Raw genomic sequence first — 115343 nt, 5'->3', positions numbered from 1 at the left:
GCGCGTTCTAAGCGCAATTGAAGGTAGTAATTGCCTGGTTTGTCTTGCAAGTATTGCAAAAATAACCTTTCCATCTGCCTGACCGATAATCCTACTTGTTCGCCAATTTCATAGCACTTTAGCGGCTCTTCCATGTTGGCTTCCATGATCTCTACAGCGTCGAGCAGGCGCGGGTGGCGGATGTTGTGCTTACGGATTAACGACATCCGCTGTTTATCATGCGCGGGTCGAATCGCAGGGTGAATGCATTGCTCTGCCACTTGATTCGCCAAGTCACTCCCATGTTGGTTTGTAATTAAATGAAGCATCATATCCAAACCGGCTAAGCCGCCCGAACAAGTTGGTGTGCGTGGGTCGAATTCGTACAACTCACTGGTCACGTTAATGTTTGGAAACTCCTCTGCCAGGCTGTTGGCGGACTCCCAATGCACGGTACACGTTTTGTTTTTTAACAGGCCAGCTTTTGCTAACAATACGCTGCCTGTCGAAGTCGAGCCCACGGCGATGCCTTGACGAAGCGCTTGCTTTAACCACTGATTCACCGAGCCACTCGCAGCAGCAACATGGGCGCCAATACCTGCCACAACCAGCAGCAAGTCTAAATGAGCAATGTTGTTGACTGACTGTGTTGGCGAGAATGAAACGCCATTACTGGCCGACACTTCTTTATCTTCGAATCCATAAATATCCCACTGATACAAATCGCAACCAGCGAGGCGGTTGGCCATTCGAAGAGGTTCGATAACCGCCGAAAAAGAGAGCATCGAAAAATCAGGAATAAGGAAAAAACCAATGCGATACGTGTGTGTCGTTTTCATTCTCTGTGGTCACCAAGTGGGCAGTTCATCTATGTCGTATTTCTGGATAAGAATGTCGCAATTGTTAAATTATTGCTATCAAAATTCGAACATGATGTGACTTAAGACAAGGACTTCTTTGTCGAGCATACACATTCATTTGGACGAGATAATTATGATTGAACAAAAAGCCCCAGTAATTAGTGATGGTCTACGCCTTGATGGCGCTTTCTTTACTGACGAGAACGTTAACAACCCAGACTTACCGATCGTTATTGTCTGCTCAGGCTTTACTGGGCAAAAAAATATACACCCAGAGCGTTACGCGAGAGCCTTAACTGCGAAGGGTTTTACGGTATTCGGATTTGACTACCGTGGCTTTGGTGAATCTGAGGGCATTCGTGAGCGAGTTATTTTGGATGAACAAGTACGCGATATCGCGAACGCGGTTGCGGTTGTGAAACAGCGCGCTGACGAGGAAGGCCGCAAAGTCGTACTGGCTGGCTGGGGAATGGCGGGTGGATTAATTCTTGATGCTTACCGAGTTTGCCAAGATGGGATTGATGGCCTTATCTCCATGAACGGCTTTTATGATGCGGTACGTGTTCAGGTTGCTCAACGTGGCGAGCACGGCTGGAAAGCGTTCCGTCAATTTATGTTAGAAGAGCGTACACGTCTTGCTCTTGGTGGAGAAAAGCAGGGGATTGATCCATTTGAAATCTACCCGCTTGACCCAGTAAGCCGCGAATATGTATTTACTGAACTGGTCAAAGCGCCGGGCTACGGCGTGACATCTGATCTGGATTTTGCGGATTCTCTCATCAATTTCAAACCGGAAGCCCTACTGGACGAGCGATTTGCAGACGCGCCAATCTTGATTGCGCACGGTGCAGAAAACGACCTTCACCCAGTGACCGAAGCAAAGTCGCTGTACGCGAAATACCCTGGGCCGAAATCTCTATTCTTACTGCCTGAAGGTGGTCACACCGAGTGGATGTTGGACGACGATCCTAAGTTTATTCAATTCTCTGGCGTGATCGCGAACTGGTTGAGTGAGAACTTCAGTTAAGTCTTCAAGAGGTGCTTTCGTTTATGGCACCTCTACCTTTCTGACAGGATGATTTTCGATGAGCATAATTCCATTTTGTGAAGCGGCGGACCCATTTGTACATAAACCAACAATCGCGATTCCTGAAGGCGCGGTTGATTGTCACGCCCACGTTTTTTCTTCACGTTATCCGTACTGTGAAACGCGAACCTACACGCCACCCGATGCCAGCGTCGGCGCGTACCTGCATTTGCACAAGCAATTAGGCATCCGTCATGGCGTTCTGGTTCAGCCGAGTGTGTATGGCAATGACAACCAGTTGCATCTTGATACATTACGGTATTTACGCCAGCAAGGTTACGACTACAAAGGCGTCGCGGTCGTGGATGCGGATGTGTCTAAGCAAACGCTTGATGAGCTACAAGAAGCGGGATTTTGTGGTGTACGGATGAATTTGCTGTTTAAAGGTGGTATTGAGTGGCGTGATGTTGAGCGTTTAGCGGCTCGCCTTGCAGAGCGACACTGGCACCTTCAATGCTTAATTGATGTTTCGCAGTTTGATGACTTATATCATCGATTAAGAGCTTTACCCGTGCCCGTAGTGATTGATCATCTTGGACATATGCCAACAAACAAGCTGATTTCTCATCCTGGTTTTCAAACCTTATTGAAGCTTAAGGCCGAAGGGAAAGTGTGGACAAAACTGTCGGCTCCGTATCGTTTGTCGCCTCAATCGCCGCCTTATGATGACGTTTCTCCATTTGCTCAAGCTTTGTTAGAAGCGAATGAAGCGCAATGTGTCTGGGGTTCGGATTGGCCTCACCCATGTTTTGCTGCTGAGATGCCAAATGATGGCCAGTTGTTAGATACCTTGTGGCACTGGACGCAAGATACGACACTGTTTAGCAAGATTCTGGTCGATAACCCCAAGCGCCTCTACCGCTTTTAACTCCACATTCATGTTATGAACCTAAAAAGACAACCGTAAGGCACTGATTCAAATTATGCTTCCTGCACTTCCGCTACAGGTTTCTTCTGATCCTGTGGTTATCAAGTTCTTTAACACCCTTAAACAGCTTGGTTTCAAGGGGGATACTGATGCTCGCTATACCACTCGATTGAGTATGGCGACTGACAACAGCGTCTACCAGCAACTTCCGTTGTCGGTCGTCTTTCCTGCCAACCATCATGATGTGGTAATACTTGGCAAGGTCAGTGCTCGTGATGAATTTAAACACCTGACCTTTTCGCCCAGAGGAGGCGGAACGGGCACCAACGGACAATCATTGAACTCGGGGATCGTGGTTGACCTGTCTCGCTACATGAATCGAGTGTTAGAGATTAACGAGCAGGAAGGTTGGGTGAGAGTGGAAACTGGGATAGTCAAAGATCAACTCAACGACATCGTTCGCCCTTATGGTTATTTCTTCTCGCCAGATCTGTCGACCAGCAACCGCGCAACATTAGGTGGGATGATTAATACTGATGCATCAGGCCAAGGCTCTTTGCAATATGGTAAAACCTCGGATCATGTGTTGGCACTCAAAGCCGTATTGGCGGATGGTTCGGTTCTCGATACCGAAGCAATTCAACAAAACAAATGGTTAAACAGTGATGTAGTATCGCGAGCGTTAAAAATTACGGAGGAAGTTTGTCGAGACAAGCGTCAACAGATTCTGGATAAGTTTCCTCCTCTGAATCGATTTCTTACTGGTTATGACCTAAAAAACGCCATCAACGACAAGAGTGAAGAGTTTGACGTCACGAGAATATTATGTGGCTCTGAAGGTACGTTAGCTTTTATCACTGAAGCCAAGCTCAATCTTACGCGAATACCTACCACGCGACTAATAGTGAACGTTAAATACGATAGTTTTGACTCTGCGCTACGAAATGCGCCCTTGATGGTCGAAGCAGAGGCGCTATCGGTTGAGACAGTTGATGCAAAGGTACTCAATCTTGCAAGAGAAGACATTGTCTGGCATTCGGTAAAACACGCGATCTCAGACGTGCAGGGCAAAGAGATGCAAGGGATTAACTTTGTCGAGTTCGCAGGCAGTCAAAGCGATGATATTGAGGATAAAGTTGAACGCTTACTTTTAATTCTTGATAAAGAAATCGTTCATCGACGCAGTGGTATCATCGGCTATCAAGTCTGTCGCGACCCCAAAGACATCCAAGCTATTTATGTAATGCGCAAGAAAGCGGTTGGGCTGCTTGGCGCGACTAAAGGTCAGGCAAAGCCGATTGCATTCGCGGAAGATACCTGTGTGCCGCCTGAAAATTTGGCGGACTTTATCGCGGAATTTCGTACGTTGCTAGACAGCAATAACCTGCATTATGGCATGTTTGGGCATGTGGATGCAGGCGTTCTTCACGTGCGTCCAGCGCTCGATATGTGTGACCCCGAACAAGAAGCGTTGATGCATCAACTGTCCGATGATGTGGTCGCGCTGGTGGCAAAATACAATGGCTTAATGTGGGGAGAGCACGGTAAAGGATATCGCTCAGAATATGGACCTGCCTTCTTTGGTGATGAGCTCTTTACTGAATTAAGGCGTATTAAAGCGGCGTTTGACCCCGACAATAAAATGAATCCGGGGAAGATTTGCACACCACTGAATAGCGACGCTGAAATGGTAAAAGTCACAGCGACCAAGCGTGGCTACTATGATCGTCAGATCCCCGTAGAAGTCCGAGAGTCGCTTAAGCCCGTACTGTCTTGCAATGGCAATGGGCTGTGTTTTAATTACGATGCTGATAGCCCAATGTGTCCATCATTTAAAGTGAAAGCCGATCGTCGCCACTCTCCGAAAGGGAGGGCGGGGATAATGCGTGAATGGCTGCGTCGCCTTAATGACAGTGACTTCGATTTGCTCGCCAACGAACTGCAACTTCTCAATCAAACGTTATCGGTTAAGCTTTTGGCTCAGAAGCTGAGTCAACTGATATCTCGCCCCGCATCTGATGATTTATCGCATGAAGTTTATGAGGTGATGAACGGTTGTCTAGCGTGCAAAGCGTGTGCGAGTCAGTGTCCTGTTAAAGTTGATGTGCCTGATTTTAGAGCACGTTTTTTACACCTCTATCACTCTCGTTATCGCAGACCTCTGCGCGACTATCTGGTGTCGAATATTGAGCAACTGCTGCCGATTATGGCAAAAGCTCCCAAGCTGGTTAATCGAATTGCATCTAGTAGGCCTGTTACGCAAGTATTAGAGACATCCATCGGTTTTATTGATTCGCCAGTGCTATCGATCCCTACGTTGCAAAGTCGATGTCAGGCACTTGGCGTGAGCCCGTTTGACTTTGCGTATCTAGAATCGCTTTCCCCAGAAGTGAAGCAAAATTACGTCTTGATTGTTCAAGATCCATTTACCAGCTTTTATGAAGCCGAGTTGGTTGCGGATTTTATTCAGTTATTGCAGCGGTTAGGGAAACACCCTGTTGTTCTGCCTTTCAAACCTAATGGGAAAGCTCAACATGTAAAAGGTTTCCTTAAGAAATTCGCCAGAAATGCACAAAACACTTCGGATTTTCTCAACCAAGTTGCTGAACTTGAAATTCCTATGATCGGTGTCGATGCGGCCTTAGTTCTTTGTTATCGTGATGAGTACTATCAGGCTCTAAAAGAGAAGCGAGGCGAATTTACAGTTTATACGGCTCATGAGTGGTTGGTGGATACACTTAATGAATGGCCGCCAGTACGTGTATCGGATGAAGAGCCTTGGTATTTGATGGCGCATTGCACAGAAAAGACCAAAATACCGGAGGCTGAGAAATCTTGGCAGTCTATTTTTCAGCACTTTGGCTTAAATCTGCAAGTCATACCTACGGGATGTTGTGGCATGGCTGGGACATTCGGACATGAAGTGGATAAGAAAAGTACGTCTGAAGCTATATATCAGCTTAGTTGGAAACCGAATATAAAGAACCTGCCCACTGAGCGTGTGTTAGCCACGGGGTACTCCTGCCGCAGTCAAGTTAAGCGTTTTGAAGGGGAGGTAGTTCGACACCCGGTACAGGTTTTAGCCAGTTTGCTTGCTGTATAGAATGCCTAAAGTAATTTAGTATGCGAAAAGGCTTGCCTTAAGACTTTGCCTGCATTTAATGTATCTAGCAGCAGAACTTCAATCTGCGTGACAACAATACAGGAGAGGATCGGGCTTTCACTTTTTCGCTCGACACAAACCCCTTTCAAATTTACACAATAGCGCAGTAAAACTCTCTTGCTGCGCTATTGTGTGTTCCATATTTTGTGAGTACTTATGTTTAACTCAGAACGCAAAGCGACGGTTATTCTGGTTGCGACGACGATGATCGCGGCACTTGGCTGGATATTCTCTAAGGAAACAATACAGGGTTTACCACCTTTTGGCTTTATTGGGGCGCGATTTACTATCGCTTCGCTCTGCTTACTGCCTCTATGTTACCGACCTTTGCTGAAAGCAAACTTAAAAGATGTGCTTTCTGCTGGTGGTGTCGGGCTCCTGTTAGGCAGTGCCGTTATGACATGGATTTACGCTATTTCTATCAGTGATACTCTCGGGGAAGGCGCATTTATCATGAGCCTTTCCATGCTGTTTGTGCCGATTGTTGCATGGGTTATGTTTCGTCAACGACCACAACGAATTTTCTGGCTTTCTTTGCCTATCGCTGTATTAGGTCTTGCTTGTCTTTCTTTAGTTGGTGGCTGGAAACAATCGGCCAGTCAATTGTGGTTTCTTGGTGCAGCACTGGTTTTGGCGCTTCATTTTAATGTGAACAGCAAATACTCTCAAAAACTACCTGTGCTGCTGCTTACTTGCGTGCAACTTTTTTCAGCAGGTTGTTTAGGTTTGTTGGTTTCATTTTTTATGGAATCTTTCCCGGTAGAGGTGGACTCCTCTATTTGGTGGTGGTTTGCGTTGAGTACCTTATTAGCGACGAGCTTGCGTTACGTAATGCAAACCATGGGGCAAAAATTTGTTCAGGCAGGTAACGCTGCTCTAATTATGATATTAGAACCAGTTTGGACGGTTATTCTGAGCGTGCTGTGGTATGGCGAAGTACTAACGGCAAATAAACTAGTAGGTTGTGTGCTTATCTTATTTTCTCTAATTATTTATCGTACTGGCGGGCGGTTTCGCTTCCCTACCCGAAAGTAGAGCAAATTAACTTGGGTTGGGAGAATTTGAGGTGCCGGATGGCCTTCTACGAAAGTGATAATACGCGGTTACGCAATGCTAATGACACTTTTGATGTAGGCTGCCGACCCAGCTCTTCGCTGATCATCCAGCCAGCTTTAGCCAGTAGCTCTAAGTCGATCCCCGTTTCTATTCCTAACCCTTGGCATAAATACAGTACATCCTCCGTTGCGACATTTCCTGATGCGCCATGAGCGTATGGGCATCCACCCAGCCCAGCTACACTACTGTCGATGGTATTGATGCCCATACTCAATGCCTGATAAATGTTGGTGAGAGCTTGTCCCCATGTGTCGTGGAAATGGACAGCAAGCTGGGGAAGAGGTGCAACCAACATGACGGCTTCCAGCATAGCAGCGATACGGTTTGGCGTGCCTGTACCGATTGTGTCGCCTAGAGACACCTCATAACACCCTAAATCGATGAGTGATTTGACCACGCTCGCCACTTGTTTAGGGGCTGTCGGGCCATCGTAAGGGCAGTCGGCAACGCAGGATAGATAGCCACGAACAGGGATGCCGTGTTTGGTGGCTAATCGCATTACAGGTTCGAAGCGAGTTAGGCTTTCTGCAATCGAGCAATTGATATTGTGTTGGCAGAATCCTTCTGATGATGAAGTGAAAATCGCGACCTGATTGGCACCAGCCTCCAAGGCTTGTTCGAAGCCTTTTAGGTTTGGTGTCAGGGCAGAATAAGTAACATGATTTCGCCTTGTTATTGCTTTCATGACCTCTGTTGAGTCCGCCATTTGTGGCACCCATTTGGGCGAAACAAAAGAGCCCGCCTCAATATGCGTTAACCCAGTATCAGAGAGTAAGTTGATCAGCCGGATTTTAGTCTGGGTCGCAACAGGAGGTTCATTTTGCAACCCATCTCTAGGACCTACTTCGACAATCTTTACTTTGGAAGGTAGCATTACTTGTCCTGTGACTTGGTGACCCAACTTGGGCTACGTTTTTCAAGAAACGCTTGCAGCCCATCTTGACCTTGGGGTGATACTCTAATGTCCGCAATGAGCTTGCTAGTATAGTGAATCAGTTGTTGTTCGATGGGGTTTTGATGACATTGATGGCAGAGCGTTTTCGCTTTACGCATCGCATCTGGGCTATTAAGTAGCAACGTCTTGATTACGCTATCGACCGCATTTTCAAGCTGTTTGGCTTCTTTCACTTCGTGCACAATACCAAACCGTTCGGCATCTTCGGCTGAAATGACTTCACCACTTAAGATATAGCGTCTAGCTTGTCTATTCCCCATCGCGCGCATGACGTAAGGCGCAATGGTTGCTGGAACTAAACCAAGTCTAACTTCACTTAAGCAAAAGTTGGCACTTTGGCTTGCGATGGCGATATCACTACAACAAATCAACCCTAAAGCACCACCATAAGCGGAACCTTGAACAACTGCGATGGTGGGTTGAGGGAACGAATCTAATGTTTCCATGAGTCTTGCCAAGTTTTGGGCATCAACGAAGTTATCTTGCCTCGTGCTTTCGGCCATCGACTGCATCCAATTCAAATCGGCCCCGGATGAAAAATGCTTACCGTTACTTCTTAATACCAAGCACCGCACATCCGTTCGTAAAGCGAGATAATCTAGGCGGTGGATCAGCAAGTCGATCGTACAAGCGTCAAAAGCATTGTGTTTGGCTGTTCTGTTTAGGGTAATGGTCGCTACGCCATTATCATCGACATGCCAAAGAACATCATCTTGCCTTTGGGCGTTGGGAATAATGCTTGGTTGCATTTCCTGCATACTAACTTCCTTAATTCATCTTTGGATGTTTACATTCTGAAGACGCCAAACTCGCTATCAGGAATGGGGGCATTTAATGCTGCCGTTAACGCTTGACTCAACACCTGACGCGTTTTTTTAGGGTCAATAATTCCGTCATCCCATAGCCGAGCACTCGCAAAATAGGGATGTCCTTGTGTTTCATACAAGTCTATGATCGATTCTCTAAAAATGTGCTCTTCTTGCTCTGACCACGCTTCCCCCTGACGTTCCTTCGCGTCTTTTCGAACTTGTGTTAAAACGCCTGCTGCTTGTTCTCCGCCCATCACAGAAATACGCGCGTTCGGCCACATCCACATCATGGTTGGATCATACGCTCGGCCGCACATGCCGTAATTACCAGCGCCGTACGATCCACCGATGATCACGGTAAACTTCGGCACGTCAGCACAAGCGACGGCCATCACTAACTTGGCGCCATGTTTTGCGATGCCTTCTTCTTCAACCTTTTTTCCGACCATAAAGCCGGTAATGTTTTGGAGAAAGAGAAGCGGTATTTTCCGTTTGGCGCACAGCTCAATAAAGTGCGCGCCTTTTTGTGCCGATTCAGAAAACAAGATGCCGTTGTTTGCCACAATACCAATCAAGTGTCCTTGAATACGAGCGAAGCCACACACTAGCGTTCTGCCGTACAAGGATTTGAATTCGTCGAAATCAGAATCATCGACGATGCGGGCAATAATTTCTCGAACGTCGAATGACAGTCGTAAGTTTGCATTCACGATTCCGTAGATTTCTTCTGCGTCGTAGCGGGGAGGAAGTACGGTGTTTTCTGGCTTAACAGGTCTTGTTCTATTGGCATTGGCAATGGCTTCTCTCGCAAGCATTAGGGCATGTTCATCATTTTCAGCGTAATAATCTGCGACACCAGATTTCCGACAATGCACGTCTGCACCGCCGAGCTCTTCACCCGTCACGACTTCGCCAGTGGCCGCTTTCACCAAAGGTGGCCCCGCCAAAAAAATGGTGCCTTGCTCTTTAACCATAATGGAGACATCCGCCATGGCAGGAACGTACGCGCCCCCAGCAGTGCAAAGCCCCATCACAACAGCAACTTGGGGAATGCCTTTCGCTGACATTCTCGCTTGGTTAAAGAAAATGCGACCAAAGTGTTCTTTGTCGGGGAAGACGTCGGACTGATGAGGGAGATTTGCGCCACCGGAGTCCACCAAGTACACGCAGGGGAGTTGGCAACGTTGGGCAATCTCTTGCGCTCTTAGGTGTTTTTTTACCGAGAGTGGGTAGTAGGTTCCACCTTTTACCGAAGCATCGTTGGCGATAACCATGCATTGAATTCCCTCTATGATACCAATGCCGGCGATAACGCCAGCGCATGGGATCGCTTCGTCATACACCTGCCAGGCGGCAAACTGGCTGATTTCAAGAAAGTCAGTGTTGTCATCAAGCAAGCGCGCGATGCGTTCTCGGGCTGGGAGTTTTCCTTTTTGCCTCTGGTGCTGAATGGCTTTTTCACCGCCTCCCTGTTTGATGGTATCGATGTGTTGATTCAGTTGAGTGACCAACGTTTCCATCGCAGCTTTATTGGAAAGAAATAACTCGTCAGTTGGCTTAGTTTTACTTTTGATAATGGCCATAATGACTTCCTTGTCGTATGTTCCGTTAGCGAGATTCTTCGAACAGTTCTCGGCCTATTAACATGCGGCGAATCTCTGAGGTACCCGCGCCGATTTCATAAAGCTTTGCATCACGTAGCAAACGACCAGCAGGGTATTCATTGATGTAGCCATTCCCACCGAGCAGTTGTATTGCATCGAGTGCCATTTGTGTGGCGAGTTCTGCACTGTACAAAATCGCGCCAGCGGCGTCTTTGCGTGTTGCGTTACCTCGATCACAAGCCGCTGCGACGGTATATACATACGCTTTTGCTGCACTCATTCGAGAATACATATCGGCGATCTTGCCCTGAACTAACTGAAACTCGCCAATGGATTTTCCAAACTGCTCTCGTTCATGTACGTACGGGACCACAATGTCCATGCAAGCTTGCATTATCCCGAGTGGTCCGGCAGCGAGGACGACGCGCTCGTAATCCAGCCCACTCATTAACACCTCGACGCCTTGATTCAACTCGCCAAGAATATTCTCTTTTGGCACTACGCAATGGTTAAATACAAGTTCGCAAGTATTCGAGCCTCTCATGCCTAGTTTGTCCAGCTTTTGAGCATGAGTGAAACCTGCGAAGTTACGTTCAATAATGAATGCGGTAATGCCACGTGAACCTGCGCTGACATCCGTTTTAGCGTAAAGCACCACTACGTCAGCATCGGGCCCGTTTGTTATCCACATTTTGTTGCCATTCAGTACAAAATGGTCGCCCTTGTTCTCCGCTTTCAGTTGCATGCTTATCACGTCTGAACCGGCATTGGGCTCACTCATCGCTAGGGCGCCAACGTGCGTACCATCAATGAGTTTTGGAAGGTATTTTTCGCGTTGAGAAGGCGTGCCGTTACGAAAGATTTGGTTGACGCACAGGTTAGAATGAGCGCCGTAGCTTAAAGCGACAGACGCAGAGGCACGGCTGATTTCTTCCATGGCAACAACATGAGCGAGGTATCCCATGCCTGCACCACCAAGCTCTTCATCGACGGTCACACCAAGCAACCCCATTTCTCCCAACAAAGGCCATAAATGATTCGGGAACTGGTTATCGCGGTCTATCTCAGCGGCGATGGGCGCAATATGTTCCGTAGCAAAGGCATTAACGTGTTCTCGGAGCATATCGATGGTATCACCAAGTCCGAAATTGAGTGGGGTATAGGTGCTTTTCATAACGTCTCCCGGTATCAGAGGTAAGGTGGAAAAGCCTGTAGCGGTGTTGCTAATTGAGTATAGCGTTTATGTCTGCTTGCTTTTGAGTGTTTGAATACAACGCTCCTTAGCGGCATTCAACTCTGCCATAACGACGCTGATGTCGTTGAGTTGTTGCTGTAGGACGGCTTGTTTCTCTTCAATGATATTGAGCATTTTCAATAACTGTCCTTCGGTTTGTTGCATGTCGTAGAGCTCGAAAAGTTCACGAATTTCTGCCAACGAAAAACCGAGTCGTTTCCCTCTTAAAATCAGTTTGAGGCGAATTCTATCCCTGCGTTGATAAACGCGCATATTGCCTTTTCGCTCTGGTTCAATCAGACCCACGTCTTCATAAAACCGGATACTGCGAGTAGTAATATCAAACTCCTTGGCGAGGTCACTGATCTTGTATTTTTCCATAACATACTTACCTCGAATAAAAATCCAGTTTCTGGAAATCGAACCTTAAATGGGAAGGCCGAACATCAACTTTGAAATATAAACGTCTGCTTGGTGTGTTTTTTCATCTCATTGTAAAGGCTAGTGCTATGCTTACGTAAACGTCAAGAAATCGCGGAATGAAAGTTTGTTAGTGAAAAAGGCGATAAAGGCTGGTGTGGCGCTTGGTGAGTAATTCTATGTAGGGTGTCATCAGTCTGCCAAGTGTTCACATATACCTTAAGGGAATGCGAATCATGGGAAAAGACATCTGGATTGTCAGCGCGAAAAGAACGCCAATTGGGCGCTTTCAAGGCAAGTTGCAAACTTACTCTGCTCCTCAATTAGGCGCACTGGCGATCAAGGCGGCAATGCACGAAGTGAATGTGACTTCGGTGGATGAAGTGTTCATGGGATGTGTGCTTCCAGCAGGGTGTGGACAAGCTCCTGCGAGGCAAGCATCTATGGGGGCAGATCTTCCTTTGGGTGTAGGGTGCACCACCATTAACAAAGTGTGTGGCTCTGGCATGAAGAGCGTCATGTTAGCGCACGATCTCATTAAAGCTGGAACGATTCGCTCAGCCATTGCTGGTGGTATGGAAAGTATGACCAATGCGCCGTATTTGCTGAGGGAGGCGAGAAAGGGAATGCGCATGGGGCACCAGTCTACGTATGACCACATGTTTCTCGATGGGCTACAAGATGCTTACGAAGGGCACTTAATGGGTGTTTATGCTCAGCAAGTCGCTGACAGGCTTAAGTTCACCAGAGAGCAAATGGATGAATGGGCCGTGATGTCGGCAAAACGTGCGTTGGAAGCTCAAGAGCGAGGCTTGTTTGCCGATGAACTTTCGCCGGTTTCACTCAATACCAAGTCAGAACAAGCGGTGCTGGACTACGATGAGCACCCACGCTCGATTGACCTTGGTAAAATTCCTCAACTCAAACCTGCATTCGATGAAAAAGGTACGGTGACCGCTGCTAATTCGAGTGCCATTTCAGATGGCGCGGCGGCTCTTGTGCTTATGGATGAAGACACTGCGCGTCATCAGGGGCTTAAACCACTTGCGATCATCAAGGCGCACTCTACACATGCCAGAAAACCTGCAGAATTTACTTTGGCACCCGTCTACGCAATTGAGCAACTGCTGTTCCAGCTAGATTGGTCAATTTATGAAGTGGACCTGTGGGAAATCAATGAAGCCTTTGCCGTTGTGACACAAATAGCGGTGGCGGAACTTGGACTAGATACGAGCAAAGTAAATATTAAAGGTGGAGCTTGTGCGCTTGGGCATCCGATAGGGGCTAGTGGCGCACGAATTCTGGTGACATTGATTCACAGTTTGCGTCAGCTACAAGCGCTAGGCACCAATGGTGATCTCGAAGCCAAAAAAGTGATGCGGGGTGTTGCGTCACTTTGTATCGGTGGTGGAGAAGCCACGGCGATAGGCATTGAAATACCGCTTTAATTGAAATTAGAAAGGAGTAAATGATGACTCGTTTGGTTCCCTTGTTTATTGGTGGCGAGTTTCGTGAATCTCAAACATCGGATTGGGTTGAGGTAACCAATCCCGCCACTAATGATGTCATTGCGTACGTTCCATGTTCCACAGAGCACGAGATGGAAGCCGCCATTGATAATGCGAAAGAGACATTCCAATCTTGGAAGGAAGTGGCAATATCCGAGCGTGCCCGAGTCATGCTGCGTTATCAGCACTTGCTCAAAGAGCATCATGATGAGCTTGCCACACTGCTTTCTCATGAAACGGGTAAGATTTTAGCGGATGCCAAAGGCGATGTGTGGCGTGGTATCGAGGTGGTTGAGCAGGCTGCAAACATTGCCAGCAATATGATGGGAGAAACCGTCGAAAACGTTGCCACGGATATTGATAGTTACTCAATGATTCAGCCCCTAGGTGTGTGTTGCGGCATTACGCCGTTTAACTTTCCAGCCATGATTCCGTTGTGGATGTTCCCAATCGCTATCGCTGCGGGCAATACGTTTGTGCTCAAACCCTCCGAACAAGTGCCATTGACCTCTATTCGTTTAGCTGAACTATTTGAGCAAGCTGGTGCGCCGAAAGGAGTGTTGCAGATCGTTCATGGCCGCAAAGAGCAAGTCGACTTTCTTCTGGCTCATCCTGATATTCGAGCGGTGTCATTTGTTGGCTCGGTTCCCGTTGCCCGTTATATCTACACCACAGGGACTAAACATTTTAAACGTGTTCAAGCTTTTGCAGGTGCAAAAAATCACATGGTGATCATGCCTGATGCGAACAAGGAACAAGTGGTGAATAACCTAATCGGAGCCTCCGTTGGGGCGGCGGGGCAGCGTTGTATGGCAATTTCTGTTGCGGTATTTGTCGGCGATTCAAAACAATGGATTACAGACCTCAAACAGGCAATGGCGAAAGTACACCCAGGGCCTTGGGATGATGAACAGGCTGCTTATGGCCCACTGATCAGTGAGCAAGCCAAGCAACGCGTATTGGACCTAATCGAAGATGGCAAACAACAAGGCGCAGTGTGTGAACTCGATGGTAGTCAGTGTGAAGTGGACGGCTTTCCCGATGGAAACTGGATTGGCCCAACCTTGTTTAGCGGTGTAACAGCGAACATGTCGATTTACACGCAAGAGATATTTGGCCCTGTCTTAGTTTGTATGGAAGTCGAAACGTTGCAAGAAGCTATTGAGTTAGTGAATCGCAACCCTTACGGCAACGGAACTTCTATATTTACCGCTAATGGCGCTGCTGCGAGAAAATATCAACATGACATTCAAGTCGGTCAGGTTGGGATCAATGTGCCTATTCCAGTCCCTTTACCATTTTTCTCCTTTACTGGTTGGAGAGGCAGTTTCTATGGTGATTTACATGCGTATGGTAAACAAGCGGTACGTTTTTATACCGAGACCAAAACGGTGACGACACGTTGGTTTGATGACGATATTCCAACGGGGCCTAATTTGACCATCCAACTGCGCTGAGTGAATAGAAGGAGCTTTATGGACTTTGAACTTAATGAAGATCAACGTGCATTTGCCGATACCGCTCAGCAATTTGCCGATGAGTGTTTAGCACCGATGGCGGCGGAGTGGGATGAAAAGCAGATCTTCCCCAAAGACGTATTGAGAGAGGCGGGGGAACTGGGGTTTCTCAGTCTCTACACTCCAGAAGCGCAAGGTGGCCTAGGGCTGAGTCGCTTGGATGCTTCAATTATCTTTGAACAACTCTCAATGGGCTGTACGTCGACGACCGCTTTCATGACTATCCACAATATGGTGAGTTGGATGATAGCCAGTTTTGCTACCGATGAAGCCAAAACGCAGTTCTGTCCGAAATTAGTTACGGGGGAGTGGTTAGGCTCCTATTGCTTAACCGAACCCAACGCAGGATCAGACGCCGCTGCACTGACCACTTCCGCTACAAAAAAGGGAGATAAGTATGTCATCAACGGCGGCAAAACCTTTATCTCTGGCGCGGGAGAGACAGATGTTTTGGTCGTGATGGCGAGAACCGGAGAAGCGGGTGCCAAAGGCGTGTCTGCATTTGTTGTTCCTGCTCACGCAGATGGTATCAGCTATGGGCGCAAAGAACCCAAAATGGGCTGGAACAGCCAACCAACACGAGCGGTTACTTTTGAAAATGTCGTTATTCCAGCTAGCCATTTACTGGGCGAAGAAGGGCAAGGTTTTGTCTTTGCGATGAAAGGGCTTGATGGAGGGCGTATAAATATTGCGACCTGTTCCGTCGGTACGGCTCAACAGGCCCTTGAACAGGCGACACAGTATATTCAGGAGCGTAAGCAGTTCGGCAAACCGCTTGCGCAGTTTCAAGCCTTACAATTCAAATTAGCAGACATGGCGACAGAGCTCGTGGCTGCACGGCAGTTAGTGCGCTATGCCGCCAGCAAGCTCGACCGAAATGACCCCGATGCGACGGCTTATTGCGCTATGGCAAAACGGTTCGCGACTGATGTGGGCTTTCAGGTTTGCGACCACGCGCTACAGCTTTATGGCGGCTATGGTTACATCAAAGAGTATCCAATGGAGCGTCATTTCAGAGATGTGCGTGTGCATCAAATTCTGGAGGGGACAAACGAAATCATGCGCTTGATCATCGCGCGCCGTTTACTCTCAGAGGAGTCGGCCTTGCTGTAGCGAAGTATTGGATTTGCTCATTGAGAAAGGATTCAGATATGCCATTAACCCAAGAAGCCATTCAACATACGATCACTAATCACGTTGCGGTGGTGACGATGAACAACCCGCCAGCCAATACGTGGACAGCAGAGAGTCTCAAGGCACTGAAATCGCTGATACTCACACTTAACGATGATAAGCAGGTCTATTCATTGGTTTTAACCGGCAGTGGAGAAAAGTTTTTCTCTGCTGGTGCAGATCTCAAGCTATTTTCTGACGGTGACAAAGCGGTTGCGTTAGACATGGCGCGATGCTTTGGTGAAGCCTTTGAAATGCTCTCGGAATTCCGTGGTGTTTCCATTGCCGCTATTAATGGTTACGCCATGGGTGGAGGTTTAGAAGTGGCATTAGCTTGTGATATTCGAGTCGTTGAAGAGCAAGCGGTACTTGCTTTACCTGAAGCCAAAGTCGGACTTTTGCCCTGCGCTGGCGGTACCCAAAACCTCACAGCGTTAGTAGGGGAAGGCTGGGCAAAGCGTATCATTTTATGTGGAGAGCAAGTCAGCGCTGACAAAGCAAAAGAACTAGGCCTAGTTGAGGAGTTGGTTCCCAAAGGTGAAGCTTTAAGTAAAGCGCTGGAACTTGCTGAATCTGTTGCGAACCAGTCACCATCTTCTGTCGCCGCATGTAAGGCGCTCATTCAAAATATGCGCTCTGCGCCACTTAAGCACGGCTTAATGAAAGAGCGAGAGTTGTTTCTGAATCTTTTTGATACGGAAGATCAAGTTGAGGGTGTTCGCGCCTTTTTAGAAAAACGCCCACCGCAATGGAAAAACCGATAGGAGGCCACATGGCAGGGATGGTAACCATTAGTGAAATAGAGTGCTTAGATGGCGTGCACCGCATTGGTATCGCAACGTTAGACAACACCGCTTCATTGAATGCATTGACGTATGACATGTTAGTCCAACTTAACGATCAGCTTATCAAGTGGCAAGATGATCCACATATGGCTTGTGTGGTACTGACTGGCGCTGGAGAAAAAGCATTCTGTGCTGGTGGTGATGTTCGAGCTATGTATCACGTCATGCATAACGAGAGTAAAGAAAAAATCGTAGAGTTCTGTACGAACTATTTCTCGTTGGAGTATGAGTGTGACTATCTCATCCACACTTACAACAAACCCATTATCGGTTGGGGAGAAGGTATTGTCATGGGCGGTGGGATGGGGCTTTTTATGGGAACCAGCCATAAAGTTGTGACAACAACATCACGCCTTGCTATGCCAGAAATCAATATCGGACTGTATCCTGATGTGGGAGGTACGTGGTTTTTAAGCCAGATAGATCCGCAAGTGGGCTTATTCCTCGGATTGACAGGTTCAATGGTAAATTCAAGTGACGCTGTCACTATTGGTTTGGCCGATTGGTTACTGTTGGAAGAGCAGTATCCCACCTTACTGGATGAGCTAAAGCGGCTCCAGTGGGGCAAAGAAGATGCGAAAGAGTTGGTAACTGCACTACTACAGTTAATGGAAGAACAAGTTATTGATAGCAAACCAACCACGCAAATTTGTCCATACTTAGATCAGATAGAGGAAGCGTGCAAAGGCTTTGATCTTAATACGATAGCACAGCGAATCATGGCTATCGACGGGAACAGTCAGTGGATAGAAAACGCGAAACAAACGTTCGCCGCAGGCAGTCCGATCACCGCGCATATTTGCTTCAGACAAGTGAAAGAATACCACAGCTTACCACTTGCAGGTTGCTTCCGCTTGGAGCTGAGTTTATCGGTTCGCAGTGCCTTATTAGGTGAGTTTAAAGAGGGCGTCCGTTCTCGGCTTATTGACCGGGATGGCGAACCTAACTGGATGTTTAACAATGTCAGTGAAGTCGATGAAGATATCATCGATACCTTGTTTACCTCACTTTGGCCGGATGACGAACATCCGCTTGCTGATTTGGGTGAACAAACACTAGGTCAATAAGGAGAATGATCATGAGTACCATCGCATTTATCGGTTTAGGAAGAATGGGGCATCCGATGGCGCAAAACTTATTAGCGTCTGGATTTAACGTGCAAGTATTTGATGTCGATAGCGAAGCGGCAAAGCAACTTGCACCTTTTGGTGCGGTGGTGGCGAGCTCTATCGAGGAAGTCGTGGATGGTGCAAGCACGGTCATCACGATGCTACCAGCAGGATCTCACGTTCGTTCCGTGTATCTTGGCGACTTACACGGCGGCGTAGGTGTCCTCAATCTTGTCTCGCCAAGTACCTTGATGATTGATTGTTCAACCATTGATCCGGACTCTGCGCGATTAGTCGCCAATGAAGCGGCAAATAAACGCGTGTTGTTTGTCGACGCGCCCGTTTCGGGGGGCGTTGCTGGCGCTAAAGCGGCGACATTAACCTTTATTGTTGGTGGTTCGGATCAAGCGTTTTCTAAAGCCAATGCGATTTTGCAGTATATGGGAAAAAATGTTTTCCATGCTGGCAAAGCAGGCGATGGTCAAATGGCGAAAATCTGTAACAACCTTATGCTCGGCATTTTAATGTCTGGTACGTGCGAGGCATTAAACCTAGGTATCGATCATGGACTCGATCCAAAAGTGCTATCAAACATCATGCTGCAAAGCTCTGGCCGAAATTGGGCATTGGAGCTTTACAATCCTTGCCCAGGCGTGATGGACAGTGCGCCAGCCAGTCACGATTACCAGCCGGGCTTTATGAGCAAACTCATGCTAAAAGATCTCGGCTTGGGGTTAGATGCGGCGTTACAAACACATTCTTCGGTTCCGATGGGGTCGTTAGCGCGCAACTTATATTCTTTCCACAACGCGAGCGGCCACGGCGAGCTCGATTTCTCAAGCTTATTTGAGTTATACAAGAGTAAGAAAGGCTAGACCGAGTTTTGTGACAAACCAGCCCGAGATGGTGACCTAAAACGCGCATCATTTCGGCCAACTTAGACTAGTTGAGATAGAGAACATTACGAGCTATGGAGTGCACCAATATGGACATAAAAAGTAGTGTTATTGCCATTACAGGAGCAGGGCAGGGGCTTGGGCAAATGATGGCCATTACCCTTGCTCAAGCTGGCGCTGATTTAGCGTTGTTGGATGTAAACGCCAGTGGCTTAATGGAAACACAAGAGCAGTGTCGAATGCTGAGTGCGAAAGCGTTGACATATCAAGTGGATGTCACCAACGAAATCGATGTTGAAACCACGTTTGAAGCGATTATCCAAGATTTTGGTCAACTCAATGGGTTAGTCAATAACGCTGGCGTGTTAAGAGATGGGTTACTTGTAAAAGCAAAAGATGGCGTGATCAGTAAGATGTCTTTGGATCAATTCAATTTGGTCATGAACGTTAACGTGACAGGAACATTTTTGTGTGGGCGTGAAGCTGCCGTCAAGATGATTGAGAGTGGCTCCCGAGGCGTTATCATCAATATTTCTAGTGTTACGAGAGCAGGGAATATCGGACAAACCAATTATTCTGCATCTAAAGCGGCGGTCGCGACCATGGCGACAACATGGGCTCGTGAGCTCGCAAGATACGGTATTCGCGCGGCGGCGGTTGCACCAGGTGTAGTTCATACCGCGATGGCAGAGCAAATGAGACCCGAAGCCATAGAGCGACTAGAAAAGATGATCCCAGTTGGCAGGATGGGCGAAACAAGCGAAATCGCGCATGCAGTAAAATACATTATTGAGAGTGATTACTTTACTGGCAGGGTTTTAGAAGTGGATGGCGGCATTCGTATGTAAGTGACCACTGAAATAAGGCTCTGATAGACCTGAATAATAAGTCTCTTTCCATTTCAACATTTTCTATGTTGTGGAGTGCTAATTCTGCGCAACCCAAATGTATTTACAACTTATGTTTGGATTTACCTTGAGAATGATTTCTCACAATCCAATAAAGAGATGTAAATACCACTCAAATATTAAGTGAAATCATTAATTTGATGTTGATCACACTTTTGATTTTTTAGCTTCCGCTTCTCATTAAGGCTATCTGCGTAAATGAAGTTGATAGTCAGTCTCATCAATTTTTAGTTTCAACTGTTTGTTTTTAAATAATTAATTGTTGAAGCACGAGAAATTCGTGTTGAGGTTAATATTCTATTTAAAGTGTGTAACTTCCATTAATGGAAGGTTAGTTTCCAGTTGTGGCTAATGAGCTTTAACTTTTTACTCCTCATAATGCGCCAAATGTAACATAGTGTTTCAAAGTGTAACAATAAACTCACACTAAGAGTATGGTTTTGATCTCCACTCAATTCCGTTTTGTTTCGCTCTGAGCCCGACGTTACTCATGCTCAACACATAAACATTCTAATGACTATAACAACTGGTTCTTGGCTTGATACCAATCGTATCGTAGCAAATAACGGTTCATCCTAGCTGGTAAAATGCTTGATGACGAAGTTGAAAAAATTGTAAGTAGAATAACTACTTATCGAGGTTTTTTCTTGTTCTCATACATTACCTCTGCGCTATTTGTGAGCTCTTATTTACTTTGATTGGCATCTGCTTTGAAACCAGACAACCATCGAGAAAGTTAATGGAAGCCTCAAGATATAAACGCATCTTGTCGAGGGGAAGTTTGGCGTCCGTCATACTTATGCTCTCAGGATGTAATTCAGCTTTACTTGACCCCAAAGGTGCCATTGGTGTGCAAGAAAAAGAGTTAATTATTACTGCTCTTTTGCTGATGTTGATCGTTGTAATCCCTGTGATTTTAATGACGATTTACTTCGCTTACCGATACCGCGCCTCTAACACTGAAGAAGAGTACGCACCCGAGTGGTCACACTCGACCAAAATCGAAGTGGTGGTATGGACAATTCCAATCATCATCATTGCGATTCTTGCGACGATCACATGGCGTTCGACTCATGAACTAGAGCCATCCAAACCTTTGGAAAGTGATGTTAAACCAATGACCATCGAAGTGGTGTCACTCGATTGGAAATGGTTGTTCATCTATCCAGAAGAAAACATTGCGACGGTGAACTATGTGGCGTTCCCGAAAGACGTGCCAGTGCAGTTCAAACTGACTTCGGACAACATCATGAACGCGTTTTTCATCCCTCGCTTAGGTACACAGATCTACGCGATGCCAGGCATGGTAACCAAGCTCAACCTCATAGCGAACCACGAAGGTGACTACAAGGGTTTTGCATCGAACTACAGCGGCGAAGGCTTTTCGCAAATGAAGTTCACAGCTTCAGCAATGTCTGATCGTGCTGCGTTCCTAAATTGGGTGCAGAAAGTGAAGGCGAGCCCTGATCGTATTGAAGATTGGGAGCAATACAGCTCACTGGCAGCGCCAAGTATCGCAGAGCCAGTCACTTTGTTCTCTAGCGTTCCTCCGTTCTTGTTCACCGACGTTGTGACTCAGCATCCTGGTTCAATGAACTGTTTGCCTGAAAACCAAGGATAATCGTAATGTTTGGAAGATTAACTCTTGATTCAGTTCCATTCCACGAACCTATTATTGTCATCACCCTAGCGGTTGTGGCGCTGGTTGGTTTAGCCGTAGTTTACGCGGTGACCAAAGCCGGAAAGTGGCAATATTTGTGGAATGAATGGTTTACTTCAGTAGACCATAAAAAACTTGGCTTCATGTACATCGCAGTAGCGATGGTGATGCTTGTTCGTGGTTTTGCTGACGCAGTCATGATGCGTAGTCAGCAACTCCTTTCTTCTGCGGGTGAAGCAGGTTACTTACCACCGCATCACTACGATCAAATTTTTACTGCCCATGGCGTGATCATGATCTTCTTCGTAGCGATGCCATTGGTCATTGGTCTGATGAACATCATCGTGCCATTGCAGATTGGTGCGCGTGACGTAGCTTTCCCGTATCTGAATAACTTGAGCTTCTGGCTGTTTGTTGTAGGTGTCATCCTAACAAACATGTCTCTCGGCTTAGGTGAATTTGGTCGTACAGGTTGGCTAGCGTATCCGCCGCTTTCAGGTATTGAGGCAAGCCCAGGAGTCGGGGTCGACTATTGGATTTGGGCGCTGCAGATATCAGGTGTTGGTACGACGTTAACAGGCGTGAACTTCTTCGCGACCATTTTGCGTATGCGTACACCGTCTATGCCAATGATGAAGATGCCAGTTTTCACTTGGGCGTCTCTGTGTGCAAACATTTTGATCATCATTTCATTCCCAATCCTAACGGTGACTATCGCTCTGCTTACGCTGGATAGATACCTAGGCATGCACTTCTTTACCAATGATCTTGGCGGCAACGTAATGATGTACGTCAACCTGATTTGGGCTTGGGGTCACCCAGAAGTGTACATTTTGATCTTGCCAATTTTTGGTGTGTTCTCAGAAGTCACCGCAACCTTCTCACGTAAAAAGTTGTTCGGTTACACATCGCTAGTTTGGGCTACCGTAGTTATCACGATTCTTGCCTTTGTTGTTTGGCTACACCACTTCTTTACGATGGGGTCTGGCGCGAACGTAAATGCCTTCTTCGGTATTGCCACGATGATCATTTCTATCCCAACAGGGGTGAAGATCTTCAACTGGCTATTCACCATGTACAAAGGCCGCATCCGCTTTACGACGCCAATGATGTGGACGGTGGGTTTCCTGATCACCTTTACTGTTGGTGGTATGACGGGCGTACTAATGGCTGTTCCGGGTGCAGATTTCGTTCTGCATAACTCAGTATTCCTTATCGCTCACTTCCACAACGTTATCATCGGTGGTGTGGTGTTTGGATGTTTCGCTGCGATCACTTACTGGTTCCCGAAAGCGACCGGTTTCACCATGAATGAAACTTGGGGCAAACGTGCGTTCTATCTTTGGATTATTGGTTTCTTAATGGCGTTCCTACCGCTTTATGCGCTGGGCTTTATGGGGATGACTCGTCGTTTAAGCCAAGACATCAACCCAGAATACTTCCCACTGTTGTCGATTGCCGCAGCAGGTACGGTTGTGATTGCGCTGGGCGTATTGTCTCAGTTCATCCAAATTTACGTGAGTATCCGTGACCGCGAGCAAAATCGTGATTTAACTGGTGACCCGTGGGGTGGACGTACTCTTGAGTGGGCAACATCGTCTCCACCGCCGTTCTACAACTTTGCGCACCTACCAAAAGGTGATGTGCTGGATGCCTTCTGGTACCAGAAACAAAGTGGCGAGTTCGATCCAACTAAAGAAGTGGAATACGAACGTATTCATATGCCAAAAAACACGGCAACAGGCATCTACGTGTCGGCTTGGTCGCTCCTATTTGGCTTCGGCATGATTTGGTACATTTGGTGGCTAGCGGCGGCAAGTTTGGTCGGTATTATCGTGACGTGTATTCAGCATAGCTATAACGATGATGTGGATTACTACGTGGAAGTTGAAGAGATCAAAGCAATTGAGGCCGAACGTCGAGCTCAGCTTGAAGAAGCGAAGAAAAACTCAGTGAAAGACAGCGAAAGTAAAGATGATCTGGAGGTGACGTATGCAAACTAATATCGCAGCACATCACGACCATGATCACCACCATGACACGAATGGCAACAAGCTATTTGGCTTCTGGGTTTACCTGATGAGTGACTGTGTACTGTTTGCGACCTTGTTCGCGACATACGCTGTGCTGTCGAGCAATTCAATTGCGGGCCCAACAGGTAAAGACATTTTTGAACTCCCATTCGTGTTTGTCGAAACCATGCTGCTTCTGTTTAGCAGTATCACATTTGGTTTTGGCATTATCGCGATGAAGCGCAACAACGTTGCTGGTCTCAAACGTTGGATGTTAGTCACGTTCGCGCTTGGTCTTGGCTTTATCTGTATGGAGGTCTATGAGTTCCATCACCTGATTGAAGAAGGCTATGGGCCACAAACAAGTGCATTCCTATCGGCATTCTTTACGTTGGTTGGTACGCACGGCCTGCACGTAACCTTTGGTCTGATTTGGTTAGCGGTAGCGTATCATCAACTGTCGACGAAAGGTCTGAACGACAATATGGCAATGCGCTTTAACTGCTTAAGCCTATTCTGGCACTTTCTAGATATCGTTTGGATTTGTGTCTTTACCATCGTTTACTTACTGGGGGTAATGTAATGGATCAACATGTAGAAACCAGTTCGTCAGATTACGTGAAAGGCTTTATTGCCTCACTGATTCTGACGGTAATTCCGTTCTACTTTGTTTGGACGAAATCATTACCAGATACAACGACCTATGCGATTCTATTTGGATGTGCATTAGTGCAGATATTTGTTCACTTTAAATACTTCTTGCACATGGAAACAAAAACATCCGACGGACGTTGGAACCTTGTATCACTGATGTTTACCGCCATTGTTGTACTTATCCTTATCGCTGGCTCGGTATGGATCATCTACAACATGAACGTCAACATGAAGTTGTAGGTCAAGGTATGCTGAAAAGTTATTTGTCTATCACTAAACCGGGCATTATTTTCGGCAACCTGATTTCTGTTGCGGCGGGGTTCTTCCTCGCCGCAAAAACAGAACCAGCCAGTCTAATGCTGTTCGTTACGACGTTAGTTGGTGTTGGGTTAGTCATCGCTTCAGGTTGTGTGGTGAATAATATTTTCGATCGTGATATCGACCAAAAGATGGCACGTACACGAAATCGTGAAACAGTGAAAGGCAACATCAATATCGATATTGCGTTTGTTTATGCACTTGCTTTATTGCTGGTAGGAACCGCACTGTTATTTATCCGAGTGAACCCACTATCCGCTGTCGTCGTGTTGCTTGGCTACGTGTATTACGTGTTCTTTTACACGATGTGGTACAAACGTAACTCGGTGTATGGAACCTTAGTGGGAAGTATCTCAGGCGCAGTTCCGCCATTGGTGGGTTACTTAGCGGTAACAAACTTCATTAGCTTGGAAGCGATTTTACTCTTTACCATGTTCTGTCTCTGGCAAATGCCGCACTCATATGCCATTGCCATGTTCCGCATGCAAGACTACCGAGAAGCCGGGATTCCCGTATTGCCAGTTAAAGAGGGCATTCATAAAGCTCATCGACACATGAAAGCGTATGTCGTGGCGTTTGGAGCAGCATCATTGGGGTTATTTTTACTAGGTGAAGCCGGGTATGAATACTTAGCGGTTGCAGCGGTTGTTTGCTTTATGTGGACGAAAGTGACCTTTCGCAGCATTGATGACAACAACTATATCGCTTGGTCAAAGTCGGTGTTTAAAGTCTCACTGCTAGTGGTGATGGGGATCAGTGGTGTGCTTGGTGTCGAGTTGATTCCTCTAGCTCTGTAACAACCAAACCTAAGCGTTTGCTAAGCGCCAATATCTTTTGCTGCTGAATGCATGAATGGCCTTACCTAGAAGTAAGGTCATTTAACTTTCTATTGTTCTTTATTTTCCCTGTTTTTCCTGCTCCTCCTCTAGCTTCACTATCACGTATTCATATCTAAAAGCAAAAACAACCAGTGTGTAAAACATAGTGAAGCACGTTTTCGCTGACGCGTAATAATGCCAAGAGATAGTGACTATTAAGCTAAAAAGTATAAACAGCGCAATAACTCTATTTGCCATATGAAAATTCAATATCGATAGTTTGTAATGTAAACATTTGGGGAGAGTGCTAGTTCCCATAGCAGCATACAAACTAACAATGTGAATGTTTGAGTTGAATCACCAGCTAGCGAAATACAAAAGTTTTACGACTGAAAGTGGGTGAGGAAGCACCTTAGCTCCAGTGAAATGAACACGATTAAGAATCATCCTTTTACATAATCTAAAAACTCACCAAACCTTAACCCAGATTAAAGTTTTGTCGTCTCCGAGGCATTAAGGTGCGCCTGTAGTTTGCAGGTCTCAAGGATTCAGAGAAGGAACAGCCATACATCGTGTATCGCTGTTCCTTTTTCGTTCTTGTTTACTTGCGAAAAGATAAAACATAAAGACAACTTTAAGAGGACTGGTTTTGAGCATTTTGTTTTCCGAAGCCCGAATTGGCAACATGACCCTAAAGAACCGTTTTGTGAGAAGCGCAACGTGGGAGAACATGGCGACCGAAGATGGTCACATGACGGTAAAGCTTTACGATATTTACGAAACGCTTGCGAAAGGGGAAGTTGGGCTTATTGTTACGGGTTATGCCAATATCGTTGAAGAAGAGAAACCCAACGCAGGTATGATGGGGATCTACAACGACTCTTTTATTGAAGAATACAAAAAGCTAACAGAGCTAGTACATCAACAAGATTCTAAAATCGTGATGCAAATTGCTTACGGTGGCACCAAAACCACCCATAACGTCGGTGAGCGTGTCATCTTCGCTCCGAGTGACGTGCCTGAGCGTGGTACAAATACGCAAGGCAAAGCGATGACAAAGGACGAAATAGACTACATCGTAAAGGCATTCGCATTGGCGAGTAAACGTGCTCAAGACGCTGGTTTTGACGGCGTAGAGATTCATGCGGCGCACACTTATTTAATTAACCAGTTTTTAAGCCCGTACTATAATCGTCGCGAAGACGAATATGGTGGTGACTTAGAAAATCGCATGCGCTTTCTTTTAGAAATTTATTCTGAAACCAGAAAGCTGGTTGGAAGCGAATTTCCCATCCTCGTTAAACTGACGGCAACAGAGTTCTTTGACGGCGGTTTAACGTTCAACGAAACTCGCGTCGTCTGCAAGAAACTTGAAGAAATAGGCGTTGATGCGATCATCGTATCTGGCAATGTTCACGGCAAAGCAAACGAACTTGTTGGTCAAACGTTCGATGGTTACACACTACAAGAAGAAGGTTACTTTCACGAATATGGTCACGTGATCAGTCAGGACGTTAGCATACCGGTGATTACTGTCGGCGGGCTGAGCGACATTGATGCGATTGAGAAAATTGCAGAAAACACAGGTATCCAATTTTTTGCTGTGTCACGCCCTTTATTGGCTGAGCCACAGTTGATCAAACGTTGGAAAGAAGGCAATCGCGCACCAGTAGATTGTGAACGTTGCTCAAAGTGTCGTACCAAGCGTGGTAACTTTTGCGTGGTGTATAAGAACCGAAATCGTCGCAAAAAATAGAACGAAGCGAATACACAAATACAAATTAGCCTCCACTCTGAATATGGAGGCTTTTAATTATCCGCATGTTAATCGAACCATTATTTATCTTCTTTTTGATAGTTTAAATAATGCACACAAAGATCGTGAAATGCTTTAGCTTGAGGCGAGATCGTGCGATCGGTTAACGTAAATATACCAATTTGCCTTTCAAGTGGTGGATCGATAAGCGGAATCCAAACCAAGCGTGTTTCATTGGTTGGGAAAGCAAGCTTCGGTAGGGTCGTGACACCAATCCCAAGTTCTAAGACAGAAAACAGTGAAGTAATATTTTCGACCGAATAGAGCGCTTGCTGACTCAGAGCTCTTGCTGGGGTTGGATCGAGAAGTGTACAAGTGCCGTTACGGATAAAGGGTTGTTCCAACAAAGTTTGCCACTCGATTCCTTCTGGATGACTTGCAATAGGGTTGTCCTTTAAACACACCACGCCTATTGGATCGGCTAACAGCGGCGTAAAGTCAATGCCGCCCTCATCGAGGTGAGAGGGGTTACCGAGCGCCAAGTCGACTTCACCGGAGAGTAAGCGAGCCTCGACGCCCGCCGCGTTATCATCGATCAAGCTTACTTCTACATTTGGATACTGCTCGCAAAAGGCACCCAACACGCTAGGGATGAGTTTCGCTGCAACAGAAGGAACGCTCGCAATTCGCACTCTCCCTTGCTGTCCGGCCGCGGCAGCTTTGAGATCGTTGTCCAGCGCACTGTAGATATTGAGAAACTGAACCACCTTGGGCAGACAAATTTCACCAAACGGGGTCAATTTGGTTTTGTTTCCGGGTTCAAACAGCGTTTGCCCTAGAATTTTTTCAAGCTCTTTTATCGATGTTGACAGTGCCGCCTGAGAACGATTTGCACGATGTGAAGCGGCTCGAAAGCCTCCTTCCTCGACTACCATCACAAAATGCATTAATTGTTGAAGCTTAATACTCATCCCTAATGCCTCTTAATCCCTTTATTTACGTTATTTTAAACAGAGTGATAAGTTTAATTTATCAAATGTCAAAAATTTACCGTTAGATTTATCGCCTGTCAATGTGCATCATTTAACCATATTGAAACAAAGCCGTTACAAAGGTTGAAAGGCACGTGAATACTCCTACTAAAAAACACCCAGTTAAAACCAGTCTATTTGCTTCTAAAGCGCCGCTTGAATGGGCGATAGTCAACAACGGAACCCTGTATACGGCTCAAATTCCTATTGATGACACAGGCGCGGTTGTGGAAGGCGGTATCGAAGCACAAACACGTCAAACCTTTAACAATCTCATTCACACCCTGGAGTGTGCAGGGGAGTCTTTGGACTCGGTGTTGCAGGTCCTGATTTATGTGACTGACAGAGAATACTTAAAGACCGTTAACCAAGTGTACGCGGAATATTTTGAAGCGCCGTACCCAAATCGCGCCGCCATGGTGGTTGCAGGGTTAGCGCGAGAAGAGATGTTGGTGGAGTTTGTTGTCTACGCGTCGGCAAGCCAACCAGAATAAATCCAACGAGAATAATTAGAGATCAGTGAGTGAGTGGCTTGCCATCACAAATCGGAAGAACAAGGAAAGAACCATGACTTTTATTAACAATGTTCAAGCAGAAAAATCCCTCTATATAGCAGGTGAATGGCAATCGGGCATGGACACCATCGCCAATATTAACCCTTCTGATATCAGCGAAAACATTGGCGATTTCGCACAAGCGAGTGTGTCGCAAGTAGAGCAAGCGATTCAAGCGGCTAAATCAGCGCAGCCAGAGTGGGAAAAAACACCAATCGAGCGCAAGCAAGCAGTGCTACAAGCGATTGGTGATGAGCTCATTGCACGATGTGACGAATTGGGCACCTTGCTTTCGCGTGAAGAAGGTAAGCCATTTGCTGAAGGTCGAGGTGAGATTTACCGTGCTGGCCAATTCTTCCAATACTTTGCTGCTGAGGTTCTGCGTCAAATTGGCGATAGCGCTGCTTCCGTCCGTCCAGGTGTCTCCGTTGAAGTTACTCGCGAAGCCGTCGGCGTTATCGCCATTATCTCTCCTTGGAACTTCCCAACAGCAACAGCGGCTTGGAAAATCGCGCCAGCACTTGCGTTTGGCAACAGCGTCGTCTGGAAGCCTGCCAACCTAACCCCAGCAAGTGCCGTTGCGCTGACAGAGATTATCCATCGCCAAGGTTTACCTGCTGGCACGTTTAACCTCGTTTTGGGTAGCGGTTCGCAAGTAGGTAATACCCTTATCAATTCGAAGGATGTGAACGGCGTGAGCTTCACTGGTTCTGTGGACACAGGCCGTAAAGTTGCAGCGGCAACGGCACCAAATTTTGTGCGTTGTCAGCTAGAGATGGGTAGCAAAAATGCGCTCGTAGTCGCAGATGATGCAGACATTCAGATTGCTGTCGAAGCAACAATCGCAGGCTCATTCTCGGGTGCAGGTCAAAAGTGCACCGCGTCTTCTCGTCTTGTCGTTATGGACGGAATTCACGACGCGTATGTTGAAGCGCTAATCAAACGCATGAGCGAACTTAAAGTGGGTCACGCTCTAGAAGAGGGCGTGTTCATGGGCCCTGTTGTTGATGGTAACCAGCTGAATGCGAACTTTGAGTGGATCGAAAACGCACGCCAAGCAGGCGCGGAGCTGGCTTTCGGTGGTGAGCGTCTGAGCCTAGAGCATGACGGTTACTACATGTCACCAACTCTGTTTTTAAATACACAGAATGGCTGGGAAGTGAACCAAGAAGAAGTCTTTGCGCCAATGGCGAGCGTGATTCGCGTTTCTGATCTGGATGAGGCAATTGCAGTCGCGAACGATACGCGCTTTGGCCTGACAGGCGGCATTATCACGCAAAGCTTGCGTAATAGCGCGATCTTCAAACAGCAAGTCCAAACGGGCTGCGTCATGGTTAACTTGCCAACTGCGGGTACAGATTATCACGTTCCATTTGGTGGCCGTAAAGAGTCTAGCTTTGGTCCTCGTGAGCAAGGTCAGTACGCCAAAGAGTTCTACACCGTAGTGAAAACCGCTTATCAGCGTCCTTACTAAGATCGGCAGGGTAACTGATGGTGTCAGTTACCCGCACGAAAAGGCTAAGAAATTGTTTAAGGAGTGGTTATGTACCAACAACGGATTGTGATTGACGGATTGCAGTACTGCAATTGGGATCGAGAGTATTTCCAAACGCTTAAGGCGAGTGGCATTACCGCCGTTCATGCCACCATCGTCTACCACGAAACTGCGCGCGAAACCTTGACGCGTTTTGCTGAGTGGAACTTGCGCTTCGAGCAAAATGCAGACCTCATCATGCCTATTTATTCAATGGCAGATGTAGAAAAAGCCAAAGCAGAAGGCAAAGTCGGCATCTTCTTCGGCGCTCAAAATTGCTCACCAATCGATGATGAAATTGGCCTGATTGAAGTGATGCGCCGTCAAGGTCTGCTGATCATGCAACTGACCTACAACAACCAAAGCTTACTGGCGACAGGTTGTTACGAACAAAATGATTCCGGCGTAACTCGCTTTGGTAAGCAAGCGATTGAAGAGATGAACCGAGTCGGGATGATCATTGATATGTCCCACAGCGCAGAGCGTTCAACGTTGGAAGCTATCGAGCTCTCCTCGCGTCCAATTTGTATCAGCCATGCTAACCCGACGTTTGCGCATGACGCACTGCGCAACAAGTCCAACACCGTGATCAAAGCACTGACGGAGCGCGGTGGTTTGATTGGATTCAGTTTATATCCGTTCCATTTACCAAATGGCAGCCAGTGCACGCTGGATGATTTCTGCCAGATGGTTGCGAAAACCGCAGACATGTTTGGCGTCGACCATTTAGGCATCGGTAGTGATCTGTGCTTAAACCAACCGCAACAAGTATTGGAATGGATGCGCAACGGGCGTTGGTCAAAAGCGATGGATTACGGCGAAGGTTCAGCAAGTAACTCGGGATGGCCAGATGCGCTGCCATGGTTCTGCGGCAGCGCAGGGATGGAGAACATCTACAACGGATTAATGGGTCACGGATTCAGTGAATCTGAGGCTGGAAAAATATTGGGTGAAAACTGGTTCAACTTCCTTAAAGAAGGATTAGAGCCTATTTCATAGCATTCCCCAAAGTAGGAACCGCCTGCCCACATAATAACAATACGGCAGGCGTAAAACTCACATTTGTAGCCAGTCTTTGGCTGCTGCAAAGAACCTCTGGAGCCAGAGTATGTCTGATTTAACCAATAGCATGAAAGCTTCCACGATGAGCGTGTCATCGGGCAAGTCAAAAGTAAAACACAACACATCAACAACAGAAAACACGATGGACAAATTAGGACTGAATAACCCGGCCTTTTGGTATAGCGGTGGTTTCATCGCGTTGTTCGTTGCTATTGCACTTTATGACGGCGAGCTGTTATCTACGATCGTTAACGCCGGTTTTAGCTGGGCAGTTCAGGTGTTTGGTCCATACTGGCAGTTACTGCTGCTTCTCACTTTTCTTATTGGTCTTGGCTTGGCTGCAGGGCGAACAGGCAAGGTGATGTTGGGCGGGATTGCAAAACCAGAAATGGATTCTTTCCGCTGGATGGCGATTATTTTCTGTACCTTATTGGCTGGTGGTGGTGTTTTCTGGGCCGCGGCTGAGCCTATCGCGCATTACGTTAGCCCACCCCCTTTGTACGGCGCGCAAGATAACCCGCAGCAAGGTGCGGTGAATGCGTTGTCGCAATCCTTTATGCACTGGGGCTTTCTGGCTTGGGCGATTGTAGGTAGCTTAACTTCCATCGTGGTGATGCACCTGCATTACGACAAAGGTTTACCACTAAAACCCCGTATTTTGCTTTACCCAGTTTTGGGCGAACGAGCACTTAAAGGCCAACTCGGTGCATTGATTGACGCGTGCTGCATTATCGCGGTAGCCGCGGGCACCATCGGACCAATTGGGTTTTTAGGCTTGCAGGTTAGCTACGCGTTAAATGCGCTGTTTGATATTCCTGATGGCTTTACCACTCAGCTTATCATCATCTTGTTTGCGATTGCGCTTTACACCTTGTCAGCACTCAGTGGATTAAGCCGAGGCATGCAACTGCTTAGTCGTTACAACGTGATTCTGGCAATGGCATTGATGGTTTACATCCTGTTTTTTGGTCCGACAAATTTTATCTTTAACGGATACATTCAAGGTGTAGGAAGCATGTTGGATAACTTTATCCCAATGGCGACCTATCGCGGTGACGAAGGTTGGCTAAGTTGGTGGACAGTATTTTTCTGGGGCTGGTTCCTGGGTTATGGTCCGATGATGGCAATCTTTATTGCGCGTATTTCCCGTGGTCGAACTATTCGCCAAGTTATTTCCACCATCAGTATTGTGGCTCCGTTAACCACCTGTTTTTGGTTCACGATTGTGGGCGGCTCAGGCCTTGCGTTTGAAATTGCTGAACCGGGTAGCGTGAGTGCGGCGTTTGAGGGCTTTAACTTGCCAGGTGCTTTGCTTGCAGTGACTCAGCAACTACCAATGCCAATGCTGACTTCAATTCTATTTCTGATTTTAACCACGATCTTCATCGTCACGACGGGCGACTCAATGACCTACACAATCAGTGTCGTGATCAGTGGTGAAACGGAGCCGAATGCGATCATCCGTACCTTCTGGGGAGTAATGATGGGTGTGACGGCATTGATCCTAATTTCCCTTGGCTCTGGCGGCATCTCTGCTCTGCAATCTTTCATTGTGATTACCGCGGTTCCGGTTTCGTTGATTCTGTTACCGTCACTTTGGAATGCGCCGCAAATCGCAATCAAAATGGCGAAAGAGCAAGGGCTATAACAATTATCTAATTCAAACAACGTGGAGCTTGTGCGGGTGTTTTCCTCCTGCATCCGCACAAACCCTAGTATTCTTACAATAACAAATAGGTGGTGAGCAAAATGGATGCACATCGTTCTACTTATACGGAAGCAACTATGCGCGATGCAGCGATTGTCATGGCAGCCGAAAGGCTTGGCGCAATGCACCAAAACCGAATCAGCTTTGTACGCAGTCTGATTCGTAATATGGCAAGCCAAAACTGGCAAGTAACCAAGCATGAGTGGCAGCTTTGTCCTCGTGGTTATGGTCATGTGATTTACAAATTGACCACGCCAGAGCACGTTTATCATTTGGTGGTATTCTGTGATGAAATTGCCGACGACGAGCGTAATGATCGCGTAATTGCTGAAAAGTGGGACGTCACATTTGCACTGGTTCAAGGCGATGTTGATGTTACTTTGTTGGAAAGATTGCGAGAAAATGTACCGCTGCAAGAAGCGGGACGTAATCCAAACAACGTACTTGTTCTTGCTCGCGCAAACAAAAGTGTGCGCGTGTTTGAGCACATTGTTAGCGCGCTTTCTCAAGGCGAGCAGCCTGAGCCGAAAGAGTTAGCTGAAGTGGGTTATATCCTGCGTACCACAGCTGTTTATGGTAACGGAAAGTTTGGTATCGCCGATTTCAAACTGTTAGAGAACAACTCAGATTTCAGCCAGTCTTTTAGTGCGCAAATGTGTGCCGTATATATGTTGCGTGAATTCAGCCTAGATTGGGTGCACTATCTGGCACTTCAGCAAGGTGGCGACAACGCGGTGGCTTTGCATCGTGGCTTGCAGCGCTACCTTGGTGTCGGCAATGCGACTGGCTTAGGCATGGCTCCATACTTGATTAATCACCCGTGCATCGTTGACCAATGGATGACCTCTCGCGAACGTGCGGTAGCGCGAGTCTTTGCGATGCCATGTGAAGCGTCGTTCCATGCTCCTTTGCAAGGATTGCTGCAAAAAGCACAGCGTCATTTAGAGCAAGTCATCACCATCAATGAACATCAAGACAGGCTCAATCATCAAGCGATAGCAGACATCAAACAACTGCTATCGGAGCTAACAACGTTAATGGCATTACATCCGAACTGGGCGAGTTTGGTCGAGCATAAGAAAACAATGAGTGTGGAAGCCCAAGAAATCCTCACCTCTTGCTTGATCGAACTCTACCCATCTTTAGTGGATGAATTTGCTAGCCAAATGAATACGGATGAAACGTTATCTATTCCGGGCGGGAAAAAGATCCAAGATTTACTGGAAGTGTTGCAAAGCAAGTACCGCTGGGCGATTGATGCGGATTACTCACTAGCCGAGAACAACTACTGGTTCTGGTATCGCTCAAAAGATAAAGAAGAGCCAAGGCTTGGTGTTCGCGGGGAAGAGGCTGGAGAAGAAAAAGAACTGCCGCTTGATATCGGCAGACAAGTGAATCGCTTGTACCAGGCCTTGCTTGACTGTGATGTAGAAATGTCCGTAGCGGAGTTTCTATTGCAAAAACCGGCTTATCGTTCGATCACACGTCGCGTATGGACGTTAGGCAACCGTGCGATGGGGGATATTCAAATGAATGTGCTGCGTAAAGATGCGTTACCAATACACTTACTGCGCTGTAAATTGGCGATCTTTGGTGCGACTAAGTTTGATCCGCGCTCGGATCGTTGGGTTCGAGTAACTTTCTTCCAAGGTGCGCCGTTGTTAGATGAAATTCACGACCCTAAACTGGCAGACACATGGATTTTCCCTAGCATGCCGCCGCGTGACGAAATTGCGCAAAGTGACAATCAAAAAATCAACGGAGGATTTGCATTATGATCGTCTCTCACAACGAATTGGTGGCCGCGGTTAATAAGGCATTTCTTGGCATGCGCCGTCACTGTGGTGAGGCGGATGTCATTGCGAACATGGTGGCGGACTTGCAAATGGTTGGCTTACATGGAGTTCGCCATTTTAATAACGCCAGTCTGTTTCTTGGGTTAGATTCAGACTGCGCCGTATCGGTGACCAACAGTACGCCGTCAAACATAGAGGTAGAACTGCACAACGGGAGTGTAGCGTGTCATTTACCCGCTGTGTTGGATTTCGCACTTGAGAAAATGATTAACCGTAAGTCGATTACTATCACGTTGACGCAGTGCCATAACCGTTGGCTAGGTTTTAGTGAGTTGTTGAAGCTCTCTGCAAAAGGCATTGCGTGCCGTGCACAATGGGTCAATGGCTCAAGTCCCAAGCGAACGCTTTATGTGTTAAACCGTGGACGAATCGCACCAGAAGTCTTTTTCTCGGATCAGTTTGATGGGCATGATACGGATTTGCATAGTATGGTTATCGAGCTCTCCGTGAACGATTTCGATATCGAGAAAAGTGCACAAGGGTATACCACCCACATTGAAGGTGATGAGTTAAGCCGCACGCAACAAGCTTCTTGGCAAAATGGTATCTTTGTCGAGGACCAAGAATGGGAAACACTGAAACAAACCGCAACCGCGTTGCTGGTGGAGAACAGTGAGCGTTCTATGCTCGGTGCTGGTGGTGTGGTTTAAGCGATGAAAGGCGATGATTCCAAGTAGAAGTGATGAAGGCTGCTGTTTAGCGGCCTTTTTGTGCGCGATGTTCAGTCACTTCTGAAGTTCAAAGACTATGATTACCGTTATCCGCAAGATGGAGCAACACAGGTAAGAAAAATGGATCTGCAAGAGAATAAAAGAAATGCCATTGCGTTTTACGAAACCGCCTATCGAGGTAATCCAAGAAAAGCGGTTGAAGACTATGTTGGCGATGAGTACATTCAGCACAATCCATTAGTTGGAAATGGCCCCGAGGCTTTTATCGAGTATTTTGAGCGGATGCAAAATGAGTATCCCAATAAAGACATTACGTTTGTGCGAGCCATTGCTGAAGGGAACTTGGTGGCACTACACACTCACCAAACATGGCCTAATGATATTGAATACGTGACAATGGATTTCTTTCGTTTTGATCACAATGGGAAGATCGTCGAACATTGGGACGCTCTGCAAGAGATTCCTAAAGAAACATTGAATGGTCACACCATGTATTAACGAGTCGTTGACGAGTCTCCCATGCCGTTTATTCAAACGGTATGGGAGGTTAAATGATTTGTGGCACTTTAAGTATTAATCATCAAAGCGCTTTTTCGATTCTCACCGCGACGTCTTCAGATACCCAGCCTTTCCACAAGTCAGGGTAGGTATTAAAGAAGTAAAACATCGCTTCTTCACCGTCCGCGTAGTTATCTTCCATCCAGGCCAGCATTTCACTCATTTGCTCGTTGGTAAATCCGCGTTTCTGCAAGTACGCGAATGCTTGGGGTTCTTTGCTCGCAAACGCCTCAGTTGTTACTGTGCGAACTGGAGAAGGTGGGTACATTGTTACTTTTGGTGAAGCGCAATCAGGCTGAGTGGTACAGTTGCGATACTCTTCTAAATCTGTTCCGCTACCAAAATCCACTTTGACCATATCATACTTGCCCAATACGGGGGTCGGTGACCAGTAGTAACCAAACCAAGGCATTTTGCGATCATAGGCTTTGGCGATGGTGCCAGCTAATGCTGCGCCAGATCCTGGGTCAACCATCTCAAAGCCGTGCTCACTTAACCCTAATGCATTAAACAAGTGACCGGAGGTGATTTGGCATGTCCAACCAGCAGGGCAGCTATAAAACGCGAACTTGTCATCATCCTCTGGGTGTTCAAATAGTTTGGCGTGCTTGATGACGCCTTCTATCGTCGCGAGTTCTGGATACTGTTTTACCAGATAGGCGGGAACCCAAAACCCTTCTTCACCACCATTGACAAGCGATTCACTAGCGATGCGCAAGCGTTTATCCGCAATCCCTTTATCAAGTGCTTCTTTAATACCGTTTGTCCATAACTCTGGCGCAACGTCAGGCTGTCCCTTTTCAATCATAGAGGTGCCTGTAGGAACGCTATCACCAGGGATCAATTCCGCATCGCACTGGTAACCTTCATTTAAGACAAATTGGTCGATGTGCGCCATTAAGCTGGCCGAATTCCAATTCATGTCTGCGATGGTTATTTTTCCGCATTCGTCCGCATTTGCATGAGTAGATAATGCTGATAGCAGCAGAACAGAGAGCATTGAAGGTGTCGTCTTCATGTGACTGAATTTCCTTGTCGTTGTCATTTACTTCAGTATATACATCGGTTTATAAAGATTCAGTGAACAAGTTTTTTTCAGTGACGTTAAGCATAAAAACGGCGATTTATGAAGCGTTTGGTGAGGCGTGTTGAAAGGGAGTTAATACAGCAAGAACACTCCTTCGTAGCCGCCAATCTCAATATGAGAAACATAGTCGCCGATGTTACCGTCTTGATCTACAGGTCGCATAGGCTCTGGAAGTGCGATAGTTATCTTCGGTGAGGAGAAGTAATCGATATTTTTGCCAAAGAAATCAGTCCGATACAGCACTCGGCCTTTGGTGAATTCGCGGGCTAACACCATCTCTGTAGGGCCATGCATCACTACCGTATCGTCTGAGTGATACGCAAAGTACGTATGGGTTGGTAACAAATCGATAGCGCCATTAGGCAAGTCAGGGTGAGCCACTTTGCTCATAGAAGCATCTCCAATCACCGTGTAATCGGCAGGATAGGGCGTGCTGGTGGACATCATTACCGGAGTCGCCTGATACCCCTCTGGTATTTGATTGGCAGGCTCTCCCAAATCAACGGCAAGCAAGGTGCTAGGTTGATAAGCAATATTCTTTGGTACGCCTGCCTTCCAGAAATTGTCACCTGTTGTGTTATTACTTCCATATAAATAGCCATTGTTCCACTGATTAAAGTAACTGCGCTCAGGGTGATAGTTTAAGTAGAACACCGCTAGTGCAGAGTATTGGTCCTGTTTCCAATTGTCTTCTGTGTTGCCAAAGTATTGAACGCGACCATAACGCGTTGTCGCTTGATAAATCACTTTCTGGCCAGCTTTGGCGAGTGCAGAGTTATCCCAAAACTTAGCTAACCCAGCATAGCCACTAAAGCCGGTAGAAGGGAAAAGGTAGTGCTCGCGCAAGTACAAGGAGCCAGCGTTAACCAAGTGGTTTTGCCCATTACGACCGAATAAGTTTGCCGTACCTATGTTGAGGCCAATTAACGCATCTTCATCCAGCGTTGCCAGTTTATTCAAGAACGCCGAGAATTGCGCTTTGTACGCATCGTCAGCAGCTTGGCTACCCGCCACCAAACCAAGCTCATCCACCGTACCACCGGAATAAACGTAGAACTGATTTTCTCCGAGTAACTTATTCGTGTCGTCGTTGTACGCACCATTTAAACCTTCTTTCGCCCATTCAGCTTGGTAATAGTGGCGCATTGTATTGGTAAAAACGGGATTACCGAGATTGGTCAATGCCCATGAAGAAGTTTGATTCCACATACGACCAAATGGAATAACCCGTGACTCCCAACGAAATCGTGCCGTTGCATTCTTATTCGAACGGTTTTTGTATTCATTCCAAGAAAGATAATTGTCTTGGTTTCGATCTGCAGATTTGTCAAAGCCACGAATTTTACGCCAGCGTTGAATGGTTTGACCTTCAGGTGTCTCCGTTGGTGCTCCTGAGACATTGACGGCAGGGAAGCTATCTTTGAGTTGAATGTTTTCGAGACGTGGGCGGTTTTCTATGTTGTCGTCATGCCAAGTAATTTTCGCAACGTAAAGGCGGCCGCCGTCGCGTAAAAAGGTGGAGCCAAAGTACTGACCGCCACCATAAGTTTTTCCGCTACCATCATGCGTTGTAGCGCGAACCCAATCCAAAGGAACAGACCAGCTTACTGTTTGGTTTTTAGTCATGTTCTCAGTTTTGTCTTTTTTAATCGCGAAGATTTTCCATTCAGTTACCCGACCAAACGAGTCGATAGCAGAAGGGTATTCAATCGTGAAGCTGCCGCCTTGAGCAAACTGAGAAAACGTAAAGGTTAAGCGGTCGAACTTCTCTGAGTGATAAACATAGAGCGCACCATCATTATTCGCCTGACCAAATACGTCAGCATCCCATGGCGGTGTTTGATATAGCCAAAAGCCGGCGTGGTCAGCGCTGGCGGTATAGCCAACGATCATCGGTTTTCGATTGAGCAGAGTATTCTCGCCATGGCTTGAGTCGACTTCAGCTAGGATAGTGTCTTCAGAAAAGTGGAGAAAGAAATCTTCGTAGTCAATTCCATTCAGTTCTGCTTGGTTACGTATATCGTTTTCCAGCCAACCTGAGTTAAGTTCCAGCTTTTGGTTGTACATGTAACCAAGTGCTTGTACACGCTCATTATGACTTTTACTTTCGTAAGCGCCGAATACGATATCAGCATAATCCAGTTCCCATTCACGTGTAGCCGCAGCAGAGATAGGCTTATCTTGAAGATCAATACCCTGTTCATGCAATCCAGGTAACACGATTGCTGTTCTACTCCAAACGCTGGGTATAGAAAGTAAGCTCAGAGAAGCAAGTGCAATGAGAGAAAAACAATGCGACTTCAACATGGAGTTATCCCATTAATACTTAGATGACTCAAATTAAGAGTCAGATACAAAAAGAAATTATAGTCCATTCACAAAGTCCTAATCAGGAACTCGCCGATAGAAGGCTTTACCGGAAATCGAGGGGGGAAGCCCGGCAAAAATGAGAAGGTCTGCGTCGGGTGTAGTACGTTCAAAGACTCAAAATTCCGTCTACACAAGCACAAAAGTAACCAGAATTTTAACCTTGTTTCGATTGCCATCATATTGTTGGATTTTCATCAACAATTTCAGTTAAAACCAACTGATTAAACCAGTCATATTCTCTGTTGTATTGATTGCTTATCATACAAAAATTTAACAAAATTAATTTTTATACATTTTTATTGCATAAAAAATCCTTTTGAGTAATATAAATGCCAAGTGACAATTAATGCGGTATGTCAGCATGACTATTCAGGTGAGCGGAATCAATAAATCCTACGGTGAGACACAAGTGCTTCACGATGTCAGCTTTAAGTGTGAAAGCGGCGAAACACTGGTGTTACTCGGTCCGAGTGGTGCAGGGAAGAGCTCTCTACTACGTGTTCTTAACCTTCTTGAAGGAGCGGATAACGGCCAGTTAAACATCGCTAATGACGCATTCGACTTTTCAACTGAAATCAAAGAGAAGCAAGGTTTAGCGCTTCGTCGTAAAGTGGGCATGGTGTTCCAACAGTACAACCTATGGCCGCATATGACAGTGATGGAGAACCTGATTGAGGCTCCGGTAAAAGTCGCTGGCATGGATAAAGAAGAAGCGAAGAAGCAGGCAATGCAAATTCTTGCGACGCTGCATTTGGCAGACAAAGCGGATGCATGGCCTATGCAACTTTCTGGTGGTCAGCAACAACGTGTGGCGATTGCCCGCGCTCTGATGATGAAACCAGAAGTCTTGCTTTTTGATGAGCCTACCGCGGCGCTTGACCCTGAAATCACGAACCAAGTGGTCAAAATCATTAATGATTTAAGCGAAACCGGAATTACACAAGTAGTTGTGACGCACGAAGTGGATTTCGCCAAGAAAATCGCTAGTCACGTACTGTATTTAGAAAAAGGACACATCGTTGAGCACGGCACAAATGATTCGTTTTCTAACCCGCAAACCGCCCAGTTTGCTGACTACTTAAATCACTAAATCACGTTTTTAAAGTTCAGTCTATTTAACAGATAAGCTCGGCTGTCATTGCGAGTGTCAGCCCACTAAGTACACACGGAGTATTGCAATGAAAAAGATTCTACTAGCTTCACTAATCGGACTTGTCTCAGCGAACGCAGCAGCACAAGAAGAGATCAAATTTGCGATGGAAGCGACGTACGCCCCATTCGAATACATGGATGAAAACAACCAAATCCAAGGTTTTGATGTGGATCTGGCGAACGCACTATGTAAAGAAATGGAAGCAAAATGTACCTTCCACAACCAATCTTTTGACAGCCTGATCCCTGCATTAAAATTCAAGCGTTACGATGCGGCTATCTCTGCAATGGATATTACTGACGCGCGTTTGGAGCAAGTGAACTTTTCTGACCCTTACTACGACAACTCAGCAGCGTTTGTTTCTATCAAAGAAAAAGTGGCTGATCAAAAAGCACTAGAAGGTAAGCGTGTTGGTGTTCAAAACGGTTCAACACACCAAAGCTACCTGATTGAACAAATGCCGGGCGTAACAGCGGTTCCTTACTCAAGTTACCAAGACGCATTCATCGATATGAAGAATGGCCGTATTGATTCTGTATTCGGTGACACAGCTGTCGTAGCAGAATGGTTCAAGAAAGAAGACAACCTAGCGTACGTAGGTGAGCACGTCACTAACCCTAAATACTTCGGTAACGGTTTCGGTATCGCAGTAAACAAAGGTAACGATGAGCTAGTGAACAAGCTGAATACGGCACTGAAAACAGTGAAAGCGAACGGCGAATACGACGTAATCTACAACAAGTACTTCGGTAAGTAATATGGCACTAACGGGTTACTCTTTATCGCTTGTTCAAGCTAGTTGGATGACTGTCCAGCTAGCCTTCACAAGCCTATTAGTCGGTTTGATTCTGGCAGTGGTATTCGCCAGTGGTGAAATGTCTCGCCGCGTTTTCGTTAAATGGCCAATGACGGCGTTTGTGACGATTGTACGTGGCTTGCCAGAAATCCTTGTCGTGTTGTTCATCTATTTTGGTTCGACGCAGGTTCTGTTTTTAATCACCGGCGACTTTATTGAAGTTAGCCCGTTCTTGTCTGGCGTGGTGGCGTTGTCGTTAATCTTCGCCTCTTATGCTTCTCAAACTCTACGTGGCGCATTGAAAGCCGTTGGAAGAGGGCAAAGAGAGGCAGCAAGTGCACTCGGCATCAGTCAAGCACACGCTTTTGTTCGCATTGTTTTGCCACAAGCAGTAAGACACGCACTACCAGGTTTAACTAACCAATGGTTGGTTCTGCTGAAAGACACCGCGCTTGTATCATTGATTGGCGTGACGGATTTATTGAAGCAAGCGCAGCTAACGTCTGCAGCGACTCATGAAGCGTTTACATGGTACGCAACTGCTGCTGCGATTTACTTAGGCATTACTTTGATTACGCAACGTGCCGTAAAACTGATTGATAAGAAATTCTCAATTCAAGGCATGAGCATGGGACAGGAGGCAACCGCATGAACGAACAACACGTTTGGCAAATGCTGGATGGCTTAGGCACTAGCCTGCAATTGACCGCCGCTTCTTTGGTAGTGGGCTGTCTCTTAGCTCTGATGATGACGCTGACTCTGATCTTACGTACTCCGGGTTTGCATTGGGTAAGCCGTGGCATCATCACCTTGTTCACTGGTACGCCTTTGTTGGTGCAGATCTTCTTGGTGTACTACGGTCCGGGTCAGTTTGATGCAGTAAGAGAAAGCGTATTTTGGACATGGTTAAGCCAACCGTGGTTCTGTGCGATGTTAGCGCTAGCACTGAATACCGCGGCATACAGCACTCAGTTGTTCAAAGGAGCGTTTAACGCGATTCCTTCCGGTCAATGGCAAGCGTGTCGTGCATTAGGCATGAACAAAACCGCAACGCTGAAAGTGCTGCTGCCATACGCCATTCGCCGTGCTGTTCCGGCTTACTCGAACGAGGTGATTTTGGTCTTCAAAGGCACGTCACTAGCAAGCACGATTACGATCATGGATCTGATGGGTTACGCGCAGCGCATTAATGCACAAACTTACGATACGTTGACGGTATTTGGTATTGCGGGCGCATTTTATTTAACGGTAAATGGTGTGCTAACTCTCATTTTCCGTCAGGTAGAGAAGAAAGCATTGGCGTTCGAAGCCGCATAAACCTTCAATCAACACTCAATTTAGTTCCACAGTGCCTCTGCAAATGACTCTCTTGCAGGGGCATTTTTTATATTCGTCATGGCAAATTCCTCAAGTTCCCCCAAACTTAATTCAACGTAATTGTATTGGTGGCACCATGGAAAGAAGACACTTTTTAGCGCTGTGGACATTGTTGTTCGCACCCTCTTTAAAAGCGAAAACACCAATGCGGCCAACGCCAGCACAAACAGAAGGGCCATTTTATCCAGTGGTGGACATTCCTCTTCGTCAAAACTTGATTCTGCAATCGGAGGGCTTGCTTGGTGAACCTATTGTGCTGCAAGGCAAAGTCGTAGATACAACAGGAAACCCAGTTTCAGGCATCAAAGTAGAAATCTGGCAATGCGATGGGCAGGGGATTTACGATCATCCTAAGCAGCCAAATAATGATAAGTTTGATGCTCATTTTGCAGGCTTTGGCGCAGTCGAAACTCAATTGGATGGTCGCTACTTATTCCAGACTTTGTATCCTGTGCCTTACGCCTCTCGTCCGCCGCACATTCACGTTAAGTTGTGGCGGGATAACCAAGAGCTTCTGACCACTCAGTTGTACTTAAAAGGCAATACTGGTGATGAATGGTGGGGTGGCAAAGCCCGAGATTATCTACAGTTTGAAACCATACGAACCGACGGGCGATTAACTGGCCAATTTAACTTTGTGATTGGCTAGCTAATCCGGTTAAGCCATTAACTCAACCAATTGCGCCAAGCATTCTTTATCCAGTATCGGATGAGGCTCGACGCCCGTGACCAAAACGATATCCACGGAAGGTAGCGATGGCATATCGTCCAAGATCTTAAGGTCTTCGCTAACGCTAATACTGCCCATGGCACCGATAGCCATGCCTGAACGTACAATCGCTCGTTGTGCAGAGGCCGTATTGCAACATGCCAGTAGTTGATAAGGAGTACCACGTTTGGTTAATCCGTCTACTGCTGCCGCATGGTATTTGCAGTCGGTTTGGAATAGGGCGAGAAGGAGAGGTTGGGCTTGCTCGATGTCAAAATCAGGATGAGCAATCCACACGCCTTTGTCGCTTGCTAGCCAGTAACCTTCCTCACTGTCCGGTGCTCTTGTCACAATAGCGGCGTCTAGCTTTCCTTCATCAAGTTTTTCTCTCAAGGTGATGCTCGGTTCACTAAAGACTTGAATCGAACATGTGGGCTCAGATTGCTGCAATACGCGGATGACTTTAGGCAGGATATTGTCGTTATAATCTTCTGGGCAACCTAAGCGAAGAGGGCGCTTGTTTTCATAACGTTTCACTTGTTTCAGCGCTTGATTGTGCAAGCTGACCAATTGTTCTGCGTGAGAGCGCAGTGCCAGTCCCGCTTCACTCAATACGAGGTTACGGCCTTCTTTTTCAAACAAGTTGACGCTGAGTTCGTCTTCTAGCTTACGCATTTGTGCACTGAACGCTGATTGGGTGCGATTGATCTGCTTGGCTGCACGAGTGAAACTGCCCGTTTCTACAAAAGCCAGAAAGCTGCGTAACGCATCGATATCCATATCTAAAACTCATCCATCGTTTTTGTTGAAGTGTTCCATCAAAACTATCCGTTAGTCCCCTTAAATACAATCAGATATTGTGAATGGGTACTCAAAACACGAACCGTATGGAGGCGTCATGAAACTGTTTATTGCTAATCAAAACTACTCAAGCTGGTCACTTCGCGCATGGCTGATCTTTTCTCAATTCAAACTGGATGTGAAAGTCACCAAGCTCAAATTATTCACAGAAGATTTTTATAAGACCTTGGAAGATATTACACCAACCGCGAAAGTCCCTACCTTAGTGGATGGTGACGCAACAGTGTGGGATTCATTAGCGATTTTGGAATACGTTAACGAGCAATACTTACAAGGCAAAGCATGGCCAAGTAAGTCTGCAGAACGGGCTAAAGCACGCGCCATCGCATCAGAAATGCATTCGGGTTTCTTTAACTTAAGAAGCGAACTCCCAATGAACATCCGCGCACGCAGAAAAGTCGATTTAACGGAAGGTGCGCGTAAGGATATTGCGCGTATTGATGCCATTTGGGCTGAGCAAGCCAAACTGTATCCCAACGGTTGGCTATTTGGAGAATGGTCGATAGCTGATGCTATGTATGCACCTGTGGCATTGCGTTTCCAAACTTACGGTATCGAGTTATCGGAAGGTGCCAAAGCTTACCAACAAAAGGTGCTAGCAAGTGAATCTTTACAGCAATGGTTGGAAGAGGCGAACCAAGAAACGGATATCGTAGAAGAAGATGAAGCAGGGGTAGAAGTATAAGCGCATCTTGCGATCGCCTGTAGCAAGGGAAAGCATGACAAAGCACGCTTTCCTCTTCTAGGATGGTTGTAGTTTCCGGCGCGTTTAAGCTAGGTGTTCAACAATCGCTCTGCCTACGCCGTGTGCGCTCGTTGGGTTTTGACCTGTGATGACACGATCATCCACAATTACAAACTCTTGCCATGGTTGCACTTTAGAGTAGCGCGCTGCGCTGCGTGCAAGAGATTCTTCCAATAGGAATGGGATATCGTTGATGGTGCCGAAGTCGATCTCTTCTTCGCGAGTGAAACCTGTTACTGATTTAGACGCAAGCAGCTTTTCGCCATTGCTAAGCGTGATAGGAAGAAGAGCGCCCGGACCATGACAAACTGCTGCAACAATACCGCCATCTTCATAGTGTTTTGCAGAAATCTTGGCAAAATCTTCGTTGCTCGCTAGGTCTGAAAGAAGACCAAAACCACCCGGATAGAAGATCGCATCATAGTTGTCACCGTTGATTTGTGACACTGGAATCGTGTTATTGATGCGGTTCTGGAAATCATCATCCGCCAAGATTTTCTCGTTTATTGCGTCACCTTCGATGTCGGTTCCGTACAGTGGTGCTTGCCCGCCTTTGATAGAGGCAATGTCGTAATCGAAGCCTGCATCTAGTAGTTCGCTAAGCGCATGAGTGAGCTCTGGCGCGTAAGTTCCGTTTGCTTGGTCAGTTTCACCTAGGGTCGCATGGTTCGTCACAATGATGAGTACTTTCTTCATGATGGTTTCCTTTTTGGCTTACGTGTATTTGTTGAACACCTTCATACTAATTGCTAAACAAATAAGTGATAATACGATTAATTGGCAAAACATTATTGCTATATAGCAAAGGTAAGTATGGACAGTTTTGAAGGTATCAATGAGTTTGTTACGGTTGCTGAGAGCTTAGGTTTTTCTGCAGCGGCAAAACAGTTAGGTTGCAGTACCAGTCATGTCAGTCGTCAAGTCACAAGATTAGAAGAGCGATTAGGTGTCGCCTTGTTAGCACGTTCGACAAGAATGGTGAGTCTAACGGAAGCAGGGCAAGCGTATTATCAGCAGTGTAAAGAGTTGGTGATTGGCCTTCAGCAAGCCAATGAACAGCTCACCACGCAGCAAACTCAACTGAGTGGTACGTTACGCGTGAGCGCCGCTGGTGCGTTTTCTGAGAACCATGTAGCGCCTGCCTTGATGGCATTTGCCAAGCAACATCCTAATCTCACGGTAGAGATCAACTTCAATACCAGCATGGTCAACTTTATTGAAGATGGTTTCGATTTTGCCATTCGTTACGGTAGGTTGAGTGATTCAGGTTTGGTTGCGAGAAAGCTGGTGGATCGTCCCATGGCAGCGGCAGCCAGTCAGCGTTATCTCGATGAACATGGTTTGCCAACGCACCCCGAGCAACTCAAGCGTCATAGCTGCATTATTGCCAACAAAGACGTTTGGTTGTTTGAAAAAGACGGCAAGCCTTTAGATGGCGTAAAAGTGCAGGGCAGATGGAAGAGCAATAACGCACACACGGTCTTGCAAGCCTGTGCAGAAGGATTAGGTGTGGCGTACTTACCGAAGAGCAGTTTCAACGATGCTATTTCGTCTGGTCGTTTGGTGCCAATCCTAGAGCCCTATTGGGGAAGTGGCAACAGCAGCTGGATTGTTTATCAGAATCGTCACTTTCTACCACTACGAGCGCGATTGGCTATCGACTTCTTGCTTGATCATTTTGTCGATTGGCAGGAGTAATGAGGCTCTGCCAATCGGTTTGTTTATCCATTTGTTAGATCGTCAACATACTAACGTATCTACATGTTTTGATAGCTCGGTCCACCGCCACCTTCTGGTGCTTTCCATGTGATGTTTTGAGAAGGATCTTTGATGTCACAGGTTTTGCAATGCACGCAGTTGGCGGCATTTATCTGAAACTTCAACTTATTGTCCACTTCCACCACTTCGTAAACCCCAGCGGGGCAATAGCGCTGACTCGGTTCGTCATACATACCTAAATTCACATCAATTGGAATGTGAGGGTAAGTCAGAACAAGGTGACAAGGTTGATTCTCTTCGTGCTGTGTTCCCGACAAAAATACCGACGAAGGCTTATCAAAACTGATTTCACCATCTGGTTTTGGGTATGCAATTGGGTGGCACTCTTGTTTAGGTTTTAACTGCTCATGATCGTGCGAATAGTCCTTGATAGACCAAGGTAACGGTTTCTTAACCAGTGGTTGCCACAGGTTGTGTTCAAAAGTCGAAAGAGCACCGCCCAGTATGCTGCCAAACTTATGAATGTTCGCACCAAAGTTACGCGTTTCAGCGAGTTCGTCATACAACCATGATGATTCAAACAATGACTGGTAGTCTGGCTCAGAAGCTCCAGTTTGTCGGGCCGTATGTACCGCTTCTGCTGCAATGATTCCGGATTTCATTGCTGTGTGGCTGCCTTTAATTTTAGCAACGTTCAAAGTCCCCGCATCACAACCAATCAATAAACCGCCAGGGAATTGTTGCCTCGGCAGAGAGGAAAGCCCACCTTTCGCAATGGCTCTTGCGCCGTAAGCGATGCGCTGAGCACCTTTCAAATGTGGTTCAATAGCAGGATGGTGTTTAAAGCGTTGAAATTCGTCAAACGGACTCAAGTAAGGATTGCTGTAATTCAAGTCGACAATAAGCCCCACGGCGATTTGGTTGTTCTCCATGTGATAGAGAAAACCGCCGCCTGTGGTATTTGTTTCACTCAAGGGCCAGCCAGCGGAGTGGATAACACTGCCAGATACATCGTTACTGTCAGTGGGTAACTCCCATATCTCTTTTAGGCCAAGCGCGTAGTGCTGTGGTTGCTTTCCTGCGTCTAGGTCGAACCTTTGAATAAGTTCTTTACCCAGATGTCCGCGACAACCTTCAGCAAAAAGGGTGTATTTTGCCCTTAGCTCGATACCTGGTTCAAAGTTAGGTTTGGCCTGGCCGTTCTTATCTAGTCCCATATCGCTCGTGTTAATGCCTGTCACTGCGCCAGTCTGATCATAATTGATGCTTGCAGCGGCAAAGCCCGGAAAAACTTCCACCCCAAGATTTTCTGCTTGGTTAGCGAGCCAACGGCAAAGGTTGGCAAGGCTAATTACGTAATTATTCTCGCCATTTATCATTGGACGCGGTGTAAGGATGTGAGGAACTCGAATATGGTTTTGTTCAGTAGTAAGATAAAGGAAATTATCTCGTTGAACCGAGGCTGCTAGCGGGGCCTCCATTTCTTTCCAATCGGGGAAAAGCTCATCTAAGGCACTAGTTTCAAAAACAGCGCCAGATAAAATATGCGCGCCCACTTCTGAGCCTTTTTCTACAACGCAAATTGAAAGTGCGTCATCTTCACTGTCTTGGTTGAGTTGAGCTAGTCGACAAGCTGCACTTAAGCCCGCAGGTCCGGCCCCCACGATCACGACATCAAACTCCATGCATTCTCGTTCCATCTTTATGCTTCCTTTCTATTATCGTCATCTGCGTGACAGGTTTTTGGTTTCTATACAGAAAACTATAGCTCAGTTGACGTTAACGTGAAGTGGACTAAGCTCAAGTAATGGATCTGACGTGTTATATGAGGCATGACCATGGAAGACCGACCATTAGCAACACTTGTGCTCGCAGAGCATGACAACCAATCGTTGGCTGTAGGGACGCTGTGTGCAATTAAAGCGGCATTTGAGATTAAGGATGATGATAAATCGCTTCCTGTTTCTGTGTTGCTTATTGGATATCAGTGCCAATCAGTTTTGGATGAGTTGAATTGCGTTCAGGGTGTTGCAGAAATTATCTGGGTTGATGCGAAGGGATATGAACATGGATTAGCGGAAAATATCGCACCTTTGATCTCACAAGTAGCCAAAAACTACTCACACATTCTTTCTCCTGCCAGTACATTTGGTAAGAATGTGATGCCTCGTGTGGCGGCGTTGCTTAATGTTGGTCAACTTTCTGACGTGATGACAATCGAGTCTATCGATACGGTGATTCGTCCAATTTATGCTGGAAATGCATTGGCGAGAGTCACGTCGAATGATCCCTATAAAGTGATGACCATAAGAAGTACGGCTTTTGATGCCGCAGAGCTATCTGACACGCCAGTTGTCCCTAAGCTTACTCAAGTCGACACGGTGATTATCAATAAACTTAGTGAGTTTGTTTCGCAACAAACGCCAGAAAGTGAGCGACCAGAATTGCCAGCGGCTAGAGTAGTAGTGTCGGGTGGTCGTGCATTCGGGAGTAAAGAGAAGTTTGTTTTAGTAGAACAATTGGCTGACAAGCTAGGTGGAGCGGTAGGGGCGTCACGAGCGGCGGTCGATGCGGGCTATGTGTCTAATGACCATCAAGTCGGGCAAACCGGCAAAATTGTTGCACCGGAGTTATACATTGCCGTCGGAATTTCTGGCGCGATCCAGCATTTGGCGGGAATGAAAGATTCCAAGGTGATTGTTGCAATTAATAGCGATCCTGATGCGCCTATTTTTGACATTGCTGATTATGGATTGGTCGGCGATTTGTTTGTGGTAATGCCAGAGCTGTTAGAGAAGCTGTAGATATAGTCTTGCTTCCTAAAACAAAAGGCTTCCGGACTGGAAGCCTTTATCATTTGATTTTTATAAGTTACTTTTCGCTCGGACGTTGCAGGTGCTCTGCAAGTACTTTCGTAAACCTTGCAGCTTCACCACCAGTACAAGCGCGATGATCAAACGTTACGGATAGCGGCATTGCTTTCACCGAAATTGCTTGACCATTTCTTATCACAACTCGGTCGAGTATTCGGCCCGCACCGACAATAGCGACTTGTGGCGGTGTGACGACAGGTGTTGCGTAAATACCGGCAATCGCGCCGAAGTTGGAAAGCGTAATCGTCGCGTGCTGCAATTGCTCACGGCCGATTTTTCTCTCTCTGATCCCTTCAACGGTTTGATCGAGCCAACGACGAACATCTTGTGGCTCGTATTCATCTGCGTGGCGCAAGACTGGCACGTACAATCCATGACGGCTATCTACTGCAATTCCTACATTGACCGTTGTGTGTACACAGCGTGTCATGGTTTCGGCATCAAACCAAGCGTTTAAAGCGGGCTCTTCTTGACACGCATGAACAATCGCTTGAACAAGGCGGATACTGATATCTTCGTTTGGTAGCCAATCTTCCAACAATGCTTCTTCCGTAATGGTTACGGCAGCAACATGTTCGTGCGATTCGGTCATAGACGATACCATGGTACGTCGAGCGCCTTTCAAAACTTCGGTGCCTGGACGCTGTTTTCCGGCTTCGTCGTAAATATCGGCATCTACGATAAGTCCGTTCGGGCCACTACCTGACACGAGGTTAAGATCTACTCCAAGTTTTTGTGCCAACAAGCGAGCCGAAGGCAGGGCGGTAACGAGGTTACTTTCTGTCGTGTTGTGGTTGCCACCAATCCAGAAATCATCAACGTTAACATGATGCGCTTGGTGAGAAACGCTACCGACGACGGTTGCTGCGTCAGCAGTGGCTTTTTTCTCTGCCGTTACTTCTCTCTCGGCACCTGTTTCATCAATCTCTAGCAGTAATGCACCAATATTGACGATTTCACCTTCATCACCATGACGGCTGACCACACGGCCAGAGTAGGGGGCCGGGACGTCTACCGTCGCTTTTGCTGTCTCTACGGTTAAGATCACTTGATCTAACTTAACCATGTCTCCGACATTAACGTGCCATTTGACAATTTCTGACTCAGCGAGACCTTCACCGAGATCGGGTAAATTAAACGTCTTCATTTCCAATCCTCCACGAGTTCGCGCGCCGCGGTCACAATGTCTTCTTCCTGAACCATGAAATAATCTTCGTTACGGTAATAAGGCATAATGGTGTCCATTCCAGTTACTCGTTTAGGTGGGGCTTTAAGTAAGCACATGGCATGTTCAGCGGTTCGAGCTAATAGCTCAGATCCCACACCACAAGTTTTACTCGCTTCATGAACAACGAGTAAACGTCCAGTTTTTTCTAGTGAGCTGAAAATCGTCGCGGTATCAATTGGCTTAATACTCGCCAAATCAATCACCTCGACTTCAATTCCCTGACTAGACAAGGTTTGTGCGGCCTGAAGTGACTCTACGACGCATGCGCCCCAAGTAACGAGCGTGATATCTCGCCCCTTACGTAAGGTGAAGCAGGTGTCGAGTGGGAGTGCTTCGCCGTTATCGACGACTTCAGATTTAACGGTGCGATATATGCGCTTCGGTTCGAAGAACATGATGGGATCATTGCTTCTAATTGCGGCGAGAAGTAAGCCGTATGCGCGTTGTGGAGAAGAAGGAATCACCACTTTAAATCCAGCAGTGTGAGCAAATAACGCTTCCACGCTTTCTGAGTGGTGTTCCGGAGCGTGGATACCGCCGCCAAATGGCGCACGGAAAACCGCGGGACAAGTGAGCCGACCGCGAGTTCTGTTACGCATTCGAGCCGCGTGGCACATTAAGTGCTCCATCGCAGGAAAAACGAAACCTTGAAACTGAAATTCGGCGACAGGTCGTAATCCTTGCGTTGCCATACCGACCGCAACCCCGCCGATTAAGGCTTCAGCGAGTGGCGTATCGATGACTCGTTTAAGACCAAACTCTTGCTTGAGTCCAACAGTGGCACGAAATACACCACCATTATCGCCCACGTCTTCACCTAATACGACAACATTGGGGTCTTGTTGCATTTCGTGGTGCAGGGCAAGGTTTACTGCTTCAACCAACGTTAGCTCAGCCATGTCTGCCTCCCTGCATTCTCATTGCCTTGTTGATGAGTTCATCTCTTTGTGCATGAAGCTCTTGAGGTAGCGATTCATACAAATAATCGAAACCGGTTTCTGGTGCTTGTGGCGGTAAGCTCAGATAGCGTTCAACAGCTAACTCTACTTGCTCTTTACAGTAATCTAGCCATTGCTGTTCTTGTTCGTTGCTCCAAGCGCCTTGATTTAGGAGATACGTTTTAAGACGTGCGATAGGTTCGTATTGCCATGCGGTTTGAACATCATCTTCTTTACGATAACGAGTCGCATCATCGGCCGTAGTGTGGTCACTCAGTCGGTAACTCACCGATTCGATGAGTGTTGCTCCTTTCCCTTTTCTTGCTCTCTCAAGGGCGGTTTTAGTTGCATCATAAACGGCGACGACATCGTTACCATCGACAGTAATACCCGGTATACCTGCACCTTGCGCTTTTTCTGATAAGAAATCGGCGGCACATTGGAGACTACGCGGCACTGAAATTGCCCACTGGTTATTGTTTACGACGAAAACAAGTGGAATATTCCAAGTACCTGCGCAGTTTATTGACTCAAGAAAGTCCCCTTTGGATGTACCACCATCGCCGCACATGACTAGCGCAGCTTCATGGTTACCTTGAATTTTTAGCGCGGAAGCCACCCCGACAGCATGCGTACATTGCGTCGCTATGGGTACACAGTAGGGAAGGTCTCGGCTAGGAACCGGACTGCCCTCAGGAGCAAAATCACTCCCGCGCTCATCGCCACCCCAGTATTGAAGGTTCTTTTCCATGCCAATGCCACGACACCACATCGCAGGCATATCGCGGTAGTAAGGGACAAACACATCATCGGCTTTAAGTGCTCTGCCGACCGCAATGCCTATGGCTTCCGCGCCTAAGTGTGAGGGATAGGTCCCTAGCTTACCGGTGCGTTGCAAGGCAACTGCTTTGTTGTCGTAAGTGCGAGTTAATACCATGTCTCGGTAAAACCCGACCAATGTTTCAGTGTCAGCCCAGTTGGGTAGTTGGCCGACGAGGTCCCCACGATGGTCGATAAACCGATGCATGGGTAATGCCTGAACGTTCATCTCAAGCTCCTTTTGACGCTGCGGGTCTTTTGGACTGCAGCTGTTCATACAAAACCAGAGTTTGTATGGGTACTCAAACTCTGATATCAGCGCAAAGGCCATACCTAAGGTTGCGTGTGCTTTCGATAGCGGTAGGCATCTGTTCGTCCCTTAAACTATTTGTCGATAACATCGCTGCGACCATTTCACCGCAAGATACAGAGAAAGGCTTTTCTGTATCTAACCCTCTAACTAAATCGTGGTATAGCCAGATACAATAAGTGTAAACAAATTGTTAAATTATGCTTCATTTTGACTTTCGATCAGTAGTAAAGTTTTGCTTACACCCTGATTTTGCAGAGTAATATGCTGATATTTTGTTGGTGGTATTTTTAAACTCGAATTTAATTACTGGTTAATGAAACATATTTGCAACAAAATTTGGCTGTAAAATTTGACAAAGTGAGTCATTATTAATGAATCAACTCAAACAGTTGCTATATGATGAATTGCAAATTTTTGTTGTGCTCGAAGCCTCGACCTTATGAGAATGCATAACTTCTTCCCAACTGAGTGGAATCAAGGTAGGGTGACGGCATTACAAATGTATACCCTCGGCAGTCCTTGAGCTTATCCAAAGTAGGTGGTGCTCAAGCGGAAGTGATTATGGAGAAGTTATGTACCACGCTCATGTTTATTTTCCCCTAAGAGAACAAGATAAAGCGCAAGCCTTGAACGAGATCATCCGTCAAGAGCGTCAAGATGTGCTGCGTGTGTTTCCATTAGTTGGAAGGTTAGTTGGCCCACACAAAATGCCGATGTTTGAAATTCACCTAGAATCATTGAGTGAAGAGTTCTTGGCGTGGCTTGATACGATTCGAGGCGATTTTTCTGTGCTTATTCACCCAGTAAGCGAAGAAGAGTTGCTCGATCACACAGAACGCGCGATTTGGTTGGGCAGAGAGATTGGTGTATTTGAAGAAAAGTTAGAGAAATAGTTGCCTTCTCGCCCATGCATGACCGCTTTGAATCCTTCTCTTCTCATTGCGGTCGCAGCTTCTGCTTAACGCCTCATCTTCATTGATGGGTGCGGAATCCCTCTCTTACGCTTTGCTGTAGCCATTTTTGTGCTAAACCTAAAAGTAGGCTTTCGAACTTCACGCACAAAGCGTGAAAATATCGCTGTTTAGCATGCCATTAAATGAGTTTTGGTGGTAATAAAATAATAAGTCTTTGATAAATCAAATAGGTATAGCAGGGAAGTGCAGTTTACGACCCCAACGCCATTGGCAGTGGCGCCGATAATTTCTGAGGGGGAAGGGTATGTTTTCAATACTCTTGGTTATACTTGCACTCTATATATTTTGGCTGTTGTTTCGCAACGGGCCTGAGTTTGCCGAGCGTACCGCCCAAAAAAAACGTGACTGGGTAGGGCCTACCGCCAACAAAGAAGAATGGCGAGGATTTTGTAGGGATGTATTTCAGCCGTTCAGTTCTCAAACGACTTTCTACGCTATTGCTTATTTTGCCAATTACGTAGCAGCAGCGAACGCAATATCTTGGTCAACGATATACGAAGGCGATTATCCGGTCATCATAAGCCGATTTGGTAGCTACTTCATTTTAAGCACGCATGATGCACTGGTCGTAGCTGGGTTTATTGCGCTTGCTTTCTTTATCATTAATTGGCAACTTGCCATGCGCTGCTCCGGTATTCTTAGCCAGTATCTAGTGCGGATTCTTATTATTAATCAAAAGCGCTTTGTCGCGATTAGCTTGGTGTTTTGCAGCTACTTTTCGTACCTACTGACGCTTGGTATATTCTGGCTGTTCCATGATGGGTATTCAATCTGGCATGGATTAATGCTTAGCCCTGTGTTCCTGCTGTTAGCTTTATTGGTAGCGGTTGTTGTGCCATCTGCAAAAAGAGAAAATAGTGTACCTTAGATAGGTTTTCCACGTTAAATTACATTCGATTTTAGGATAGTAATTCTTATGCCATTAAGTTAGCATTGCCAGCTTTTTAACGGTCAAAAGGCCACTAATCAGTGGGACAGTGGGAGAAACAATGTTTATCGGCTTTGACTATGGTACTGCAAACTGTTCAGTGGCTAAAATGGAACCGGGTGAGCCAGTACTGCTTAATCTAGAAGGAAACAGCCCTTTTATTCCTTCCACCCTTGCTGCACCGAGTCGTGAATCGGTATCCGAGCATTTATTTCGCCATCGAGATATTAAACCATTAGATCAAGTTGGTGAGCAGGTTTTACGCCGGGCAATCAATTTAAACCGAGAAGAAAGTATTGACTTAGAATCCGACGACATTGCGTTTGGTCAGGATGCACTTAATCTCTATTTGGAAGATCCTCGCGATATCTATTATGTGAAATCGCCGAAGTCTTTTCTTGGTGCATCTGGCTTGCGTGATGTGCAATTGGCTTTTTTCGAAGACCTTGTCTGCGCGATGATGGACAATATTAAGTCGCAAGCCGAAAGCGATGCGCAGCAAAGTATTACCGATGCTGTGATCGGCAGACCAATTAACTTTCATGGGCGTGGCGGTGAAACGGCTAACATTCAGGCTGAACGCATTTTGTTGCGGGCAGCGAAACGTGCGGGCTTCCAAAATGTGGAGTTTCAGTTTGAGCCTGTCGCGGCGGGCCTAGAGTATGAAGCGACACTCAGCGAAGATAAAATCATTCTAGTAGTCGATATTGGCGGTGGTACAACGGACTGTTCGTTGATCCAAATGGGACCGTCTTGGCGCGGCAAAGCAGATAGGACCGCAAGCTTGTTAGCTCACAGTGGCCAGCGTGTCGGCGGGAATGATCTTGATATCGCGCTAGCATTTAAGCAGCTCATGTTCCCTTTTGGCATGGGAAGTAAAATGGAGTCAGGCATTGTGATGCCGACTACCCAATTCTGGAACCCGATAGCAATCAATAATGTAGAAGCGCAGAGTGACTTCTATTCGCGAGAGAACCTATCAGCGTTAAAGTTGCTTCAAAAGCAGGCTCAAGAGCCAGAAAAACTTGCTCGTTTGCTAGAGGTGTATCATGAGTCTTTAGGCTACAACATTGTTCGCCGTGCCGAAGAGGCAAAAGTGGCACTTTCAGAACAAGCTTCTTACCGAACTGGCATCAACTTACTATCAGAAACGATTGAAGTTGATGTACAACGTGACGAAATGATCGAAGCGATCCAGTCGCCAAAGAATAAAATGACGGCGTTGGTGACAGAAGCGGTAGAGCAAGCTGGAGTTAAACCCGATGCTATCTTTATGACTGGAGGTTCGGCACGCTCGCCAATCTTGCGCGATGCGGTGCAAACCGTACTGCCAAGTATTCCGGTTGTCAGTGGAAACTATTTTGGCTCAGTAACTGCCGGCTTAGCTCGTTGGGCTGAGGTTTGTTTCAAGTAGAAAGAAAGCCGATTAACAGTGGGTCTTTGTTGCCAAACTTATGATTTCATTTAGGCTTGCCAAGTGATGGTTGGAGAACTTTGTCGAGAGGTTGAGTTTTAAGCGGGTAGGGAACCTTTTTAGGATCTTAAGTCTTTCAAGGTCATTCTGAATAGTGAGGGACGAGCGTGATTTAGAATCTCTTGCCCGAGCACGCTGTTATGATATGTGACCCCGTTTCGCCGAGCGTTATTCATCACCATTATTCTGAAGAGTCGAGTTAGGATCTACCGGAATAATGATTTTGACTAAGCTGAGATAAAAATGCCCGCTAAATCAGCGGGCACTTTTGTTTACGTCATTAATGGTGCATGTGTTTTTCCATGTGACCTTGTTTTTCAACCGCCATTTCTACTTCCACTTTACCCGCGTTTTTGAATGTTAACGTCATAGGGAAGCGGTCGCCTTCTTTAAGAGTTTGTGTTGGGTTAAAAATCATTAAATGGAAGCTGCCTGGCTTAAACAACACTGAGTCATTGGCTGGAACGCGCACTTCGTCAATCTTAATCATTTTCATCACACCATCTTCTTTCTTATGCGTGTGAATTTCGACATGCCCTGCGATTGGGCTTTCTGCTGCGATCAATGCATCTTCACTGTCACCGTGGTTGGTTAATTGAAAAAAACCACCGATAACAGGTGCGTTTGGTGGCGCTTCGCGGCTCCATGGATGGTCGATATGAATTTTTCCTGCTTCATAATCGTGCGCTAAACTCAGTGGGCTAGCGATGACAGCAATAAGCGCGATAGCGGCGGTTTTTAATGATTTAAGCATGTGTTTTTCCTTTTGAATTAATAGCTTCTCTGAATGGACAACAAACAGAGTCATCGTTATTTTTGAATAAAGTTGTCAATGATTAGATGCCTGTTAGGCAGGAAAAACACTCGGCGGAGAGTGCTTAGGCGCGATGTGTTTGTAAACGAGCTTATCGCATTTTGAAAAGTGATAAGTCGTCAGTGCATACTTTACTCGGCGCAGCCAATGGATGGTTGTCAGGTAAAGCCCAATCGCAACTAAAAGAAAGAATTGAACAGCTTGAAGAAGCGGGCATTCAAACTGGAAGCCGTCGTGTAAGTTAAGATCTTGGATGAGCTTAGAAGAAGATTGAGCGTTAGCCTCAATCAACGTATTGATATCCACCCATTTGAAACCATCTGCGGTACACAGTAAAACCTTTTCACTTTGGACTTTGTTGAGCCAAGTTGTGCTGTGAACTTGTGTAGGGTTAAGAGCGGCTGTGGACGCTAAATACAACTGAAACAACACCGCGATAATAACCGCAATAGCGTGCAAGCGATGGTGTTTGTGCTGTATTAGAGTGTTTTCCATACAATTAAGTGCTTATCTTCTTCGGCGCGGGATACTAACAAATTAACCAAACAATGTAATTATCAGTTTACTAAAAGGTGATGCAAGTGTGCATTATTTGTTTTATTGTCTATTTTTAACGCTTTAATGTCTTGATTCGGCTGACATTCACAACCTCCAATTCAACTTGTCAGTCTTGCCTAGTCGCTTTTGAAGATACCGAATTAATCTCTCTTATATGCCACTGAAGCTTCGGTTAGTGGGTGTCGTGGTGGTGTTTTTACGTGCTAGATTTGGCTGATATCGATTCAAAATGCACACCGAATCTTCACTTGTTTTCCATTAACGGAATTATGACAGTAATTTAATAAAGGATACGGTATTCTGCGCTCCTTTGTACATGCCAGAAACGTCCGTCCTACTTAGTCGGAGGGGCGATTAATCTTAAGAAATTTCTCAAATGAAATACGAACAACAGATTGGATATCGATACCCTAAAGGTCGATTTGCCATGGTGAGTGTATATGCATTCACCGGTGCTGCGATTTTAGCATCGACTATTTTTTCTCTATTGCTGTTTTTGTCTATCGACGAAAATCCGATGATGCAAACCTTATTTGGTGGTTTAGCGATCATTTTTGAAGCGGGTAAATTTTACGCTTGGTATGAATACGGTGAGCGCCGAGCCCATCGCAACTACACAGGAGCAGCAACCGCTCTCGTGTTTTATTTAGTCTTAGCTGCGATTTCCATTGGCGGTAGTATTGGTGGCATTAATAGTGCAACCAATAGTGCACAAAGTCATATTTCGGTAGAGCAGGCGAAAGTGGAAGCGTTTAATCGTCAGATTGCGGCAATCGATAAGCAGATTGAGCTCAACAATATGGCAGCGCAGAAATACATCGAGATGGAGCGTATCGCGACTGGTGTAACTCGCATTCAGGATCAAAACAAAACCTTACGTGAAGAGCAGCAACGCTTGGCTATGGAGCGTGATAGTTTACCGCCGGTTACGCAAGGCTCAGTGATTGGTTTGATTGATAGCCTAGCCAACGCATTTGGTACTACCTCTCAGCAAGCTCAGCTTGGCTTGGTTGTATTTCTTTCGATTCTTTTGGACTTCTTTGCTGCATTTTTTGTTGGCTTGATTGGTGAAGAGCAACGGTTCCGATATTTCTATCGCAGAAATGAGGGCATGATATTGAAAACAGTTCGCGATATAGACCCAGCGCCTGCGGGTTATCTTCCTCATATAAAAGAGGAAGAAGAGCAAGAAATACCAGCTGCGCCGGAGCCAGAAGAACCAAAGGAACCGAAAACCTTGTTAGAGCAAGTTAGCGATGCACTTAAAACGCATCAAATTACGTGCACCAAAAAAGCCGTTGCTAAACAGTTTAGGCTGTCTGCGGAAGAGGTAGACAAGGTATTTGAAGAATTGGCAGAGCTCGGTTTAGTGGGGAAAAAAGCCAACCACCATTATCATTGGATAGGTGAAGCAGAGACCGCATAATTGGTTATCTATTAAAGTTCGGAAAGAGCGTCAATCGGCGCTCTTTTTTTTGGGGAGGGGGGAGTTTCGCTATTAAAGTTAACTACAAGAAAGCGTATCAATCTTTATTGAGCTTTTTGGTTACGTCTTTCACCGTTTTCTTCTCTTTTTCCGGTGTCATTGCATCAACAGCTTTACCCGCCATCCCTTCATCTGGCAATTTGTCTTTTCCTGCATCAACTGCGGTATCTTTCAGTGCCTCTTTAGGCGTACAGCGCCCCCCAACACCAACCACGGCTTTTGTCGCAGCGGCTTTAGCTGCCTTTTCTGCATCGCAGTCAGGATCCATCACGCTAGCTAAGCTCGTGGCTGAACCAAAAAACAAGATTAACAAAATGAGGTTGCGTTTTTTCATAGTTGTCACCAATGTTGTGAAACATAGGTAAAGTGTAACGGAGAGAAAAGGTTTTGGCTGAGAATTTGTTGGTTTGAGCTTGGGAAGCAAAGTAAGGTAAAAAGAAAAAGTGCCATCGAAGTGACACTTTTTCTTAAGCGTAGAAGGGATTAGTTGTCGTAAACGTCTAACTCCACTTCACGGGCAATATTTTGGTCGTTAATGATCACACCTTCGACTTCGACACGAGCACCATTTAGGTTAAGTTCTTCGATGCCTTGGAAGCGTGTTTGTGCATCAATCACAACGGTCGTGTTGTTTAGCAATTGATCTGCGTCGTTTTCGCAACGCTCGATTTCAAATGTTCTTGCTTCAGCATCGTAGTTTGATACGTATCCTTCACATTCAAATTCTTTACCTTGCCATTGGTTGTTATCGTCAAAGTCTGGTTGCTCAAACTCAATAACGGTAGCGATGCGTTTGCCATTTTTCATGATAGACGTTACTTCCACTTCTTGGCCTTGTTTTAGGTTCGCTTTGCTGCCGTCTTCAAATCGTGTTGCGTTATCGATGAAGAATGCTCCTCGGTAGTTTAGAGAGAACTCACTATAATCCTTGGCAACCCAAGTCACGATACCTTCCACATCGCTGTCATTTTTTAGATCGTCGTAGTCTTCAACTTGTACCTCATGTGCCATGAAGATACCGTTTTGCATTTCACCTTCTACTTCCACCCATTGGCCGATGCTAAGTTGGCTAATGTTGTCGTAAGATACGGTTATATTTGTACCAAGCTCAAACGTGCCAGCATTTTCATCGGTACTAGTAATGCGACCTTCCAGTTCGTAGTAGCTTCCAAGGGCTGGGTAATCGTTATCTACGTCGATTTCGACCACAGACAGCACTCGATAACCCGCATCAGCAGTTGGCAATGATGACACCATCACCCAGTCGTTGACCTCTATATCATCACTTAAACCGTCAAACTGCAGATCTACGCCGTTTACCGTAAATGTTTTCTTCACATGATCAATCGCTGTGACACGTCCTGTAATGGTTGGTTCAAGTGTGACTCGGACGCCATTATTCGAAGCTTGCCGAATATCTGACCCCACGCGAACCACCATTTTTGGTTTTACATCGGCCAGTTGCACTTGTGTGTCGTCATAAACCACCTCAGACACACGATACGTATGTCCATTGACGGTTAACGTGCTTTCTTCAGCGTTGACCGCTTCAACAGAGCCAATCGCTACACTTGGTTTCACTGCTGGTTGAGTTGATGTGCTATCGCTATTGCTGCCACCACCTGAACCACCACAACCAGACAATGCCAAACCTACTACAGAAATAAGAGCGAGTTTTTTCATTGTATTAACCTCAATTTACGAGCGAGTTTAGGAAATTGCCTGTATCTTATTGGGCATATCGTGAAGAGATCGTGAAGAAATGTGATTTTATGAAAATTTTAATTGTAGATGACAACCATAACGTCTCGGAGACGATTGCAGACTATCTTGAGCTAGAAGGCATGATTATCGATTGTGCGTTTCATGGAGAGGCTGCGATTAAGTTAATCGAGGAAAATCATTACGATGTAATCATCATGGATATCATGATGCCGAAGCTCGATGGCATCAGTACGGTACAGAAGCTTCGACAAGATAAGTTATGTGGAACGCCAATTCTCTTCCTAACGGCAAAAGATACGCTAGAGGACAAAATCGCGGCTTTTAAAGCGGGGGGAGATGATTATTTAATGAAGCCATTTGCGATGGAAGAGCTCAGTTTGCGTGTTCATGCTTTGGCTAATCGTGGTCCAAGACAAGATATCGGAACGCTCAAATTTGCAGATATTTGTTTAGATGCGCGGACAGGAAAAGTAACGAGAAAAGACAAAGAAATTAAGCTGAGTCGAATTCAAACTAAAATTTTAAAATTGCTCCTCCAACGTGCTCCAGCAGCGGTCACGCGCACAGAAGTGATCGATAGTGTGTGGGGAGACGAACCACCCGGAAGTGATGCACTTCGTAGCCATATTTACGGTTTAAGAACCGCGCTAGACAAAGGTTTTGAAGAATCACGATTAGAGACTATTCATGGACAAGGTTACCGACTTAAAGCATAACGAATATCCAAGCATTTATCGCAAGATCCGTTGGGGTTTTGGGGTCATGACGTTTGTGATGTTTACTCTTTTTTGGTCGCTGATTTATGTGGCAGAAAACAAACTGGAAGTGCTGAGTTTACATCACTGGCTAGATACTGAAGCTGCGCTTTATAGTGAGAATTTCGAGAAACAGGGCTGGGATGCGCCATTGCCAAACGTATTGGAATTCAACTCATATTGGAGTGAAGCACCGACACCCGATTGGTTGCTCTCTTTTACTTCACCTGGTTTTTACGAATACCTGCTTGGTGAAGAAGACAAACACTTTGTTGTATTGAACCACCCCTCAGGGAAGGGGCTTATGTACATTGTATTTCAAGATGACTCAGATGATTACTTGGACGAATACGAAAGCTCGCTGCATCAGTTTACGCTGCTGCTCGGTGGTTTGTTTTCATTTGTCATGGTTGGGTATGGCATTTACATGGTGCGAATATTGTCTCGGCCATTAGCGCAAATTGAAGACAAAATTAGCCAAATGTCACCGGATCAACCCGCTTTCCAAGTTGAAACTAAGTTCAGCGAAACACGCCAGATAGAGCAGACTTTGCTGGATAATAAGAACGATATCGCGGGCTATTTCAAACGAGAGCAAGAATTTAGCCGTTTTGCATCGCATGAGTTGAGAACGCCAATCATGGTGATTAAAGGCTCAACAGACATTCTGACGCGTCTTCCTGATCAACCTCGAGTTGCGCAAAAAGCCATCACGAGGATGCAGTCAGCTTGTGACGAGATGCGTGTACTGACAGAAGCGTTTCTCTTACTTGGTAAAGAGAAAATAGAGCCTCAACATTACGGAGAGCATCAGCTTCTTACTTGTTTACAAAAACAACTGGAAGAGCTGGCTCCTTTATTTGCCAAGCAAGATTCGAACTACGCTTTGCACGAACAACATAGTGGTGTAGTGAAGGCACCAGAGAGTTTTGTGACCATTGTTATCAACAATCTGATTAAAAACGCCTTTAGCTATAGTGTGGGAGATATTGAAATTGAGTTGAAAGGTCATGCGCTTAAGATCCTAAACCGTCACGATGGCAACGAGACGTACAACGCTGGTTATGGTTGTGGGCTTGTTATCGTACAACGAATATGTGAACGGATGGGGTGGGCGTTAGTACTGGACGATGATGGTGTTCGATTTAGTGCAAAAGTGGAGTTCTGCTCTTAGCTTTGCGCGTATTGATTCAAGTGAGAATTAACGCTCTGGATTTTTCTTGTCGTACGCATCTAACCCGTAGTCAAACAAGAAAAAACTGGAATTTGAATTAGACTGAAGTTAGTGAAGCGGAAACTCGAGGAACCGTTATGCTCTCTTATCAGGTCAGCCGAAGTATTGAAATTAATAAGAATCAAAGTGAAATTATTGGCTATCTCAAGAACTTCAATAACTGGCCCAGCTGGTCACCATGGATCATTCTTGAACCAAGCTGCGAGCTGACATTCAGTGATAATCAGGGCCACGTTGGAGCTGGTTATCAATGGAATGGTCAGCGTATTGGGACTGGCGCGATTGTACTGGAAAGTACTCAAGAGCATCGATTAGATATGGAGCTACATTTCTTTCGCCCAATCAAGAGCCATGGAAAGGTGACTCTAATCGTGACGCCGTCACAAAATGGCTGTTTAGTCGAATGGCAAATGCAATCTCGCGTCCCTTGGTATCTGTTCTTTCTGAAAAGTATGTTTAAGTCGATGATAGAGATGGATTATCAACGTGGGTTACGCATGCTCAAAAGTAAGCTTGAAACCGGAAGAGTGCATTCAGACTTAGTCGAAATAGGTAACCGAACGTTGCCTCAAATTCATTACATTGGGATCAAGGGTGTGGCTAGCTTGCAGGAATTAGGTTCGGTAATTGAGAAGCATGTTCAGCAACTAGAACAGTTAATTAGTGACGAAACCCTATCCGTGAATGGTGAATTGTTTTGTTATTACCAGTCGATGGATATGCAGAAAGGTACATTCGAGTTTATCACTTGCTTTCCTCTTCATAACTCAGTACCAGCGCCTCAAGGGGCGGTTACCGGTACCATTCCTGAGAGTGAAACATTTGTCGTTGAACACCGAGGTGAATATCAGTTTTTGGGAAATGCATGGGCTTTAGCGATGAACTTGGTTCGTCAGAGTGATATGAAAGTCAAAACCAGTCCTTTAGGAATCGAACGCTATCTGAATAGCCCGAAGGAAACCACGGAAGAAGAGCTAAGAACGGAAATTATTTTGTTTAAGAAATGACAGGCGCAGGCGAGTAGGGTGTTTAGGTATCATACTGGTTATGCGAAATGTTATTAAAGAATAATAGCCTATCTGTTCCTACCCATAAAAATGCCTCAGCAATCGCTGAGGCATGGTTTTACAGGCCAACTTCTCTTGTTAGAGAATTATTGTGCACGGTATTTACCGCTGTTTAGTTCAATTTTAGACGCTTTTACCCGGCTGTCTGCGTTTAGGTAGTCGCTAATACTTAGCAGATCTTGATCTTGAGATGCTTTTAACACCGCTGATTCCCCCTCTGCGAAGATAACTTCTAATTTTAACTCTTTGGCGACTGCTTTCGCTTCGTTAGGATTGTTTACGGTGATATAAACCAGTCCAGTGGCTTTGGATACGTTACTAAACGCATTCTTAAACACCTCATCACCCGCTTGAAGTTTTACGTCTTCAGATAGGGTTCTAATAGTGCCAGTTTGCACTTTTCGATAATCTTGGCCATTAATCTCAACCGCTTCTGATGGCACAAACAGTTCTGGTGCAGGCTGTTGAGAGAGCTGTTGCTCAGCGTATACACTCGACGTCATGATAACGAGAGCCAGCATAGAAAATGATTTGTATTTCATGTTATTGACTCCTTAGTGTCCAAATATGCGCATCGACCAGTTCTTAATAACACCGGGCTGAGCGTTGTTTGCCATTGGAACGTCATAGATGGTGGAAGAGTTGAAATATGCAATGTAAGAATAGACTTCATCGCCGTTCGTATCTATTGCTCGCAACGTCCATTCGCCTTTTGCATCTTCGCCATAAAATTGGTTAGACAACATTAATTGATCTTTGTAGCCAGTAATCGATGAATCAAGAGATTGACCAACAAGACCATTGCGCGGTGTTTGCAAAACGGAACGAGTCCCTGATGGCGAAATGAGCTCGATAGCTAAGTCGGGCAGACGAGCGTGGTCCAGTGTCAATGTCACTTGAACGGATTCTACTGTCAGCTCATCGGCAATGGCGATACTTGAAGAACCACCAACTAGACTTGCATCGGGTACACTTACTTCTGTAGCGTTATTAACCCATGGCGTAATGACTTGAGTTGGCAAAACACGATTCGTCATGCGAGCACGTTGCATCGCTTCATCTAAATCTACAGCGCCGAAGCCATAAAAAGTATGGAAATCTACGCCTGCTGCGTTTTTCTGCCAAGGGGCAATTGCCTCGTAGCTAACCTGTTCACCATTATGGTTAGTAAATTCAAGCTGTACGCCTGGATGCGCTTTATCCGTTACTTTTGCTGTCTCCGCTAGTAAAGCACGTACATCACGAGCAGAAAGTGCGTGGTTGGTTGACATGATTGCCGCGATGGCACCCGATGTGTTCGGCGCAGCCGATGAGGTTCCATTCATCGTACTGGTATAGTTGCAGTTCGGATCGAGCTCCGTTCCGCCGTGTAACCCATTAATGCCAAGGCCATCACTGGTATTTTGCCCTTCTTCACAACCCATTAAATCAGTGGTGACCATAGCAGGGAAATCTTGCCCATATTCACCTGCTGGTGCTGCAACCCACACGTTCGACCCCACCGATGAGTAACTCGCTCGCGTACCATCCGCTCGTAGTGCACTAGTGACTAAATTGAAGTAATTGGCGTTATCATAAGACTGAGCAGAGTTGTGCATCGGTAAGCCTTGATTGTCTCCACCAGCAAAGAAGTTACTTGGCAATACGAAGAATCGCCCTGTATTGAAATAGCGGTAACCATTACCTGCTGACTTTACAAATACAGCACCTCGACCCCAGGCGTTACTCTCGCTGACGTTTTTCATCACGTCCATTTCAAGTTTTAGTTGAGGGTCGCTTTCATCAAAAGTAATCGGGTTTATAGGGCTGAAACCGTAACTTTGGTTAAATACGCGAACATCGCGTGTTGCTGGGTCCATGCCATGGGAGATTAACCAGCCTTCTAATGTCTGGTTGGCTAACCAGTTAAAACCGATGAGGGAAGAGTGAGAAGCGACACCGCGTCCGCCTTCACCGTTGTTGCCGACGGCGCTAATCAAACCGGCTACAGCAGTGCCATGACCATTAGTATCAACCGGATAACTTGGTGGGAATGAAGAGTCTTCGACGAAGTTTCTGCTACCTGTAACTATATTACCTGCAAGGTCGGGGTGATCGATCTGAACTCCAGAATCAATGACGGCAACTTTCACACCAACACCTGCAATCCCCATTGCCTGAGTGAGCCTAGTGTTTAAGTCGTTCCCAGCAACAGCAGGATTAGCCGCAAACGCAGTTTGCCCCGTGTTGTCTAAGTGCCATTGTTCAGAATAGAGTGGATCAAACGCCGAGACGGCAGGTGCAATGCCTACTGCCAACATAGCAGCAAATAGGCGATTAATGCGTATTTCCATTTTTGACCTCATGTCTTTGTTTGGAATTTTTTAGTTCCTGTTTCATATTCCGCTAACAGGAACAAACAAAGCTAACGACAAAGAATAAGGACGAAAACCATTTACAACTTGTTTACATTAAAAGTTCGATGGACAACATAAGTCTTTGTTAATTTACTGAAACCATGAGGTTTTTATATGTCGCATCGAACATGCATGAAAAATGAAAAGCAGAAAATACGAGTGTACCGTCTGCTTCAAGATGGTGGGTTATTTAGTTGAAGCGGGTTGAATAGTTGCGATTGGTTTCTTGGGTTCGGCTTTTTTCTTAGGCAGCACGTTATCAATCCACTTTTTAATGTACAACTTATCGAATTCTTTATCACACCACTTTTTGTTTAATCCACGTCGATTGAACTCAGCACCAATCGCCACTTTGGTTTGGTTAGTTGCACGGTTGTAGTAGAGAGTTTCACATAGTTGAGTGTTACTCATTTGCTGGGCATATACGTTGACACTGCTGCTGCGCATTCCCAGTTGAGATGCTTGCTGATTACTACACGCCATAAGAAATAGAGGCGCAAAAGTAATAATGATTAGATTTTTTTTCATGTGTGCTTTTTTATGATGTAGGATGAATGACGAACTGGTTTCTACCAGCTTGCTTCGCATCATACAAAGCTTGGTCTGCCAAGAAAAACCATTGATCCCATTCTTGTTTAATTATTTGTGCCGACAGTTTGTCCACTGCTCCAAGGGAAATTGTCGCGTTTAATGGTTTAGAGTCAACCACCAATGGCGTGTTTTCAACAGTATATCTCAATCGCTCCAAAAACTTAGCGCAATCTTCAGCTCGCTGTACTTCGAATAATAGGACAAACTCTTCTCCACCCCAACGAATGAGTAGGTCACCAGAGCGAGTGGATTCATTAAATAGCGTGGCAATATGAGTCAGCATTTTATCGCCAATATCGTGTCCATATTGATCATTAAAGGTTTTAAAATGATCAACATCTAAAACTGCTAAGGCAAATGTTCTATCTGGGCTTCTACGAGCCATTTTGTCCAGCCAAATGTGAAGATAGCGACGGTTATGCAGTTGAGTTAACGGATCGGTAGTATTTTCTTGAGTGAGTGCTTTATTAATACGTCTAACGCGCAGTACGTAACGAAAACCAACGACACCAATTGCCGTAATAGCGATAAAGTAGAACATTTCTCGATAGCGCTGCGAACGCAGTTCAGACGCTTGTAGCGCATTTTTTGTTTCTAGCAATTTGAGTTCTTTCTGGGCTAACTTAGCTTCGAGATCAAACTTAATGTTAATCATCTCTTCACCATGAATATGATGAGAAAACTCAGCCTCCAGCTCTCTTAATTGGGTTAAATAATGAAAAGCGGCTTCATAGTCATTAAGAATTTGATGAGCGTTTACCAGTACCGAAAGCATATCAATACGCTGCCGCAGCTCTAATTCACTGGTTGACTTGGTTTGTTCTAGAACGTTAAGCGCTGTTGTAATAGCTTTATCGTATTGTTTGTTTGCGAGGTAAGCCTCTGCAAATGCCTCGTAACAAGACGTTTTTAGCATTTCTAGATTTTTTGGAATGGGCAGGTCTACGCAACGTTGTGCGACCATTAATGCATCATCAATTTTTCCTACCGAGCTCAACATTTGTGAAAAGCTGGATAAAGAGTGGTGCTTGACTGTGTCAGACCCCGTTTGCATTGAAAGTCGAATGGCTTCATTGAAATAATATTCCGCTTTTTTGTTATCTCCGAGGCTCGAGTGAACGATGCTAAGGTTTGCGTAGATAACCCCCATAAAAAAGCTATTATCGTATTGATATTCGCTCTCTAGGTAAGTGTCGAGAGCTTGCGTTAGGTAACTGTTGGCCCGAGCCCAATCTGATGCGTCGATGTAGACCGTCCCAATGTTGTTCAGTGTCATCGCGACTTGTATTTCAAATACTGTTTTTTCTAATAACTCATAGGCATTGCGATAATATTTTAGGCCACTGCGTAGTTGATTTCGAGATACTTCTAGATTGCCTAACCAGCGGTAAGCACGGCCTTCTAATGCTAGATAACCAAGATCACGGGCTGTAGAAACAACGTCATGGAGTAACAATTCTGCGTTCCAGTTATCGTCTTGCTCAATCATTGTTACAGCCTTATTGAGCTGTGCTTCAGCGACGACCCATTCCAAATGGTGCTTTTTACCGAATTCGATTAAATCGGGCATATCTTTCGGTAATGGAACGCCTTCGTAACGCTTAAGGTACTTTCGTGCAAAGTAATACAGAGCAAGAGACTCCGCTGATGCATTCTGTGGCGCATTTAACTCATCTTTTTGAATTGATCGCGGCTTACCCATCGAGCGAAAGTAGAGTTTTAACATGGGCTTGCTTTCTGCTGAAATGTGTTCTTCCAGATAAGCTTGCTTTTCGGTACTCGCCAGTACGTTGGTGGGATGCAAGAAAAGTCCAAGTGCAGTACAAAGTGCGCAAGCCAGTTTTTTAATTGAGAAGTGCATGAGCGTATTAATAAAATGTGATCTCTTAACCGAATACCAGTTAAGTCTACCATTTCTTGTTGGTTAAGTGCGGATGGATTCCCAGTGGCAAAGTGTTTTGGGAGTGAGATACGAGAAGGATCTCTATAATATTATGATTTATAAAACAAAATCTATTGAAAACTTATGCAATGATTAGGCGATGGTATAGATAAGGTAACGATGACAGGTAGGCGAGCATATTCGGTGGACTCAATCTAATGATTTAAGCCGCGGATTCATCGCTCAAAATCAGGGCGAAGTGTAAAAAATTACGTTTCTGTCATAAATATTTAATGTTTGTATGGGTTGTTAAAAAACTGGATATTAGACATAGTGTTATTAAGCCAATAAAAAATGGCTTTTATAATAAATAGGAGATTAACTATGCATAATGAAATGATTCAACCTTCGCACTTCGGCATTATCGGCCGTACCTGCATCGCTTCAGTACTTATGATTGCGGGTGTTTTCGCTCTTATTTAAGAGTCAAGGGTAACGATGATTACCTTTTAAAGAGTAAGAAAATTCAGGGAATCACCTTAACCTTGTGTAAGGTATTCCCCTGAAAATCCAAGCTAGTCTTTAGTTATTAGCTGAAGAAGCTAAAAATCAATGCACTTACCGCCACAATGCCTGCTGCTAGAACAAAGTAAGTAGAGACATTTCCTCGATATTGTTTCATCGCCTCGATTTTATACACCGCTAACATTGGCATAATAAATAAGATCATTGCAATAACAGGCCCTGACAATGCTTCCATCATACCAAGAATACTTGGGTTCATGATCGCGGCCGCCCAGATTGAGAAGAACAGTGCTGCCACGCTGATACGATCAACACGCTTCTCAGGTAGGTTAAAATGCTTGTTAATTAAACCATTTAAGCTTTCACGCGCACCTAAAAAATGCCCAAGGAAAGATGAAGTGATAGCGACAAACGCTACTAAAGGACCAAGTGTTGCAATAAATGGATTATCGGTTGCGTTCGCTAAGTAAGACAATACGGATACGTTTTGTTCTTTTGCTTGAGCCAATTGTTCAGGTGACAGTGTTAGCACACAGGAAAATACAAAAATAAGAACAAAGGCAATCAGCATGATGCTAGTGCGACGAAGAATAACTTCGGATTTGGCATCTGCCTGCTTACCGTAATGGCGACGTTGTACATTTGCAAAGCTTGAAATTGCAGCTGCGTGACTAAACGAGAAAATCACTACAGGAACTGCTAACCACATAGTGCTAGCAAAAGCTGACGCTTCTGGCACATCCATGACAGGCATGGTCCAGTTCGGTATTAAGTAAAATGATAGAAAGGCAAGAATGGCAACAAGTGGGAACACCATAATGGCAAAGGCCCGTAGCATTACTTTTTCACCCGCCATCATAATAGCAATTAGTGCAAACACTAGTACGCCAGAAAGCAAAGGTCTAGGTAAAGAAGCCATATCAGCCTGATTTACCATGAAGCTATCTACTGTGTTTGTTATTCCAACACCATATATCAACAGGATCGGGAAGATCGAAAGAAAATACAGCAGTGAAATAGAACGGCCTGCTTTTGCGCCGAAGTGCTCTTCCACTACATCAGTGAAGTCTGCGTTTTTGATCTTAGAAGATAGTACAAAACGAGCTAAGCCACGGTGCGCAAGATAGGTCATTGGAAAAGCAAGTACTGCCATCGCGACTAAAGGCCAAAAACCACCAATCCCAAGGTTAATTGGCAGAAACAGGATGCCTGCGCCAACGGCTGTTCCAAATAGGCTAAGAACCCAATGTGTATCATGTTTTGACCAAGCTGTGGTTGTGTTTATTTCACTAGGATTTAAGGCATTTCGAGATTCTTTCACTTTAAAACTCGCTTTTATAAAAATAATAATGCTGAAAATGGTAAAGGTTTTAGTGTTTATTATCACACGAGAAGCTTGGTGAATAATGCTGTGAATTTGGGGTGGTTGTAAATTATCCAACTATGAATTTTTCAATAAACCAGAATAAAGTTCTTAAATTTAATGCGTTTAATGGTTGTATGTGTTGAAATTTTCATCTTGTGTGGTTTTTGATTTTGCGGTTAAAACTTAATCACGGATGTATGTTCTAAGTGAGTTAGGCCTAATTTTCAGGAAGAATATTACATTTCTTAAGCACTTAATTGAGATGTTTGTGTCCCGTCATTTAGATGAGATTTAGGTATACTGCTGCCATTCATGTTAAAGAAGGAGTCATTGAATGGACATCTTGTCTGCGCAAAAAGAGGACTTATTTGCCATATATAAGATCGAAAATACTTTATTTGGAGAACACGCCTATCCTCAATTTTTCTTTCGGCAAGCTTTTGATTGTTGGGGAGAGAGTTTACTGGTAGCAAAAGAGGGAGAGCAGGTCGCAGGGTATATATTGCTAACGACTAGCACAAATGCACATCAATATTGGATCATGTCATTGGCCGTCGATATTCAACATAGAGGTAAAGGTATTGCGCGTTCCCTCCTAGAAAACGTTATTGCGCCGTTGACGTTAGGCTCAAGCGTGAAATTGACTGTCGATCCTAAGAACCAACCTGCATTGTCTTTATACCTCTCCCTTGGCTTTAAAACGTTAGAAGAAGAAGCGCATTATTTTGGTGACGAAGAATCCAGGTTAGTTATGGAATTAGTAAAGTAATACTGCACGATAATGACCGAAATTTGCACACAATCAGTGCGTAGCATTACGTTGCTATAATTGGTTTTAAGCTAACCATTTGTATGGTAAGGGTTTTTAATCTTGGCACCTCACTTGCTTTACATAAACGTTCATCGATAACTCGATGCGCCGCTCTTAATAGCAGGCGAGAGCGGTATAGGGTATTACTTTTTGAAAATGTACTAACAGCGTTAAAGGCATTGCTGCCTCTCTCGATTCGGGAGAGGCTTTTTTTTGCTAGTAAGTTGGGCTGAATCACACTGGAGGTGTTATGTCGCAAGGATGCAAAAAAACCACTTGTCCCTATTGTGGTGTTGGATGTGGTGTCGAGGTCAATGCGAAAGGAATCGTTGGGGATGCGTGTCATCCTGCAAATGCGGGCTCACTGTGCGTAAAGGGCGTCGCGTTGGCAGAGAGTTTGAATATGCCTTCGCGCTTGCTGTATCCAAAGCTTGTCACCAAGCAGCGACCTCAAGGGCAAGAAGTGCAATGGCAACAAGCCACGGATCTGATTGCAGAGAAGATTCATCAAGCGAAAGCGGAGTTTGGACCGGATTCCGTCGCTATGTATGTTTCTGGTCAGTTGTTGACGGAAGACTATTACGTCGCCAACAAACTCATGAAAGGCTATGTTGGCAGCGCAAACATCGATACGAACTCCCGTTTGTGTATGTCTTCGGCGGTTGCGGCTCATGTACGAGCATTTGGTGAAGATGTCGTTCCCGTCAATTACGACGATATTGATAAGACTGAGCTATTGATCATTTGCGGTGCTAATACCGCTTGGACGCATCCTGTTTTATTCCGACGTATTCAACAAGCGAGAGAGAAGAATCCTAATCTCAAGCTGGTGGTCATTGACCCTCGGGAAACGGTCACCGCGCAGCAAGCGGATTTGCATCTACCGATTAAAAACGATGGAGATGTATCACTTTTTAATGGGCTGCTTAAGTTTCTTATTGAGCAGCAATGCATTGATTCTGAATACATAAATTCCTATACCGACGGGTTTGATACACTTAAAGAAGAAGTCTCTGACTTGCGTTACGATGTCACTAATCTAACGTCTTCCATCGGTATTTCAGAAGAAAAACTCACGACATTCTTCCATTGGTTTGCGCAAAGCCCAACCGCAATCACTCTGTTTTGCCAAGGAGTTAACCAAGCCGAAAATGGTGTCGATAAAGGCAATGCCATTATTAATGCACATTTGGCGTCAGGCAAAATTGCCAAGTCAGGTTGCGGGCCGTTTTCTATTACAGGTCAACCGAATGCAATGGGTGGGCGAGAAGTCGGTGGATTGGCTAACCAATTAGCGATTCATCGCGCTTTTGACGCAGAGTCTATCAAGCAAGTGCAGACGTTTTGGGATTCACCAGAGATTGCCACTCAGCCCGGTTTAAAAGCCGTTGAACTGTTTGAGGCGGTAGAACGTGGTGAGATTAAAGTTCTGTGGATCATGGCAACCAATCCTGTTGTCTCTTTGCCAGATAACCAATTGATAAAACGTGCACTAGAGATCTGTCCGTTTGTGATTGTTTCCGATATCACAGCGGATTCGGATGTAGCGCATTACGCGGATCTGTTGCTGCCCGCCGCTGGTTGGGGTGAGAAGCAAGGCATGGTCACCAACTCTGAGCGTCGACTTTCAAGGCAGCGCCAGTTTCAAGCGCCTCCGGGTGAAGCAAAATCAGATTGGTGGGCGATAAGCCAAGTTGGACAAGCTCTGTGTGCATTGGAAAAATCACAAAATGGTTTTGCATTTACTTGTGAGCGGGCGGTATTCATGGAATATGCTGCGATGACAGGCATGAATGCCAATTCGCCATTGAAGCTAGATCTTTCTCAATACGCCAACTTAGCCGAGCAAGAATACGAAGAGTGGGTGCCGACACAATGGGGAGGAGAGCGCCCTTTTGCTGATGGCGTCTATTCGCACCCAGATGGTAAAGCGCGTTTTGTCGTGACCAGTGAATCTCCAACGCGTTTAGAAAGAACAAAAGGCTGGTGGCTCAATACGGGCAGGCAACGCGACCAATGGCATACCATGACGCGCACAGGGCATATCGCACACCTTGCCGCCTCTGAGTTAGAGCCAACCGTGTACATGAACACACTCTCTGCCACTCAAAATCGCTTAAAAGCAGGACAACTCGCCAAGCTGTTTCAGCCTACTTCAAACACCGGTATTTATGCCAAAGTTGCCATTGATGAAGGTTTGGGTTTTCAGGAGCTGTTTATGTCAATGCACTGGGCAGGTCGATATGGCGGCGAAAGCAGTGTTAACGCGATAGTAAACAGCGCAAAAGACCCTATTTCTGGGCAGCCTGCGTTTAAGTCATCTTATGTTGAAGTGCAAGACGCAGCGGTCAAAACCTACGGTATGTTCATCGGTACACAGTTTGATTCCGGCAAGATTCTCTACAGCGCATTTCAAGCAGAAAGCAATTTGGGCATTTGGCGCTTTGCACACGATAAGCGACCAAAGAAGCAGAGTTTTTGTCGAACGGAAAAGAGCCGCAGGATTACGATAGATATTGCCCAAGGTTGGCTAGCGGTGGATTACGACCTTGTTGGAGACGTTCGTATCATTCGCTCTGTTTTAGTGGTGTCTAATGAACCGATTCAAACCGACTACACCAACGTTACCGGCTTGATTGGCAAGCCAATGGAGCTATCGCAACTGCTTACCATCACTCAATCGCAAAGCAGTGCCAAACTGGTTTGTAGTTGTTTCCGTGTTACTGATAAACAAATACATGACGCGATGGAGAAGCAAGACTGCACTTCACTGACTCAACTTCAAAACAAACTCAAATGCGGCACTAACTGTGGCTCGTGCGTTTCTCAAATCAAACAAATGGTCGACAGCCATCAGCATCAAAAGGGCAAACAGCAAGCGAACCAGCAAAGTCTGGCGATTCAAATAAAGTAAGTCATAAAGAGGATAAGCACATGGAAGCGCCTTATCAAAAGTCTTGGTTTAAGAAAGGACAAGCGAGTCAGAATCAAGAACGCTCGTCTCGCTTTTCTAAGCATGACCAAGCAAGCAAACTGAACCAACTTTTAGAAGACCATTCAGTAAACCTAGACGCGAACCAGGAAGGTTTTGTCTCGATTGTCGGAGCTGGGCCGCACGATCCAGACTTGTTAACCGTAAAGGCAGTGAAAGCGATTATGTCGGCAGAGGTTCTGTTGTACGACCGTTTGGTTAACAAAGATATTTTGGAGTTGGCTTCGCCACAAGCCGATTGGATTTACGTGGGCAAACGATGCGGACAACCCAGTATTGGTCAGGAAGAAATCTGTGATTTGATGGTGTCGCTCGCTCAACAAGGAAAGCGAGTTGTACGCTTAAAAGGGGGAGATCCTTTTGTATTTGGCCGTGGAGGCGAAGAGGCGTTAGCACTCGTCAAACACTCAATCGCTTACGAAGTCATCCCCGGTATTACTGCTGCGATTGGGTGTTCCGCAAACAGCTTGATTCCGCTGACTCATCGTGGCGTTGCTCGCAGCGTTACCTTTGTGACAGGGCAAGTGGTAACAGGCGCATTTGAGGCTTGGAGCCAACTGATGCAAAGCGGACAAACGTTAGTCTTCTATATGGGGCTAGAAAAGTCATCGCAAATACAAACGGGTTTATTAGGCTCCGGTTTGAGAGAAGATTTCCCTGTCGCGATCATCACTCATGGTTGCAGCCCTCAACAACGAGTGCACGTTACACAACTCAATCAGCTCAATGATTTATCGATTACACTTAAAGGCGTGAGTCCAGCATTGATTGTGATGGGAGAAGTTGTCAAACTGCGCGAACAACTAATAGAAACAGTACAGTCAGTGACGAAATACGAGGGAATATGAGCAGCATTTTGGAATGTATTAGAACAGTCGGTCGTGGCGAACGTGGTAGAAAACCACTGAACTTTGACCAAGCGTTTCGAGTTATGGATGAATACCTAAACGGTGAGTGCGATGACGATCAGATGGCAATGTTATTGATGCTGATTCGTGTACAGAACGAGACTCAACAAGAAATCGCCGGCTTTGTGAAAGCATTCCAATCCCGCATGCCTGCTATTGGTGCAGACATCGACTGGCCATGTTATGCAGGTAAACGTGAAGCGGCAGGTCAACCTTGGCACCTGTTGGCAGCGAAGATCCTCGCCGATAATGGCCATAAAGTGCTGATGCATGGTTATCACGACCGTCAATCTGGTCGTTTGCATGCTGAAGATTACCTCGACAAGTTTGCTATCAAGAAAGCGGAATCAGCCGAAGACGCAAAACGTGTCTTAGACACACAAAACATCGTGTATCTGCCGCTCAGTGCGTTCGCTCCTCAAGCAGAAACCATGATCGGTTGGAAGAATCGTTATGGGCTTAGAACGCCGATTAATACTGTGGTTCGAGCATTGAATCCGGGGCAGGCGACGGTTGGTATTCGTGGTAGCTTCCATCCTGGATTCCAACAACTTCATGCTGAAGTCGAATACGAGATTGGTCAAACCGCTCATGCTGTTGTGTCCTTCAAAGGACAATCGGGTGAGTCAGAATACAACCCGAAAGTAAGCCAAACCGTATGGTTAAGCCAAACAAGCGGCGTGACATCGCACTACTGGACGGAGCAAATGCTGTCTGAGGTGCCAATGCCTGCGAATTGCCCATTTGGGACGTCAGAAGACGACATGAATCAAATGGCGAATACGGTTTTGGCAACGATGACAGTTGTACTCTTTGCTCAAGTGCACGATAGGGAACACGCCTTTGAACATGCGTTTACTTATTGGGAAAACTATTGTTGTGGCAGTTAATCCTGTGACGAGCTAACCGCGAAACGTTGTTGGATCGGAATCCTTTATCTATTGTTTGTGTAAGCTTGTCAGTGATGTATTTATCACTTGAAGTGTCTCACAGCTGATTGGGGCAAACATCAGTGAGGCCTGATGAGTTTACTTTTCGATAAGAAATGAGGACAAGGATAATGGTTCTAAAGCACTCAAATTCTAACAACAAGGCGTCACATCCCATTCCACAAGAAGCTTTCGATTGGTATGACGAATACGCACATGGCAAAATCTCTCGTCGAGAGTTTCTCAACCGTCTTGGTGGCCTCGCTGTTTTAGGTTTTAGTATGACGGCCCTGGTTGATGCTCTGACTCCAAATTATGCACTCGCAGAGCAAGTTTCCTTTAATGATCCTGAGATCAAAGCAACCTATGAAACCTTTGCTTCGCCCAATGGACATGGAGAAGGTCGCGGCTATTTGGTTGTGCCACAAAAGAAGACCTTAAAATCGCCGACAGTGTTGGTGATTCATGAAAATCGGGGTCTAAACCCATACATCAAAGATGTCGCCAGACGACTCGCGAAAGACGGCTTTATTGCTTTCGCTCCTGACGCGCTTTATCCACTCGGTGGCTATCCGGGGAACGATGATGAAGGTCGCGCCATGCAGAAAGAGATGGACAGAGCCAAGATCGAACAAGATTTTATTGCTGCTGCTAATTTCATTAAACACTACGAGGGTGGGAACGGTAAATTAGGCGCTGTTGGGTTCTGTTTCGGTGGATACATCGTTAATATGCTTGCAGCGGTAATGCCAGAAGAGCTGGATGCAGGTGTGCCTTTCTACGGAACACCGGCGGCGCAAGAGATTCAAAAGCAGGTCAAAGGGCCGTTGATGATTCACTTCGCAGGGCTCGATAAGCGCGTCAACGACACATGGCCTGCCTATGAGCAGCAATTGATCGCGAACGATGCGCAATATCAGGCGTTAATGTATGAAAACGTCAACCATGGCTTCCATAACGACTCAACGGCTCGCTACGCACCAGAAGAAGCGGCGCTCGCGTGGGAACGCACACTAGGTTTCTTCAAAGAACATCTCGCCTCTAGTTAAAACGCTTCAACTTTAATTGGCACATTCCTTGTTATGTCTCTCTTAGTGAGTGAGATATAAACAAGGAATGTGCATGACTCAATCAACGTCAAAAACACCCATCATAGTATGCTGTGATAGCCTCCAAGAGCAGGCTCGATTGTCCGGCTTATTGAGCAAAGATTACGACAACATCATCGGCTGCCAATTGGCACAACTAGAAACGTTAATGCAACGAGAACCGTCGGCAAGCGTTGTGGTTGGATGGCAGCAACCAACCGCGGAACTGCGTTTGATCGTCGATTTCTGCCGCAGAAAATCGGCACCACTTCTTATTGTCTTAAAGCAATTATCATCCAATGATATCAATCGTTTATCAGAAAAAATGGACTATGTGCTCATGCCGCACGATAGTGAGTTTGAGCTTCAGCCTTGGATTGAACATGCGACATTAGTGAGAGCGAAATTCGAAAGTATGCAATCGGAAATTGCATCGCTGACCCACAAGATTGAAGAGCGCAAGCTGGTGGAAAAAGCCAAAGGTCTGCTGATGAAGATGCACAGCGTTGATGAAGAACAGGCTTACAAAGCGCTTAGAAATTCAGCTATGCAATCCAGCCAAACGCTCGCACAAGTTGCCAAGAATTTGATAACAACTTTGGAAGTGTTGGATTAGTTGTTCTACCACTTTGGGGTTAGGGTGCGTTTTCTAACGTGGTGCGTGTTGCACTATCAGCAAGCAATAACGGGGAATAACAAACAGCAAGATACGCTAATTTATTGTATTTAAAGTGAAAAATAAGTTGGCACAGTAATTGGATTAGTAGAATTGGGTTTATTGTTGAATCGCTTATCTCAATTATCAACGGCGGTAATTGTAGACTTAGCAACGGCGCTACTGCTCTTCGGAGTAGTGGCGCTTTTTTTATGGGAGCAAACCAATGAAATGGAGTTCGATGCTGAAAGTGTCAGCAATTTCGTTATCGGTATTCACCACGGTCAGCGTAAAGGCAGAGTTGGGTGAGCCAGAAATTGAAGACCTGAAGTTTGGTTTTATTAAGTTAACCGATATGGCACCGCTGGCGGTTGCTTATGAGAAAGGCTTTTTTGAAGACGAAGGCTTGTACGTCACTTTAGAAGCACAAGCAAACTGGAAGGTGCTATTAGACCGAGTCATCGACGGTGAGCTTGCTGGCGCGCACATGCTTGCTGGTCAGCCATTGGGCGCAACGATTGGTGTCGGCACAAAAGCAGAAGTGATTACCGCGTTCAGTATGGATTTGAACGGCAACGCAATCACGGTTTCCAATGATACTTGGGAGCAGATGAAGCAATACATTCCAAAGCAACCAGATGGCAAGCCAGTTCACCCAATCAAAGCGGATGCACTGAAGCCTGTGGTCGACAGCTATCTGGATAAAGGCAAATCGTTCAACATGGGGATGGTGTTCCCTGTATCGACGCACAACTATGAGTTGCGATACTGGTTAGCGGCAGGTGGGATTCATCCAGGTTTTTACGCACCAGACTCAGGCGATAACAGTGGCCAGTTGGATGCTGACGTTCTTTTGAGTGTTACACCGCCACCACAAATGCCAGCAACAATGGAAGCGGGCACGATCAAAGGGTACTGCGTAGGCGAACCATGGAACCAACAAGCCGTATTCAAAGGTATTGGTACGCCAGTCGTGACCGATTACGAGATCTGGAAGAACAACCCAGAGAAAGTGTTTGGTGTTTCCAAAGCTTGGGCTGAGAAGTATCCAAACACGCACATTCGCGTAGTGAAAGCCTTGATTCGAGCGGCACATTGGTTGGATGAAAACGACAATGCCAACCGCCAAGAAGCAGTGAAGATGCTATCAAAAAGCGAATACGTTGGAGCCGATGCCGAAGTTATTGCTAACTCGATGACGGGCACATTTGAATACGAGAAAGGCGACAAACGAGACGTGCCAGACTTCAACGTGTTCTTCCGTCATAACGCCACTTATCCGTATTACAGCGATGCGATTTGGTACCTGACCCAAATGCGTCGCTGGGGACAGATCTCAAGCGAGAAATCCGATGATTGGTACATGGATGTGGCAAAAGAGGTTTACCGACCGGACATTTACCAACAAGCGGCTCAAGCACTGGTTGAAGATGGTGTGTTGAGCAAAAAAGACTTCCCAGATTTTAGTGCTGAAGATGGTTTCCGTGCGCCACAAACACACTTTATTGACAACATCGTTTATGACGGTCGCGAGCCAAATAAATATCTAGAGAAGTTCTCTATCGGGCTTAAAGGAAAAGACAAGGTTTAACCATAACGATAAACGCCACAGGCGAGGGGATTCGCTTGTGGCAACAAGGATGTAAATTTCTTAGGAGTGAGTATGTCTAGTAATGTCATTTCCCTTTTTCCTGCTAAGCAGGTAGTGAACCGAAGTCGGTTGGTACTTTTGCCCGTCATTGGTTTGCTGATCTTTTTGGCAATGTGGCACTTAGCAGCGAGAGAAGTGCAAACCTCATTAGGTACGCTACCGGGGCCTGTGCAAACTTTTCAGCAGTTCAACAACCTTGTCGATGACCATTGGCAAGAGCGAGAAAAGGAACAAGCGTTTATCGAACGTCAGGAAAAACGCAATGCTGCAAAATTAGCCAAAAATCCAGATGCGGAAGTGAAGATTCGTCCTTACACAGGTAAGCCGACGTTCTTCGACCAAATCATAACAAGCCTAGTGACTGTAACTGCCGGCTTTCTGTTGGCGACTGTCATTGCGATTCCACTTGGCATCGTGCTTGGTCTGAATCAAGGGCTGTATCAAGCGTTCAACCCAATCATTCAACTGCTCAAGCCCGTATCACCTTTAGCTTGGCTGCCTATCGTTACCATGGTGGTGAGTGCCACTTACGTGAGTGATGACCCGATGTTTGCTAAGTCGTTCATTAACTCTCTGATCACTGTGGCGCTGTGTAGCTTATGGCCGACGCTGATTAATACCGCTGTGGGTGTAACGAGCGTTGATAAAGACTTAATCAACGTGAGCAAAGTGCTCCAACTTTCGTGGTGGCAGCACATTCGTACCATCGTTTTACCTTCTGCCATTCCAATGATCTTCACCGGTTTACGTCTCTCTTTAGGTATCGCTTGGATGGTATTGATTGCAGCAGAGATGCTCGCGCAGAACCCTGGGTTAGGCAAGTTCGTTTGGGATGAATTCCAGAACGGCAGCTCGGCATCATTGGGTCGTATTATGGTCGCAGTCATCACAATCGGCTTTATTGGATTGATGCTCGATAGAGGCATGTTGCAACTTCAAAAGTGGCTGTCTTGGAATAAACAACAAGCGTTGAGATAAGGGAAAAGATCATGGAAAAAGCATTATTAGATCTAACGCGTTTAGGGATGCGATTCCCAACGCCAGATGGCGAGTTCATCGCGCTTAACAACGTCGATTTACAAATCAATAAAGGCGAGTTTGTATCCCTAATTGGTCACTCTGGCTGTGGTAAATCAACGGTATTGAACTTAGTCGCAGGGCTACACATGCCAACAGACGGCGGCGTGATCGTCGATGGACGAGAAGTAGCTGGACCGGGACCAGACCGCGCAGTGGTGTTCCAAAACCATTCATTATTGCCTTGGCTCACCGTATATCAAAACGTTGAGCTAGCTGTAAAACAAATTGAAGGCAAAAAGGGCAAAGCGTGGATTCAGGAACAAGTGAATCACTACTTGGAGCTGATTCAAATGCAGCATGCCGCGCACAAAAAGCCGGATGAAATCTCGGGTGGTATGAAGCAGCGAGTCGGCATTGCGAGAGCACTGGCACTTCAACCAAAGGTTTTATTGATGGATGAACCATTTGGCGCGTTGGATGCGTTAACTCGTGCGCATTTACAGGATGCACTGATGAAGATTCAAGCCGAGTTAAACAATACCGTCATCATGATTACCCACGACGTGGATGAAGCGGTGCTGCTATCCGACAAAATCGTGATGATGACTAACGGTCCGGCAGCGACCATTGGTGAAGTGTTGGAAGTGAATCTACCGCGTCCTCGCGAGCGTGTCGCACTGGCAGATGATGCGCAGTATCAGAAGTGTCGACAAGCGGTGCTGAAGTTCCTTTACGAGAAGCAATCCAAAGTCGAGATTCCTGCTTCGAAAGAAGGCAAGCCCAAAACCGCAGCGCAAACGGCATAAGGAGGCAGTGATGAATAGTCCTTTAACGATTCCAGTAAAGAACGCATTAAGCCACATTGTTGTGGTAGGTAACGGTATGGTCGGGCAACACCTTGTCGAGCAATTGGTGCAGAAAAATGCACATTTGGAGCACCGAATTACCGTGATTGGTGCAGAGCGCTTTATCGCGTATGACCGTGTACAACTTTCTTCTTTATTTGCGGGTAAGTCTCATGATGATTTGATGCTGAGTAACCAAGAATGGTACGACATGCATGGCATCCAACTCGTACTTGGCAGCCAAGTAACAGGCATCGACAGAGAGCAAAAGCGTATTCTGCTTGATGGTGAAGATGTGCTGGGTTACGACCAACTCGTGCTCGCGACCGGTTCTTACCCGTTTGTGCCTCCAATTGAAGGTAAAGACCGAGACAATGTGTTTGTCTACCGCACGCTTGATGACCTTTCACAAATCAAAAAGGCATGTGAAGGCGCAAGAACAGGCGCAGTGATTGGTGGCGGCTTGTTGGGTTTAGAAGCGGCAAATGCACTCAAACTATTGGGGCTAGAAACTCACGTCATTGAGTTTGCACCTCGCCTGATGCCCGTACAGTTAGATGATGGTGCTGGCTTAGTGCTAAAAGAGAAGATTGAAGCGCTAGGGCTAACCGTTCACACCTCAACGGGTACGGAACGAATCTGCGATGGTGAAACGGCTAAGCATCGCATGGTGTTTAAAGACAAAGATCCTCTCGAAGTGGATGTGATTGTCTTTTCCGCAGGTATTCGCCCTCAAGATGAGTTGGCAAGGCTGGCTGAGCTAGAAATAGGCGAGCGAGGCGGCATTGTGATTAATAACCAATGCCAAACCAGCGATGAGAACATATACGCGATTGGCGAATGTGCCCTTTGGGAGCAGAAGATCTTTGGTTTGGTCGCACCCGGTTACACCATGGCGAGAACCACTGCCGATGTCTTGACTGGTATGCCAAGCGAAGGTTTTAAAGGCGCAGACATGAGCACCAAGCTCAAGCTACTTGGGGTGGATGTGGCGTCTATCGGCGATGCACAAATGCAAACCGAAGGTGCTCAAGAAATGGTCTTGCAAGATGCGGTCGCAGGCATCTACAAAAAGCTGGTAGTTGATGCGAGTGGCACTCAATTGCTTGGTGCGATTCTCGTTGGTGACAACAGCGACTACGATGCGCTCTTACAGTGTTATTTGAACAAAACAGTCCTGCCAGACCACGCGGCGAACCTGCTGTTTGATACCGGAATGCTGGACGGAGAGATGCCAGACAGCGCCATCATCTGTTCTTGTCACAACGTCACAAAAGGCGACTTAGTTGCCGAGATTCAAGCTGGCACCACCAACCTGACGGACCTTAAAGCGAACACCAAAGCCGGTACTGGCTGTGGTGGCTGTAGCAATATGGTGAAGTCGGTATTGGATACTCAATTGGCAGCTATGGGGGTAGAGGTTAACAACCACCTTTGTGAGCACTTTGAGTTAAGTCGCCAAGAGATGTTTCATATTTGCCAAGTGGAACAGATCAAAGACTTCGATACCTTAATTGCACTGCATGGCAAAGGGCATGGGTGTGATATTTGTAAGCCAACAGCGGCATCTGTGTTTGCTTCTTTGTGGAATGAACACATCATGGAGCCTCAACATCAATCTCTGCAAGATTCTAACGATGCCTTTATGGCAAACCTGCAAAAAGATGGCTCTTACTCAATTGTACCTCGTGTTCCGGGCGGCGAAATTACACCAGACAAACTCATCGTGCTAGGCGAAGTTGCTCAGCAATACGATCTGTACACCAAAATCACTGGCGGTCAGCGCGTGGATTTATTTGGCGCGCAGTTAGAACAGCTTCCTGAAATCTGGCAAACCTTAATTGATGCTGGTTTTGAAACAGGGCATGCCTACGGTAAATCGGTGCGCACCGTGAAATCTTGCGTCGGCTCTACTTGGTGTCGCTATGGTGTTGATGACTCGGTCGGATTAGCTATTGAGTTAGAGAGCCGCTACAAAGGATTGCGAGCGCCCCATAAGCTTAAGTTTGCCGTATCGGGCTGTACTCGCGAGTGTGCAGAAGCGCAAAGTAAAGACATTGGGGTGATCGCCACCGAAAACGGCTGGAATCTATACGTTTGTGGTAATGGCGGCATGAGACCACGACACGCTGATTTGTTTGCATCCGACCTATCCAAATCAGAGTTGATCACCATGATCGACCGAGTATTGATGTTCTACGTCAGCACCGCAGATCGCTTGCAGCGTACGTCGGTGTGGATGGAGAACATGGAAGGGGGCTTAGATTACCTTAAACAAGTGATTTTGGATGACTCTCTCAACCTATGTGACTCTTTGGATGAACAAATGGCACGAGTCGTAGATACCTATCAGTGTGAGTGGAAGAGCACGTTGGATAATCCTCAAAAATTGCAACGCTTCCGTCCTTTCTTGAACAGCACGTCGGGCAGCAAAGTCTTGCCGTACCAACGTGTACGCGGTCAGCGTATTCCAGTGAAACAGGAGGTGTAAATGGCTGCTTTAACCAAAGTGAAATTGTGTCAGCTTGATGACCTAATGCCGTTCATCGGTGCCACTGTATTGATTGAAGGCGAGCATGTCGCGTTATTCTACATTCCTGATAACGGTGTTTACGCCGTTCAAGATTGGGACCCAATTGGCAAGGCTTATGTGATGAGTCGAGGGATTGTCGGTGATATTGATGGTGAGATGTGTGTTGCATCGCCACTGTACAAACAGCATTTCAGTTTAAAGAGTGGGCAGTGTTTGGAAGACGAAGCGCACAGTCTAAAAACGTGGCAAGTAACGGCCGACGATAATCAGGTTTGTTACTTAGTCGAAGAATGATCTTCGAAGTTCTTTAGTTTGCTCGATATGAGTAAATTCTTAGCGTAAGAGACAAGCGAATAAAGCTCCAGAGACAGCACAGTATGGCTCTGGAGCTTTTTGCTATTTGGAAGGATTCACTTGGAGTTCGGTATAGCCAGTCGAGTCGTCCATCGCTCTAGTGAACTCAAGTTCTGAGCACGAATGGATGATCAACTCTGCGGTAGTATCAATCACTGTGCCTTCCAGCAAATGCCCACCCCAGACTTGTCCTTCACGATCAGACACTGAGATATGAACGTGCTGATGCTCAGGTGTTAGTGTTCCCATCACAGAGACGATTTCAAATGGCTCTTGTTTGGTTAACGTACTCTCTGCACCTGCCAAACGAAGGTTGAGGTGAGAGACACAGCCAACGCATGAGGCAATCGAGCCTGCTTTGATACCATGCTGCTCGACCAATTTCGCAAGGCTCAGCTTTAAGTCCATACCTTTGGTAAGACGTACTGCTATCACTTCAATCGACATGTCACTTCCTAATCAAAACCAGCAAGCAGGAAAGCGCGGTATCCAAATCGGCATAACGTTTGGCTTTGCCAAGTACGCGCATACCTTGCATGTTGTTGAGAACAAAACGAGCAAGCTCTTCTGGTTTCAACGTTTTCGGCACTAAGGTTTCTTTTTGCGCATTAGTCAGCGCATCTACAATGATGTCGATAAGATGGTCAAACAAAAAATGCCCTTTGCGCAGTACGTCGTCGTCTTCGCCAGCGTGCTCAATCAACGCATTTTGAATAAAGCACCCACAGTTGCGTTTACGTTGCAGCTCAGCAAAAGATTTAAGGAACGATTCCAACTCAGGTAAAGACGCGTCGTCTTTTTCCAAATCATTCAGTGACGGTAGCGAGACCTTTTTCAAGTAGGTATCGAGCGCTTCGTAGTAGAGCTGTTGCTTGTCACCATAGGTGTTGTAAAGACTGAAGCGGTTGATGTTCAACTCGTCGGTGAGATCCGAGATGGACGTGTTCGCAAAGCCCTTGCGCCAAAACACATCCATAGCCACGAGAAGCTTTTCATCTCGGTCGAAGTTGGCTTTTCTTGCCATAAATTACCTGCCTGGGTCTGCTTATCGGGTAATTAAATTGCTTTGGAGGGATGGTACAGAGAACCTCTAGCGTTCGAACTGAACCAATATGATGAATACCCATCTATGCTTGGGTATCAGCCTCCAAATTCATGTGAACTCACAAACGGCATCAAAAATCTCGCTCAGCAAACAGACCCACAACTGTTTGAAAATTTTTGATAGTGAAGTTCTTGACTGATCGTTTATAAACTGGCTACAGTATATCCTAACCAATCGGTTAGAAAAAGATAAAAGGATGTGAAATGAAGCTCTATGAAACCGCAATGACTCCAAGTTGTAAGCGAGTTAGCATTTTTCTAAAGGAAATCGGTGGCGAGGTTGAGCGAATTGCGCTGAACGTTCGTGAGGGCGATAACCTATCTGAACCGTTTAAATCGAAAAGCGTGAACGGCAAAGTGCCTTTACTGGAACTGGATGACGGCACGACGATCTGTGAAAGCGTGGCGATTTGTCGCTACCTAGATGAAGCGTTTGAAAATGATCTGGCGCTGTTTGGTGCAAACCAGCTCGAACGTGCTCAGGTGGAAATGTGGCATCGTGTGGTGGAGTTCCAAGGACTAAATGCGGCATTTCAGGCGTTTCGAAACATGACCGGAGTTTATGGAGACAGAGAACGTTGTGTTGAAGCATGGGGCGAAGAATCAAAACAACGCGTCTACGAATTTCTGCCTGTCTTAGACAAGCGTCTTGAACATAATGATTTTATCGCCGTAGACCATTTTACTATCGTCGATATAACAGGCTTTATTTTGATCAGTTTCGCAATTAAAGGCCTAGAAATTGATGTGCTATCGACGTCGCCAAACATTGCTCGATGGTATAACCAAATTTTAGCTAGACCTGCATTTCAGAGTTAATGTATTGCAGCGAGTGGATGATAGCTCGCTGCTACCACCTTACCGATTCTTAACTCAGCAGGATATTCAAATTTTTTCAGATTTTTCTTATTTTTTCTCCTATCGCCTATAATTGGAAAAACAACCTCAATTTGCTTCGTTGCGTTTTAGAGCCTTGAGCTCTTGGTCCGTAGACGCTCTCTTTCACCATGGAAAGTCTAATAATAGACAAGGAGAGGTCATGAATATTCAAGTGAAAACTATCAATAATATTCTAATCGCCCTGTTAATGGTTTCGGTTTTTGGTCTATTCGCACTGTACCTCAATTACACACAGCAGAATGAACAGATTGAAAGGCTGCAAAGTCAGTTAATCGAAAAAGAGCATCAGATACTAATTTCTAATGAAGCGTTGTCTTACACTCGATATCAACACCAATTATTAGCCGAAGACTACAGCCGTTTTAGAAATGAGCAGTCAGTGACTAGTGTTTTGCGTTAGCCAGTATAGCAACCACTTTAAGGAGGCAGATGAAACCCATTCTTTTGGTCGATGACAGTAAAACAGTACTGCTTTACATCAGCAGTGCATTGGAAAAGCAAGGCTATGAAGTGCTTGCTGTTGAAGACGGACGAGCGGCGCTCGAAGTGCTAACCCACCGCCCTGATATTCAGTTTGTGCTGAGTGATTTAATGATGCCTGGAATTAATGGTATTGAATTGTGTCGCCAATTAAAATCTAAAGTTAGCGAACGTTACATTTTTTTTGTTCTACTGTCTTCTAGAAATGACCAAAGTTCGATCGTGAAAGGCATTGATGCTGGCGCAGATGATTTCGTAGATAAGAAGACGTCTGTAGAGGAACTTCAGGCCAGAATCCGTGCGGGGTTTCGTACTTTAGAACTGCACAACAAACTCGTTGAGAGAAATAAAGAGCTAGATGCGGCCTACCAAACAATTCACCAAGACCTGCAGTCTGCGAGTCAACTGATGGAGCAACTACTCCCTGCTGAATCAACTATTCAGAATGTAAATTTTAGCTATGTCTACAAACCATGCTCCCAGATTGGTGGTGATATGTTGGGGTATTTGGAGCTCGATGAACACCATGTTGCGTTTTATGTATGTGATGTTTCTGGTCATGGTATTTCTTCAGCTTTGATGGCTTTTTCTATTCAACAGACACTATCTCAAAGTCAGGGGCCTGATTCGATCACGATGGAGTTGAGAGATGACGGCTATTGCGTAAGTGAGCCAGCATCTGTGATTGAACGGCTAAATCGGCGTTATCAGCAAACTAGAAACAGTCAACTTTACTTTACTATGGCTTACGCCATTCTTAACACAAAATCAGGGCGACTTAGCTATTGCACGGCTGGCCACCCCAGGATCTTAGTTTGGCGAGCGAGTACGAAAACGATGGAACAGATAGGTGACGATAACTTTATCGTTGGTGCAATGCAGCCGATGGAATATAGCGGTAACCAAATTAGTCTAGATGAGGGCGATGCATTGTGGCTTTATTCGGATGGTTTGATTGAAGCGAGGCAGGGTGAGGAGATGTTTTCACTACAACGATTGGCATCGAGTATAAAAGCTGTTTGCACGCTGCCAGTTGAAGATCAAGTGGGAGACGTCTTTAAAAAAGTACAATCTTGGCACAACGAAGATGAGTTTGATGATGATGCCAGCCTTTTACAGGTAAAATGGCATGGTGAGAGGCTCGATTTTAAGGAAAAGAATGTCAAAGAGCGAATTTAAACGAACTTACGGGAGCTCCCTTACTCACTCACGAAGTGCGAGCAAAGACGTTGTTCGGTTTTTGATGGGTCATCAAATCCCCTTAAATGCAATTCAATCATTGGAGCTTTGTGTCGTTGAGCTCATGAATAACGCTTATATTCATTCTTACAGTGAAATAGAAGGCCAGCCAATTGAAGTGGAGTGTAGGGTTGGGGATGACCAAGTGTCCGGTTTCGTGGAACTTAGAGTCTCTGATTGCGGAGCGCCGATCAATGAAAAGACGTTCATCCAACATAAAAATAAACAGATTGAGGCACCTAACTTAATGGATGACGATAGTTGGTCCTCCTCTGGTCGCGGACTGATGTTAGTCGCTCAATTATCTGACCTGTTTAAATTGGAAAAAGGTTTCGAAAACAATACGTTTGTTGTAGTGAAAAGGAATTGGGAGAGAAACTAACAACCAAGCAAAGTCGATTTGCTTCACTTGGTCCCTAGCGTTAATCTGACGGTGGCGTTGTATATCATTGTTATTTTGTATTCGTTGTTGGTGCTGGTGATAGTAACGCCTCCAACTCTTCTGGTGTTAGGATATCACTGATGTTTAACATATTACTTTCATCATCTAGCGCCATCTTTGTACGGCTAAGTAAGTACCTTTTTTGAGTTGGTGTTAGGTCTTTGAGAGACTCAATCAACTCCCTGAAATTGCTATTATTCATTGCCATATTTCCCCCAGTTAAGCCTTGAATTTCTTTATTGCATATTCTTCAAGTAAGCGAAGATTTGTTGATTAATTGCAGCTAGCTCTTTAGTAACTATAGCTATATCTGAGCTATCTGGCGCTGTATCGTTTCTGGTTTTTTCTTCTATTCTTTGAAACGCAATGACCGCGGTGTCTTCTCCGAAACTCTCTAGAATGCCTTTTAAACTATGAGCTAATAGATAGAGTTCTGACCAACATCTGCTTGCATATAGCTCATCTATACGCTCTATATCATTCGTGTGATCTTCAAGGTATGTAGAAAAAACAGTGACGATCAGATCTACGTCGTTATCCATGTATGTATTGAGAACATCAAAATTAATCATGTATACCCCTATTAAACGTTGAGGTAGAGGAATGTTTCGGATAATGAAGGCTTAGCCGAAGGTATGAATGGCATAACCAGTATTTGAGCAGAAATAGTTTGCTTGTCGCTTGAGATAAACTTACAAAAAGAAAGTCATTGTTAAAGATATTTTGACTTATATCCAAACGGCAATGGTCGAAATGTAGGGATGAAAAAACTTCAACTCGCGTGTTTTTAACACAAGTAGCAAAGGGGATGTTTCCAAGTAAAACGCCGAGTCGGTAAGTGTCTTGCAGTCCTAGTTTAAGGCTATCGTTACATACGGACGCCAGACGTTCGCCAACTTTGACTATTCCTTCAGTCAAGGCTAACTCTCCTCATTAAGTACAAGTATAAATTAGCAATCTAGTTGCATATTGGCAAGTAATCTACGGCAAAAAAGGGACTCGCGTCCCTTTTGTATTACTAGCTTTGCTTAGAGTCCTGTTCTATTTGCTTCATAAGCTCGTTGGCTTTCTTCATAGCGCGTCTTGCGCTTGAAGTCCTTCGCTTATTAAGCAATATATCGGAGAAGCGTAAGTATTTATCAGCAGTTTTGAATCTTAAATCGTTAACATCCTGAAAACCAATAGGAAAGTTTTTCGAGAACAGATCCACATCCTTCACCAAGTTATCGAGATGAGTTGTCGTCCTTGCCTTTTCTAGGCGAGAATAAAAGTTTTCAAACTCTTCTTGGAACAGGATTCTAGCGGCATCTTCTGGAAACGGTAGAGGGCTGTTGGAATCTAGCGCTGTCTCATATAATTTCATTTCCAGCACTGCATCTTTCATCGCATTACTTATCTGTAAGTTCTCTTGATGCTCTTTTACGTTTGAAAAGAAGGTGTTCCCAACCTTAATAAGAGCAACAAGTGCAGCTGCGTCTTTCTTTTTGAGTGCTTCAGTGAGGTGCTGACCGAAAACATCGCTAGATAACGAACTTGGCGTGAAAGGATAACCTTGATGAATCTGATTTAACTCATCCTTGAGCTCATAGATGGATTTACTGCCGTCTTCTTTACTGTACCGAGACTTTTCAAGTTGACTGTTGATTTGCCTTGCTATCGAAAGTAACGTGGAGTGCTTGCTTGACTGAATATCTAAGGCAAGAACTTCTATTTTATGTGAGTCAGGGTAGTAGGTTTTTGCTTTATCAAGTATGGACTCAATTTCATCATAATTCGGGTAGTTGTTGGCATCAGAATTCAAAACCTGATCAATTTCAGATTCAAACTCGCTGAGAATATAGGTCTTGTGTAATCGTAATAAGCCAGCCTTAACGACTGGATGTAAGCTTTTTTCACTATCAATCAGTGCCAAACTTTTTTCTTCTGGCGTATCAAGCTGCCACTCTTGTCCGGCAATTTGATCATTTTGCTTGCTAATAACGGTTTCCAAATTGGCGATGGTTTCTTGTTGCTGCTGATAACCAAATACAATGCCGCTAACTAATAATATACTCGCTGCCGCGCCGCTAGCGATAGGCCAATAGCGCATATTCAATTTGCGTTTCAACTGCTCAGGGGTCAGCTCGTTCGGAATGATGCCAGTTGAAAATACGCTTGAAAATATTGGCCACTTAGATGCAGGCATGTTAGTTGGTTTAGAGACCTTGATCTTCTTTTTGAGAGCTTCATTAACTGGAGTTCTTGCGTAAGGGTGTTTGCAACTCAATAACTCATAAGCAATACAAAATAGAGCAAACATATCGTCGCTTAAGTTCGGTTCCTTACCGGATAACAGGTTGAGTGATGCATAGTTGGGAGTATAACCAAGCGTTTCAACATTTTCGGATTTACGTTTAGCCGCATATTGATCCTGCTTTAATTGATGTGTTTTAGATACACCAAAATCAAGCAGCTTAACGTTACCCTCAGACGTTAAAATCACATTAGCGGGCTTTAGGTCGGCGTGCACTACACCAAGAGAGTGAGCATATGAGAGTGCATCGAGTACCTGATTTAGGATTGATAAAGTTGCATTAAACTTCAGCCCATGGGGCCTAGAACGCTGTATTAAACTCTCTAATGTTTCTCCGTTAATATACTCCATAACTAAAAAGTATATTTCGCCATCAACACCAAAATCAAAAACCCTAATGATATTAGGGTGGCTTAACCTTTGAGTTTGTTGAGCTTCACGTATTAACATGCGTGCAGTCTCTGGTTGAGAAGCAAACTCTTTCTGTAATATTTTTAACGCAACGTAGGGTGTTTCTGAACCTGAAGATTCAAGAATCTTATCTTTAGCTAAGTAAACATCGCAAAGCCCACCATGCCCAATAACCGACTCAATTTCATACCGATTTTTAACGGTCGTTCCTATTAAGCTTTTGTTAATAACATCTTTGTTATTATTTAATGAGTCATCTTTATTGTTTTTTTTCTTATTAACTAACGGAGTGTTTTCTTTTTGAGACAGTTTTGTATTTGTTTCATTTTTATTTTTAACGGAGGTTTCATTATTAGTGAGTTTAGTTGTTTTAATTGCATTGTCTCGTTTTTGAGTCTTTACAATTTTAGTTTTATCTCCGCTTTCTTCGTTATTTATAGAATTGTTTTTATTACTGTCTTCCATCACAAGAACTCCGTATAAATGATGGGGGAATATATACCTTTCTGCTCAATGAAAAGTCATTATGTTAGAATTTCTCGGCCAAACTAACATTCGTTTTTTTATTGATGAAAGTCTAAGTGTCAAAAATTTGAACTTGGTTGGATAATTAAAATTGTTGAACAATACGTGATTGCTTTGATAAAAAAATGATTCATTATTCCGTGCATGATTTTCAATGGCAGTATTAAGGTTTTTATTAATCTTACTGTTAATAAGAAAGCAGTTAATAATAAAATTAAAAATAATATCTAGCAGGTCTTTGGCGAGGTTTACATGAAGTTGGTTTTAACCATAACAAGTTTTCACAAATTTACTCCAGAGATTGAGAGTGAGTTCGTGTTTGAATCAAGTGATGAACATGCCAAGGTTACATTTGGTAGGTCTGAACAATGTGATTGGACACTACCAGATCCTGAAAGAGTGGTATCCGGAACCCACGGAGAACTGATTAAGTTTGGTGACAAATACTTGATAAAAGACCTCTCAACTAATGGTACTTTTGTAAATAATGCTGTAACTCCTGTGGGTCAAGGAAATGAAATAGCACTAAGCAATGACGATATGGTTAGCTTAGGGGATTATCAAATTTCAGTTTCTGTTCAAACAGATACAGATGTATTCAGCCTTGAGACAAGTAAAAGTCTTTCTAGCGCCCCCCCTGAAGTAGTCTCAAGTCCATCGGAAGAGGAATTTGTTGACCTAGGCCTTAGTGCTAGTGAACTCTTAAACGAAAGTGTTCCTTCTGACTTTCAGCTAGATATTGGTTTAGTCGATGATTTTATTGATATCCCAAAGCCCGAAAAACAGAGCACCGTATCTGAAACTTTACCGAAAGTTAACCGACAATCAGAACACCTATCGACTCCCAACTTTGATACCAATGGGGGTGAACTTGCGGCTTTTGTTAGAGGGGTGGGTATAGATCCAATGATGATTCCCAGCGATAACCGAGAGGAATGGTTTGAACAACTGGGGGAGTCATTTTCTTTGATGCTAGTTGGTTTAATGGAAACACTGCATAACAGAGCGGTGTTTAAGCAAACAAATCGACTTAGTCATACCGCATTTCGTAAGTCAGAAAATAACCCTTTAAAGTTTTCTGCAAACTTAGAAGATGCGATTCATAACTTATATAACCGTCAAACTGCTAGCTTCTTAAAGCCAAATGCAGCCATTAAAGAAGCATTTAATGACATCGAAAGTCATGAGCAAGCCTTAATGAAAGGTGTTGAAGGTACGGTTTCGAGTGTTATGTCACTTGTTGAACCTACTTCTATATACTCAGATGCTTTAGCGAAAGACACGGTTATCAATAAGGTTATTCCAGCTAGAAAATATGCTCAAAGTTGGAAGAGGTTTGAGGATATTCATGAAAAGTTATCCGATGATATTATCAATAAAGAGTCTCCGTTCTATTTAGAAGACTTCGCTAAGCACTATGAATTAGCATTAAAAAACAAAGGCTAGGAATTAGGGTGATGAAAAAGTTTTACCAATATATTTTGTTATTAATTTCAATGGCTTTATTTGGGTGCTCAGCAGCGAACCTAGTTGTTGATCCATACTCAGATTTAGAAATAGCAGCAAGTCATAACATTAATCCTGATTCAAACGGCAGGCCTTCTCCTGTAGTGGTGTATGTATTTGAATTAACGTCAAATACCATTTTCGAAAGCCAGGACTTTTTTTCTATTTATGAAGAAAGTGAAAAAGTCTTAGGACCTGATTTAGTGAATAAATATGAAGTTTCATTAACTCCAGGTCAGAAAGAAACATATCAAGCAAGTATGTCTCCAAAGACAGAATATTTAGGCATTGTCGTCGCGTTTCGAGATATTGAAAACTCAAATTGGCGACAAGTCATTAAAGTGGATAAGACCGGTTACAACACATATCAAGTATTGTTAGAAGATCTGTCTTTGGTCGTTAAATAACGTTTAGTTGGCTAATTATAAATGACGCAATACTCCAAGACGGCTTGGTGCGAAGGAATGTTTTTACGTCCCCAGCACTTCCAACAACAAGAACGCGCAACCTCTCAAGAATTCAAGGGCTTACATCAGTTAGGTGGGGCTTACAATTGGGGAGTTTGGAAATGTCGAGTAAAAAAACACGCGCTAAAAGATGGTCTTATTGAACTTGAGCATCTTGAAGCTGTTTTGCCAGATATGACGTTGGTTAATACGTTAATATCCAACGATTCAGTTTCGCCTCTACTTATTGATAAAAACACTGAAAATACGTTAGTAAAAATAACTCTCCCTCTTTCAAGTGTTACAGGTAAAAACGTTTCGGATGTAAGCGAATCGATCGTCTCTCGTTATGTACTTCAAGATATCGACGTGATAGATAACCTTACAGGACAAGATGAAGAAACCATCCAAGTTGCAGCCCTCAACCTTGAGTTGAAAGCGGGTAATGACAAATTAGCGGGTTATGTGGAGTTACCTATCTTAAGGATCAAAGAGGTAACTCCTGAAGGGGAAATTATACTAGACGATGAGTACGTTCCTCCGCTTATCAATCTCCTGAGCGATAAAGTTATGTCAGCTTATCTACGTAACGTTATCGCGATGACAAAGATGCGTGCTGACGTTATTGCGCAGCGCTTGATTAAGGGCAAATCTGCATCGGCATCTGCTGTTGATTTCATCATGCTCCAAATGTTGAACCGATATGAGGCGAAGTTAAAGCATTTCAGTGAGTTAGATAGGTTACATCCACTGGAATTAGCGACGACACTTAAAGGTTACATTGGTGAGTTAGCCACTTTTTCTAATAAAACTAAAAGAGTCCCAAGTTTGCTTGCGTATGATCACTTAGATGTATCAAGTGTTTATAGCGAGTTGAATCAGATACTCAGTCAGTACCTCAGTGTTGTTCTTGACCAAACTGCGACCAAACTTCCGTTGGAGCCTCGCCAATACGGTATTCAAGTGACGCCGCTTCCAGATAAACGCTTGCTTGAGTCATGCCAATTTGTGCTAGCAATTAAAGCAGATACCACAACAGATGAAATAAGACGCCTGGTCCCAGCGCAACTCAAGTTTGGCCCGGCAGAACAGATTCGCGATCTAATTAATAATCAGATCAACGGTATAAACGTAGTGCCGTTGAGTGTCGTCCCGAGACAGATTCCTTACCAAACGGGCTATGTCTATTTCGAAGTTGTCAAGAAAGGGCCATTTTGGATGAGGCTAAAAGATAGTGGCGGTATTGCGCTTCACCTATCAGGGCATTTTCCGAATGCTGAACTTGAGCTTTGGAGTATTAATCAATAGGCGCGCTCTGTATGGAACAAACGATAGTAAAACCAACACCGGGTGGAAGAGCACCCGCATCGAAACCACAATCAGAAGAGTCTGTGGATAATACCGTAGTTATCTCAAAAAGTCCTGAATTGGTGAACAATGATTCAGTGGTCGCTTATGGGAATAACTCTCTACTAGCAGAGGCGAATGGCCTGTTATCTATTATCGGTCAAATTCGCTCGACAGCGACTCATTCCGATCCGTTGTTTCTAAAAGAGACATTGGCACAAAAGCTTAGAGATTATGAGAACCGATTACGTCAGCATGACGTTGATTTGGATACCATTGATACAGCTCGTTATTGTTTATGCTGTTCACTAGATGAAGTTGTCCTTAACACCAATTGGGGTGGGAATTCATTCTGGAGTCACGATTCATTACTTAGCTCCTTCTATGCTAGCAGTCAAGGTGGGGAAGCGTTCTTTAAGCATCTTGATAAGTGCATGGCGAAACCAGATGTGAACTTAGATTTGCTTGAACTAATGTATGTGTGCTTATCTCTCGGGTTTCTGGGTCAATACCGTTTAGAAAAAAATGGACTGGAATCGCACCGGAAATTGAGAAGACAGGTTATTGCTACTCTTAAGACTTATGGGAGAGGAGTCCCTCAGGAACTAAGCAATAGTATCGACCAACACATTTTGAATGGCTCAAAGGCTTCTGATAGAGCTCCTCTTTGGGTTGTATGTTCTGTAACGGCGGCACTATTGGTCTGCATATATATGTATTTTAGTTATGAGCTAAATAAGGCATCCAATCGCACCTTTTCTCAATTAGTCAATTTGATTCAACCGCAACAACTTAACCAAGATGCAACGTCAGAATCAAAATCAGCGCCAATTGCAGAAAAGATTTCAATGTATCTAGCAACTGAGATCGGTAAGGGGCTAATCAATGTTGAGCCGCTGCAAGACAGGGTAAGAATTTCGTTAAAGTCTCAAGATCTATTTGAATCAGGTAGTGCTGATGTTGTCGCTTACATCCAACCCGTTATTTCTAAGCTTGCGAGAACATTGGAGTCGACCCAAGGCAAGATCATTGTTACTGGTCACACCGACGATAGGCCTATTTTCACGAGTAAATATCCCTCGAACTGGCACCTATCATTAGCTCGAGCCACTGCTATGTCTGAACAACTGATCTCGAATAGTGCATTAGAAGGGCGAGTGATACCCGAGGGATTGGGGGATGCAAGACCATTAGTTGAAAACAGTAGTGATGAAAACCGAGCTATTAACCGCCGGATTGAAATCGACCTTCTTGTCGCGAATTAATAATAGGTAGATAGAGATGCGTATTAAAGAAATTGGCAGAATATTTACTCAAAGATGGTTTCTCGGTCTTATAGGTGTCGCTGCTTGTTCTATTTTCATTTGGGTTGTTGGTCCACTTATTGCGATAGCGGGATATGAGCCCCTAAAGAGTGACTTTCAACGGCTAGTCACTATTCTAGTGTTGGTGTTGCTTTGGGCGATATTTAACGTTACCAAGCAGCATAAGCAAAAGGTGAAAGAAGACGAAAGTATTCAAACGTTGCTTGAGGTTGATAGCCTATCAGATAAAGAAGCGGCAAGTGAAATTGACTTAATGCGCGAGCGTATTGAGCAAGCTGTCAAAGTAGTGACGAAAACACACAAAGGCAAGAGAAGCTTGTATGACTTACCGTGGTATGTGTTGATTGGCCCTCCTGGAACGGGGAAAACAACCGTATTAAAGCAGTCGGGGTTAGAGTTTCCATTAGGAGACAACCTTGGCTCTGACTCTATTGCCGGTGTAGGTGGCACTCGCCACTGTGATTGGTGGTTTGCAAATAAAGCAGTTCTTATAGATACGGCTGGCCGGTATACGACACAAGACAGTCAAGAAAAGGTCGACTCTAAAGCGTGGCATGGTTTCTTAGGATTGTTGAAAAAGTATAGAACGCAAAGACCAATTAATGGTGCGATTGTTACGATAAGTTTAGCCAGCGTGATGTCTCAGACTCGAACCGAGCGAAATCTTCATGCTCGAGCAATTAAGTCGAGACTTCAAGAACTGAAAAACCAGTTAGGCATGCAGTTTCCGATTTACGTATTGCTCACCAAAATGGATTTAGTTGCCGGTTTCAATGAGTTTTTTGCCGATTTAAGTAAGGAAGAGCGAGAGGAATTATTTGGTTTCATGTTCCCTCGTGAAGTGGATGATGAAAGAGGCGTTATTTCTCTATTCAACAAAGAATTTCATGGCATGTTGGAGCGCCTTGATGCCCGTATGCTTAGAATACTTGAAACAGAGGACGATTTAGATAAACGCGCGCTTATCTTTGAATTTCCAAAGCAATTAAGAGTGCTACAAGCTAATCTTGACGAGTTTTTAGCTGAAATTTTTGCACAAAACAGTTTTGAAGAGCCTGCCTTGATTCGTGGTGTGTTTATGTTGAGTTCGGTTCAAGAAGGCTTACCAGTCGATAAGCTGATGAATGAATCAACCAATGGACTTGGGTTAAATCGTTTAGCTCTAGCAAAGAGTCAGACTGGCTCTCATAGTTATTTCGTAAAGAATCTTTTTGACAAGGTTATTTTCAAAGAGCAACTGTTAGGAACAGTTAATCGTCACTATCAAAAGCAGTCAGGTTGGATGCGTCGAGGTGTTTACATTGGATGTACAACGCTACTGCTAGGAGCTTCTGCGCTTTGGTTTATGAGTTATAAGTGGAACTCACAGTTAATTGTCGATACCAATGAACAAGCGAGCCATATTGATGCAATGATTGGCGCTCAAAGTTTAGATTTTGAAGCGGATATTGTTTCAGCTGTAGAAACATTAGATAGGTTGATGACGCTTCCTCTCGGAAAGCAAAGCGACTACGGTGATGCCGACTCTGTAAAGAGGTTTGGTCTCTATCAAGGAGACAAAGTGTCTCAGGCGGCAAACAATGCATATTCTGATGCTTTGACCCAATATTACGCCCCTCTGCTTCTTGATAGCTTGGTGTCAGAAATGGAGAGCAATCAACAGCATCGTGAGTATTTGTACGAAACGTTAAAAACGTATTTGATGTTATTCAATCCAGACAAATATCAACAAGATGAAGTGTTGGCTTGGTTTAACTTTTATTTCGAACGTCAATATCCGGGTGAGCTAAACGCAGACTTAAGAAGACGTTTGCTACAGCACACTCAATATTTATTAGGCAACGATGGACAAGGCTTTACTTACAACACTGCTGCCGTGACGAGTGCTCGAGAAGTGTTGACTCAAATGTCTCTACCTGAACGTGCTTATCAGCGAATGAAAATACAATTTTCTAAGAGTCATGTACCTTCATTTCGCTTGACTGATGTATTGGGACCTAAAGGGCTTGAGCAGTTCGAGCGAGCTAGTGGAAAACCGCTATCACAAGGCATTTCGGGTTTCTACACGTACAATGGTTTTCATAGCATTTTTCAGATTCAGATCAACCGTACAGTAAAAAGCCTAATGGAAGAGAACTGGGTTTATGGTGACGATCTTAAGGCTCATGAAATTGATCAAGATAGTGCCATCCAAGGCGTTCAGTCTCGATACTATCAAGATTATGTTAATGAATGGAAAACGTTGATCGAAGATATTAAATTGAAGCAGGCTCCGAGCCTAGAACTTGCGACAGAGCAAGCGAGGGTTTTATCTGGAGTTGAAAGACCAATCGAATCTTTGTTGAGAGCAATCCAAAAAGAGGTTGCTCTATCAAAAGTATCATTGTCAGAAAATCAAAAAGCCGCTTCTGAAGTTGCTGGTAAAGTTGCCAAAGTTAAGTTTTCAAATACGGCAGATAGACTAGACATGTATTTACCTGAAGAAAACGGCTTCAATGTTGCTCTGCCAGGTAAAGAAGTCGAATCGCATTTTTCAGAGATCTTACGCCTTGGTGAGCAAGACTTTGATGATATTCAACAAGCAATGGTTAACTTGCGTTCGTATTTAAGTGACTTATCAAGCTCTGGTAACAATCAGAAAATTGCCTACAAAAGTATTTTAGATGGAACCGTTACACAAGATGTCGCAGCTTCCTTCGCTCGTGCTAAAGAACTTTTGCCGAGACCATTTAATCAATGGCTAGGTGAGCTTTCTCAAGAGTCGGTTAAGTTTGCGGAGAGCGGTTCGAAGGATCATCTAAATCAACTTTGGGTAACACAGGTGGTCCGCCCTTATCAGCGGACTATTGCTGGCAGATATCCATTCGAGTCCAACGCGAGCAGAGAAGTTAGATTGAAAGACTTTAAGCGATTCTTTGGTTATGGAGGTACGCTTGACGCATTCTTCCAAGAATACCTCGAACCGTTTGTGGATACTTCGAAAAGTCGTTGGCGATTAGAAAAGGAAATTGGAGTTCGTCCAGAAACACTAATGGTCTTTCAAAGAGCGCAACGTATCAGGCAGTCTTTCTTTGAATCTGATAATTCATTACGCGTAGAGTTTGGGATGAAGCCTGTTTATCTAGACCAGCACATTACTCGATTTGTCTTAGAGTTGGGTGGACAAGATTTGGTTTATAAGCATGGACCAGCAAGAGCTAAATCGTTGAGTTGGCCTGCCGGTCAAGATCAGACTCGAATTGTGTTCACACCACCTGAATCTAAACGCGAAATTGCGCATACCTATGAAGGTGAGTGGGGCATATTCAAGCTTTTGGATCAATCACTTAAAGCAAGGCCAGAATCGCGTAAAGACAATATAGTTATGATTGATTTAAAGGGAAATAAGGTGCAGCTAGAGCTTATTCCTTCTAGTGCCATTAATCCGTTTTGGTCAAATGAAATGGAGAGGTTCAGATGTCCACGAACCTTATAACATCAGGCTGGGGCTATATCGGTAAAATGCCTGCAAAAGGGGACTTTGTGAAAGATGGTTTATCACAAGATTTCTCGGAGCGTTGGCATGATTGGCAACAGGCGGTTATTGCAGTCAGCAGGGAACAACTGGGTGAAAGCTGGAATGAGCACTTTTTAACGGCTCCTGTGTGGCACTTTGCTTTGGATATTAGCTATTTAGAAGACTCAACCTACATTGGTAGCATGATTCCTAGTGTTGATGCATGCGGTAGATACTTTTTCTTTACTATAGCTCGTGCCGTAAAAGGTGAAGCTGCGCAATATTGGGGTGACAGAGCTTGGACCGAGGACAGTGCCGCTCTTGCTCTTTCAGTACTTGAGGACGACTTTGTCTTTGATGTTTGGCATAAGAGTACTCAAGAAAAAAATGACCTCGTTGCGAATGTAACAAGTGAAGTGAAGCCTCTAGAGTTTCTTTATCAAAGCCAAATATCTACAGTTTTTCATGATCACGGCAATACTGATCAAAACACGCTTTTGAATTACCTCATTAAAGAAAAATTGAGTAAACCATGTTTTTGGTGGACTGAAGGTTCAACGAAGGTTGAACCATGCATGTTCATTACTAGTGGATTTCCTTCAATTGGTCAGTTTTCAGCCATGCTTGATGGCGGCTGGAAAAAGTGGAATTGGTAGGATAGAAGAATGAATTGGAACTATTTTACCTTTGCTAAATCGCACGCAGGAAAAGTACGCCCTTATAACGAGGATGCTCTGTTGGATATGACAGAACAGCATATTTGGGTGGTTGCCGATGGAATGGGTGGACACAGTGCTGGCGATATAGCAAGCCAGATGCTAGTGGATAGAGTCGCGCGCCACATGCAGGATGTCTCCAATACTAATATCGATGATATCCGAAGAGTGGTTCAAGAAGCGAACTTAGAAATTTACCAATACGCACAAAATCACTTAGACGGTAAAACGATGGGAACAACACTTGTTTTGTTGTTTATTCAGGATGGGTATTACCACTGTCTTTGGGTGGGTGATAGCCGAATTTACCAGCTTAGAAGTGGTAATTTTGTCCAAAAAACACGTGATCATAGTCAAGTCATGGACTTAGTGGATCAGGGCTTATTGGCATTTGAAGATGCCGAATCGCACCCTCTTGCAAATGTTATTACCAGAGCTGTTGGGGTCGACGAAAGTGTCACTATTGATCAAGTTTCAGGGCAGTTGGCTGACGGCGATCAGTTTCTACTCTGTAGCGATGGACTCTCTAAGGAACTTACGAGTGATGAAATTCATCGGACATTGTATGCAGACTCAGTCAACCAAGCTGGATTAGCGCTCATGCATTCGGCTTTGGTTCGGGGCGCAAGTGATAACGTAACTTGTGCTTTGATCAAAGTTCGCCAAGCGCAAACGGAGTGCGAAACAGTAACTAGAGAAGACGCGACGATACCTGTCTTTCTAAGAGGGAGAGCTTATGAGTAATGAAATGTTTGATTGGTATGAACAAGCGTTGGCTCCTATATCTCAAGAAAATCCTACAGGTATTGATCCTAGAGAGGATGTATCACCACAGTCTGCTTACTATCGGTTGAAAGATCAGCGTATGGCCGCCCGCAACGCTGAACGTAATGCTCTTATAGAAGAAGAAAGTATCTATACCCACAGTAATTTATGGCGAGTATTTATTGAAGATGTCCCAGAAATACTCACGAATCAGTCTAAAGATTTGGAATTTGTTGCCTGGCTTATAGAAGCCCTAACTCGATTGTATGGTTTTCGTGGTATGGGCGTTGGCTACAAACTCGCAACCAGTTTAATTGAGAACTTTTGGGATGATCTGTACCCAATGCCTGATGAAGATGGTATTGAGACAAGAATATCGGCGATTATTGGCCTCAATGGTATCGATAGTGAAGGAACACTTATTTTTCCAATTGCTTGTATACCATTGACTGACTTAGGCGTGGAGCAAGCTTATGCCTATTGGGAATATCAGCAAGCTATAGAGCTTGAGCGCTTAGACGAAGATAAGCGCCGAAATCGAGTCGAGCTTGGGGCTGTTGAGTTATCTGAAATTATAACTACGGTTAAGTCGACTTCTGATACGTTTTATCAAGAATTAATCACGGATTTGGAGTTCGCTACAGAATCATTTAATGAATTCAGTCAGCGATTAGATGAAGCGGTCGGTGATGTGACTCCTAGCTCTTATATATCAAAAAGACTTGAATCAATACACGCGGCATTAAAGCGCCTTCTAGGAGATCGTTTTAATCAACCACAAGCAGTGATTGAAGAGCTAGAGGATCTTGATGAATCTTCTTCTGAACAACCGTTAAGTGCACAAAGTTGTGATGCATTATTAGCGACAAACATGAAATCACGAGAGCAGGCAATTAGACAATTGCAGCAAGTAGCTGATTTCTTCCGAGAGAGTGAACCTCACTCACCAGTTTCTTACTCCATCGAACAGATCATTCGTTGGTGTGGGATGCCTCTGCCGGAGTTACTGGCGGAACTTATCTCCGACGGGGATGCAAAGAAAAGCTACTTCCGTTTGGTTGGCATAGCAGAACAAAATGAAAATTAATAAAGGGAGAATGGTATGACGAGTATCCACTCGAAACTATCACGAGTACGGAAGCCTCGTGTCCACATTACCTATGATGTTGAAACTGAAGGTACAACTCTTAAGAAAGAACTGCCTTTTGTTGTAGGTGTAATGGGTGATTTCGCTGGTCAAAACACAGAAGCGTTGAAGCCATTAAAAGACCGCCGTTTTATTCAGATCGATCGAGATAACTTTGACGATGTACTCAAAAAAATGAATCCATCGGTGAAGTTTAAAGTTGCGAATAAGCTTGCGAATGACGATTCACAGTTTGAGGTCGATTTAAACTTTAAATCAATGCAAGACTTTGAGCCTGCTGCGATCGTAAATCAAGTTGATCCACTACGCCAATTGATGGAAACGCGTAATAAACTGCGTGATTTGATGACAAAAGTTGACCGCTCAGAAGAGCTTGAAAATATCCTAGAGGATGTTTTGAACAATACAGACAATCTGGCAAGACTTGCAGGCGAGTTAGATCTTGGCAAGAAAGCGAAGTCAGACAGTACTGAAGGAGCGGAATAATGACGACTGAAGCTGAAAAACAGTTAGATCCAACTGTTAATGAACAGACAACTTCATTCTTAGATCAAGCTATTGGTGCGACTAAGCAGACCGAAGCTTCTCGTGCTGAGGAGCTGATTAAAACGCTCGCTGAAGAAGCAATGAAAGGGACAGTTACTTGGAACAAAAACCTAACAGTAACTTTTCGTGAAGCGATTAATTTGCTCGATAGGCAGATTTCTGATCAGTTGTCTGAAGTAATGCATCACCCAGAATTACAGAAACTCGAAGGTTCTTGGCGCGGCTTAAATTATCTAGTGATGAATTCAGAGACCAGCTCTACTCTGAAAGTTCGCATGATGAGCATGACCAAGAAAGAGCTACATAAAGACTTGAGCAAAGCTGTTGAGTTTGATCAAAGCCAGATCTTTAAAAAGGTTTACGAGTCTGAGTTTGGTAGTGCTGGTGGTGAACCGTATGGTGCATTGATTGGAGACTATGAGTTTACCAACCACCCAGAAGATATTGAGTCGTTACGCCTAATGTCAAATGTAGCGGCTTCTGGCTTCTCTCCATTCTTGTCCGCGGCTTCACCAGCACTATTCGGCTTTGATGAGTGGACTGAGCTGTCAAAACCACGCGACCTAGATAAGGTATTTGAATCACTAGAATACGCCCAATGGCGTTCTTTCCGCGAGAGTGCCGATTCGCGCTTCGTTAGTCTGACGATGCCAAAAGTCCTTGCTCGTTTGCCATACGGACAAGCTACCGCTCCAGTCGAAGAGTTTGGGTTTGAAGAGTTCGAAGTAGATCCTGTTTCAGGTATTGCTGTTAACGCTGAACATAACGACTACTGTTGGATGAACTCTTCGTATGTTCTTGGTGTTAAGTTAACCGACGCATTTTCAAAATATGGATTTTGTACTGCCATCCGTGGTGCAGAAGGCGGCGGTCGAGTGGATAACTTGCCAACGCATTTCTTCATGAGTGATGATGGCGACCCTGATATGAAGTGCCCAACAGAGATTGGTATTACCGACAGACGTGAGGCGGAGCTTGGTAAGCTTGGTTTCTTACCGCTTTGTCACTACAAAAACACCAACTATGCAGTGTTCTTTGGTGCGCAAACCTGTCAAAAACCAGCGAACCATGAATCCCCTGAAGCAACGGCCAATGCGGCCATTTCTGCCCGCCTACCTTATATGATGGCAACATCTCGTTTTGCGCATTATTTGAAAGTAATGGCTCGAGATAAAATTGGTAGCTTTATGGAAGCAGAAGACGTTGAGTCTTGGCTGAACCGCTGGATCCTAGGTTACGTCAATGCTTCTGAAGGCGGTGGTCAAGAGATCAGAGCGAAATACCCTCTAGCAGACGCTCGTGTTCAGGTTAAGGAAATTCCTGGCGCACCTGGTTCTTACAATGCCGTAGCATGGCTGAAACCTTGGTTGCAAATGGAAGAACTGACTACATCTTTGCGACTTGTGGCCAAGATCCCTCAGTCAGGTGGATAAGAAACGAATTGGCTGGTCGAAAGGCCAGCCATGACCAATCTTTATGTTCTAGATGGAATTAGCAGTGTCACTTAACTTTCGCGACCCTAGCAAGCTAAAACATGAGTTCAGTACCGGAGGCTACGCTGAACTTGATAGCCCGTGGTTGACTCGATTCAATGAATCTTCTGATCTTGTATCGTCAGCGCGAATTTGGCTAGAAGGTACACGTTCAAGAGATTTGGACAGCTTTCGTCATAGTGTGATGAACACAATTAACCGCATTGATGAGCTATTAGAATCTCAACTAAATGAAATATTACATCATCCTGAGTTTCAACAGCTCGAAAGGGGGTGGGTTGGAGTTAGGTATTTATGTGAACAGGTTGATTCTCGTTCATCGGATTCTGTAAAAGTTAAGGTTTTAACGGCGACATGGAATGAAATCAGTAAAGATGCTTTAAAAGCCATCGAGTTTGACCAATCAGCACTATTTAAGTTGCTCTATCAAAATGAATATGGGATGGCAGGGGGAGAACCCTTTGGTGTGGTGGTTGGAGATTATCAGCTTCGCTGTGATCCTAGTAAAAATTATTTTGATAGAGATCTGTCTGTGTTGAGTAAGATCTCTCAGTCTGCAGCTGCAGCATTCAGCCCATTTATCATGTCTGCATCGCCAGAGATGTTTGGTGTTGATAGTTTCGCTCAACTCTCTGCGATAAGAGATATAGCGGCCCAATTTGAACAGGAAGATTATGCAAAGTGGCGTAGTTTGAGAGACAACGATGACGCTAAATTTATTGGTTTGACTGCACCTAACGTCTTGTTCCGTCAGCCATACAAAAGTGATGGCTCGCGGAATGATAAATTCAATTTTCAAGAACACATCTACGACTCCAATCGAGATTTGCTATGGGGGAGTAGTGCGTACTGTTTTGCTGCCGTATCAATTAGAGCATTTCAGGAACATGGTTGGTTCACGCATATGCGAGGGATTAAACAAGGCGATTACAGTCAGGGTATTATCGTCGCTCCTACAAGGAGCAAGATGCGTGTTAATGGCAAGAATGATCGTGAAAGATGTCCGTTAAACTTGAAAATCTCTGAGAGAAAAGAACAAGAATTGTCTGAGTGCGGTTTTATTTCTATTTCTCCAATACCTGAGACCGATATGGTGGGGATGACCTCGAATGTATCTCTCTACAAGCCCAAACAATACGCAGAAAAGCATATTTCAACGAATGCAAAACTGACATCGATGTTGCAATACACATTGTGTGTATCGCGAGTCGCACATTATCTCAAGGTTATGGGGCGTGACAAAATTGGTGGGTATCAAGACGCAGAAAGCCTAGAGCGTGACTTTCAACGCTGGTTACATCAGTACACTACCGCATCAGATGAAGCGTCTGATGAGCTTCGAGCTAAATACCCCCTAAATGAAGCGAAAATTACAGTTCGAGAGAAAAGAGAAACTCCTGGACATTATTACTCAGTTATCCATTTGCGACCGCATTTTCAACTCGATCAAATGGTATCTAGCATTAAATTAATTACCGAATTATCACCAGAGCACATGGTGTAAGGAAATAACAATGACTCAATGGAAAAATGCTTTGTCCCAAGGCCTATTGCAACACGCTCTAGAGCAATTAATTGATGAAATTAAAGCAACCCCTAAAGATGCGAGCTTGAGAAGTTCCTTCATTGAGCTTCTTTGCATTGATGGGGACTTCGAGCGTGCGGACGCTCAGCTCATGCAATCGATTAAATTGTTTCCTGAGTATCTGCCTGGTGCAAGTCAGCTACGACATTTAGTGAAAGCAGCTCAAGCTAGAAAGGATTTTATCAATGGTGCGGCTAGTGCCAAAGTATTAGGTGATGAGGAATTAACTAAAGAGCTTGTTCGATTTAATCTTGCTCTCGGAAATCAAGAGTACGAAGAAGCGTCACGTCTATCGCATCGCATTGAAGAGCATCGTACTATTAAAGGGTTTAACGTAAACGGCACAAACTACGAAGATGCTAGAGATATTGATGATCGTTTAGGTGGTTACATTGAACTGTTTTCTACAGCAGGTAACTATTTTCTTGTACCCGTATCGAGCATCCATACGCTAGAAGTTAAAGCACCTACTTCTTTGTTAGAGAGTATTTGGCGACCTGTCGAGTTTGATATCGATGGACTTGGTGAAGGCGAAGGCCATATGCCGTTGACATATGTTGACTCAGAGACCGATGCGCAAAAGTTAGGTCGAGAAACGGATTGGAAGCAGATTGGTAAGCAAGAATCTTTTGTTGGCTTGGGTCAAAAATGTTGGTTAGTCGGTGACTCAGCGCTTCCAATCTGTGATTTGACTACATTATTAGAACAGAAACAAATAGCGTAGAAATATCATGTCGTTAACCGTTTCTCTGCTCGACAAATTGATAGATAGTGATCCTCTCACTCGAGATGAGAAAGACTTCCCTGCAAGCCAGCAACAGATGTTGAGCAGCTTACTTAGAGATCTAGAGTCGATGCTGAATAGTCGTATTGGATGGAAAAACATTCCTGATGATCTTCTAGAGGTTCGTTATTCAATATTGAATTATGGGCTGCCAGATTTTTCCTCAATGCCCTATAGCAGCCAAGAAGGGCAGAATCAGCTTTGCGACATCGTTCATGATGCAATTAAAGAGTTTGAGCCGAGGTTAAGGAACCCTCATGTCCAGATTTCGGACGAGAAAAACGCTATTGATAGGGTATTGAGGTTACAGATAAATGCCACTTGCTTAATTGATAACAGTATTCATGAAGTGCGATTCAATTCTGAAGTAGAGCCGGTAAATTTAGGTATGAAACTGAGTAGAGCAAAATGAGTGAAGAGTTTCTCAAGTACTATAATCGCGAGTTAGCTTATTTGCGTCATAAAGGGCAAGAGTTTGGGGAGCAGTATCCTAAGATTGCTGCGAGACTTCGTATTAGTGAGGAACAGGTTGACGATCCACACGTAGAAAGATTGTTAGAAGGCTGCGCATTTCTAACAGCAAGGATTAGACAAAGCTTAGACAATAGTTACCCTCAGTTTACAGAGTCTTTGATGGGACAGTTATATCCGGATTTTCACGCCCCAATCCCGTCAATGTCAGTCATTAAAATGAGCTGTTCTAACTCCACTTCCTCTTATTTTGATGTAGAAGAAGGCGAGCGAGTTGTTATCGGTGCTCCTGGATATCATGAGTGCGAGTTTAGAACTTGTTATCCGGTCAGAATGTATCCTGTTGATGTGACCTATGGCGTTTTTAAAAATGCGCCTTTCAAGCCAGTTGGCTCACGATGGGAAAGCAATGCTCATTCAGTTTTGAAAGTACAGCTCACGGCTCAAGATGAAGAGACTCCTCTTGGTGAAATGGGGGTAGAACGGCTGCGCTTCTATTTAAACGGTCAATCTCAATTGACTTTTAAGCTCTACCAAATGCTGTTTCAAAACCTAATTGGTTTATCTGTTGTTGTGGATGGCAAAGAAGTTCGTCCTTTAACCAAAAGACATCTTTCTGAAGTGGGATTTTCAGAAGATGAGAAAGTTGTGCCATACAGTAAAAGAAGCTTTTCAGGAGCAAGATTACTTGTTGAGTATTTGCACTTTCCTGAGAAGTTTATGTTCTTTGATATCACCGAACTTGGATTATCAGAGCTAGATCTTAGAGAGCAAGTCGAACTGTATTTTTACTTTGATACCAACGATGACTGGCTTCCAAAGCAAGTGGACGAAGAAAGCTTAATGGTAGGCTGTGTGCCTGTGATCAACTTATTTAAAAGTATTATGGAGCCTAAGCGTATTCTACCAACTGAATACGATTACCACTTGTCTCCGCAATACCAAGAAGCTGAAAGTAATGAGGTTGTCTCAATTTCTGACGTAACGTTGAGAAACTGGAACAAAACGTACCACAATTTGCCATGTTATCACGCTGGTGAGCACACGCATTATACGAACACTAGTGAGATTTATTGGTTGATGAGACGTGAGGATAAGAACTGGGCTGGTGGGTATGATGAGCCAGGTAGAGAAACTTACATTTCTTTTGTTGATAAAAAACATCAATTGTTCAGCCCGGATAGCCGGGAAAACTGGTTAATGTACGTGGAAGCTGAGTGCTGTAACCGCAACTTAGCGCAGAAACTTCCATTTGGAGGTGGGCTGCCGCAAGTATCTTTACCGGAGGTAAATGACAATTTCGAATCTGTTCGTTGTTTAGTTTCTTTATCAGAAACTATTCGGCCAGAAATGGATGAAAGCACACGATGGCAGTTAACTAAGCTTTTAACTTTAAACCATTTTACCGAGGAAGATGGTTTAGCAACTTTGAAGCAGACCCTTAATCTCTATGCATTTTCTGGGACAGCAGAAACGAAAGCGGTAATCGATGCTTTAACTAAGTTAGAGTTTGAGCCTACTACAGGAAGAATTAGTCAGAAAGGCAAAGTTGGATTTGCGCACGGTATAAAAATTATTTTGACGGTTTCTGATCAAATTTTACCTAAAGAGCAGATCTTTCTCTTAGGTAGTGTTTTATCTGTTTACTTCTCGCAATATGCTGAAATTAACATTTTTACGCAGTTAGAAATAAGAATTAAGTCCACGGGAAAGTCTTTCCACCTATGGCCCGCATTAACTGGCGATAAGGTGTTGCTATGAGCGCGGAACAATTTTATCGAGAATTAAAGCAACATCCATTGTTTGAAGCGATTCATCTTATTGAACACGAAGTTCTGCAAGCAGAGGCGCAAATAGGAACAGATGCGTTACCGAAGCATGAAAAGCTAAACTTAAAGGTTAATCCATCATTAGGTTTTGAAAATGCTCAGCTTTGTGAACTGAAAAATATAGATGACAGCAAGTTAGAGATTGAGACCAATTTAATAGGCCTAACGGGTGAGCAAGGTGTGCTTCCCCAGCACTATAGTGAATTAGCTTTACATCGCCAAAAAGAAGGCGATACGGCTATGGTGGACTTCTACGATATTTTCAATCATCGCTTATTATCTCTTTATTATCGATGTTGGCAACTGAGTCAGCTGACTGTTCAGTCTCGTGCGCATGCGCAGGGCGCGCGTTCGCCGTTAGAAAGCTGTAAATCGGCATTAACTGGGAAAGGGAGTTCACTGTCCCGGCACTATGGTGGTGTGTTTGCTTCACCAGTGAGAAGTAAAGGTGGACTGAAAAGTATTCTTGAATGTTTATCTGGATGCCAAGTAAAAGTTCATGAATTTCAAGGACAATGGTTACACCTTACGAAAGAAGAGCAAACACGCCTTGCATCCCGAACTATGCCTGAAGGGCAGTTTGCTCAACTTGGTGTAGGAGCTTCTTTGGGTTCGAAAGCATGGAATATCAACGCGGGGACAACAATAGAATTTCTGCCAAAAGATAAACAGCTAGTTAGTAAATTGCTTCCTAACCAACCCAATATAGCAATCATTAAGAACGCTGCTTATGAGTTGATTGGAAAACATAAACAACTGAAGTGGCAGCTCACCACCAAACATAGTTTGCTACCACAAGCTTGTTTATCGAAACAGCAGGGGCAGTTAGGTATTGGTTCTGTGCTTAAAAAACACGAACGTACAAAAGATCGAACTATAACAATTACTATTTAAAGGAAATGTAATGGCTTCACTCTCACTTTCAGCGTTGGTCGAAAGATTGTCTCCTCAGGCTAAGGAAACACTTGAACAGGCAGCTGCGATGGCAAGCTCCCGAACTCATCACAGTATTGAAATGTCTCACTGGTTAATGATGATTATCCGCCATCCTGACGATATTTACTCTGAAGTTTTTGACGAATTTGATGTCGATAAAATCAAGGTTGAAACCGATATTCAAAAGGCATTAGAAAAATACAAAACAGGATGCCAGTCGGTGCCTGGGCTATCAGCTCATACGGTGACTGTTATGCAAAATGCCTTGTTGTCTGCAACCATTGAATTCAATCAAGAACAGTTGGGGTGCATCCATCTTTTATTTGCCTACTTGTCTGATGATACGTTAGTCAACATGGCTGGTTCGATTAGTCCTGAACTAAACAAGATAGAACCATCTCGCTTATTGAACTTTAAAGAAAGTAATGCGCCTCAATCAAGATCGAATGACTTAGCGCAGTCAAACGCGAATTCCGCCTTGAATCAATTTACAACAGACCTTACTGAGCAAGCTAGGGAAGGTAAAATAGATCCGGTGATTGGTAGAGATAATGAAATTCGCCTAATGATCGATATTTTATTAAGACGCCGACAAAACAACCCGATTCTTACGGGAGAAGCTGGTGTTGGAAAAACAGCCGTTGTTGAAGGTTTGGCGCAAAAGATCATTGATGGCGATGTACCTCCCGCTCTGCAAAATGTGGCAATTAAGTCTCTGGATTTGGCGTTACTGCAAGCCGGCGCAGGCATGAAAGGTGAGTTTGAAAACAGGCTTAAGAACCTTGTGAAGGAAGTAAACGACGCTCCACAGCCTATTATATTGTTCATTGATGAAGCTCATGGCCTAATTGGCGGTGGTGGGCAAGCGGGCCAAGGTGATGCGGCGAATATTCTGAAGCCAGCATTAGCGAGAGGTGAACTCAGAACGATCGCAGCAACAACGTGGGCAGAGTATAAAAAGTATTTTGAAAAAGATGCAGCTTTAACTAGGCGTTTTCAAGTCGTAAAGGTTGATGAGCCTGCCCCTGAACTCGCGATCGAAATGTTACGAGGCTTACTTGATGTAATGGCACAACACCACGATGTTCATATCACTAACCAAGCTCTCAATGCAGCGGTCCAACTGTCAGCTCGATACATTAATGGTCGTCAACTGCCAGATAAAGCGGTTTCTGTTTTGGATACGGCCTGTTCTCGAGTTGCGTTAAGTCAGTCATCTACACCGGGAGGCCTAGATGCGAAAAGAAACAAACTTAAAGCAAAGCAAGCTGAGTATGAGCATCTTAGCCAAGAGAGTCGGCTAGGAGCATCTCTTGATGTGCAGCTGCAAGGTGTCCGAAAAGAGATTGATGCGCTATCTAATGACATTATTGAATTAGAAGTACTTTGGGAAAAAGAAAAAGAATGGGTAAATGAAGCTAAGTCACTTAGAACCCAAATAATCCAGGAGGGTTCTGAAACTGCTAGAGACAAGTTACAAGAGCTTGAAAATAACCTTTCCGCTAACTCACAGCCCTTAGTTTTTTCGCATGTAAATGAAGCGCTAATCGCAGAAGTTATTTCGGATTGGACCGGTATACCGCTAGGTAAACTTCAGGATGATGAAATCCAAGCAGTATTGGGTTTGAAAGAAAGTTTGTGTAAGCGAGTTGTCGGGCAGGATCACGCTTTAGAGCTCATGTCTGAAGTGATAAAAACCGCGAGTGCGCAGCTCACGGATGAGACACGACCAAATGGTGTATTTCTCCTAACCGGACCAAGCGGAGTGGGTAAAACCGAATCGGCTTTGGCGATTGCAGAGAAAGTCTATGGTAGTGAAGAAAATGTCACGACTATCAATATGTCGGAATTTAAGGAAGAGCATAAAGTCTCATTGCTATTAGGTTCTCCTCCTGGTTATGTCGGTTATGGAGAAGGAGGTGTACTGACTGAAGCTGTTAGACGTAAACCTTATAGTGTAATTCTCCTCGATGAAATGGAAAAAGCGCACCCTGGTGTTCAAGATATTTTTTATCAGGTGTTTGATAAAGGCTCAATTAAAGACGGTGAAGGTCGAGATATAGACTTTAAAAACACTATTATTATTATGACCGCGAACACAGGGACCGAAACGACGATGTCTTTGTATTCTGATCCTGATTTATCTCCTGAGCCGTCAGCACTAAAAGATGCTTTACGCGATGATTTGTTGGTCGACTTTAAACCTGCATTTTTAGGGCGTGTGAACGTATTACCTTATTTGCCTCTATCAAGAAAATTATTGATAGAAATAACAAAATTAAAGTTGGATAAAATTACGACTCGTATTCGTAAGCACTATAACGCTGACCTGTTTTTTGATGAGGAACTAATTAATGATATTGTAGACAATAGCAATGAGTCTGGCAGTGGTGCGCGTGTGGTACAAACAACCATAGAAAATACATTGCTTCCGAAGATTTCTCATGAAATATTGCATGCAATTCTTAATGATAAGACGTTTGATGAAATTATTGTTAAAGGTACAACTAGTGGACTTGATGTCTCAATAGTTTAACATCCTTTACACTCTCAATAATAATTGGGAGTTGGTTCATATTAACTATTATTTTTTATAAAAAACGCTTAAATTAAATCTTATTTAAAGATATAACAGGGCGTATTTAAAATGAAGTTTTTGATACATTAATCACTAATTATCACCAAACGTCAGATAATTAAATTACTACGATATATGTCAATTAATAATGCTATAGGAGATTAGCATGCAGTCTAATACGTATCTTAAATACGCAGATATTAAGGGTGAGGCAACAGCCGAGCAATACAAAGATTTGATTACACTACTATCTGTAGATTGGAGTGTAGGTCGTGAGATCTCATCATACACTGGTACAGCGATGGACCGTGAAGCGAGCGCTACTCGTCTATATGATTTGACTATCACTAAACTTCAAGACCGTTCTTCTCCTGACTTATTTAAAGAAGCGACGATTGGTAAAGGTAAACCAGCGGTTTTCCATATTACTAAGCAGGGTGAGAAGGTTGAAGAGATCATGAAGATCGAACTGACTGATGCGATGATTTCTAACTACTCAGTTTCTATCCAAGACGATCGTCCAGTTGAAACTATCACAATTTCTTACACAGAAATGATGATGACAGTGACTCCTACTGACGATAAGAACAACACTTCTGCTCCATTGGTATACGGCTACAGCGGTGTTAAAGGTCAACAAATGTAATTTTCATGCGGGGGAGTATTCCTCCGCATTTTTTTGAAAGAAGTATTTAATGAAAAGAGCAACTCAAGATAACAATTTCATCCGAATTTCTTCCCCATTCGGTAAAGATGCCATCATACTAAACTCGTTTGAGTATAGAGAAGAGATCTCAGAACTTTTTTCATTGCGTGCTAAAGCTTACTTTAATGATCAACGAAGTGAGTTAAACGAAATTATTGGTAAGGAAGTTACCATTACCCTTGAAAATAATGAGGATGTTTCTTCAAATCCTCGTTATATGCATGGTTATGTTTCTGCTGCAAGATTAGAAGGGAAAAGGGTTTCTAATACACATAAAGGCGAAAATTATAAAAACATAGAATTATTAATAGAGCCTAAATTACGTTTCGCTGAATATCGAAAAAATTGCAGAATATTTCAGCATAAAGATATAAAGGAAATTATCTCTGAAGTACTATCGGAGCATAGTGTTGCCTTTAGTTTTGAGTTAACCAAGTCCTATCCTAAATACACATACAAAGTACAATATGAGGAATCAGATCTTGAATTTGTTCGACGTCTGTTATCGGAGGAGGGGCTATCATTTTGCTTTACACATACTAAGTCTGCCCATACGCTCAATATTTTTGATGACATCAGTTTTTATAAGCCGGGTACTGAGTTTTTAGTCGATTTTGATACAGGTACGGCGAAATCTAGCCACATTTCTTCTTGGCATGAAACGCAAATTCTGACTACTAAAGCGAGTCAAAAGTCAGGCTATAACATGCTCAAGCCTTCTTCGAATCCTAAAAATACTGCAAAGGGTGAAAGTGATTTTTTTACAGTACCTGGAAGCGAGTATTTTGAATACATGGGTGAAATGGAGAGCAATGATCAATACGCACTGAGAAACACGCATGCAATAGAAGCACTACAGCAAAATGCATATTTGTGTCGTGGCGAGGCTACGTGCAGAACATTCAGTGTGGGCAAGTGCTTCAAGTTTAAAAAGCATGAAGATAAATCTCGAGTCGGCAAAGAATATGTACTGTCTTCTGTTTTTTTGTCTGCTGCTGTTTATAACCAGACTGGTCAAGGTGGGACCGGTGCGCAAGGTGTCAAAGTCTCGTTTAGTTGTGTTGACTCAAAGACAATCCTGCGTCCTTCAGTTAACTACCCGAAACCTCAGATGAAAGGTTTGCAAACCGCAGTAGTTACGGGGAACAAAGATGGTGAAATTTACATAGACAAACATGGCCGTATCAAAGTTCAGTTTCACTGGGACCGTGTTGGTAAATACGATGTAAATAGTTCATGTTGGATTCGTGTTGCGCAAAATATTGCAGGTAACGGATGGGGGTCGGTGTTTCACCCTAGAGTCGGACAAGAGGTCATCGTCGAGTTTGTTAACGGAGACCCTGATCAACCAATCGTTACGGGGTCACTATATAACGGTAGTCAACTCCTTCCTTACGCTTTACCAGAGCAAAGTTCTCAGAGTGGTTATAAATCACGCTCTGTACAAAAAGGTACATCCAATTTTAATGAGTTGCGCTTCG

General features: G+C 44.7%; 102 protein-coding genes (2 of these 102 cut by a window edge). 73 read left to right on the top strand and 29 right to left on the bottom strand.

Annotated features, from left to right (window positions below; all coding sequences use genetic code 11):
* A protein-coding gene (locus R7040_RS05915) for a GlxA family transcriptional regulator (RefSeq protein WP_005375751.1) crosses the window boundary here: on the bottom strand, window positions 1-818 show its 5' portion. The gene continues 139 nt to the left of window position 1, outside the view; 818 of the gene's 957 nt are visible here — the first part of the coding sequence; it begins with the start codon at window positions 816-818; its stop codon lies beyond the left edge, outside the window.
* Window positions 819-972: 154 nt separating this feature from the next.
* Between R7040_RS05915 and R7040_RS05910 the strand changes: the two genes are divergently transcribed.
* The 4 genes from R7040_RS05910 (at window position 973) to R7040_RS05895 (ending at window position 6992) form a co-directional block, all read left to right on the top strand.
* Entirely contained in the window at window positions 973-1866 is an 894-nt protein-coding gene (locus R7040_RS05910; protein WP_262671184.1) for an alpha/beta hydrolase, read from the top strand.
* Window positions 1867-1924: 58 nt separating this feature from the next.
* Window positions 1925-2794, top strand: a complete 870-nt coding sequence (locus tag R7040_RS05905; protein ID WP_318081133.1) for an amidohydrolase family protein — start codon at window positions 1925-1927, stop codon at window positions 2792-2794.
* A gap of 55 nt (window positions 2795-2849) precedes the next feature.
* Window positions 2850-5897, top strand: coding sequence for an FAD-binding and (Fe-S)-binding domain-containing protein (locus R7040_RS05900; RefSeq protein ID WP_318081132.1), 3048 nt, complete (start codon window positions 2850-2852; stop codon window positions 5895-5897).
* Window positions 5898-6113: 216 nt separating this feature from the next.
* A complete protein-coding gene (locus tag R7040_RS05895) occupies window positions 6114-6992 on the top strand; it encodes a DMT family transporter (RefSeq protein ID WP_017634269.1) in 879 nt (292 codons plus the stop codon).
* 46 nt (window positions 6993-7038) lie between these two features.
* Here R7040_RS05895 and R7040_RS05890 read toward each other — a convergent pair whose 3' ends face one another.
* The 5 genes from R7040_RS05890 to R7040_RS05870 all read right to left on the bottom strand — a co-directional run bounded on the left by R7040_RS05890 (window position 7039) and on the right by R7040_RS05870 (window position 12056).
* Window positions 7039-7947, bottom strand: coding sequence for a hydroxymethylglutaryl-CoA lyase (locus R7040_RS05890; RefSeq protein ID WP_042521094.1), 909 nt, complete (start codon window positions 7945-7947; stop codon window positions 7039-7041).
* Entirely contained in the window at window positions 7947-8786 is an 840-nt protein-coding gene (locus tag R7040_RS05885) for an enoyl-CoA hydratase-related protein (RefSeq protein ID WP_318095483.1), read from the bottom strand. Before R7040_RS05885 ends, R7040_RS05890 begins: the two co-directional genes overlap by 1 nt.
* A gap of 29 nt (window positions 8787-8815) precedes the next feature.
* The gene (locus tag R7040_RS05880; protein WP_158173129.1) at window positions 8816-10420 is read right to left on the bottom strand and encodes a carboxyl transferase domain-containing protein; all 1605 of its coding nucleotides are present in this window, start codon (window positions 10418-10420) and stop codon (window positions 8816-8818) included.
* Between the two features lie 25 nt (window positions 10421-10445).
* Window positions 10446-11615, bottom strand: coding sequence for an isovaleryl-CoA dehydrogenase (locus tag R7040_RS05875; RefSeq protein ID WP_005387610.1), 1170 nt, complete (start codon window positions 11613-11615; stop codon window positions 10446-10448).
* Window positions 11616-11681: 66 nt separating this feature from the next.
* Window positions 11682-12056, bottom strand: a complete 375-nt coding sequence (locus R7040_RS05870) for a MerR family transcriptional regulator (protein ID WP_017821195.1) — start codon at window positions 12054-12056, stop codon at window positions 11682-11684.
* Between the two features lie 275 nt (window positions 12057-12331).
* Between R7040_RS05870 and R7040_RS05865 the strand changes: the two genes are divergently transcribed.
* The 13 genes from R7040_RS05865 to R7040_RS05805 all read left to right on the top strand — a co-directional run bounded on the left by R7040_RS05865 (window position 12332) and on the right by R7040_RS05805 (window position 27269).
* A complete protein-coding gene (locus R7040_RS05865) occupies window positions 12332-13543 on the top strand; it encodes an acetyl-CoA C-acyltransferase (protein ID WP_017821196.1) in 1212 nt (403 codons plus the stop codon).
* A gap of 23 nt (window positions 13544-13566) precedes the next feature.
* Window positions 13567-15060: a CoA-acylating methylmalonate-semialdehyde dehydrogenase gene (locus tag R7040_RS05860; RefSeq protein ID WP_115386700.1), complete on the top strand. Its 1494-nt coding sequence runs from the start codon at window positions 13567-13569 to the stop codon at window positions 15058-15060.
* Window positions 15061-15078: 18 nt separating this feature from the next.
* Window positions 15079-16233: an acyl-CoA dehydrogenase family protein gene (locus tag R7040_RS05855; protein WP_213895892.1), complete on the top strand. Its 1155-nt coding sequence runs from the start codon at window positions 15079-15081 to the stop codon at window positions 16231-16233.
* A gap of 38 nt (window positions 16234-16271) precedes the next feature.
* Window positions 16272-17057: an enoyl-CoA hydratase gene (locus R7040_RS05850; protein ID WP_132936380.1), complete on the top strand. Its 786-nt coding sequence runs from the start codon at window positions 16272-16274 to the stop codon at window positions 17055-17057.
* A gap of 8 nt (window positions 17058-17065) precedes the next feature.
* Entirely contained in the window at window positions 17066-18205 is a 1140-nt protein-coding gene (locus R7040_RS05845; protein WP_053307784.1) for an enoyl-CoA hydratase/isomerase family protein, read from the top strand.
* An 11-nt stretch (window positions 18206-18216) separates the two neighbouring features.
* Entirely contained in the window at window positions 18217-19122 is a 906-nt protein-coding gene (mmsB, locus tag R7040_RS05840; RefSeq protein ID WP_053307783.1) for a 3-hydroxyisobutyrate dehydrogenase, read from the top strand.
* Between the two features lie 110 nt (window positions 19123-19232).
* Window positions 19233-19991, top strand: a complete 759-nt coding sequence (locus tag R7040_RS05835; protein WP_318095479.1) for an SDR family oxidoreductase — start codon at window positions 19233-19235, stop codon at window positions 19989-19991.
* A gap of 799 nt (window positions 19992-20790) precedes the next feature.
* Window positions 20791-21672, top strand: a complete 882-nt coding sequence (gene cyoA, locus R7040_RS05830; protein WP_005388604.1) for a ubiquinol oxidase subunit II — start codon at window positions 20791-20793, stop codon at window positions 21670-21672.
* A gap of 5 nt (window positions 21673-21677) precedes the next feature.
* Window positions 21678-23714 carry a cytochrome o ubiquinol oxidase subunit I gene (gene cyoB / locus R7040_RS05825; RefSeq protein WP_005375781.1) on the top strand — a complete coding sequence of 679 codons (2037 nt, stop codon included), beginning with the start codon at window positions 21678-21680 and terminating at the stop codon, window positions 23712-23714.
* On the top strand, window positions 23704-24306 hold the full coding sequence (gene cyoC, locus R7040_RS05820) for a cytochrome o ubiquinol oxidase subunit III (protein ID WP_005375782.1): 603 nt from the start codon (window positions 23704-23706) through the stop codon (window positions 24304-24306). The genes cyoB and cyoC overlap by 11 nt, the downstream gene beginning before the upstream one ends.
* Window positions 24306-24617, top strand: a complete 312-nt coding sequence (cyoD, locus tag R7040_RS05815; RefSeq protein ID WP_005375783.1) for a cytochrome o ubiquinol oxidase subunit IV — start codon at window positions 24306-24308, stop codon at window positions 24615-24617. Before cyoC ends, cyoD begins: the two co-directional genes overlap by 1 nt.
* Complete coding sequence (gene cyoE, locus R7040_RS05810; protein WP_033906955.1) at window positions 24578-25492, top strand: heme o synthase; 915 nt, start codon at window positions 24578-24580, stop codon at window positions 25490-25492. The genes cyoD and cyoE overlap by 40 nt, the downstream gene beginning before the upstream one ends.
* 670 nt (window positions 25493-26162) lie before the next feature.
* Window positions 26163-27269: an NADH:flavin oxidoreductase gene (locus tag R7040_RS05805; protein WP_062730958.1), complete on the top strand. Its 1107-nt coding sequence runs from the start codon at window positions 26163-26165 to the stop codon at window positions 27267-27269.
* Window positions 27270-27349: 80 nt separating this feature from the next.
* Here the strand turns inward: R7040_RS05805 and R7040_RS05800 are convergent, their stop codons facing one another.
* Complete coding sequence (locus R7040_RS05800; RefSeq protein ID WP_005375788.1) at window positions 27350-28240, bottom strand: LysR family transcriptional regulator; 891 nt, start codon at window positions 28238-28240, stop codon at window positions 27350-27352.
* A gap of 155 nt (window positions 28241-28395) precedes the next feature.
* On the opposite strand from R7040_RS05800, the gene R7040_RS05795 reads away from it, so the two are divergent.
* The 7 genes from R7040_RS05795 (at window position 28396) to R7040_RS05765 (ending at window position 36183) form a co-directional block, all read left to right on the top strand.
* On the top strand, window positions 28396-28794 hold the full coding sequence (locus R7040_RS05795; RefSeq protein WP_005375789.1) for a RidA family protein: 399 nt from the start codon (window positions 28396-28398) through the stop codon (window positions 28792-28794).
* A gap of 73 nt (window positions 28795-28867) precedes the next feature.
* Entirely contained in the window at window positions 28868-30328 is a 1461-nt protein-coding gene (locus tag R7040_RS05790) for an aldehyde dehydrogenase family protein (protein WP_025767670.1), read from the top strand.
* Between the two features lie 69 nt (window positions 30329-30397).
* On the top strand, window positions 30398-31387 hold the full coding sequence (locus tag R7040_RS05785) for a membrane dipeptidase (protein WP_053303711.1): 990 nt from the start codon (window positions 30398-30400) through the stop codon (window positions 31385-31387).
* A gap of 109 nt (window positions 31388-31496) precedes the next feature.
* On the top strand, window positions 31497-33098 hold the full coding sequence (locus R7040_RS05780; protein ID WP_005375792.1) for a BCCT family transporter: 1602 nt from the start codon (window positions 31497-31499) through the stop codon (window positions 33096-33098).
* Between the two features lie 101 nt (window positions 33099-33199).
* A complete protein-coding gene (locus tag R7040_RS05775; RefSeq protein ID WP_285398692.1) occupies window positions 33200-34936 on the top strand; it encodes a hypothetical protein in 1737 nt (578 codons plus the stop codon).
* Complete coding sequence (locus tag R7040_RS05770; protein ID WP_053307776.1) at window positions 34933-35664, top strand: DUF3726 domain-containing protein; 732 nt, start codon at window positions 34933-34935, stop codon at window positions 35662-35664. The genes R7040_RS05775 and R7040_RS05770 overlap by 4 nt, the downstream gene beginning before the upstream one ends.
* 141 nt (window positions 35665-35805) lie before the next feature.
* A complete protein-coding gene (locus tag R7040_RS05765; RefSeq protein ID WP_005390944.1) occupies window positions 35806-36183 on the top strand; it encodes a nuclear transport factor 2 family protein in 378 nt (125 codons plus the stop codon).
* 82 nt (window positions 36184-36265) lie between these two features.
* Here R7040_RS05765 and R7040_RS05760 read toward each other — a convergent pair whose 3' ends face one another.
* The gene (locus R7040_RS05760; protein ID WP_005375798.1) at window positions 36266-37261 is read right to left on the bottom strand and encodes an ABC transporter substrate-binding protein; all 996 of its coding nucleotides are present in this window, start codon (window positions 37259-37261) and stop codon (window positions 36266-36268) included.
* Window positions 37262-37402: 141 nt separating this feature from the next.
* Window positions 37403-39637 carry a hypothetical protein gene (locus R7040_RS05755; protein WP_285398687.1) on the bottom strand — a complete coding sequence of 745 codons (2235 nt, stop codon included), beginning with the start codon at window positions 39635-39637 and terminating at the stop codon, window positions 37403-37405.
* Window positions 39638-40061: 424 nt separating this feature from the next.
* Between R7040_RS05755 and artP the strand changes: the two genes are divergently transcribed.
* The 5 genes from artP to R7040_RS05730 all read left to right on the top strand — a co-directional run bounded on the left by artP (window position 40062) and on the right by R7040_RS05730 (window position 43675).
* Window positions 40062-40790: an arginine ABC transporter ATP-binding protein ArtP gene (artP, locus tag R7040_RS05750; protein WP_155604249.1), complete on the top strand. Its 729-nt coding sequence runs from the start codon at window positions 40062-40064 to the stop codon at window positions 40788-40790.
* Between the two features lie 88 nt (window positions 40791-40878).
* Window positions 40879-41610, top strand: coding sequence for an arginine ABC transporter substrate-binding protein (locus R7040_RS05745; protein WP_005443853.1), 732 nt, complete (start codon window positions 40879-40881; stop codon window positions 41608-41610).
* Window position 41611: 1 nt separating this feature from the next.
* A complete protein-coding gene (gene artQ / locus R7040_RS05740) occupies window positions 41612-42301 on the top strand; it encodes an arginine ABC transporter permease ArtQ (RefSeq protein ID WP_005388570.1) in 690 nt (229 codons plus the stop codon).
* A complete protein-coding gene (gene artM / locus R7040_RS05735) occupies window positions 42298-42966 on the top strand; it encodes an arginine ABC transporter permease ArtM (protein ID WP_005388569.1) in 669 nt (222 codons plus the stop codon). The genes artQ and artM overlap by 4 nt, the downstream gene beginning before the upstream one ends.
* Before the next feature lie 136 nt (window positions 42967-43102).
* On the top strand, window positions 43103-43675 hold the full coding sequence (locus tag R7040_RS05730; protein ID WP_318081128.1) for a protocatechuate 3,4-dioxygenase: 573 nt from the start codon (window positions 43103-43105) through the stop codon (window positions 43673-43675).
* 9 nt (window positions 43676-43684) lie between these two features.
* Here R7040_RS05730 and R7040_RS05725 read toward each other — a convergent pair whose 3' ends face one another.
* The gene (locus R7040_RS05725) at window positions 43685-44515 is read right to left on the bottom strand and encodes a LysR family transcriptional regulator (protein ID WP_318081127.1); all 831 of its coding nucleotides are present in this window, start codon (window positions 44513-44515) and stop codon (window positions 43685-43687) included.
* Between the two features lie 118 nt (window positions 44516-44633).
* Here R7040_RS05725 and R7040_RS05720 point away from each other — a divergent pair, with 118 nt between their 5' ends.
* Window positions 44634-45281, top strand: coding sequence for a glutathione S-transferase family protein (locus tag R7040_RS05720; RefSeq protein WP_193837727.1), 648 nt, complete (start codon window positions 44634-44636; stop codon window positions 45279-45281).
* Between the two features lie 84 nt (window positions 45282-45365).
* Here R7040_RS05720 and R7040_RS05715 read toward each other — a convergent pair whose 3' ends face one another.
* Window positions 45366-46037, bottom strand: coding sequence for a type 1 glutamine amidotransferase domain-containing protein (locus tag R7040_RS05715; protein WP_318081126.1), 672 nt, complete (start codon window positions 46035-46037; stop codon window positions 45366-45368).
* 117 nt (window positions 46038-46154) lie between these two features.
* On the opposite strand from R7040_RS05715, the gene R7040_RS05710 reads away from it, so the two are divergent.
* Window positions 46155-47039, top strand: coding sequence for a LysR family transcriptional regulator (locus tag R7040_RS05710; protein WP_042521059.1), 885 nt, complete (start codon window positions 46155-46157; stop codon window positions 47037-47039).
* Window positions 47040-47098: 59 nt separating this feature from the next.
* On the opposite strand, the gene R7040_RS05705 is transcribed toward R7040_RS05710, so the two are convergent.
* A complete protein-coding gene (locus tag R7040_RS05705; RefSeq protein ID WP_318081125.1) occupies window positions 47099-48760 on the bottom strand; it encodes an electron transfer flavoprotein-ubiquinone oxidoreductase in 1662 nt (553 codons plus the stop codon).
* A gap of 138 nt (window positions 48761-48898) precedes the next feature.
* On the opposite strand from R7040_RS05705, the gene R7040_RS05700 reads away from it, so the two are divergent.
* Window positions 48899-49864, top strand: a complete 966-nt coding sequence (locus R7040_RS05700; protein WP_005375829.1) for an electron transfer flavoprotein subunit alpha/FixB family protein — start codon at window positions 48899-48901, stop codon at window positions 49862-49864.
* A 67-nt stretch (window positions 49865-49931) separates the two neighbouring features.
* Here the strand turns inward: R7040_RS05700 and R7040_RS05695 are convergent, their stop codons facing one another.
* Genes R7040_RS05695 through pdhA form a run of 3 tightly spaced genes read right to left on the bottom strand, consistent with a single transcriptional unit; the run spans window position 49932 to window position 53147 of the window.
* Entirely contained in the window at window positions 49932-51080 is a 1149-nt protein-coding gene (locus R7040_RS05695; RefSeq protein WP_165401666.1) for a dihydrolipoamide acetyltransferase family protein, read from the bottom strand.
* Entirely contained in the window at window positions 51077-52060 is a 984-nt protein-coding gene (locus R7040_RS05690) for an alpha-ketoacid dehydrogenase subunit beta (protein WP_005375834.1), read from the bottom strand. The genes R7040_RS05695 and R7040_RS05690 overlap by 4 nt, the downstream gene beginning before the upstream one ends.
* Entirely contained in the window at window positions 52053-53147 is a 1095-nt protein-coding gene (gene pdhA, locus R7040_RS05685; protein WP_318081124.1) for a pyruvate dehydrogenase (acetyl-transferring) E1 component subunit alpha, read from the bottom strand. Before pdhA ends, R7040_RS05690 begins: the two co-directional genes overlap by 8 nt.
* Before the next feature lie 65 nt (window positions 53148-53212).
* Here pdhA and R7040_RS05680 point away from each other — a divergent pair, with 65 nt between their 5' ends.
* The 4 genes from R7040_RS05680 to yegD all read left to right on the top strand — a co-directional run bounded on the left by R7040_RS05680 (window position 53213) and on the right by yegD (window position 56547).
* On the top strand, window positions 53213-53407 hold the full coding sequence (locus R7040_RS05680; protein ID WP_127891143.1) for a hypothetical protein: 195 nt from the start codon (window positions 53213-53215) through the stop codon (window positions 53405-53407).
* A 396-nt stretch (window positions 53408-53803) separates the two neighbouring features.
* Window positions 53804-54124, top strand: a complete 321-nt coding sequence (locus R7040_RS05675; RefSeq protein WP_005375836.1) for a DOPA 4,5-dioxygenase family protein — start codon at window positions 53804-53806, stop codon at window positions 54122-54124.
* A 325-nt stretch (window positions 54125-54449) separates the two neighbouring features.
* Window positions 54450-55073 carry a hypothetical protein gene (locus R7040_RS05670; RefSeq protein ID WP_025767683.1) on the top strand — a complete coding sequence of 208 codons (624 nt, stop codon included), beginning with the start codon at window positions 54450-54452 and terminating at the stop codon, window positions 55071-55073.
* A 121-nt stretch (window positions 55074-55194) separates the two neighbouring features.
* Complete coding sequence (gene yegD, locus R7040_RS05665) at window positions 55195-56547, top strand: molecular chaperone (protein ID WP_064354650.1); 1353 nt, start codon at window positions 55195-55197, stop codon at window positions 56545-56547.
* A 340-nt stretch (window positions 56548-56887) separates the two neighbouring features.
* Here yegD and R7040_RS05660 read toward each other — a convergent pair whose 3' ends face one another.
* The gene (locus R7040_RS05660) at window positions 56888-57361 is read right to left on the bottom strand and encodes a copper chaperone PCu(A)C (RefSeq protein WP_005375841.1); all 474 of its coding nucleotides are present in this window, start codon (window positions 57359-57361) and stop codon (window positions 56888-56890) included.
* A gap of 93 nt (window positions 57362-57454) precedes the next feature.
* Window positions 57455-57916: a hypothetical protein gene (locus R7040_RS05655; protein WP_005388493.1), complete on the bottom strand. Its 462-nt coding sequence runs from the start codon at window positions 57914-57916 to the stop codon at window positions 57455-57457.
* Between the two features lie 439 nt (window positions 57917-58355).
* Between R7040_RS05655 and R7040_RS05650 the strand changes: the two genes are divergently transcribed.
* On the top strand, window positions 58356-59405 hold the full coding sequence (locus R7040_RS05650; RefSeq protein WP_017634220.1) for a hypothetical protein: 1050 nt from the start codon (window positions 58356-58358) through the stop codon (window positions 59403-59405).
* A gap of 97 nt (window positions 59406-59502) precedes the next feature.
* On the opposite strand, the gene R7040_RS05645 is transcribed toward R7040_RS05650, so the two are convergent.
* Together R7040_RS05645 and R7040_RS05640 are read right to left on the bottom strand one after the other, a co-directional pair.
* Window positions 59503-59799 carry a hypothetical protein gene (locus tag R7040_RS05645; RefSeq protein ID WP_017634219.1) on the bottom strand — a complete coding sequence of 99 codons (297 nt, stop codon included), beginning with the start codon at window positions 59797-59799 and terminating at the stop codon, window positions 59503-59505.
* A 149-nt stretch (window positions 59800-59948) separates the two neighbouring features.
* Window positions 59949-61148, bottom strand: coding sequence for a DUF5666 domain-containing protein (locus R7040_RS05640; protein ID WP_064354651.1), 1200 nt, complete (start codon window positions 61146-61148; stop codon window positions 59949-59951).
* Between the two features lie 89 nt (window positions 61149-61237).
* Here R7040_RS05640 and R7040_RS05635 point away from each other — a divergent pair, with 89 nt between their 5' ends.
* The 3 genes from R7040_RS05635 to R7040_RS05625 all read left to right on the top strand — a co-directional run bounded on the left by R7040_RS05635 (window position 61238) and on the right by R7040_RS05625 (window position 64186).
* Window positions 61238-61906 carry a response regulator transcription factor gene (locus tag R7040_RS05635; RefSeq protein ID WP_025998582.1) on the top strand — a complete coding sequence of 223 codons (669 nt, stop codon included), beginning with the start codon at window positions 61238-61240 and terminating at the stop codon, window positions 61904-61906.
* Complete coding sequence (locus tag R7040_RS05630) at window positions 61878-63119, top strand: sensor histidine kinase (RefSeq protein ID WP_017634216.1); 1242 nt, start codon at window positions 61878-61880, stop codon at window positions 63117-63119. Before R7040_RS05635 ends, R7040_RS05630 begins: the two co-directional genes overlap by 29 nt.
* Before the next feature lie 137 nt (window positions 63120-63256).
* Window positions 63257-64186 carry an SRPBCC family protein gene (locus R7040_RS05625; protein WP_053307749.1) on the top strand — a complete coding sequence of 310 codons (930 nt, stop codon included), beginning with the start codon at window positions 63257-63259 and terminating at the stop codon, window positions 64184-64186.
* 146 nt (window positions 64187-64332) lie between these two features.
* Here R7040_RS05625 and R7040_RS05620 read toward each other — a convergent pair whose 3' ends face one another.
* From R7040_RS05620 to R7040_RS05600, 5 genes are all read right to left on the bottom strand, one after another.
* The gene (locus R7040_RS05620) at window positions 64333-64788 is read right to left on the bottom strand and encodes a hypothetical protein (protein ID WP_005375850.1); all 456 of its coding nucleotides are present in this window, start codon (window positions 64786-64788) and stop codon (window positions 64333-64335) included.
* A gap of 12 nt (window positions 64789-64800) precedes the next feature.
* Window positions 64801-66579, bottom strand: a complete 1779-nt coding sequence (locus tag R7040_RS05615; protein ID WP_017634214.1) for a S8 family peptidase — start codon at window positions 66577-66579, stop codon at window positions 64801-64803.
* A gap of 249 nt (window positions 66580-66828) precedes the next feature.
* The gene (locus R7040_RS05610; protein WP_025998581.1) at window positions 66829-67170 is read right to left on the bottom strand and encodes a hypothetical protein; all 342 of its coding nucleotides are present in this window, start codon (window positions 67168-67170) and stop codon (window positions 66829-66831) included.
* A 10-nt stretch (window positions 67171-67180) separates the two neighbouring features.
* Window positions 67181-69094 (bottom strand): tetratricopeptide repeat-containing diguanylate cyclase, encoded by a 1914-nt coding sequence (locus R7040_RS05605; RefSeq protein ID WP_005387588.1) that lies wholly within the window; start codon window positions 69092-69094, stop codon window positions 67181-67183.
* A gap of 610 nt (window positions 69095-69704) precedes the next feature.
* Window positions 69705-70961 carry an aromatic amino acid transport family protein gene (locus tag R7040_RS05600; RefSeq protein WP_054574325.1) on the bottom strand — a complete coding sequence of 419 codons (1257 nt, stop codon included), beginning with the start codon at window positions 70959-70961 and terminating at the stop codon, window positions 69705-69707.
* 379 nt (window positions 70962-71340) lie between these two features.
* Between R7040_RS05600 and R7040_RS05595 the strand changes: the two genes are divergently transcribed.
* The 11 genes from R7040_RS05595 (at window position 71341) to nirD (ending at window position 84732) form a co-directional block, all read left to right on the top strand.
* Window positions 71341-71775 carry an N-acetyltransferase gene (locus tag R7040_RS05595; protein WP_318095471.1) on the top strand — a complete coding sequence of 145 codons (435 nt, stop codon included), beginning with the start codon at window positions 71341-71343 and terminating at the stop codon, window positions 71773-71775.
* Window positions 71776-72067: 292 nt separating this feature from the next.
* Window positions 72068-74731 (top strand): nitrate reductase, encoded by a 2664-nt coding sequence (locus tag R7040_RS05590; protein ID WP_258635091.1) that lies wholly within the window; start codon window positions 72068-72070, stop codon window positions 74729-74731.
* A gap of 20 nt (window positions 74732-74751) precedes the next feature.
* Window positions 74752-75657 carry a uroporphyrinogen-III C-methyltransferase gene (gene cobA, locus R7040_RS05585; RefSeq protein WP_318081121.1) on the top strand — a complete coding sequence of 302 codons (906 nt, stop codon included), beginning with the start codon at window positions 74752-74754 and terminating at the stop codon, window positions 75655-75657.
* The gene (locus tag R7040_RS05580; protein ID WP_226083057.1) at window positions 75654-76607 is read left to right on the top strand and encodes a glycosyl transferase family protein; all 954 of its coding nucleotides are present in this window, start codon (window positions 75654-75656) and stop codon (window positions 76605-76607) included. Before cobA ends, R7040_RS05580 begins: the two co-directional genes overlap by 4 nt.
* A gap of 170 nt (window positions 76608-76777) precedes the next feature.
* Entirely contained in the window at window positions 76778-77695 is a 918-nt protein-coding gene (locus R7040_RS05575; RefSeq protein WP_048625125.1) for a dienelactone hydrolase family protein, read from the top strand.
* 73 nt (window positions 77696-77768) lie between these two features.
* Window positions 77769-78350, top strand: a complete 582-nt coding sequence (locus R7040_RS05570; RefSeq protein ID WP_226083054.1) for an ANTAR domain-containing response regulator — start codon at window positions 77769-77771, stop codon at window positions 78348-78350.
* Between the two features lie 265 nt (window positions 78351-78615).
* Window positions 78616-79980 (top strand): CmpA/NrtA family ABC transporter substrate-binding protein, encoded by a 1365-nt coding sequence (locus R7040_RS05565; RefSeq protein WP_226083051.1) that lies wholly within the window; start codon window positions 78616-78618, stop codon window positions 79978-79980.
* Between the two features lie 72 nt (window positions 79981-80052).
* On the top strand, window positions 80053-81018 hold the full coding sequence (locus R7040_RS05560) for an ABC transporter permease (RefSeq protein ID WP_025507436.1): 966 nt from the start codon (window positions 80053-80055) through the stop codon (window positions 81016-81018).
* Window positions 81019-81029: 11 nt separating this feature from the next.
* Window positions 81030-81866, top strand: coding sequence for an ABC transporter ATP-binding protein (locus tag R7040_RS05555; protein ID WP_213914829.1), 837 nt, complete (start codon window positions 81030-81032; stop codon window positions 81864-81866).
* 10 nt (window positions 81867-81876) lie between these two features.
* Window positions 81877-84396 carry a nitrite reductase large subunit NirB gene (nirB, locus tag R7040_RS05550; RefSeq protein WP_226083048.1) on the top strand — a complete coding sequence of 840 codons (2520 nt, stop codon included), beginning with the start codon at window positions 81877-81879 and terminating at the stop codon, window positions 84394-84396.
* Entirely contained in the window at window positions 84397-84732 is a 336-nt protein-coding gene (gene nirD, locus R7040_RS05545; RefSeq protein WP_318081120.1) for a nitrite reductase small subunit NirD, read from the top strand.
* A gap of 102 nt (window positions 84733-84834) precedes the next feature.
* Here nirD and R7040_RS05540 read toward each other — a convergent pair whose 3' ends face one another.
* Both R7040_RS05540 and R7040_RS05535 read right to left on the bottom strand, forming a co-directional pair.
* On the bottom strand, window positions 84835-85239 hold the full coding sequence (locus tag R7040_RS05540) for a PPC domain-containing DNA-binding protein (protein ID WP_318081118.1): 405 nt from the start codon (window positions 85237-85239) through the stop codon (window positions 84835-84837).
* Between the two features lies 1 nt (window position 85240).
* Window positions 85241-85816, bottom strand: coding sequence for a TetR/AcrR family transcriptional regulator (locus R7040_RS05535; RefSeq protein ID WP_318081117.1), 576 nt, complete (start codon window positions 85814-85816; stop codon window positions 85241-85243).
* Between the two features lie 284 nt (window positions 85817-86100).
* Between R7040_RS05535 and R7040_RS05530 the strand changes: the two genes are divergently transcribed.
* The 4 genes from R7040_RS05530 (at window position 86101) to R7040_RS05515 (ending at window position 88897) form a co-directional block, all read left to right on the top strand.
* Complete coding sequence (locus tag R7040_RS05530; RefSeq protein WP_005375905.1) at window positions 86101-86715, top strand: glutathione S-transferase family protein; 615 nt, start codon at window positions 86101-86103, stop codon at window positions 86713-86715.
* 220 nt (window positions 86716-86935) lie between these two features.
* Entirely contained in the window at window positions 86936-87196 is a 261-nt protein-coding gene (locus R7040_RS05525) for a hypothetical protein (RefSeq protein ID WP_005375908.1), read from the top strand.
* A gap of 29 nt (window positions 87197-87225) precedes the next feature.
* Window positions 87226-88455 (top strand): PP2C family protein-serine/threonine phosphatase, encoded by a 1230-nt coding sequence (locus R7040_RS05520; protein ID WP_318081116.1) that lies wholly within the window; start codon window positions 87226-87228, stop codon window positions 88453-88455.
* Window positions 88456-88519: 64 nt separating this feature from the next.
* Window positions 88520-88897, top strand: coding sequence for an ATP-binding protein (locus R7040_RS05515; protein ID WP_246542892.1), 378 nt, complete (start codon window positions 88520-88522; stop codon window positions 88895-88897).
* Between the two features lie 70 nt (window positions 88898-88967).
* On the opposite strand, the gene R7040_RS05510 is transcribed toward R7040_RS05515, so the two are convergent.
* From R7040_RS05510 to R7040_RS05500, 3 genes are all read right to left on the bottom strand, one after another.
* The gene (locus R7040_RS05510) at window positions 88968-89159 is read right to left on the bottom strand and encodes a hypothetical protein (protein ID WP_025767706.1); all 192 of its coding nucleotides are present in this window, start codon (window positions 89157-89159) and stop codon (window positions 88968-88970) included.
* Between the two features lie 34 nt (window positions 89160-89193).
* Entirely contained in the window at window positions 89194-89529 is a 336-nt protein-coding gene (locus tag R7040_RS05505; RefSeq protein WP_025767707.1) for an Hpt domain-containing protein, read from the bottom strand.
* Window positions 89530-89975: 446 nt separating this feature from the next.
* Window positions 89976-92126 carry a serine/threonine-protein kinase gene (locus tag R7040_RS05500; RefSeq protein WP_318081115.1) on the bottom strand — a complete coding sequence of 717 codons (2151 nt, stop codon included), beginning with the start codon at window positions 92124-92126 and terminating at the stop codon, window positions 89976-89978.
* Window positions 92127-92438: 312 nt separating this feature from the next.
* On the opposite strand from R7040_RS05500, the gene tagH reads away from it, so the two are divergent.
* From tagH to tssI, 18 genes are all read left to right on the top strand, one after another.
* Window positions 92439-93632, top strand: coding sequence for a type VI secretion system-associated FHA domain protein TagH (tagH, locus tag R7040_RS05495; RefSeq protein WP_053307738.1), 1194 nt, complete (start codon window positions 92439-92441; stop codon window positions 93630-93632).
* 11 nt (window positions 93633-93643) lie between these two features.
* Window positions 93644-94099, top strand: coding sequence for a type VI secretion system lipoprotein TssJ (gene tssJ, locus R7040_RS05490; protein WP_017820223.1), 456 nt, complete (start codon window positions 93644-93646; stop codon window positions 94097-94099).
* A gap of 21 nt (window positions 94100-94120) precedes the next feature.
* A complete protein-coding gene (gene tssK, locus R7040_RS05485; RefSeq protein ID WP_213895877.1) occupies window positions 94121-95446 on the top strand; it encodes a type VI secretion system baseplate subunit TssK in 1326 nt (441 codons plus the stop codon).
* Between the two features lie 11 nt (window positions 95447-95457).
* Window positions 95458-96750, top strand: a complete 1293-nt coding sequence (gene tssL, locus R7040_RS05480) for a type VI secretion system protein TssL, long form (RefSeq protein WP_064354827.1) — start codon at window positions 95458-95460, stop codon at window positions 96748-96750.
* Between the two features lie 16 nt (window positions 96751-96766).
* Window positions 96767-100285, top strand: coding sequence for a type VI secretion system membrane subunit TssM (tssM, locus tag R7040_RS05475; RefSeq protein ID WP_318095469.1), 3519 nt, complete (start codon window positions 96767-96769; stop codon window positions 100283-100285).
* Window positions 100267-100962: a type VI secretion system-associated protein TagF gene (tagF, locus tag R7040_RS05470; protein WP_005375944.1), complete on the top strand. Its 696-nt coding sequence runs from the start codon at window positions 100267-100269 to the stop codon at window positions 100960-100962. Before tssM ends, tagF begins: the two co-directional genes overlap by 19 nt.
* Window positions 100963-100971: 9 nt before the next feature.
* On the top strand, window positions 100972-101766 hold the full coding sequence (locus R7040_RS05465) for a PP2C family protein-serine/threonine phosphatase (RefSeq protein ID WP_005375947.1): 795 nt from the start codon (window positions 100972-100974) through the stop codon (window positions 101764-101766).
* Window positions 101759-102874, top strand: a complete 1116-nt coding sequence (gene tssA / locus R7040_RS05460; RefSeq protein WP_318081114.1) for a type VI secretion system protein TssA — start codon at window positions 101759-101761, stop codon at window positions 102872-102874. Before R7040_RS05465 ends, tssA begins: the two co-directional genes overlap by 8 nt.
* Window positions 102875-102889: 15 nt before the next feature.
* The gene (gene tssB, locus R7040_RS05455; RefSeq protein WP_005375949.1) at window positions 102890-103420 is read left to right on the top strand and encodes a type VI secretion system contractile sheath small subunit; all 531 of its coding nucleotides are present in this window, start codon (window positions 102890-102892) and stop codon (window positions 103418-103420) included.
* The gene (gene tssC, locus R7040_RS05450) at window positions 103420-104913 is read left to right on the top strand and encodes a type VI secretion system contractile sheath large subunit (RefSeq protein WP_005375950.1); all 1494 of its coding nucleotides are present in this window, start codon (window positions 103420-103422) and stop codon (window positions 104911-104913) included. Before tssB ends, tssC (R7040_RS05450) begins: the two co-directional genes overlap by 1 nt.
* Window positions 104914-104965: 52 nt before the next feature.
* Window positions 104966-106477 (top strand): type VI secretion system contractile sheath large subunit, encoded by a 1512-nt coding sequence (tssC, locus tag R7040_RS05445; RefSeq protein WP_025767712.1) that lies wholly within the window; start codon window positions 104966-104968, stop codon window positions 106475-106477.
* 10 nt (window positions 106478-106487) lie between these two features.
* Entirely contained in the window at window positions 106488-107282 is a 795-nt protein-coding gene (locus tag R7040_RS05440) for a type VI secretion system accessory protein TagJ (protein WP_064354825.1), read from the top strand.
* Window positions 107283-107289: 7 nt separating this feature from the next.
* Window positions 107290-107754, top strand: a complete 465-nt coding sequence (gene tssE, locus R7040_RS05435) for a type VI secretion system baseplate subunit TssE (protein WP_017635621.1) — start codon at window positions 107290-107292, stop codon at window positions 107752-107754.
* A complete protein-coding gene (gene tssF / locus R7040_RS05430) occupies window positions 107751-109574 on the top strand; it encodes a type VI secretion system baseplate subunit TssF (RefSeq protein WP_064354824.1) in 1824 nt (607 codons plus the stop codon). Before tssE ends, tssF begins: the two co-directional genes overlap by 4 nt.
* Window positions 109571-110536 carry a type VI secretion system baseplate subunit TssG gene (gene tssG / locus R7040_RS05425; RefSeq protein WP_047100996.1) on the top strand — a complete coding sequence of 322 codons (966 nt, stop codon included), beginning with the start codon at window positions 109571-109573 and terminating at the stop codon, window positions 110534-110536. The genes tssF and tssG overlap by 4 nt, the downstream gene beginning before the upstream one ends.
* A 10-nt stretch (window positions 110537-110546) precedes the next feature.
* A complete protein-coding gene (gene tssH, locus R7040_RS05420; protein WP_047100998.1) occupies window positions 110547-113114 on the top strand; it encodes a type VI secretion system ATPase TssH in 2568 nt (855 codons plus the stop codon).
* Window positions 113115-113322: 208 nt separating this feature from the next.
* Window positions 113323-113802, top strand: coding sequence for an Hcp family type VI secretion system effector (locus R7040_RS05415; protein WP_005375967.1), 480 nt, complete (start codon window positions 113323-113325; stop codon window positions 113800-113802).
* 49 nt (window positions 113803-113851) lie between these two features.
* Window positions 113852-115343 carry the 5' portion of a type VI secretion system tip protein TssI/VgrG gene (gene tssI, locus R7040_RS05410; protein ID WP_047101024.1) on the top strand. The gene runs 344 nt beyond the window's last position, so only the first 1492 of its 1836 coding nucleotides appear in the window; the start codon lies at window positions 113852-113854; its stop codon lies beyond the right edge, outside the window.

The organism is Vibrio sp. 1069 (assembly GCF_033340555.1).
Note: the sequence above shows the minus strand (reverse complement) of the source record. Positions and strands in the feature narration are given on the sequence as shown.

Bases quoted from the DNA above. Each gene is read 5' to 3' on its own strand.
- R7040_RS05910 (WP_262671184.1), top strand. From the start codon at position 973: ATGATTGAACAAAAAGCCCCAGTAATTAGTGATGGTCTACGCCTTGAT.
- R7040_RS05905 (WP_318081133.1), top strand. From the start codon at position 1,925: ATGAGCATAATTCCATTTTGTGAAGCGGCGGACCCATTTGTACATAAA.
- R7040_RS05900 (WP_318081132.1), top strand. From the start codon at position 2,850: ATGCTTCCTGCACTTCCGCTACAGGTTTCTTCTGATCCTGTGGTTATC.
- R7040_RS05895 (WP_017634269.1), top strand. From the start codon at position 6,114: ATGTTTAACTCAGAACGCAAAGCGACGGTTATTCTGGTTGCGACGACG.
- R7040_RS05890 (WP_042521094.1), bottom strand. From the start codon at position 7,947: ATGCTACCTTCCAAAGTAAAGATTGTCGAAGTAGGTCCTAGAGATGGG.
- R7040_RS05885 (WP_318095483.1), bottom strand. From the start codon at position 8,786: ATGCAGGAAATGCAACCAAGCATTATTCCCAACGCCCAAAGGCAAGAT.
- R7040_RS05880 (WP_158173129.1), bottom strand. From the start codon at position 10,420: ATGGCCATTATCAAAAGTAAAACTAAGCCAACTGACGAGTTATTTCTT.
- R7040_RS05875 (WP_005387610.1), bottom strand. From the start codon at position 11,615: ATGAAAAGCACCTATACCCCACTCAATTTCGGACTTGGTGATACCATC.
- R7040_RS05870 (WP_017821195.1), bottom strand. From the start codon at position 12,056: ATGGAAAAATACAAGATCAGTGACCTCGCCAAGGAGTTTGATATTACT.
- R7040_RS05865 (WP_017821196.1), top strand. From the start codon at position 12,332: ATGGGAAAAGACATCTGGATTGTCAGCGCGAAAAGAACGCCAATTGGG.
- R7040_RS05860 (WP_115386700.1), top strand. From the start codon at position 13,567: ATGACTCGTTTGGTTCCCTTGTTTATTGGTGGCGAGTTTCGTGAATCT.
- R7040_RS05855 (WP_213895892.1), top strand. From the start codon at position 15,079: ATGGACTTTGAACTTAATGAAGATCAACGTGCATTTGCCGATACCGCT.
- R7040_RS05850 (WP_132936380.1), top strand. From the start codon at position 16,272: ATGCCATTAACCCAAGAAGCCATTCAACATACGATCACTAATCACGTT.
- R7040_RS05845 (WP_053307784.1), top strand. From the start codon at position 17,066: ATGGCAGGGATGGTAACCATTAGTGAAATAGAGTGCTTAGATGGCGTG.
- mmsB (WP_053307783.1), top strand. From the start codon at position 18,217: ATGAGTACCATCGCATTTATCGGTTTAGGAAGAATGGGGCATCCGATG.
- R7040_RS05835 (WP_318095479.1), top strand. From the start codon at position 19,233: ATGGACATAAAAAGTAGTGTTATTGCCATTACAGGAGCAGGGCAGGGG.
- cyoA (WP_005388604.1), top strand. From the start codon at position 20,791: ATGGAAGCCTCAAGATATAAACGCATCTTGTCGAGGGGAAGTTTGGCG.
- cyoB (WP_005375781.1), top strand. From the start codon at position 21,678: ATGTTTGGAAGATTAACTCTTGATTCAGTTCCATTCCACGAACCTATT.
- cyoC (WP_005375782.1), top strand. From the start codon at position 23,704: ATGCAAACTAATATCGCAGCACATCACGACCATGATCACCACCATGAC.
- cyoD (WP_005375783.1), top strand. From the start codon at position 24,306: ATGGATCAACATGTAGAAACCAGTTCGTCAGATTACGTGAAAGGCTTT.
- cyoE (WP_033906955.1), top strand. From the start codon at position 24,578: ATGGATCATCTACAACATGAACGTCAACATGAAGTTGTAGGTCAAGGT.
- R7040_RS05800 (WP_005375788.1), bottom strand. From the start codon at position 28,240: ATGAGTATTAAGCTTCAACAATTAATGCATTTTGTGATGGTAGTCGAG.
- R7040_RS05790 (WP_025767670.1), top strand. From the start codon at position 28,868: ATGACTTTTATTAACAATGTTCAAGCAGAAAAATCCCTCTATATAGCA.
- R7040_RS05785 (WP_053303711.1), top strand. From the start codon at position 30,398: ATGTACCAACAACGGATTGTGATTGACGGATTGCAGTACTGCAATTGG.
- R7040_RS05780 (WP_005375792.1), top strand. From the start codon at position 31,497: ATGTCTGATTTAACCAATAGCATGAAAGCTTCCACGATGAGCGTGTCA.
- R7040_RS05775 (WP_285398692.1), top strand. From the start codon at position 33,200: ATGGATGCACATCGTTCTACTTATACGGAAGCAACTATGCGCGATGCA.
- R7040_RS05770 (WP_053307776.1), top strand. From the start codon at position 34,933: ATGATCGTCTCTCACAACGAATTGGTGGCCGCGGTTAATAAGGCATTT.
- R7040_RS05765 (WP_005390944.1), top strand. From the start codon at position 35,806: ATGGATCTGCAAGAGAATAAAAGAAATGCCATTGCGTTTTACGAAACC.
- R7040_RS05760 (WP_005375798.1), bottom strand. From the start codon at position 37,261: ATGAAGACGACACCTTCAATGCTCTCTGTTCTGCTGCTATCAGCATTA.
- R7040_RS05755 (WP_285398687.1), bottom strand. From the start codon at position 39,637: ATGTTGAAGTCGCATTGTTTTTCTCTCATTGCACTTGCTTCTCTGAGC.
- artP (WP_155604249.1), top strand. From the start codon at position 40,062: ATGACTATTCAGGTGAGCGGAATCAATAAATCCTACGGTGAGACACAA.
- R7040_RS05745 (WP_005443853.1), top strand. From the start codon at position 40,879: ATGAAAAAGATTCTACTAGCTTCACTAATCGGACTTGTCTCAGCGAAC.
- artQ (WP_005388570.1), top strand. From the start codon at position 41,612: ATGGCACTAACGGGTTACTCTTTATCGCTTGTTCAAGCTAGTTGGATG.
- artM (WP_005388569.1), top strand. From the start codon at position 42,298: ATGAACGAACAACACGTTTGGCAAATGCTGGATGGCTTAGGCACTAGC.
- R7040_RS05730 (WP_318081128.1), top strand. From the start codon at position 43,103: ATGGAAAGAAGACACTTTTTAGCGCTGTGGACATTGTTGTTCGCACCC.
- R7040_RS05725 (WP_318081127.1), bottom strand. From the start codon at position 44,515: ATGGATATCGATGCGTTACGCAGCTTTCTGGCTTTTGTAGAAACGGGC.
- R7040_RS05720 (WP_193837727.1), top strand. From the start codon at position 44,634: ATGAAACTGTTTATTGCTAATCAAAACTACTCAAGCTGGTCACTTCGC.
- R7040_RS05715 (WP_318081126.1), bottom strand. From the start codon at position 46,037: ATGAAGAAAGTACTCATCATTGTGACGAACCATGCGACCCTAGGTGAA.
- R7040_RS05710 (WP_042521059.1), top strand. From the start codon at position 46,155: ATGGACAGTTTTGAAGGTATCAATGAGTTTGTTACGGTTGCTGAGAGC.
- R7040_RS05705 (WP_318081125.1), bottom strand. From the start codon at position 48,760: ATGGAACGAGAATGCATGGAGTTTGATGTCGTGATCGTGGGGGCCGGA.
- R7040_RS05700 (WP_005375829.1), top strand. From the start codon at position 48,899: ATGGAAGACCGACCATTAGCAACACTTGTGCTCGCAGAGCATGACAAC.
- R7040_RS05695 (WP_165401666.1), bottom strand. From the start codon at position 51,080: ATGAAGACGTTTAATTTACCCGATCTCGGTGAAGGTCTCGCTGAGTCA.
- R7040_RS05690 (WP_005375834.1), bottom strand. From the start codon at position 52,060: ATGGCTGAGCTAACGTTGGTTGAAGCAGTAAACCTTGCCCTGCACCAC.
- pdhA (WP_318081124.1), bottom strand. From the start codon at position 53,147: ATGAACGTTCAGGCATTACCCATGCATCGGTTTATCGACCATCGTGGG.
- R7040_RS05680 (WP_127891143.1), top strand. From the start codon at position 53,213: ATGGGTACTCAAACTCTGATATCAGCGCAAAGGCCATACCTAAGGTTG.
- R7040_RS05675 (WP_005375836.1), top strand. From the start codon at position 53,804: ATGTACCACGCTCATGTTTATTTTCCCCTAAGAGAACAAGATAAAGCG.
- R7040_RS05670 (WP_025767683.1), top strand. From the start codon at position 54,450: ATGTTTTCAATACTCTTGGTTATACTTGCACTCTATATATTTTGGCTG.
- yegD (WP_064354650.1), top strand. From the start codon at position 55,195: ATGTTTATCGGCTTTGACTATGGTACTGCAAACTGTTCAGTGGCTAAA.
- R7040_RS05660 (WP_005375841.1), bottom strand. From the start codon at position 57,361: ATGCTTAAATCATTAAAAACCGCCGCTATCGCGCTTATTGCTGTCATC.
- R7040_RS05655 (WP_005388493.1), bottom strand. From the start codon at position 57,916: ATGGAAAACACTCTAATACAGCACAAACACCATCGCTTGCACGCTATT.
- R7040_RS05650 (WP_017634220.1), top strand. From the start codon at position 58,356: ATGAAATACGAACAACAGATTGGATATCGATACCCTAAAGGTCGATTT.
- R7040_RS05645 (WP_017634219.1), bottom strand. From the start codon at position 59,799: ATGAAAAAACGCAACCTCATTTTGTTAATCTTGTTTTTTGGTTCAGCC.
- R7040_RS05640 (WP_064354651.1), bottom strand. From the start codon at position 61,148: ATGAAAAAACTCGCTCTTATTTCTGTAGTAGGTTTGGCATTGTCTGGT.
- R7040_RS05635 (WP_025998582.1), top strand. From the start codon at position 61,238: ATGAAAATTTTAATTGTAGATGACAACCATAACGTCTCGGAGACGATT.
- R7040_RS05630 (WP_017634216.1), top strand. From the start codon at position 61,878: ATGGACAAGGTTACCGACTTAAAGCATAACGAATATCCAAGCATTTAT.
- R7040_RS05625 (WP_053307749.1), top strand. From the start codon at position 63,257: ATGCTCTCTTATCAGGTCAGCCGAAGTATTGAAATTAATAAGAATCAA.
- R7040_RS05620 (WP_005375850.1), bottom strand. From the start codon at position 64,788: ATGAAATACAAATCATTTTCTATGCTGGCTCTCGTTATCATGACGTCG.
- R7040_RS05615 (WP_017634214.1), bottom strand. From the start codon at position 66,579: ATGGAAATACGCATTAATCGCCTATTTGCTGCTATGTTGGCAGTAGGC.
- R7040_RS05610 (WP_025998581.1), bottom strand. From the start codon at position 67,170: ATGAAAAAAAATCTAATCATTATTACTTTTGCGCCTCTATTTCTTATG.
- R7040_RS05605 (WP_005387588.1), bottom strand. From the start codon at position 69,094: ATGCACTTCTCAATTAAAAAACTGGCTTGCGCACTTTGTACTGCACTT.
- R7040_RS05595 (WP_318095471.1), top strand. From the start codon at position 71,341: ATGGACATCTTGTCTGCGCAAAAAGAGGACTTATTTGCCATATATAAG.
- R7040_RS05590 (WP_258635091.1), top strand. From the start codon at position 72,068: ATGTCGCAAGGATGCAAAAAAACCACTTGTCCCTATTGTGGTGTTGGA.
- cobA (WP_318081121.1), top strand. From the start codon at position 74,752: ATGGAAGCGCCTTATCAAAAGTCTTGGTTTAAGAAAGGACAAGCGAGT.
- R7040_RS05580 (WP_226083057.1), top strand. From the start codon at position 75,654: ATGAGCAGCATTTTGGAATGTATTAGAACAGTCGGTCGTGGCGAACGT.
- R7040_RS05575 (WP_048625125.1), top strand. From the start codon at position 76,778: ATGGTTCTAAAGCACTCAAATTCTAACAACAAGGCGTCACATCCCATT.
- R7040_RS05570 (WP_226083054.1), top strand. From the start codon at position 77,769: ATGACTCAATCAACGTCAAAAACACCCATCATAGTATGCTGTGATAGC.
- R7040_RS05565 (WP_226083051.1), top strand. From the start codon at position 78,616: ATGAAATGGAGTTCGATGCTGAAAGTGTCAGCAATTTCGTTATCGGTA.
- R7040_RS05560 (WP_025507436.1), top strand. From the start codon at position 80,053: ATGTCTAGTAATGTCATTTCCCTTTTTCCTGCTAAGCAGGTAGTGAAC.
- R7040_RS05555 (WP_213914829.1), top strand. From the start codon at position 81,030: ATGGAAAAAGCATTATTAGATCTAACGCGTTTAGGGATGCGATTCCCA.
- nirB (WP_226083048.1), top strand. From the start codon at position 81,877: ATGAATAGTCCTTTAACGATTCCAGTAAAGAACGCATTAAGCCACATT.
- nirD (WP_318081120.1), top strand. From the start codon at position 84,397: ATGGCTGCTTTAACCAAAGTGAAATTGTGTCAGCTTGATGACCTAATG.
- R7040_RS05540 (WP_318081118.1), bottom strand. From the start codon at position 85,239: ATGTCGATTGAAGTGATAGCAGTACGTCTTACCAAAGGTATGGACTTA.
- R7040_RS05535 (WP_318081117.1), bottom strand. From the start codon at position 85,816: ATGGCAAGAAAAGCCAACTTCGACCGAGATGAAAAGCTTCTCGTGGCT.
- R7040_RS05530 (WP_005375905.1), top strand. From the start codon at position 86,101: ATGAAGCTCTATGAAACCGCAATGACTCCAAGTTGTAAGCGAGTTAGC.
- R7040_RS05525 (WP_005375908.1), top strand. From the start codon at position 86,936: ATGAATATTCAAGTGAAAACTATCAATAATATTCTAATCGCCCTGTTA.
- R7040_RS05520 (WP_318081116.1), top strand. From the start codon at position 87,226: ATGAAACCCATTCTTTTGGTCGATGACAGTAAAACAGTACTGCTTTAC.
- R7040_RS05515 (WP_246542892.1), top strand. From the start codon at position 88,520: ATGGGTCATCAAATCCCCTTAAATGCAATTCAATCATTGGAGCTTTGT.
- R7040_RS05510 (WP_025767706.1), bottom strand. From the start codon at position 89,159: ATGAATAATAGCAATTTCAGGGAGTTGATTGAGTCTCTCAAAGACCTA.
- R7040_RS05505 (WP_025767707.1), bottom strand. From the start codon at position 89,529: ATGATTAATTTTGATGTTCTCAATACATACATGGATAACGACGTAGAT.
- R7040_RS05500 (WP_318081115.1), bottom strand. From the start codon at position 92,126: ATGGAAGACAGTAATAAAAACAATTCTATAAATAACGAAGAAAGCGGA.
- tagH (WP_053307738.1), top strand. From the start codon at position 92,439: ATGAAGTTGGTTTTAACCATAACAAGTTTTCACAAATTTACTCCAGAG.
- tssJ (WP_017820223.1), top strand. From the start codon at position 93,644: ATGAAAAAGTTTTACCAATATATTTTGTTATTAATTTCAATGGCTTTA.
- tssK (WP_213895877.1), top strand. From the start codon at position 94,121: ATGACGCAATACTCCAAGACGGCTTGGTGCGAAGGAATGTTTTTACGT.
- tssL (WP_064354827.1), top strand. From the start codon at position 95,458: ATGGAACAAACGATAGTAAAACCAACACCGGGTGGAAGAGCACCCGCA.
- tssM (WP_318095469.1), top strand. From the start codon at position 96,767: ATGCGTATTAAAGAAATTGGCAGAATATTTACTCAAAGATGGTTTCTC.
- tagF (WP_005375944.1), top strand. From the start codon at position 100,267: ATGTCCACGAACCTTATAACATCAGGCTGGGGCTATATCGGTAAAATG.
- R7040_RS05465 (WP_005375947.1), top strand. From the start codon at position 100,972: ATGAATTGGAACTATTTTACCTTTGCTAAATCGCACGCAGGAAAAGTA.
- tssA (WP_318081114.1), top strand. From the start codon at position 101,759: ATGAGTAATGAAATGTTTGATTGGTATGAACAAGCGTTGGCTCCTATA.
- tssB (WP_005375949.1), top strand. From the start codon at position 102,890: ATGACGAGTATCCACTCGAAACTATCACGAGTACGGAAGCCTCGTGTC.
- tssC (WP_005375950.1), top strand. From the start codon at position 103,420: ATGACGACTGAAGCTGAAAAACAGTTAGATCCAACTGTTAATGAACAG.
- tssC (WP_025767712.1), top strand. From the start codon at position 104,966: ATGGAATTAGCAGTGTCACTTAACTTTCGCGACCCTAGCAAGCTAAAA.
- R7040_RS05440 (WP_064354825.1), top strand. From the start codon at position 106,488: ATGACTCAATGGAAAAATGCTTTGTCCCAAGGCCTATTGCAACACGCT.
- tssE (WP_017635621.1), top strand. From the start codon at position 107,290: ATGTCGTTAACCGTTTCTCTGCTCGACAAATTGATAGATAGTGATCCT.
- tssF (WP_064354824.1), top strand. From the start codon at position 107,751: ATGAGTGAAGAGTTTCTCAAGTACTATAATCGCGAGTTAGCTTATTTG.
- tssG (WP_047100996.1), top strand. From the start codon at position 109,571: ATGAGCGCGGAACAATTTTATCGAGAATTAAAGCAACATCCATTGTTT.
- tssH (WP_047100998.1), top strand. From the start codon at position 110,547: ATGGCTTCACTCTCACTTTCAGCGTTGGTCGAAAGATTGTCTCCTCAG.
- R7040_RS05415 (WP_005375967.1), top strand. From the start codon at position 113,323: ATGCAGTCTAATACGTATCTTAAATACGCAGATATTAAGGGTGAGGCA.